This window comes from Nonomuraea sp. B1E8 (assembly GCF_039871515.1).
GTDB lineage: Bacteria > Actinomycetota > Actinomycetes > Streptosporangiales > Streptosporangiaceae > Nonomuraea.
In genome coordinates this window covers 1-107988 of sequence record NZ_JBDPLS010000022.1, presented here as the reverse complement: position 1 = coordinate 107988, position 107988 = coordinate 1, and the positions used below count along the sequence as shown (strand labels likewise).

The 107988-nt window shown below is 71.3% G+C and carries 99 protein-coding genes, 7 tRNA genes and 2 pseudogenes; 51 read left to right on the top strand and 57 right to left on the bottom strand.

What is annotated here, in order from left to right; all coding sequences use genetic code 11:
- Positions 1 to 62: 62 nt before the first annotated feature.
- The gene (locus ABGA98_RS43205; RefSeq protein WP_347624286.1) at positions 63 to 1034 is read right to left on the bottom strand and encodes a hypothetical protein; all 972 of its coding nucleotides are present in this window, start codon (positions 1032 to 1034) and stop codon (positions 63 to 65) included.
- A gap of 224 nt (positions 1035 to 1258) precedes the next feature.
- On the opposite strand from ABGA98_RS43205, the gene ABGA98_RS43200 reads away from it, so the two are divergent.
- On the top strand, positions 1259 to 1567 hold the full coding sequence (locus ABGA98_RS43200) for a hypothetical protein (RefSeq protein WP_347624285.1): 309 nt from the start codon (positions 1259 to 1261) through the stop codon (positions 1565 to 1567).
- Positions 1568 to 1597: 30 nt separating this feature from the next.
- On the opposite strand, the gene ABGA98_RS43195 is transcribed toward ABGA98_RS43200, so the two are convergent.
- From ABGA98_RS43195 to ABGA98_RS43180, 4 genes are all read right to left on the bottom strand, one after another.
- Entirely contained in the window at positions 1598 to 2308 is a 711-nt protein-coding gene (locus ABGA98_RS43195) for a site-specific integrase (RefSeq protein ID WP_347624284.1), read from the bottom strand.
- Between the two features lie 510 nt (positions 2309 to 2818).
- Positions 2819 to 5557 carry an AAA family ATPase gene (locus ABGA98_RS43190; RefSeq protein ID WP_347624283.1) on the bottom strand — a complete coding sequence of 913 codons (2739 nt, stop codon included), beginning with the start codon at positions 5555 to 5557 and terminating at the stop codon, positions 2819 to 2821.
- Positions 5558 to 5591: 34 nt separating this feature from the next.
- Entirely contained in the window at positions 5592 to 6566 is a 975-nt protein-coding gene (locus tag ABGA98_RS43185; RefSeq protein WP_347624282.1) for a zinc-binding dehydrogenase, read from the bottom strand.
- A gap of 2 nt (positions 6567 to 6568) precedes the next feature.
- Positions 6569 to 7135 carry an NAD(P)H-dependent oxidoreductase gene (locus ABGA98_RS43180; RefSeq protein ID WP_347624281.1) on the bottom strand — a complete coding sequence of 189 codons (567 nt, stop codon included), beginning with the start codon at positions 7133 to 7135 and terminating at the stop codon, positions 6569 to 6571.
- A 158-nt stretch (positions 7136 to 7293) separates the two neighbouring features.
- On the opposite strand from ABGA98_RS43180, the gene ABGA98_RS43175 reads away from it, so the two are divergent.
- The 3 genes from ABGA98_RS43175 to ABGA98_RS43165 all read left to right on the top strand — a co-directional run bounded on the left by ABGA98_RS43175 (position 7294) and on the right by ABGA98_RS43165 (position 9349).
- A complete protein-coding gene (locus ABGA98_RS43175; protein ID WP_347624280.1) occupies positions 7294 to 7902 on the top strand; it encodes a DsbA family oxidoreductase in 609 nt (202 codons plus the stop codon).
- Positions 7903 to 7920: 18 nt separating this feature from the next.
- Positions 7921 to 8874, top strand: coding sequence for an alpha/beta hydrolase (locus ABGA98_RS43170; RefSeq protein WP_347624279.1), 954 nt, complete (start codon positions 7921 to 7923; stop codon positions 8872 to 8874).
- Positions 8875 to 8938: 64 nt separating this feature from the next.
- On the top strand, positions 8939 to 9349 hold the full coding sequence (locus ABGA98_RS43165) for an SgcJ/EcaC family oxidoreductase (protein WP_347624278.1): 411 nt from the start codon (positions 8939 to 8941) through the stop codon (positions 9347 to 9349).
- On the opposite strand, the gene ABGA98_RS43160 is transcribed toward ABGA98_RS43165, so the two are convergent.
- Both ABGA98_RS43160 and ABGA98_RS43155 read right to left on the bottom strand, forming a co-directional pair.
- Positions 9318 to 10427, bottom strand: coding sequence for a Tn3 family transposase (locus ABGA98_RS43160; protein ID WP_347624292.1), 1110 nt, complete (start codon positions 10425 to 10427; stop codon positions 9318 to 9320). The two genes, ABGA98_RS43165 and ABGA98_RS43160, sit on opposite strands and share 32 nt — an antisense overlap.
- 659 nt (positions 10428 to 11086) lie before the next feature.
- Complete coding sequence (locus tag ABGA98_RS43155; protein ID WP_347624277.1) at positions 11087 to 12412, bottom strand: serine hydrolase domain-containing protein; 1326 nt, start codon at positions 12410 to 12412, stop codon at positions 11087 to 11089.
- Positions 12413 to 12584: 172 nt separating this feature from the next.
- Here ABGA98_RS43155 and ABGA98_RS43150 point away from each other — a divergent pair.
- Positions 12585 to 12809, top strand: a pseudogene (locus tag ABGA98_RS43150) (helix-turn-helix domain-containing protein); the annotation flags it as partial.
- Between the two features lie 105 nt (positions 12810 to 12914).
- Complete coding sequence (locus tag ABGA98_RS43145; protein ID WP_347624291.1) at positions 12915 to 13343, top strand: helix-turn-helix domain-containing protein; 429 nt, start codon at positions 12915 to 12917, stop codon at positions 13341 to 13343.
- Positions 13344 to 13548: 205 nt separating this feature from the next.
- Here ABGA98_RS43145 and ABGA98_RS43140 read toward each other — a convergent pair whose 3' ends face one another.
- Positions 13549 to 14724, bottom strand: coding sequence for a hypothetical protein (locus tag ABGA98_RS43140; RefSeq protein WP_347624276.1), 1176 nt, complete (start codon positions 14722 to 14724; stop codon positions 13549 to 13551).
- 216 nt (positions 14725 to 14940) lie between these two features.
- On the opposite strand from ABGA98_RS43140, the gene ABGA98_RS43135 reads away from it, so the two are divergent.
- Entirely contained in the window at positions 14941 to 16461 is a 1521-nt protein-coding gene (locus tag ABGA98_RS43135) for an N-acyl homoserine lactonase family protein (protein WP_347624275.1), read from the top strand.
- Positions 16458 to 17138: a TetR/AcrR family transcriptional regulator gene (locus tag ABGA98_RS43130; protein WP_347624274.1), complete on the top strand. Its 681-nt coding sequence runs from the start codon at positions 16458 to 16460 to the stop codon at positions 17136 to 17138. The genes ABGA98_RS43135 and ABGA98_RS43130 overlap by 4 nt, the downstream gene beginning before the upstream one ends.
- Here the strand turns inward: ABGA98_RS43130 and ABGA98_RS43125 are convergent.
- On the bottom strand, positions 17123 to 19516 hold the full coding sequence (locus ABGA98_RS43125) for an excinuclease ABC subunit UvrA (protein ID WP_347624273.1): 2394 nt from the start codon (positions 19514 to 19516) through the stop codon (positions 17123 to 17125). The genes ABGA98_RS43130 and ABGA98_RS43125 overlap by 16 nt on opposite strands.
- 393 nt (positions 19517 to 19909) lie before the next feature.
- Between ABGA98_RS43125 and ABGA98_RS43120 the strand changes: the two genes are divergently transcribed.
- The 7 genes from ABGA98_RS43120 (at position 19910) to ABGA98_RS43090 (ending at position 25456) form a co-directional block, all read left to right on the top strand.
- A complete protein-coding gene (locus ABGA98_RS43120; RefSeq protein WP_347624272.1) occupies positions 19910 to 20296 on the top strand; it encodes a DoxX family protein in 387 nt (128 codons plus the stop codon).
- A 93-nt stretch (positions 20297 to 20389) separates the two neighbouring features.
- A complete protein-coding gene (locus tag ABGA98_RS43115; RefSeq protein WP_347624271.1) occupies positions 20390 to 20824 on the top strand; it encodes an ester cyclase in 435 nt (144 codons plus the stop codon).
- 195 nt (positions 20825 to 21019) lie between these two features.
- Positions 21020 to 22009 (top strand): hypothetical protein, encoded by a 990-nt coding sequence (locus ABGA98_RS43110; protein ID WP_347624290.1) that lies wholly within the window; start codon positions 21020 to 21022, stop codon positions 22007 to 22009.
- 74 nt (positions 22010 to 22083) lie between these two features.
- Positions 22084 to 22686, top strand: a complete 603-nt coding sequence (locus ABGA98_RS43105; RefSeq protein WP_347624270.1) for a TetR family transcriptional regulator — start codon at positions 22084 to 22086, stop codon at positions 22684 to 22686.
- Positions 22687 to 22768: 82 nt separating this feature from the next.
- The gene (locus tag ABGA98_RS43100; RefSeq protein WP_347624269.1) at positions 22769 to 23842 is read left to right on the top strand and encodes a TetR/AcrR family transcriptional regulator; all 1074 of its coding nucleotides are present in this window, start codon (positions 22769 to 22771) and stop codon (positions 23840 to 23842) included.
- 115 nt (positions 23843 to 23957) lie between these two features.
- Positions 23958 to 24296 carry a YciI family protein gene (locus tag ABGA98_RS43095; RefSeq protein WP_347624268.1) on the top strand — a complete coding sequence of 113 codons (339 nt, stop codon included), beginning with the start codon at positions 23958 to 23960 and terminating at the stop codon, positions 24294 to 24296.
- Positions 24297 to 24298: 2 nt separating this feature from the next.
- Entirely contained in the window at positions 24299 to 25456 is a 1158-nt protein-coding gene (locus ABGA98_RS43090) for a sigma-70 family RNA polymerase sigma factor (protein WP_347624267.1), read from the top strand.
- Between the two features lie 94 nt (positions 25457 to 25550).
- Here ABGA98_RS43090 and ABGA98_RS43085 read toward each other — a convergent pair whose 3' ends face one another.
- The 7 genes from ABGA98_RS43085 to ABGA98_RS43055 form a co-directional block, all read right to left on the bottom strand.
- Positions 25551 to 26855 carry an IS256 family transposase gene (locus ABGA98_RS43085; protein WP_347624289.1) on the bottom strand — a complete coding sequence of 435 codons (1305 nt, stop codon included), beginning with the start codon at positions 26853 to 26855 and terminating at the stop codon, positions 25551 to 25553.
- Positions 26856 to 27079: 224 nt separating this feature from the next.
- On the bottom strand, positions 27080 to 27559 hold the full coding sequence (locus ABGA98_RS43080) for a TIGR03618 family F420-dependent PPOX class oxidoreductase (protein ID WP_347624266.1): 480 nt from the start codon (positions 27557 to 27559) through the stop codon (positions 27080 to 27082).
- Positions 27560 to 27597: 38 nt separating this feature from the next.
- Positions 27598 to 29040, bottom strand: a complete 1443-nt coding sequence (locus ABGA98_RS43075) for an MFS transporter (protein WP_347624265.1) — start codon at positions 29038 to 29040, stop codon at positions 27598 to 27600.
- Between the two features lie 78 nt (positions 29041 to 29118).
- Entirely contained in the window at positions 29119 to 29604 is a 486-nt protein-coding gene (locus ABGA98_RS43070) for a MarR family winged helix-turn-helix transcriptional regulator (RefSeq protein WP_347624264.1), read from the bottom strand.
- 172 nt (positions 29605 to 29776) lie between these two features.
- A complete protein-coding gene (locus ABGA98_RS43065; RefSeq protein WP_347624263.1) occupies positions 29777 to 30655 on the bottom strand; it encodes an alpha/beta fold hydrolase in 879 nt (292 codons plus the stop codon).
- Positions 30656 to 30658: 3 nt separating this feature from the next.
- Entirely contained in the window at positions 30659 to 33391 is a 2733-nt protein-coding gene (locus ABGA98_RS43060) for an AAA family ATPase (protein ID WP_347624262.1), read from the bottom strand.
- Between the two features lie 172 nt (positions 33392 to 33563).
- Positions 33564 to 34079 (bottom strand): MarR family transcriptional regulator, encoded by a 516-nt coding sequence (locus ABGA98_RS43055; protein WP_347624261.1) that lies wholly within the window; start codon positions 34077 to 34079, stop codon positions 33564 to 33566.
- A 267-nt stretch (positions 34080 to 34346) separates the two neighbouring features.
- Here ABGA98_RS43055 and ABGA98_RS43050 point away from each other — a divergent pair, with 267 nt between their 5' ends.
- Positions 34347 to 35504, top strand: a complete 1158-nt coding sequence (locus tag ABGA98_RS43050; RefSeq protein ID WP_347624260.1) for a cytochrome P450 — start codon at positions 34347 to 34349, stop codon at positions 35502 to 35504.
- A gap of 136 nt (positions 35505 to 35640) precedes the next feature.
- On the opposite strand, the gene ABGA98_RS43045 is transcribed toward ABGA98_RS43050, so the two are convergent.
- From ABGA98_RS43045 to ABGA98_RS43035, 3 genes are read right to left on the bottom strand one after another with little or no spacing between them, the layout of a single operon-like run.
- Entirely contained in the window at positions 35641 to 36561 is a 921-nt protein-coding gene (locus tag ABGA98_RS43045; RefSeq protein ID WP_347624259.1) for an aminoglycoside phosphotransferase family protein, read from the bottom strand.
- 11 nt (positions 36562 to 36572) lie between these two features.
- The gene (locus ABGA98_RS43040) at positions 36573 to 37301 is read right to left on the bottom strand and encodes a sulfatase-like hydrolase/transferase (RefSeq protein WP_347624258.1); all 729 of its coding nucleotides are present in this window, start codon (positions 37299 to 37301) and stop codon (positions 36573 to 36575) included.
- Entirely contained in the window at positions 37246 to 38010 is a 765-nt protein-coding gene (locus tag ABGA98_RS43035; RefSeq protein ID WP_347624257.1) for a FadR/GntR family transcriptional regulator, read from the bottom strand. Before ABGA98_RS43035 ends, ABGA98_RS43040 begins: the two co-directional genes overlap by 56 nt.
- A 144-nt stretch (positions 38011 to 38154) precedes the next feature.
- Between ABGA98_RS43035 and ABGA98_RS43030 the strand changes: the two genes are divergently transcribed.
- From ABGA98_RS43030 to ABGA98_RS43005, 6 genes are read left to right on the top strand one after another with little or no spacing between them, the layout of a single operon-like run.
- Positions 38155 to 40362 carry an ABC transporter ATP-binding protein gene (locus tag ABGA98_RS43030; protein WP_347624256.1) on the top strand — a complete coding sequence of 736 codons (2208 nt, stop codon included), beginning with the start codon at positions 38155 to 38157 and terminating at the stop codon, positions 40360 to 40362.
- Positions 40359 to 41261 (top strand): ABC transporter permease, encoded by a 903-nt coding sequence (locus ABGA98_RS43025; RefSeq protein ID WP_347624255.1) that lies wholly within the window; start codon positions 40359 to 40361, stop codon positions 41259 to 41261. The genes ABGA98_RS43030 and ABGA98_RS43025 overlap by 4 nt, the downstream gene beginning before the upstream one ends.
- Positions 41261 to 42208, top strand: coding sequence for an ABC transporter permease (locus ABGA98_RS43020; RefSeq protein ID WP_347624254.1), 948 nt, complete (start codon positions 41261 to 41263; stop codon positions 42206 to 42208). The genes ABGA98_RS43025 and ABGA98_RS43020 overlap by 1 nt, the downstream gene beginning before the upstream one ends.
- A gap of 35 nt (positions 42209 to 42243) precedes the next feature.
- Positions 42244 to 43794 (top strand): ABC transporter substrate-binding protein, encoded by a 1551-nt coding sequence (locus ABGA98_RS43015; RefSeq protein ID WP_347624253.1) that lies wholly within the window; start codon positions 42244 to 42246, stop codon positions 43792 to 43794.
- 54 nt (positions 43795 to 43848) lie between these two features.
- A complete protein-coding gene (locus ABGA98_RS43010; RefSeq protein WP_347624252.1) occupies positions 43849 to 44781 on the top strand; it encodes a dihydrodipicolinate synthase family protein in 933 nt (310 codons plus the stop codon).
- Complete coding sequence (locus ABGA98_RS43005) at positions 44781 to 46238, top strand: sulfatase-like hydrolase/transferase (protein ID WP_347624251.1); 1458 nt, start codon at positions 44781 to 44783, stop codon at positions 46236 to 46238. The genes ABGA98_RS43010 and ABGA98_RS43005 overlap by 1 nt, the downstream gene beginning before the upstream one ends.
- Before the next feature lie 50 nt (positions 46239 to 46288).
- Here the strand turns inward: ABGA98_RS43005 and ABGA98_RS43000 are convergent, their stop codons facing one another.
- From ABGA98_RS43000 to ABGA98_RS42985, 4 genes are all read right to left on the bottom strand, one after another.
- On the bottom strand, positions 46289 to 46426 hold the full coding sequence (locus tag ABGA98_RS43000) for a hypothetical protein (RefSeq protein ID WP_347624250.1): 138 nt from the start codon (positions 46424 to 46426) through the stop codon (positions 46289 to 46291).
- Between the two features lie 21 nt (positions 46427 to 46447).
- Entirely contained in the window at positions 46448 to 46999 is a 552-nt protein-coding gene (locus ABGA98_RS42995) for a dihydrofolate reductase family protein (protein WP_347624249.1), read from the bottom strand.
- Between the two features lie 77 nt (positions 47000 to 47076).
- Positions 47077 to 48636 carry an SDR family oxidoreductase gene (locus tag ABGA98_RS42990; protein WP_347624248.1) on the bottom strand — a complete coding sequence of 520 codons (1560 nt, stop codon included), beginning with the start codon at positions 48634 to 48636 and terminating at the stop codon, positions 47077 to 47079.
- Positions 48637 to 48678: 42 nt separating this feature from the next.
- Positions 48679 to 51006, bottom strand: coding sequence for a xanthine dehydrogenase family protein molybdopterin-binding subunit (locus ABGA98_RS42985; RefSeq protein WP_347624247.1), 2328 nt, complete (start codon positions 51004 to 51006; stop codon positions 48679 to 48681).
- Between the two features lie 60 nt (positions 51007 to 51066).
- Here ABGA98_RS42985 and ABGA98_RS42980 point away from each other — a divergent pair, with 60 nt between their 5' ends.
- Positions 51067 to 51936, top strand: coding sequence for an FAD binding domain-containing protein (locus ABGA98_RS42980; protein ID WP_347624246.1), 870 nt, complete (start codon positions 51067 to 51069; stop codon positions 51934 to 51936).
- Positions 51933 to 52424: a (2Fe-2S)-binding protein gene (locus tag ABGA98_RS42975; protein ID WP_347624245.1), complete on the top strand. Its 492-nt coding sequence runs from the start codon at positions 51933 to 51935 to the stop codon at positions 52422 to 52424. Before ABGA98_RS42980 ends, ABGA98_RS42975 begins: the two co-directional genes overlap by 4 nt.
- 18 nt (positions 52425 to 52442) lie before the next feature.
- On the opposite strand, the gene ABGA98_RS42970 is transcribed toward ABGA98_RS42975, so the two are convergent.
- From ABGA98_RS42970 to dnaE, 7 genes are all read right to left on the bottom strand, one after another.
- A complete protein-coding gene (locus ABGA98_RS42970) occupies positions 52443 to 53423 on the bottom strand; it encodes a LacI family DNA-binding transcriptional regulator (RefSeq protein WP_347624244.1) in 981 nt (326 codons plus the stop codon).
- A 205-nt stretch (positions 53424 to 53628) separates the two neighbouring features.
- On the bottom strand, positions 53629 to 54378 hold the full coding sequence (locus tag ABGA98_RS42965; RefSeq protein WP_347624243.1) for a hypothetical protein: 750 nt from the start codon (positions 54376 to 54378) through the stop codon (positions 53629 to 53631).
- Positions 54375 to 55712: a VWA-like domain-containing protein gene (locus ABGA98_RS42960; protein ID WP_347624242.1), complete on the bottom strand. Its 1338-nt coding sequence runs from the start codon at positions 55710 to 55712 to the stop codon at positions 54375 to 54377. Before ABGA98_RS42960 ends, ABGA98_RS42965 begins: the two co-directional genes overlap by 4 nt.
- Positions 55709 to 56797, bottom strand: a complete 1089-nt coding sequence (locus tag ABGA98_RS42955) for an AAA family ATPase (RefSeq protein WP_347624241.1) — start codon at positions 56795 to 56797, stop codon at positions 55709 to 55711. Before ABGA98_RS42955 ends, ABGA98_RS42960 begins: the two co-directional genes overlap by 4 nt.
- 92 nt (positions 56798 to 56889) lie before the next feature.
- A complete protein-coding gene (locus ABGA98_RS42950) occupies positions 56890 to 57126 on the bottom strand; it encodes a hypothetical protein (protein ID WP_347624240.1) in 237 nt (78 codons plus the stop codon).
- A gap of 101 nt (positions 57127 to 57227) precedes the next feature.
- Positions 57228 to 57542 carry a DUF6300 family protein gene (locus ABGA98_RS42945; protein WP_347624239.1) on the bottom strand — a complete coding sequence of 105 codons (315 nt, stop codon included), beginning with the start codon at positions 57540 to 57542 and terminating at the stop codon, positions 57228 to 57230.
- Positions 57539 to 61081 (bottom strand): DNA polymerase III subunit alpha, encoded by a 3543-nt coding sequence (gene dnaE / locus ABGA98_RS42940; RefSeq protein ID WP_347624238.1) that lies wholly within the window; start codon positions 61079 to 61081, stop codon positions 57539 to 57541. Before dnaE ends, ABGA98_RS42945 begins: the two co-directional genes overlap by 4 nt.
- A 109-nt stretch (positions 61082 to 61190) precedes the next feature.
- Here dnaE and ABGA98_RS42935 point away from each other — a divergent pair, with 109 nt between their 5' ends.
- Positions 61191 to 62132, top strand: a complete 942-nt coding sequence (locus tag ABGA98_RS42935) for a LysR family transcriptional regulator (protein WP_347624237.1) — start codon at positions 61191 to 61193, stop codon at positions 62130 to 62132.
- Positions 62133 to 62175: 43 nt separating this feature from the next.
- On the opposite strand, the gene ABGA98_RS42930 is transcribed toward ABGA98_RS42935, so the two are convergent.
- The 5 genes from ABGA98_RS42930 to ABGA98_RS42910 form a co-directional block, all read right to left on the bottom strand.
- Positions 62176 to 62787, bottom strand: coding sequence for a response regulator transcription factor (locus ABGA98_RS42930; protein ID WP_347624236.1), 612 nt, complete (start codon positions 62785 to 62787; stop codon positions 62176 to 62178).
- 173 nt (positions 62788 to 62960) lie between these two features.
- Positions 62961 to 65327, bottom strand: a complete 2367-nt coding sequence (locus tag ABGA98_RS42925; protein ID WP_347624235.1) for a histidine kinase — start codon at positions 65325 to 65327, stop codon at positions 62961 to 62963.
- Positions 65328 to 65403: 76 nt separating this feature from the next.
- On the bottom strand, positions 65404 to 66879 hold the full coding sequence (locus tag ABGA98_RS42920; protein WP_347624234.1) for a SagB family peptide dehydrogenase: 1476 nt from the start codon (positions 66877 to 66879) through the stop codon (positions 65404 to 65406).
- A 24-nt stretch (positions 66880 to 66903) separates the two neighbouring features.
- The gene (locus ABGA98_RS42915; protein WP_347624233.1) at positions 66904 to 69162 is read right to left on the bottom strand and encodes a TOMM precursor leader peptide-binding protein; all 2259 of its coding nucleotides are present in this window, start codon (positions 69160 to 69162) and stop codon (positions 66904 to 66906) included.
- The gene (locus ABGA98_RS42910; RefSeq protein WP_347624232.1) at positions 69159 to 69302 is read right to left on the bottom strand and encodes a hypothetical protein; all 144 of its coding nucleotides are present in this window, start codon (positions 69300 to 69302) and stop codon (positions 69159 to 69161) included. The genes ABGA98_RS42915 and ABGA98_RS42910 overlap by 4 nt, the downstream gene beginning before the upstream one ends.
- A gap of 473 nt (positions 69303 to 69775) precedes the next feature.
- Here ABGA98_RS42910 and ABGA98_RS42905 point away from each other — a divergent pair, with 473 nt between their 5' ends.
- Positions 69776 to 70651 (top strand): LysR substrate-binding domain-containing protein, encoded by an 876-nt coding sequence (locus ABGA98_RS42905; protein WP_347624231.1) that lies wholly within the window; start codon positions 69776 to 69778, stop codon positions 70649 to 70651.
- Positions 70652 to 70743: 92 nt separating this feature from the next.
- Positions 70744 to 71382, top strand: a complete 639-nt coding sequence (locus ABGA98_RS42900) for a histidine phosphatase family protein (protein WP_347624230.1) — start codon at positions 70744 to 70746, stop codon at positions 71380 to 71382.
- 47 nt (positions 71383 to 71429) lie between these two features.
- Here ABGA98_RS42900 and ABGA98_RS42895 read toward each other — a convergent pair whose 3' ends face one another.
- The 9 genes from ABGA98_RS42895 to ABGA98_RS42855 form a co-directional block, all read right to left on the bottom strand.
- Positions 71430 to 73298, bottom strand: a complete 1869-nt coding sequence (locus ABGA98_RS42895; RefSeq protein ID WP_347624229.1) for a M20/M25/M40 family metallo-hydrolase — start codon at positions 73296 to 73298, stop codon at positions 71430 to 71432.
- A 246-nt stretch (positions 73299 to 73544) separates the two neighbouring features.
- Positions 73545 to 76076, bottom strand: coding sequence for a sensor histidine kinase KdpD (locus ABGA98_RS42890; protein WP_347624228.1), 2532 nt, complete (start codon positions 76074 to 76076; stop codon positions 73545 to 73547).
- Complete coding sequence (locus ABGA98_RS42885) at positions 76073 to 76915, bottom strand: potassium-transporting ATPase subunit C (protein WP_347624227.1); 843 nt, start codon at positions 76913 to 76915, stop codon at positions 76073 to 76075. The genes ABGA98_RS42890 and ABGA98_RS42885 overlap by 4 nt, the downstream gene beginning before the upstream one ends.
- The gene (kdpB, locus tag ABGA98_RS42880) at positions 76916 to 79036 is read right to left on the bottom strand and encodes a potassium-transporting ATPase subunit KdpB (protein WP_347624226.1); all 2121 of its coding nucleotides are present in this window, start codon (positions 79034 to 79036) and stop codon (positions 76916 to 76918) included. It abuts the gene before it with no gap.
- 2 nt (positions 79037 to 79038) lie between these two features.
- The gene (gene kdpA / locus ABGA98_RS42875) at positions 79039 to 80700 is read right to left on the bottom strand and encodes a potassium-transporting ATPase subunit KdpA (protein ID WP_347624225.1); all 1662 of its coding nucleotides are present in this window, start codon (positions 80698 to 80700) and stop codon (positions 79039 to 79041) included.
- Positions 80700 to 80789: a potassium-transporting ATPase subunit F gene (locus ABGA98_RS42870; RefSeq protein WP_347624224.1), complete on the bottom strand. Its 90-nt coding sequence runs from the start codon at positions 80787 to 80789 to the stop codon at positions 80700 to 80702. Before ABGA98_RS42870 ends, kdpA begins: the two co-directional genes overlap by 1 nt.
- A gap of 352 nt (positions 80790 to 81141) precedes the next feature.
- The gene (locus ABGA98_RS42865; RefSeq protein WP_347624223.1) at positions 81142 to 81798 is read right to left on the bottom strand and encodes a maleylpyruvate isomerase N-terminal domain-containing protein; all 657 of its coding nucleotides are present in this window, start codon (positions 81796 to 81798) and stop codon (positions 81142 to 81144) included.
- 139 nt (positions 81799 to 81937) lie between these two features.
- Positions 81938 to 82744: an SGNH/GDSL hydrolase family protein gene (locus tag ABGA98_RS42860; protein ID WP_347624222.1), complete on the bottom strand. Its 807-nt coding sequence runs from the start codon at positions 82742 to 82744 to the stop codon at positions 81938 to 81940.
- Complete coding sequence (locus ABGA98_RS42855; RefSeq protein WP_347624288.1) at positions 82731 to 83336, bottom strand: PadR family transcriptional regulator; 606 nt, start codon at positions 83334 to 83336, stop codon at positions 82731 to 82733. Before ABGA98_RS42855 ends, ABGA98_RS42860 begins: the two co-directional genes overlap by 14 nt.
- A gap of 49 nt (positions 83337 to 83385) precedes the next feature.
- On the opposite strand from ABGA98_RS42855, the gene ABGA98_RS42850 reads away from it, so the two are divergent.
- Positions 83386 to 83808 (top strand): nuclear transport factor 2 family protein, encoded by a 423-nt coding sequence (locus tag ABGA98_RS42850; RefSeq protein WP_347624221.1) that lies wholly within the window; start codon positions 83386 to 83388, stop codon positions 83806 to 83808.
- An 11-nt stretch (positions 83809 to 83819) separates the two neighbouring features.
- On the opposite strand, the gene ABGA98_RS42845 is transcribed toward ABGA98_RS42850, so the two are convergent.
- The gene (locus ABGA98_RS42845) at positions 83820 to 84671 is read right to left on the bottom strand and encodes a MerR family transcriptional regulator (RefSeq protein WP_347624220.1); all 852 of its coding nucleotides are present in this window, start codon (positions 84669 to 84671) and stop codon (positions 83820 to 83822) included.
- A 316-nt stretch (positions 84672 to 84987) separates the two neighbouring features.
- On the opposite strand from ABGA98_RS42845, the gene ABGA98_RS42840 reads away from it, so the two are divergent.
- The 13 genes from ABGA98_RS42840 to ABGA98_RS42780 all read left to right on the top strand — a co-directional run bounded on the left by ABGA98_RS42840 (position 84988) and on the right by ABGA98_RS42780 (position 90394).
- Positions 84988 to 85063 (top strand) — tRNA-Gly (locus ABGA98_RS42840).
- A gap of 1 nt (position 85064) precedes the next feature.
- Positions 85065 to 85137 (top strand) — tRNA-Leu (locus tag ABGA98_RS42835).
- Positions 85138 to 85162: 25 nt separating this feature from the next.
- Positions 85163 to 85235, top strand: a tRNA-Glu gene (locus ABGA98_RS42830).
- Positions 85236 to 85253: 18 nt separating this feature from the next.
- Positions 85254 to 85328: transfer RNA gene (locus ABGA98_RS42825), tRNA-Arg, on the top strand.
- Between the two features lie 13 nt (positions 85329 to 85341).
- Positions 85342 to 85418: transfer RNA gene (locus ABGA98_RS42820), tRNA-Val, on the top strand.
- A 12-nt stretch (positions 85419 to 85430) separates the two neighbouring features.
- A tRNA-Tyr gene (locus tag ABGA98_RS42815) sits at positions 85431 to 85510 on the top strand.
- Between the two features lie 37 nt (positions 85511 to 85547).
- Positions 85548 to 85616 (top strand) — tRNA-OTHER (locus ABGA98_RS42810).
- Between the two features lie 146 nt (positions 85617 to 85762).
- On the top strand, positions 85763 to 86680 hold the full coding sequence (locus ABGA98_RS42805) for an ABC transporter ATP-binding protein (protein ID WP_347624219.1): 918 nt from the start codon (positions 85763 to 85765) through the stop codon (positions 86678 to 86680).
- A complete protein-coding gene (locus ABGA98_RS42800; protein ID WP_347624218.1) occupies positions 86677 to 87396 on the top strand; it encodes an ABC transporter permease in 720 nt (239 codons plus the stop codon). The genes ABGA98_RS42805 and ABGA98_RS42800 overlap by 4 nt, the downstream gene beginning before the upstream one ends.
- 3 nt (positions 87397 to 87399) lie before the next feature.
- The gene (locus tag ABGA98_RS42795) at positions 87400 to 88638 is read left to right on the top strand and encodes a sensor histidine kinase (protein ID WP_347624217.1); all 1239 of its coding nucleotides are present in this window, start codon (positions 87400 to 87402) and stop codon (positions 88636 to 88638) included.
- On the top strand, positions 88631 to 89266 hold the full coding sequence (locus ABGA98_RS42790; protein ID WP_132628382.1) for a response regulator transcription factor: 636 nt from the start codon (positions 88631 to 88633) through the stop codon (positions 89264 to 89266). The genes ABGA98_RS42795 and ABGA98_RS42790 overlap by 8 nt, the downstream gene beginning before the upstream one ends.
- Before the next feature lie 172 nt (positions 89267 to 89438).
- Positions 89439 to 90092 carry a TetR/AcrR family transcriptional regulator gene (locus ABGA98_RS42785; protein WP_347624216.1) on the top strand — a complete coding sequence of 218 codons (654 nt, stop codon included), beginning with the start codon at positions 89439 to 89441 and terminating at the stop codon, positions 90090 to 90092.
- Entirely contained in the window at positions 90080 to 90394 is a 315-nt protein-coding gene (locus tag ABGA98_RS42780) for a DUF6204 family protein (RefSeq protein WP_347624215.1), read from the top strand. Before ABGA98_RS42785 ends, ABGA98_RS42780 begins: the two co-directional genes overlap by 13 nt.
- Here the strand turns inward: ABGA98_RS42780 and ABGA98_RS42775 are convergent.
- Positions 90378 to 90548, bottom strand: coding sequence for a hypothetical protein (locus tag ABGA98_RS42775; RefSeq protein WP_347624214.1), 171 nt, complete (start codon positions 90546 to 90548; stop codon positions 90378 to 90380). The two genes, ABGA98_RS42780 and ABGA98_RS42775, sit on opposite strands and share 17 nt — an antisense overlap.
- Positions 90549 to 90567: 19 nt before the next feature.
- Here ABGA98_RS42775 and ABGA98_RS42770 point away from each other — a divergent pair, with 19 nt between their 5' ends.
- On the top strand, positions 90568 to 90903 hold the full coding sequence (locus ABGA98_RS42770) for a metalloregulator ArsR/SmtB family transcription factor (protein ID WP_347624213.1): 336 nt from the start codon (positions 90568 to 90570) through the stop codon (positions 90901 to 90903).
- A 12-nt stretch (positions 90904 to 90915) separates the two neighbouring features.
- Positions 90916 to 92145, top strand: a complete 1230-nt coding sequence (gene arsM / locus ABGA98_RS42765; protein ID WP_347624212.1) for an arsenite methyltransferase — start codon at positions 90916 to 90918, stop codon at positions 92143 to 92145.
- A 197-nt stretch (positions 92146 to 92342) separates the two neighbouring features.
- On the opposite strand, the gene ABGA98_RS42760 is transcribed toward arsM, so the two are convergent.
- From ABGA98_RS42760 to ABGA98_RS42715, 10 genes are all read right to left on the bottom strand, one after another.
- Complete coding sequence (locus tag ABGA98_RS42760; protein ID WP_347624211.1) at positions 92343 to 93698, bottom strand: M28 family peptidase; 1356 nt, start codon at positions 93696 to 93698, stop codon at positions 92343 to 92345.
- Positions 93699 to 94134: 436 nt separating this feature from the next.
- A complete protein-coding gene (locus ABGA98_RS42755; RefSeq protein WP_347624210.1) occupies positions 94135 to 95193 on the bottom strand; it encodes an ArsO family NAD(P)H-dependent flavin-containing monooxygenase in 1059 nt (352 codons plus the stop codon).
- Entirely contained in the window at positions 95190 to 95576 is a 387-nt protein-coding gene (locus ABGA98_RS42750) for a metalloregulator ArsR/SmtB family transcription factor (protein ID WP_347624209.1), read from the bottom strand. The genes ABGA98_RS42755 and ABGA98_RS42750 overlap by 4 nt, the downstream gene beginning before the upstream one ends.
- A gap of 32 nt (positions 95577 to 95608) precedes the next feature.
- Positions 95609 to 96847, bottom strand: coding sequence for an MFS transporter (locus ABGA98_RS42745; RefSeq protein WP_347624208.1), 1239 nt, complete (start codon positions 96845 to 96847; stop codon positions 95609 to 95611).
- Positions 96844 to 97107, bottom strand: coding sequence for a hypothetical protein (locus ABGA98_RS42740; RefSeq protein ID WP_347624207.1), 264 nt, complete (start codon positions 97105 to 97107; stop codon positions 96844 to 96846). Before ABGA98_RS42740 ends, ABGA98_RS42745 begins: the two co-directional genes overlap by 4 nt.
- 14 nt (positions 97108 to 97121) lie before the next feature.
- The gene (locus ABGA98_RS42735; protein WP_347624206.1) at positions 97122 to 98531 is read right to left on the bottom strand and encodes an FAD-dependent oxidoreductase; all 1410 of its coding nucleotides are present in this window, start codon (positions 98529 to 98531) and stop codon (positions 97122 to 97124) included.
- A gap of 23 nt (positions 98532 to 98554) precedes the next feature.
- Positions 98555 to 98722, bottom strand: a complete 168-nt coding sequence (locus tag ABGA98_RS42730; RefSeq protein ID WP_347624205.1) for a hypothetical protein — start codon at positions 98720 to 98722, stop codon at positions 98555 to 98557.
- 94 nt (positions 98723 to 98816) lie between these two features.
- Positions 98817 to 98987 (bottom strand): hypothetical protein, encoded by a 171-nt coding sequence (locus ABGA98_RS42725; protein ID WP_347624204.1) that lies wholly within the window; start codon positions 98985 to 98987, stop codon positions 98817 to 98819.
- A 356-nt stretch (positions 98988 to 99343) separates the two neighbouring features.
- Positions 99344 to 99952, bottom strand: coding sequence for a helix-turn-helix domain-containing protein (locus tag ABGA98_RS42720; RefSeq protein WP_347624203.1), 609 nt, complete (start codon positions 99950 to 99952; stop codon positions 99344 to 99346).
- Positions 99953 to 100124: 172 nt separating this feature from the next.
- Positions 100125 to 100616 (bottom strand): DUF6653 family protein, encoded by a 492-nt coding sequence (locus ABGA98_RS42715; RefSeq protein WP_347624202.1) that lies wholly within the window; start codon positions 100614 to 100616, stop codon positions 100125 to 100127.
- 545 nt (positions 100617 to 101161) lie between these two features.
- On the opposite strand from ABGA98_RS42715, the gene ABGA98_RS42710 reads away from it, so the two are divergent.
- From ABGA98_RS42710 to ABGA98_RS42695, 4 genes are all read left to right on the top strand, one after another.
- On the top strand, positions 101162 to 101572 hold the full coding sequence (locus ABGA98_RS42710; protein ID WP_347624201.1) for a helix-turn-helix transcriptional regulator: 411 nt from the start codon (positions 101162 to 101164) through the stop codon (positions 101570 to 101572).
- Between the two features lie 10 nt (positions 101573 to 101582).
- Positions 101583 to 102380 carry a molybdate ABC transporter substrate-binding protein gene (gene modA, locus ABGA98_RS42705; RefSeq protein WP_347624200.1) on the top strand — a complete coding sequence of 266 codons (798 nt, stop codon included), beginning with the start codon at positions 101583 to 101585 and terminating at the stop codon, positions 102378 to 102380.
- An 89-nt stretch (positions 102381 to 102469) separates the two neighbouring features.
- Positions 102470 to 103231, top strand: a complete 762-nt coding sequence (locus ABGA98_RS42700) for an ABC transporter permease (RefSeq protein ID WP_347624287.1) — start codon at positions 102470 to 102472, stop codon at positions 103229 to 103231.
- Entirely contained in the window at positions 103228 to 104259 is a 1032-nt protein-coding gene (locus tag ABGA98_RS42695) for an ABC transporter ATP-binding protein (RefSeq protein WP_347624199.1), read from the top strand. The genes ABGA98_RS42700 and ABGA98_RS42695 overlap by 4 nt, the downstream gene beginning before the upstream one ends.
- 13 nt (positions 104260 to 104272) lie before the next feature.
- Here ABGA98_RS42695 and ABGA98_RS42690 read toward each other — a convergent pair whose 3' ends face one another.
- Positions 104273 to 104941 carry a GAP family protein gene (locus ABGA98_RS42690; RefSeq protein WP_347624198.1) on the bottom strand — a complete coding sequence of 223 codons (669 nt, stop codon included), beginning with the start codon at positions 104939 to 104941 and terminating at the stop codon, positions 104273 to 104275.
- Positions 104942 to 105041: 100 nt separating this feature from the next.
- Between ABGA98_RS42690 and ABGA98_RS42685 the strand changes: the two genes are divergently transcribed.
- The 4 genes and pseudogenes from ABGA98_RS42685 to ABGA98_RS42670 all read left to right on the top strand — a co-directional run.
- On the top strand, positions 105042 to 105689 hold the full coding sequence (locus ABGA98_RS42685; protein ID WP_347624197.1) for a TetR family transcriptional regulator C-terminal domain-containing protein: 648 nt from the start codon (positions 105042 to 105044) through the stop codon (positions 105687 to 105689).
- Positions 105690 to 105809: 120 nt separating this feature from the next.
- Complete coding sequence (locus tag ABGA98_RS42680) at positions 105810 to 106415, top strand: biotin transporter BioY (protein ID WP_347624196.1); 606 nt, start codon at positions 105810 to 105812, stop codon at positions 106413 to 106415.
- A 7-nt stretch (positions 106416 to 106422) separates the two neighbouring features.
- Positions 106423 to 107790 (top strand): AMP-binding protein, encoded by a 1368-nt coding sequence (locus tag ABGA98_RS42675; protein WP_347624195.1) that lies wholly within the window; start codon positions 106423 to 106425, stop codon positions 107788 to 107790.
- Positions 107790 to 107988: pseudogene (locus ABGA98_RS42670) on the top strand (acetyl-CoA C-acyltransferase); the annotation flags it as partial. The gene ABGA98_RS42675 and the pseudogene ABGA98_RS42670, both read left to right, overlap by 1 nt.

Genomic DNA, 107988 nt, shown 5'->3' with positions numbered 1-107988 from the left:
GGTCTACAGTGTCGGCCACGGCCATCACGCGATCGTCAGATGTCTTCACAAACTCCGAATGATCACGTGGTGGCCGTCTTCATGCCACCTCCAGGCCCAAGATCGCGAAGTGTCACTGGAGTACTAGAGGCGGTGGTGGTTCTGGCCAGCCACGCCGTGACAGCCAGCACCGCCGCCGAGAGCGCAGCCACCACCGGAAGGTTCGCCGGATCTTCCACCCAGCGTAGCCAGCCGAAGGTGACGCTCATGAGCGGCGACACGATGAACACGGCCCGCCGCCCTACAGGAGAGCGCACTGCCACTACCGCCGCCACCGCGAACACGAGAAGGGGGAGGTAGCCCGCCCATGGCAAGGGAATCTGAGTACTCGCCACGACGCTCGCGAGCATAACGGCCGTCCATCCGACCAGCCGCCGGGCACCCAAAGGCGCGGGACCGGATGACGGAGCGAACGTCAGGATCACGGCGGTCAGGCACGCGGGCAAGACGAACCGCACCACGCTTTCGAATCCCGACCCTACGAGGAGCACGCCGTCCCACACCACGTAGATGGAAGAAAGGCCAGGATCGGGCGGGCTGGCGACGAGCCCGGCGTACAGCACGGTCCAGCCCCATGCCACGGTGGCCGCGACCTTTCGCGAGTTCCGCCATGCCAGGAAAGCGATGACTCCGTAAGGCAGCGCGATGGCGAGCGTCTTCAGCGCCATTTCCGGGCTGTTGTTCGCGTATCGCAGCGCATCCCCGGCGTAGGCGGCGGCTCGGCCGAGTTCGAGGATGAGCAGCCAGATCGGTGCGAGAAGCGCCGCGAGGTTGAAGGCGGCATGCCAGTGCCGGCGGGAAACAGGTCCCACGGCACAGCGCAACCGGATGGTCAAGGCTCCTTGCAGCAGGTCGAAGGTCTCGCGGGCACTCGGCCGGTCTCGGCCGGACGCGGCTGCCGCGAGGAGCACCGCGACCATTTCCTCCTCGTGCAACGCGCGGTGCTCCTTCGGATACCACGCCAGTAACCGCCGGTAACGATCCTCCAAGCTCACGTGGCGCTCCTGAAGAACACGGCAAGGCCCGCTTCCCGACCGGACACCGCCGACTTCATGCTGAACGCCGGGCGGAGTTTGGCGCGCAGGCGAGAGGATGCGGTGTCGGCGTTGCGACGCAGGTGCTCCGCTTCGGCGGCCAGCCGGGCTTCGCCCTCGGAGGTGAGACGGTAGTAACGCCGCGCGCGGCCGTCGACGACCTCCTCGGCGTCTACGGTGGGATCATGGGCGACGATGAGCCGAGGTTCGGCTACGGCCAAGGGCGGCGGCCGCTGTGGAGCGAGCGCGATCGCGATGCCGAGCGAATCCGGGACGCACTGCGTGCTGCCGGGCTGATGGAGTTCAGCGACGGCCGGGCCGGGTTCGTGGTGGAAGGCGGGGGCGCGGAGCGGCCCTTCCTGGTGGCTTTCGCCGGGCCCGCGAGCGGTGCCGGGGACCAGGTTGCCGCGTACGTGGCGGCGTTGAGGGCGGCCGGAATGCGGGCCGAGCCCGACTCCGATGACGAGCAGAGCCTGCGGGTGTGGCCGGCCTGATGAGCGGTCGGCCGCCATGGTGTGGTGCGGTCAGCGGGGGCGGCGCCGCTGGATGGGGTCGGCTTCGGCGGTGATGCGGGCGGAGGTCTCCTCGCCGAGGCGTACGTAGCGGCCGAGGCTGGCCAGGTGCTGGTGACGGCTCTTGGCCTGCAGTTCGGGCGCGGTCCGTCCGGCTTCGGCCAGGTGCTGGAGCGCCGAATGACGTAGCTGATGCAGGGTCCACCCTTGGCGGTGCGGGTCGAGTTCGGCCGAGGCGGTCTTGAACAAGTATTCGGCGCGCGGGTAGGACAGGCGGCCCCGCCCGGTGACGGGACAGATGTCGCCGGATGCCGGCGCGCGGCGTCCGGCGGCGGGAGCGCGCCGGTCGACCAGGAACACCGGCCCGGCGGTGCGGCCGGTCAGCAGGCGGGGCAGCAGCCGGGCCGTCGGGGTGGCCCAGTGTACGTATTCGATGGCGCCGCCCTTGCTGATGACGCGGGCGCGGCGGAACTCCAGGTCGAGGTCCTCGACGTTGAGGGTGAGGATCTCCTCGGCTCTGGCGGCCGTGTCGTACAGCATCCGCCACAGCAGGCGTTCGCGCAGGGCGTGCTGGGGGTCGGTGAACAGCTTGTCCAACCGGGCGGCCGGGATGGCGCGGTCACCACGCCGGGCGCTCTTGCGCCGCTCCAGCCGCCGGGCCGGGTTGGTGGCCAGCAGGTCCTGGCGCTGGGCCCAGATGGTGAAGGAGACCAGCGCGGACAAGTGCCGGTTCCAGGTGGCGGCGGCCGCGGCCGTCCAGCGCGCTCCATCACCGCGGCGTACTGCTCGGGCGTCAGCGCGGCAACCGGACAGTCCGGCCCGGCCACGGCGGTCAGGCGGGCGAGGGTCTCGGCGTAGCCGGCGCGGGTGGTGGCCGCCTGCACCGACTCCAGGAAGCGCTCGACCGCGGCCGTCATCGACGAGCCAGTCGATGAGGCGGGCGAGGGCCCGGCGGCCGGGGCCGGCAGGCCGGGGAAGGACACGACGGACACGGTCGTCCTCCAGACAGGCGATGTGACACATAATGTAGCCGAGTCGCCGTCGCGGCGGCGGACACCGAGCTGGGGGGACATGGTCCGGCGAGCGCCAGTGTGACAGATAATGCAAGTTCTGCGTCACATGATCACAGGCTCGATGACGGCTCACCCCGGAGCCGGGACGTTTCTGGTCTCGTTCGACACGAGGCACGTCTGGCGGAACATCGGCGTCGTGGCGGCTCGCCGACCGCGCTGTTCATCTTCGCCCCCCACCCCTATCAGAATCACTTGGGAAGTCGTGAGTCATCAGCAACCCGGGCAATTCCCCGCGGGAGGTGATGCCGAGCTTGGGGTATGCGTTGTAGAGGTGATAGCCGACGGTTCGAGGGCTGAGGAAGAGCTGAGTGCCGATGTCGCGGTTGCTCAGGCCGGTGGCCGCCAGCCGGACGACCTGGAGTTCCTGGGGCGTGAGGCGGCTTAGAGGGTCGTGGTCATCCGCGTGCGACGTCACGCTTTCACCGGCAGCACGGAGTTCGGTGGCCGTGCGATCTGCCCACGGCTTGGCTCCCAGGCGTTCGAAGCTTTCAAGTGCGGAGCGCAACTGGAGGCGAGCGTCGGTCTTGCGGTGCTGTCTGCGCAGCCATTCGCCGTACAGGAGCTCGGTGCGAGCGCGTTCAAACGGCGGGTCGCCGTTCTGGCGGTGCAGGTGCACGGCTCCTGCCCAGGCGTCCTCCCCGGCGCCGAGGAGGGCTTGACAGCGTGCGGCGATCGCCTGTCCCCATGGCCGGGTGGTGTGGTCGGCCCAGTCGGCGTACCAGCGGGCGGCCTCCTGCGCCTCTGCCTGTCGACCCGTGCGGGCCGCGGCCTCGACCAGGTCGGGGATGCTGTGGACGGTGCCCAGCTTGTTCGGGCCGTTCACCGCCTCGCTCAGCTTCTCCAGCGCGGCCTCGTGCCTGCCGAGGCCCAGGTCGAGCAGGGCGTTGATGACCGTGGCCCTGGAATAGCTGGGCGCCGCGCCGTGTGTCGTGATCTGTGCCGTTAGCTCCTTGCAGCGTTCCTGGTCGCCCTCGATGGCGGCGAGGTGCGCCAGGATGGCCCAGAGAAAGACCAGATTGTGGCTCTGGCCCGTGTCGTGGGCGATGCGTATACCCTCGGTCGCGCTGGTCCGGGCATCGCGGTGCGCGCCCAGCCAGAGCTGGGTGCGGGCAAGCAGCATCAGCGCGCGTGGCAGCACGCCGATCGCGCCCTGGGCCCTGCTCTGACGTTCCAGGCGGACGGCTCGTTCGTGGGCGGCGCGATAGTCACCGAGCAAGGTCTCCCACCACGCGATCCTGGCGTTCTCCCGCAGACCGGACGGGCCCGCCGCCAGATCCCGGTCGAGCAGCAGGCGTACGGCGAGGGAGGCTTCGACCATGCCGCCTCCAGGCCGGCCCAGCGCGGTGATGTGGCCGGCCAGCTCGCCGATGCGCCGGGTGTCGGGGATCTTCAGTCTGTACGCGTGGTCGGCCGCGGCTCGTACCGCGGGGAAGTCGCCCGCCGTCCAGGCGGTCTCGACGGCGGAGAACAGCAGGTCGGCCGCGAGGCCGGGGGCCTGCCCGGCGACGGCGCAGGCCGCCTCCCCCAAGAGCTGGTGAGCGGAGGTGGCGCCGCCGCGCTCGTCCGCCAGGTGTGCTCGGAACCGGGCGATCTCCGCCGCGGCCACCGGGTCGGGCGTCAGGGCGGCCGCGTCGTCGGCGAGGATCGCCGCCCGCTCTTGCTGGCCGGCGTCCGCGGCGGCTCGGGCGGCGCGGGCCAGGCGGCGCCCGCGCTCGTGCGGGTCGGCGCTGAGCCTGGCGGCGCGTTCGAAGGCGGCGGCCACGGCCGCGTGTCCGCCGCGGTGGCGCGCGCTTTCCGCGCTGCGTTCGAGCTCGGCCGCCACCTGTTCGTCCGGTCCGGTGCTCGCTGCGGCCAGGTGCCAGGCCCGCCGGTCTCCGTCCAGCACCTCGGCGAGGGCCCGGTGGACGGCCAGGCGCCTGCTGAGGCCGGCGCTGCGGTAGGCGGCGGTTCTGATCAGAGGGTGTCGGAAGACCAGGCGGCCGTCGGACATGCCGAGCAGGCGCTTGGTCTCGGCGGGCTCCAGGTCGGATACGTTCGCACCGAGGAGTTCGGCCGCGCCGAACACAGTCGCCGGTTCGCCGTCCTCTTCGGCGGCGGCCACCAGCACGAGCGTCTGGCTCGGCTCGGGCAGCGTGGCGATGCGGTCGGCGAAGGTCTGCTGGATGCGGCTGACGGCGGAGGAGACACGCAGGCCGTACGGGAGCGCCGCGAGCTGGCCCTCTTGCTGGGCGGCGAGCAGTTCCAGCATGGCGAGCGGATTGCCGCCGGATTCCTGGAGGATCTGGTCACGGATGTGTCTGGGCAGCTCTCCCGCATGTTCGCCGAGCAGATGCGCGGCCGCCTCCGGAGTCAGACCTGCCAGCCACAGCTCGGCCACGCCAGGCGTGGGAAACGGCGGAGCGTGCACCTCCCTCGCGGCGAACAGCATGACGACGCCCTCTGCCTCCAGGCGGCGGGCGGCGAACAGCAGCGCCTCCGCCGACGCGCCGTCGAGCCAGTGTGCGTCATCGATGATGCACAACACAGGTCGCTCCTCGGCCAGGTCGGCCAGCAGCATGAGCACGCCCAGGCCCACGAGGAAACGGTCGCCTTCCACGGCGGCGGCCATTCCGAGCGCACCGCGCAGCGCCTGTTCCTGCCTTTCAGGTAGCGCGCCGATCCGGTCGAGCACTCCTTTGAGGAGCAGATGCAGGCCTGCGAAAGGAAGTTCGTTCTCCGCCTCGATCCCGGCTCCGCGGATGACGCGCAGGTCGGTGGCGGCCTCCACCGCGTGGTCGAGCAGGGCGGACTTGCCGATCCCCGCCTCGCCTCTGAGCACGAGCGCGCCGCTCCTGCCATGGCGCGCTCCCCGCAGAAGCCGGTCGATCGCGCCCGTTTCCTCACGCCGCCCGTGAAGCATGCCGATAAGCCTACCTTCGGGCAATTGCCGACATTTACGGCATTAGTACCACCTTGCCGATAGTGTCCCTGGACTCCAGCGCAGCATGCGCGGCGCCCGCGTCGGAGAGGGCGAAGCGCTGGACCAGGGGCGAGAACGTGCCGTTCGTCACCATGGTCAACGCACGTTCCTCCAGCCTGCGCACACCGCCCGGCCGGCTCAGCATGCTGGGCCCGGGGGCGGCGCAAAGGCTCAGCCCGTGTTCGTAGAGCTCGCGGGAGGACACCTCGACGGGGCTTCCGCTCACCCAGCCGTACATGATCAGCCTGCCGCCGTGTCCGAGCAGGCTCAGGGCGGTACGGCCGATGCCGCCGCCGATCCCGTCGAACGCCACGGTGACTTCCCTGCCCTGCAGCTCCTCGTGGACGCGCTCGGCCCAGCCGGGCCGGGTGTAGTCGGCGGTGACGGCCGCACCGAGCCTGCGCGAGATGGCGATCTTGGCTGGATCACCGGCCGCCCCGACGACGGTCGCGCCCCTGCGTACCGTGGCTTGGACGAGGTGGCTGCCGACGCCGCCCGCCGAGCCGAGCACCAGCACCACGTCCTCCGGCGTGAGGCGTGCGACGTCCAGGATGCCGACCGCGGTACGTCCGGTGCCGATGGCCGCCACGGCAGCCTGGTCCGGCACACCGTCGGGGATCTCATGCACGGCGGCGACCTCCCGTACCGCGAACTCGGCGTAGCCGCCGCTGGCCAGGCCGAGGCAAGTGACGACACGCCTGCCCAGCCAGCGCCGCTCGACTCCGTCGCCGAGCGCCTCGACCACGCCCGCCACTTCCCTGCCCGGGATCATCGGCAGGTCGGGCAGCCACCGATCGGCGCCCGAGCGGATCGCGAGGTCGAGCCGGGTGACCCCGGCGGCGGCCACCTGGACGCGTACCTGACCCGGGCCGGGCTCGGGGACGGCAACGTGGTCCTCCAGGATCAGTTCACGTGCGCCGCCGAAGGCGTGCTGCCTGATGGCCCTCATCATCAGGTGCCGTACGGGTGCGCGGACTTGGCGGTCTTCAGAGCGCGTGCCCACCACACGAGCTGGCCCAGCATCGTCGTGGCGGCCCGCTCGGGGGCCGCGGGGTCGACGTGCCGGCCGTCGGCGTCGAAGGCGCGCCAAGGATCGACGAAGCTGACTGTATCCCTGATCGTGACCGCGTGCAGCTCGGCGAACACGGCGCGCAGCGCCTGGGCCGCGTGCTGGCCGCCGGAGATTCCGCCGTAGGAGACGAGGCCCACGGGCTTGGCCTGCCACTCGCTGTAGTGCCAGTCGATGATGTTCTTGACCGAGGCCGGGAAGCTGCGGTTGTACTCAGGGGTCACCACCACGAACGCATCGGCCGCGTGCAGCCGCTGCGACAGGCCGGCCATCCGAGGCGTGGGCGGCAGGCCCGGAGGCAGCGCCACCGGCAGGTCGAAGTCGGCCAGATCGATCACGTCGACCTGCAGGCCGCCATGTGCCTTCGCCTGGGCAGTGAACCAGTTGCCCACGACGTGGCCGAAACGGCCTTCCCTGGTGCTGCCAATGATGATCGCCACGTTCAGCATGATGTGTGTCCTCCTTCAGGTGAACTGAGGAGGATGACGCTAGGGCGGCCGGCGGCGACTGCTCCTCTGTCGATTGACTGGGGTCTGACGAACTGGACGGCCGACCCCAGTCAATCGACAGAGGAGGCGGCCGAGGGGCCGCTCGTAGCGTTGGGGATATGAGCGCAACTGTGACGTTCGTTTTCGATATCCCCTGCGTGTGGTCCTATTTCGGCTTCACGCGTCTGCAGCGGGCATTGGCCCGTTTCCGCTCCGAAGGCGGCCAGGCTGACGTCGTCTTCCGCCCGTTCCAGTTGGATCCGGACGCGAGCGTGGAAGGAGAGCCCAAGATCGAGGTGCTGCGCCGAGCCTTCGGCGACGAGGCGGAGAGCGCCGTGGCCGGGATCACGGCCATGGCCGCGGAGGAGGGCTTGGGCTTCCGGCACGAGAAGGCGATCTACTCCAACACGTTCGAGGCTCACCGGCTCATCGCGGTGGCCGCTCGCCAAGGACTGGGTGAGGAGATGGCCGAACGGCTCTTCCGCGCCCACCACTCCGACGAGCTCAACATCGCCGAGGTGGGCACGCTGAAGGCGCTCGCCGACGAGATCGGCGTCCAGTGGAGTGACGAAGGCGCCGGAGAGACGAGAGCCGAACTCGACCGGGTACGGCGCTCAGGCATCCGGGGGGTGCCGGTGTTCCAGTTCGCCGGTCGGCCGGCGTTGAGCGGCGCCCAGTCGGAACAGGTCCTGCTGGCCGCGCTCGCGTCCGCCGGTCGGCGTTCATGAACTGTTGAGGAGACTCAGATGACACAGATCACCCATCGTCACGTACAGGTCGGCGACATCCGCATCCATGTGGCCGAGGCGGGTTCGGGCCCGTTGGTCATCCTGCTCCATGGCTTTCCCGAGTCGTGGTACTCCTGGCGCCACCAGCTCGTGGCGCTGGCCGAGGCGGGATACCACGCCGTGGCACCCGACCAGCGCGGCTACGGCGGCACCGATCGACCCGCGGCTGTCGAGGATTACACGATCCTGCACACGGTCGGCGACGTCATCGGCCTGACCACCGCCCTCGGCCAGGAGCAGGCAGTTGTGGCCGGCCACGACTGGGGCTCGGGCGTGGCCTGGCACAGCGCACTGATGCGGCCCGACCGGGTGCGCGCGATGATCGCGCTGGGCGGCCCGTACGGGGCGCGGCCCGCCAGCGCACCGCTGGCCACCATGCGCGCGCAGGCAGGCGAGAACTTCTACGTCGCCTACCTCCAGCATCCGGGAGTCGCGGACCACGAACTGGCGCAGGACCCGCGCGCCACGATCCGCCGGGCCCTGCATGGCGCCTCCGGCGAGGGGTACCCGTGGAACCCGATCGTTCCGCAGGGTGGCGGGCTCCTGGACACCTGGCCGGAGCCTGCCACCCTGCCCGGCTGGCTGACCGAGGAGGACCTCGACGTCTACGCCGCGGACTTCGAACGCACCGGGTTCACCGCCGCCTTGAACTGGTTCCGCAATCTGGACCGTAACTGGAGGCTGACCAGCCCGTGGCAGGACGCCGTCGTCACCCCTCCGGCCCTCTACATCACCGGTGACAGGGACAGCGCCGCAACCCTGCCGGGCGGCAAGGAACTGATCGCCGGCACCTCGCCCCTCGTGCCGAACCTCCGGGATTCGGTCGTGCTGCCGGGCTGCGGCCATTGGACGCAGCAGGAACGGCCCGAGGCGGTCAACGCGGCATTCATACGCTTCCTGAACTCCTTGTGATGCGAGCTCGGCGATGACGCACGCCACGACAGATCCACTACCGAACATGCGAAGCGAGACGAACATGACTGAGCGGCCCAACGCCTACCACTTTCCCGCCGACGAGCATGACGCACGCCAGATCGAGCGACTCGTCCGGGACATCGAGACCGGCTTCAACGGCAAGGACGCCGAGGTGCTCGACGGCCGGTTCGCCGCCGATGCGATCCTGACCGTGCCTGACGGCACGACCCTGAGAGGATGGGACGAACTCTTCGCCTACCACAGCGCTCGCCTGGCCGGCCCGGTCAGCGACTGGAGTACCCGGCTCTCCATCCTCAGCGTGAGTTCCCTCAGCACGGAGATCGCGATCGTCCACGTGCGGCAGGACACGACGACCCCGGACAGGGCCTTCAGCAACCACGGCATCATTGTGGCGGTCAAGAAGGACGACTCGTGGTGGATCAGCGCCATGCAGAACACCAACGTGATGTGATGTGGGCGGGCGGCGTAGTGGACGTCGCGGTTGTCGTCGAAGTCGCCGGGCAGGTACTCAGCTGGGTAGGGGGACTTACCTGGCATGGACTCGATCCTCTCAAGAGATCAAGTCTCCACCGAACCCCAGGGCGATTACGTCCGCTCGGCAGCCGGGCGATTGTTCGCCCCCGGGCATTTGGGTGAGCTGACCGGCTCGTGCCGGTCGAGCTCGTCGATGCTGTCCTGGAGGAGACCCGCGGCGTGCAGCGTCGTCTGCGCGCGCAGCCCGGCCGATGACGTAGTTCGTCGGTGGCGTACGCGCCGAAGCGGCTGATGTGGGCCCGCAGGTAGGGAGCGATCTGGCCGAGTTGGTCGGCGGTGATGCTCCAGCCCTCGGCGACCAGCTGCCGCACGACGTCGGAGATGTCCAGGGCGTTGTGGAAGACGACCAGGTTGGCCAGCAGGGTGTTGAACTTGATCAGTTTTTCCTGCTCTTCGGGGTCGTTGTCGGCCAGCACCCCGCCGAACCCGAGCCACTTGGAAAACCCGTTGTAGGACTCGACCTTGTTCGTCGCCGCGGTGACGCGCGCCCCCAGCGCCGGGTCGGCCAGATACCGCAGCAGGGCGACGGTGCGTACGCTGCGGCCGACCTCCCGGAAGGCCTTGTAGATGCGGTTCTTGCGGGAGTTGGACCGCAGGCGCCGCATCAGCGTGGTCGAGCTCAGGCGGCCTCCGTACCGGATGCTGGTCTCGGCCAGGAGATTGTCGATGTAGGTGTCCACCTGGGTGCTGTCGGCGGCCACCGTGCTGCCGTCCCCCCATGCCTTGACCACGTCCAGTTCGGCGAAGGCGTTGACCACATCGGCGATCGGGGCGTTCAGCTTCTTGAGGGTGATGTGCCGGTTGCGGACCATGGACAGCTCGCGGGCGGTGACGCCGGCGATGTGCTTGGCCGCCTCGTACGGGCCGATGTTGATGCCGCCGGTGAACACCGCCAGCGAGTACCGCCCCAGCTTGTCTTTGATCTTGGGGTCGGAGCTGGAGGCGGGACCGAAGTGGCGATACCAGGTGAGCCAGTGAGCGGTGCGCGCGACGATCGACAGCAGTGAGCGTCACCCTGGCCGTGCTGCTCGGCGCGCAGCAGCGAGCGGTGCTGGACCTGCTGCTGGACCCGGGTCAACACGGCGTCCTCGACGTCGGCATGGCGATGCCCTCCTGATGGTTTGATGGCCCGTCCCGGTCCGGGAGGGGGGCTGAGAGGGGTGTGGGGGTTTGCCGCTCGTGCGCTCGGCCTGTGCAGCCCCGCTGCCGGACCTTGGCTGGAGCGGTGGTCTCGATTGTTGGGTTCGAGACCTCGCACACAGCACGGACCGAGGCAGGCAATGATGGGGAAGATGGCCCTTCGCGTGCAGCCGCTGGGTGCGGCATGGGCGCGTGCCTTGGAGCTTGGGGGCGATCAGGCCGGAATGGACCGACCCGCAGCCACTGGCTGGACAACAGACCGGGTGGCTGCGGGTACCTCCATTGACAGATGGCCGGGCCGGCTATGGGGCAGGAAGGCGAATGATCGGGTCCTGGTCCGGTGTCACGTTGCGGCCATCGCCCGAGACGATGATGATCGCGCCCCACGGGCACACGTGAGCAGCCTGGCAGGCTATCGCGTCAACTCGGGGATGGCGGTGCGGGGTTCAGCAGCGTCACCTTGCCGGCCTCGGTATACCGGCACCGGCGCAGCGCTCTCAGTCCACGCTGATAGTCACTTGCTTCGCGTCTTCGAACCGGATGGGCAGAACTCGGCCTGGATCACAGTCTTAGCCATGTCGAGGGAGTTGTGCTGGCCATACTGGTCGATGTTCATGTTGGTGGCGATCATGCGCTTGGCGTCCCGGGTGCCCATCGCGAAGGAGAACCCACCGGTGATGGCGCCGCCGATGCCCCAGACCTTCACACCGCACGACAGCTCCCACGAAAAGACGCCGGTACCGTACGTGGTGTCGGTAATCCACGTGTCCTTCCAGGTGCCGTCCGGCAGCTTGATCCCGGTCTTGACCATGGTGAACATCTCCCGCTGCTGGGCGGACGGGAGAAGCTTGCCGCGCAGCAGCGCGCCGGCGAATCGGTTGAGATCGCCGACCGTGGAGACCACGCCGCCGGCCGCCCAGCCGGTGGTGGCACTCTGGTCGGTCACGTCGTAGACCTTGGCGTCGGCTTCGGTGGCGAACAACGTCGAGTAGTGTCGTGGGTGCGGGCCGCGTATCTTCGTTTCCTTGCCGGGCAGGTACGTCCCGGTCAGGCTCAGGGGGCGGACGATCCGCCGCGAGATCTCGTCGGCGAGCGTCTTGCCGGTCACCTTCTCGACGATCATCCCGGCAAGGATATAGCCGGTGTTGGAGTACACGAAGCCATCACCCGGTACCTCGAAGGAGCGCGGATTGCGCAGGCCGATCTTCACGAGCTGCTCAGGCGTGTAGGTGTCGTAGCGGTGCTCGAGCCACGCGGGGCCGGAGAGCTTGGCGAACTCCTCCTTGTCGTTGCCGTAGTTGAAGATCCCGCTGGTGTGGTTGAGCAGGTGCCTGATGGTGATCGTGCCGCCGTCGTTGTTGTTGCCCTTGACCAGGCCGGGCAGCCACGTGTCCACGGTGTCGTCGAGGCTCAGTTTCCCTTCGGCCGCCAGTTGCAGGACCACGGTGGCCGTGAACGGCTTGGCGGCGCTGCCGATGCGGAACCGCTCGTGCGGCTGACGCTTGCGGCCGGTTCGGGTGTCGGCCACCCCTGCTGAGCCGAACCACCGCCCACGATGGTCGCGAACCTCGGCGACCATGCCGGGCACACCGCCGTCGGCCACGGCCTGGTCAAGCGCTTTCTGGACCTTGGCGTGGTCGGGGGCGTCCGCCGCGGAGGCAGATGCCGCGGGGGCCGCCGTTGCGACCGCCGCCAACGCCACGGTGGTGATGAGCAGCCCTGCCGTTGAGGGGAGGGATTTGGTCATGTCGATTCCTTCCAGGCGAGGGACATCAGCGCGACACTGATCGCCTCGCTCGCGATAGTACTCATTCAGTGCAGGCAAAAAGCTAGCTTGCATTCACCAAAGAAGCAACATCAATCCTCAGCATTCTCCTGTATGCACAGGTAAACAGCTATGAGACTTGCAATGGGTGCGCGAATGAATGCAAGACGAATGAGCGAACTTGCAATGAGATGCCGATGAACGCAATACTGTCCATCCGCCTGCGGACACATCAAGCGGGCTGGGCATGGCACAGCGACAGGAGGCACGCCCAATGCCGGGAGGCAGGCTGACTTACCAGGACCGCCGGCACATTGCCGCGGGGCTGGCCGAAGGACTCACCTACACCGAGATCGCCAAGAGCCTGCAACGGCCGATCTCCACCATCAGCCGGGAGGTGACCCGCAACGGCGGAGCCGACAGCTACCAGGCCGCCCGGGCCCATCAGGCGACCGAAGGCCGGGCTCGCCGGCGCAAGCAGGCCCCGGCCCCGGCCCCGGCGCCACCGCCTGCCACCGGCACGCCCGGGCGAGACCCCCAAGCGGTTCACGCGCTAGAGGAACGATTCACCGCAGCGATGATCACAACAGGGCTACCGCGAATGACCGCCCGGGTGCTCACCTGCCTGTGCACCACCGACAGCGGCAGTCTCACCGCCGCCGAACTCGTCCAGCGTCTCCAGGTCAGCCCGGCGTCCATCTCCAAGGCCATCGGCGAACTCGAACAGCACGAACTGATCCGGCGTGAGCGCGACCCCCGCCGGCGGCGCGACCGGTACGTCATCGACCCCGACGTCTGGTACCGAGCCTGGCTGGTCAGCGCACGGCAGAACGCCACCATGGCCGACCTCGCCCGTGACGGAGCCGAAATCCTCGACTCCGCCACTCCTGCCGGCGCCCGACTGCGGGACATGAGCCAGTTCTTCGAGCACGTCAGCCAAAACCTGGTCCAGGCCGCCGAGCAGTGGCGGCAGGATTTCATGTCGAGGCGAACGACGGATCGTTAGAGCAGAGTACGACCCCAGGCTTATGTCACTGCGTAGGTGCAGGTCAGCGTCCGAGCCGATCGAGGTGTACCTCCAGCGCGAAAGTACCTGTGGGGACCCCGTTAACGCCGGATTCCGTTCCAATCTCGCTGACCCCCGCCTCTGGCGGGACGCGCCCTACTTCACCGACGCCGAACGCATCGCGATGGAACCGTCGAATCCGTGCTCACCCCGAACCCGTGGGGCGAGCGCGTCCCCCGGAGAGGAAGGGCCAACCACCGCTGCGAACGCGTACGTCCGCGGCCACCTCGCCGGCCGACCGGCCGTCGGTCTCGATGCGCAGGTGACCTGCCCCAGCACGGTCGAGCACCGCGGCCTCGCGCGCCGCCCGTTCGGCGATGCGGTGCAAGGCGTCGGAGCCCAGCCCGCGCAGCTCGTCACCCGGTATGGCCGGCCCGCCGCCCCGGCCACGCTGCGCGACGCGCCCGGCCAGCGTCGCCGGTCCGGCGTGCAGGCGGCACACGGTCACGGCCGCTCCGGGCAGCGACTCGGCGTAGCCACGGACGACGTCGCCGGAGTCGGCCTCCCCTGAGACGACCAGGCACCGGGCGCCCATCGCGCGATATCCGCTCCAGACGGCCGCGAGGTTACGCGCCTTGAGGCCGTGGCCGTCCACGTGAGGACGCAGCGCGCCGACCTGCTTCACATCGACATAGGCGGCTCGCACGCCGGTCCCGTAGATCTGCCGGAAGATCTCGTACCCGACCGTCGACTTCCCCACCGCCGTGGCACCGCAGAGCCACAACACGGGGAGCGGCGCTCCTGGCGGGGCCGGCGGCCGGCTCTGCCGGTCGACGGAACTCTTGGGCGTCACGGCGGGAAGGACACCCGGCCATCCCCCCAGCCGCTCACGGACCAGCCGGGCGGCTTCGGGCACCGTGACCCCGCCGGTGGCCACGCACACGTCGGCGTACTCGCTCCGTTCCAGGGCCTCGGCCTCGGCGAGCGCTTCCTCCACCAGGTCCGGGCGCCACCCCCGCCCGAGGAACCGGCCCTTGAGCTCGGCGCTGCCGACGCGCAGCCGGCACAACGTGAACGCGGCCTCGGGAAGAAGGTCCGTGTACGTGCGAACCTCCTCGGAGGTGTGGACGAAGCCGGCAAGGACCAGACATCGCACCCCTTCCTCCAGGAAGTTCGGCAACATCGCGGCCAGGTTCTTCGCACGAACGTGATGCGTCGTGCCCTCCGGCGTGGGATAGCACAGGCTGATCTGGTCGGCGTCGACGAACGCGGTCTTGACGCCACTCCGGCTCAGCTGCGCGAAGAGTTCCCAGCCGACCGAGGACTTTCCCACACCCGTCGGCCCTGAGAGCCAGAGCAGGGGCACCCGTACATCGCTCATCCGCGCGACACTAATGGGCTGCCGACGGAGCGAGCGAACGGATTTCGGCGGGCGTGCCCCGAGGCGGCCGCGGCCGCCTACCACGACACCCCCGCCATGATCATCTGGCAGCTCCGCCGCCCTCTCTGAGAGTTTTCGACCTCCTGGCATGTGGCGGTGCCGGTCGGCCTATTATGTATACGCATCCGTATGCGTTTATGAAATGAGGTGGCCGGAGTGGTGAAGGTCCTCGGCAAGGTCGGGTTACTCGTTCTCGCTCTCTTGACCGGCGCGGCCTGGCTGGTCATCCTGCGGTTGAAGAACGTGCCGGCGCCGCTGCTGGTGGTCTACGGGCTGCTGCTGGCAGGGTCCGTGATCGGGCTGCTGTGGCCCCGTGTGCTCGGCCGGCGGTCCACACGACGCCGGGTGCTGGCGTTCCTCGGGGTGCCGGCCGGCCTGGGCACGCTGGGGCTCTACCTCGCGGTCGTGTACTACGTCACCGATCTGCCGGTGCTGCTGGCCCTCGCAGCCGCGGGCTGCCTGGGATGGGCGGCGGCCGCCCTCCTGCGCGGACGCCGGAGGGCGGGCGGTCCGCACGCCCGGCCGACCAGGCGCGCCTTCCTGCTGGGCGGTGCCGGTCTGGTGCTGGGCGTGCTGAGCGGGCTGTCGATCAGCCGGGTGGAAGGACAGCGACGCGAGATGCTGGCCCGGCGCGAGCAACAGCGGCAGGCGGCCGTACGCGCTCCTGGCAGGCGGCGGCGGGTCACTGACGGCGCCCTGCGGGTGTTCCCGATCCACACCGGCGACACCATCGTCACCTACGGCCAGTTCTACGGCGGCCTGGACGGCTGGGAGGGGTTGAACGGCTACGTGCGCACCCTGGTGGACAAGGCGCAGATCACGGTGCCGGTCTACGCCTACCTCATCGACCACCCCCGGCACGGACTCCTGCTGGTCGACACCGGCGTCAACAGGGAGCAGGCCCACGATCACGACGGGTACTACGACATGACCTCGCGCCTGCTGAGCGAGCGCGACGAGTATCAGATGACCCCCGAGCAGGATCTGCGGGTCCGCCTGGCCCGGCTCGGCTACGACGCCGATGAGGTCACCACCGTGTTCCTCACCCACGTCCACGACGACCACGCGGGAGGGCTGCGCCACCTGCCCCAGGCGACGGTGGTGATGGACCGCCGCGACTGGGACCACGGCGTGTTCTATCCGTACTCCTTCGACCTGGTCAAGGAGAACCTTTCCTTCCCCGCCTTCGATTCCGGCGCCTTCGGGGCCTTCCCGGCCAGCCAGGACCACTTCGGCGACGGCAGCATCGTCCTGCTGCCCACCCCCGGCCACTCGCCCGGCCACATGTGCGTGCTGCTGCGTATGGACGAAGGCGGCGTGCTGTTCATGGGCGACACCCTCTACACGCTGCCCCACCTGGCCGTCGACCAGGTCCGCCAGATGACCATCGGCGGGGCCGACACGGTCCACCAGATCGAGGCGGCCCGGCGCATTCAGAGCCTGCTGGCCTCCGACACCGGCGTCGTGCCGCTGTTCGCCCACGACAACACCCGCTACCAGTCCGATAGGGTCTTGTCCGCGTTCGCCCAGGGAACGCCGGGCAAGGAGGGGCTGCGGGAGTTGCGCGCGCACATGGAAACCGTCCTCACCCCCGGCTGGCGGCTGCGGCCCGGGCACGCTCCCCGCTTCGTACCGGCGGCGTCCGGTGCGCGATGGGGGCGGGTGGAGTTCGGATGACCTCGACGCGGCGCACCCGGGGCAGGCCGCGCGACCCCGAGGCGGACGAGGTGATCATGAAGGCGGCGCTGGAGTTGTTCGTGGAGCGCGGCCTGGAAGGCGCGAACTTCGAGCAGATCGCCAAGCGCGCCGGCGTGGCCAAGGTGACCGTCTACCGGCGCTGGTCGTCGAAGGAGGAACTGCTCACCCAGGCGATCGAGCGGGCCCGCACGCTCGTCCCCGAGGCCGATGTCTGGGCCGCCACCGACGCCGCGGCGCAGCCGGCCGGCGAACAGCTCATGGACTCCTGGGTACGCACCTTCGGCGACGCCCGCTTCCGGGCGATCCTCGCCCAGCTCATCGGCTCCAGCGTCACCCGGCCGTCACTCCTGGCCACCTACCGCGAGCAGTACATCGAGCCGCGCCGCCGGGCGATCCACGCCGCCATCGAGCGTGCCCGCCGCGACGGGCGACTGGACGGCGACGCCGAGATCGGCCCGGGGATCGACGCGGGGATCGACACGGTGATCGACATGGTCGTGGGCGCGGCCATGTACCGCATGCTCATCGACCCGGACACGCCGGCCGACCCCGGCGCCGCACGCCGCTACCTGGAAGAGGTGCTCCACCAGGCCGACCGGCTGCTGAGGCGCCCCGACCGGCCTGAGGACCAGCGCGGCGGTCACGCGCCGACGTAGGCCGCGAGGTGTTCGCCCGTGAGGGTGGAGCAGGCGGCGACGAGGTCGGCGGGAGTGCCCTCGAAGACGATCCGCCCGCCGTCGTGCCCGGCGCCGGGGCCGAGGTCGATGATCCAGTCGGCGTGCGCCATGACCGCCTGGTGGTGCTCGATGACGATCACCGACTTGCCGGCGTCGACGAGCCGGTCGAGCAGGCCGAGCAGCTGCTCGACGTCGGCGAGGTGCAGGCCGGTGGTGGGCTCGTCGAGAACATAGACGCCGCCCTTGTCGGCCATGTGGGTGGCCAGCTTCAGCCGCTGGCGCTCGCCGCCGGACAGCGTGGTGAGCGGCTGGCCCAGGCTGAGGTAGCCGAGCCCGACGTCGGCGAGCCGCCCGAGGATGGCGTGCGCGGCGGGCGTGCGGGCCTCACCTGCGCCGAAGAACTCCTCGGCCTCGGTCACCGGCATCGCCAGCACCTCGCTGATGTCGCGCCCGCCGAGACGGTATTCCAGCACCGACGCGTCGAACCGCCTGCCCTCGCACTCCTCGCACGTGGTGGTGACGCCGGACATCATCCCGAGGTCGGTGTAGATGACGCCCGCGCCGTTGCAGGTGGGGCAGGCGCCCTCGGAGTTGGCGCTGAACAACGCCGGCTTGACGCCGTTGGCCTTGGCGAACGCCTTACGGATCGGGTCGAGCAGCCCGGTGTACGTCGCCGGGTTGCTGCGCCGCGAGCCGCGGATGGGGGACTGGTCGACCGACACGACGCCCGCGGAGGCGGGGATGGAGCCGTGGATCAGCGAGCTCTTGCCGGAGCCGGCGACGCCGGTGACCACGCAGAGCACGCCGAGCGGGATGTCGACGTCGACGTCCTGCAGGTTGTGGCGGTCTGCGCCGCGGATCTCCAGCTTGCCCTTCGGGGTGCGTACCGACGGCTTGAGCTGGGCGCGGTCGTCGAGGTGACGGCCGGTGATGGTGTCACTGGCCCGCAAACCGTCGACGGTGCCCTCGTAGCAGATGGTGCCGCCCGCGGTACCGGCGCCGGGGCCGAGGTCGACGACGTGCTCGGCGATCGCGATCGTCTCCGGCTTGTGCTCGACGACGAGCACGGTGTTGCCCTTGTCGCGCAGCCGCAGCAGCAGGTTGTTCATCCGCTGGATGTCGTGGGGGTGCAGGCCGATGGTGGGCTCGTCGAAGACGTAGGTGACGTCGGTGAGCGCGGAGCCGAGGTGGCGGATCATCTTGGTGCGCTGCGCCTCGCCGCCCGACAGCGTGCCCGCCGGCCGCTCGAGCGAGAGGTAGCCGAGCCCGATCTCCACGAAGGAGTCGAGGGTGTGCAGCAGCTTGGCGAGCAGCGGAACGACCGACGGGTCGTCGAGGCCGCGGATCCATTCGGCCAGGTCGCTGATCTGCATCGCGCAGGCTTCCGCGATGTTGACGCCCTTGATCCGCGAGGAGCGGGCGTCCTCGCTGAGCCGGGTGCCGTCGCACTCGGGGCAGGTGGTGAAGGTGACCGCACGGTCCACGAACGCCCGGATGTGCGGTTGCATGGCCTCCCTGTCCTTGGACAGGAACGACTTCTGGATCTTCGGGATCAGGCCCTCGTAGGTGAGGTTGACGCCGTCGACCTTGACCTTGACCGGCTCCTTGTACAGGAAGTCCTGCAGTTCCTTCTTGGTGTAGTCGCGGATCGGCTTGTCGGGGTCGACGAAGCCTGACTCGGCGTAGACGCGTACCGTCCAGAAGCTGTCGGACTTCCAGCCCGGGATGGTGAACGCGCCTTCCGAGAGCGACTTGGAGTCGTCGTAGAGCTGGGTGAGGTCGAGATCGGTGACCGTGCCGCGGCCCTCGCAGCGCCCGCACATGCCGCCGATCCGCGTGTACGTCGCCTTCTGGGCCTTGCGGTTGTTGCCGCGTTCGACCGTGATGGCGCCGCTCGCCCTGACCGTGGGGACGTTGAAGGAGAAGGCCTGGGGGGAGCCGATGTGCGGCTCGCCGATCCGGCTGTAGAGGATGCGCAACATCGCGTGGGCGTCGGTGGCGGTGCCGACGGTGGAGCGGGGGTCGGCGCCCATCCGCTGCTGGTCGACGATGATCGCGGTGGTCAGTCCGTCGAGGACGTCGACCTCCGGCCTGGCCAGCGACGGCATGAAGCCCTGCACGAAGGTGCTGTAGGTCTCGTTGATCAGCCGCTGCGACTCCGCGGCGATCGTGCTGAACACCAGCGAGCTCTTGCCCGAGCCGGAGACGCCGGTGAACACCGTCAGCCGGCGCTTCGGGATCTCGACGCTGACGTCCTTCAGGTTGTTGACGCGTGCGCCGTGCACGCGGATCACGTCGTGGCTGTCGGCGGTGTGCGGCGCAGGCGACTGCGGGTCTTTCCTCGTGGTCATGCTCATCGTTTCTCCGTTCCTCGTGCGGGCGGCCTCTCGCGGACCTGGGCTTGCGTCGCCTGGCTCGATCAGGCTTGAGCGTACGCGTGGTCGTCCTGCGCTCCTGCCACGCGGCGCCGGGGAGCTCGGAAGGCGGACGGGACGAAGCCCGCGTGAGGGGTGAGGCCCATGACCGTCACGTTAGGCGCGAGCCGGGCGCCGGCGCTTCTCGATTCCTGATCGGTCTGCGATCGGCCCCGTGACCTGCGGCGCTCACCCGATCCGTCCCCGCCGGGACCATCATGGTCCGGGCCTGTGTCCCCCTCGGGGGCTGCTCCTTCGTCTCCTCACCATGAGCGACAACCTATCCCCGCGAGAGCGGCGCAGCCGTACCGGATTCCGGCCCGCACCCACGACACCATGTGTGACACGTCGATGAACGTGTTCTTGTGGATCGTGCAGGTTTTCCTGGCCGTCATGTTCGCCATGTCCGGCCTGGTGAAGATCCTCCAGTCGAGGGACAAGCTGGTCCCCAAGTATCCGTGGGTCCAGGATTTCTCCCCGGCGTCAGTGCGGTCGATCGGCACGCTGGAGTTGCTCGGCGCGATCGGGCTGGTCGTGCCGGCCGCCACCGGAATCGCGCCCTTCATGACGCCGGTCGCCGGGACGGCGCTGGCGATCATGATGGCGGGGGCGGCGGTTCTGCACATCCGCCGTGGAGAGGTGTCCGGATTGACGGCGCCAGGGATCCTGTTCGTGCTCGCCGTGCTCGTCGCCTGGGGACGGTTCGGCTCCTACGGCTGGTGAGCCGCCCCGGCGCCTCGATCAGACCAACGATCGCATCTCGCCGCCAACGGCGGCGAACCCCAGAAAGTACGCATCGACCTGAGGAGAGATCGCATGTCAGCTACCGAGCTAACACATAACAAGGCAACGTTCCGACGTTTTCATGACGCCATCAGCACCGGCGATGCGGAGATCATCGCCAAGACGATCGACGAGTTCGTCGATCCGGACGTGCGGATCGGCACCCCGCTGCCGATAGAGACGAAGGGGACGCAAGCGCTGAAGGATGTGCTCGCCGCGCTTCACCGGGCCTTCCCCGACCTGCACGTCGAGATCGAGGACATGATCGCCGAGGGGGACAGGGTCGTCACCAGGAACACGGTGACCGGGACGCACCGGGGTGAGTACATGGGCGTGCCCCCGACCGGCAAGTCCGTCACGTACAAGGAGATCATCATCGCCCGCTTCGCCGACGGCCGGGTCGCCGAGACCTGGGCGGTCGTCGACGTCCTCTCGGTGATGCGGCAACTCGGCGCCATCCCGTCCTGATGACGGCGTACCAAGGGGTCCGGCTCGGCAGCGCGCCGGACGCCTTGGCTCGGGCCATGCGATCGCCTCCACTCCCGATACGGGAGGGGAGGGCGATCTGACCAGGCGCGGGTGACGACACTCCTCAAGGCCGGCGTTCATCGTTAATCTTCGAGAATGTGGTCAACCTATCGACCGTCTGGCGCGTTGGCGTTCGTGGCGGCCGCCGCACTCGTCGGCACCGTCGCCCCGGCATCGGCCGCGCAGGCGCACGAAAGGCCCGCCGGCGCGGCCGGCCGAGTCCTTCGTGTCTACACCAACAACATCGAGAACCTGGTCAGAAACAACGCCGACGGCTCGTGCACCCGGATCTCGGGCCCCGACCACCTCACATCGATGCTGGTCGACGACCTCGGCAGGACGGGCACCTCCGGCGTGCGGGCGCCGGACCTCCTGATCGTGCAACAGGTCCGCGGCACAGGACAGGCCACGGCGTACGCCGACCAGCTCGCAGCCAAGTTCGGCTACCCGGCGGGCACGTACGGAGCGATCGTGGCCTGGGACGACCCCGAGCCGTGGGGCGGCTCGCACCACTGCAGCCGGCAGTCGCTGGGTGACCTGAAGAAGAAGCAGACCAACGCGATCATCTACAACACCAGAACGCTGAGCCTGGCGGCGGGCGACATCTCGAAATACTGGAGCGCGGGCTGGCTGAAGCCCGGCACCTCCTACGCCGGGGGAGCCGGGTGCACGCTGTACAAGCCTCCCAGCAACGACGACAGCGCGGCCAACACCCACAAGTGGAAGCGCACGAGCGCCATCGCGGCGCGGTTCTCGATCAAGGAAACGGGGACGACGGTCTTCGCCGCGACCATGCACCTTCCGGAGCAGAACGGAGCGAATGCCTGCGCGGGTGCGGGCACCACCGGCATCGCGAACTCGGGCATCCATGTCGGCGCGGACGCCACGCGCCTGATGAACGCCTCGACGATCCGGGTGATCGGCATCGACGCGAATCGCACGAACATCGCCTCTTCGACGCTGGGCGGCTTCGGCATGACCGGCTACGGAGCGCGGCCGACCATGGGCTCCCGCAAGATCGACTATCTGTTCGTCAAGGGCGCCGTGCAGCCGTCGAGCATCGATCACACGGTGGGCGGCACGAAGTCCAACCACCTGGCGCTGTACGGATTCATCACCTACTGAGCCGGCGCTGATGACGCGGTCGCTCCGGCAGGCGCGTAGCGGCCGCGACGTCGGCGATGAGGGTGAGCCGTCAAATGAGGGTGGAGTACAGTGCGGGCATGGGCAACGGCGGGCTGCGCGAACGCAAGAAGGCCAGGACCAGGGAGGCGATCCTGCGGGAAGCGTTCAGGCTCTTCCGCGAGCGCGGCTACAACGCCACCACCATCGATCAGATCGCCGAGGCCGCCGAGGTCTCGCCTGCTACCTTCTTCCGCTATTTCCCGACGAAAGAGGATCTGGTCACGCTTGATCGGTTCCCGCCGCTCATCGAGGCTCTTCAGGAGCAGCCGCCGGGTCCGCCGGTCACCGTGCTGCGCGGGGCGTTCCGTACGGCGTTCGGCTCGATGACGGCCGAGGAGATCGCCGCGGGGCACGCGCGGGAGGTGTTCGCGGCGACGGTGCCCGAACTGGTGGCCGCCAACCTGCGCAAGAGCCCCGGCCTGCTGCGGGAGACGTCCGAGATCCTGGCGGGCAAGGCGGGATGCGACGCCGGCGACCCCCGGCTGCGCGACGCCATGGGCGCGGTGTTCGGGATCGTGAGCCTGATCTGGCTCCAGTGGGCGCACGATCCCGGCCTGGACGGGCCCGCCGAGGTCGACCGGGCGCTCGCGCGCCTGGAGTCAGGCCTGACCTTGTGAGCCGGCAACGGCAGGGTGTCCAGATGGCAGGGCCATCCGGATGTTGTATCTTACGCCGCATGATTCGAGCGGAGGGCTCCCGATGGCCAGGCTGACCCGGGCGCAGCAGCAGGAGCGCACGCGGGCCGCCGTGCTCGCCGCGGCGAGGGAGGAGTTCGCCGAGCACGGATACTCCGACGCCAAGGTCGACCGGATAGCGGCGCGGGCCGAGCTGACCCGGGGCGCGGTCTACTCGAACTTCCCGAGCAAGCGCGCCCTTTACCTGGCGGTCCTGGTCGACTCGGTCGAACACGTGGGCGAGGCGACGTCGTCCCCCGCCCTCGACGAGGCGGCGGCCGTGTTCGCCCGGGTCTGGCTCGAACGGCTGCCGTGGTCCGGCGAGACGCCCGCCGGGGGCAGCCTGCAGTCGCGCTCGCTGGACGGCGTCTTCGACGACGAGCCGGGCCGTACCGCGATGGCGCAGGTCACCAAGCTGGAAGCCCTCCTGCTCGCCCTCTGCCTGGAGTCACGCGCGCCGCGGCGCACGAGGCGGGTGCGCCTGGCCGAGCTCGTCCTCACCCTGCTGAACGGCGCCGGCCACCTCGCGGGCACGGCTCCCGGGTTCGGCGACCCCTTCGACGTGGCGCGCGCCTGCGGGCACCTGGCCCGCCTCGACCTCGCCGACACATGGGACCCGCCGCACCTGCCCTTCGTCGCCCCCGCCCAGCGTGCCCGGGAGCCCTGGAATCCGCCCGCGGCGTTGCCTGATCTGCTCACCGGCCGCCCGGCGGGATTCGACGGCGACGGCGTGATCGTGTTCCTCGGGACCGGCCGGCTCGACGCCGCAGAGGAGGCCGTGCGCGCCGCCCGTCCCGGCGACCGGATCACCGTGGCCGTGGCGACGGGCGATCCGGCCGAGCTGGGGCGGCTCGTCCGGCTCAGGATCGGTGACCTGGCCGGGTGCCTGCGCCGCGTGTTCGCGCCGGACGACCGGCCCTGCCTTCGTGTCGTCCTCGACGACCGCGCCGCCGTCGCGACGGCCGCCGCGACCCCTGAGACGGGCGACGCCACCGAGTGCGCGGTACGCGTCGAAGCCGGCACGATCGTCGCCCGGGCCCGCGGGCGCGGCGCCGCGTACGCCGTGGCGTCCGTGACGCGTTCGGGCCAGGCGGGTTGACCGGAGCGGCGACCGGCGTCCCGCCATGCTGAAATGAGAAAGATGCCGAAGGTGTCCCTCGCGCGGATGCTCGTTCGTCGTTCGTGTGTGAGAGTTTCTCGCCCCGGAGGTTGTGATGCGGTACGCCCTGATGATCTACGATGAGCCCGGTTCCATCGAGGCGCTGTCGGACGAGGAACGAGAGGCGGCGTACGCGGACTATTTCGCGTTCGCCGAGGACGAGCGGTGTGTCGGCGCCGCGCAGTTGCAGCACGCGGAGACGGCGACCTGCGTCCGCGTGGCCGGTGGCCGGACGCTGATGACCGACGGCCCGTTCGCCGACACCAAGGAGGTGCTCGGCGGCTTCTGCCTGGTCGAGGCCGCCGATCTGGACGAGGCGATCGAGCTGGCGGCGCGCCTCCCGGCGGCCAGGTTCGGCGGCACGGTGGAGGTCAGGCCGGTGATGCGGTTCTGACCGTGCTGGAGGAGGTGTTCAGGGAGCAGTGGGGCCGGGTGCTGGCCTCGCTGGTCGGGTTCCTGGGTGATTTCGACCGGGCCGAGGAGGCCGCGCAGGAGGCGTTCGCGATCGCCGCCCAACGCTGGCTCGCGTCGGGTGCGCCGGACAATCCGGGCGCGTGGCTGGTGACGACGGCCCGCAACCGGGCGATCGACCGGATCCGCCGCGAACGCACCCTGGCCGGGAAGCTCCACCTGCTGCCGGTGCCGGAGGCCACCGTGGACGAGTTCGACGACACCCTCATCAAGGACGAACGGCTTGAGCTGATCTTCACCTGCTGCCACCCGGCGCTGCCGCTGGAAGGGCAGGTGGCGCTCACGTTACGGACGCTCGGGGGCCTGCGTACCGCCGAGATCGCCCGGGCCTTCCTGGTCCCGGAGGAGACCATGAAGCGCCGCCTGACCCGCGCCAAGAACAAGATCAAGGCGGCCGGGATCCCGTTCGCGGTGCCCGCCGGGCATCTGCTTCCCGAGCGCGTCGACGCGGTGCTCGCCGTCATCTACCTGATCTACAACGAGGGCTACCGCGGACGGGCCGACCTCGGCGCCGAAGCCATCCATCTGGGGCACGTGCTCGCCGCGCTCATGCCGCGGGAACCGGAAGTCCACGGGCTGCTCGCGCTGATGATGATCCACCACGCCCGGCGGCGGGCCCGGTTCTCCGGCGAGGACCTGGTCCTGCTCGACGATCAGGACCGCTCGTTGTGGGACCTGCGCCAGATCACGGGGGGACGGGCGGTGCTCGACCGGGCGCTCGCACTCGGCGGGCGTGGCGCCTACGTCGTCCAGGCCGTGATCGCCTCGCTGCAGGCGAGCGAGCGCATCGACTGGCCGCAGGTCGCCGCGATGTACCGGCGGCTGGCCGACCTGACCGGCTCGCCGGTGGTCGAGCTCAACCACGCCGTGGCCATCGCGCAGGCCGGCGACCCCGCCGCGGCCCTGCACGCCGTCGACCGTCTCGATCTGGACGGCTACCTCTACTTCCACTCCACCCGCGGCGAGCTCCTGCGGCGGCTCGGCCGCGACACCGAAGCCCGGGCCGCCTACCGCCGCGCCCTCGACCTCGCCACCTCCACCCCCGAGCAGCGCTTCCTCACCCGAAGGCTCCAGCAAATCTGACATGAGCTGGTCGTCTATCCCTCGGTGGGGATGTCCAGGGGAGCTTGTCACCTGAAGTGTGTAAAGATCCTTTCTGGGTGATGGAGAACCCTCTTTACCTGATCCGTCCTGGGTAGGCGATGTCGAGTTCGATGAGTGCTTCGCGCCAGCCGATGGTGCGCTGTCCTTCGATGAGGCGGGCGGTGCTGGGCGAGTTTTTGATCTTGCCGGTTGTCTCCTTGGTTACGGCGCGTTCGCGGGCGCGTTTGTCCTCGATGTTGATGATGGCCAGCCACAGCAGTTTGACCACGGCGTCGTCGCCGGGGAAGTGGCCGCGGGCTTTGGTGACCTTGCGCAGCTGGTAGTTCAGGGACTCGATGCTGTTGGTGGTGTAGAGCAGCTTGCGGACCGCCGGGGAGAAGGCGAAGAACGGGGTGAAGCGGTCCCAGGCGGTCTCGAACACGCGGGCCGCTTGCGGATACTTTTCGCCCCAGGTGGAGGCGGTGAAGTCGGCCAGGGCGTCGAAGACGGCCTCGGCGCTGGGCGCGGTGTAGATCTTCTTGAGCTCGGCGGCTACCGAGGCGCGGTCGCGGCGGGCGACCGGCCGTAGCGCGTTGCGGATCAGGTGAACGACGCAAGCTTGCACGGTGGTGTGCGGGAACGCCGCGTGGATGGCGTCTTCGAAGCCGTTCAGTCCGTCGGTGCAGGCGATGAGGATGTCGCGGACGCCGCGGTTTTTCAGGTCGTTCATCACCGCGTTCCAAAAACGGGCCGATTCGCCGGCGGTGGCGGTATCGAGCGGGGTCTTGGCCAGCCAGATGCCCAGCACGTGCTTCTCGCCGTCGGCGTCGATGCCGACCGCCAGATAGGCGGGCTTGGCCTGGACGCTGTGGTTGTCGCGCACCTTGACCACGATGGCGTCCAGGAACACCACCGGGTAGACCGCATCCAGCGGCCGGGCCTGCCAGGCGCGGACCTCTTCCAGCACGGCGTCGGTGATGTTGGAGATCGCCTCGTGACTGAGTTCGACCTCATAGATCTGGCGCAGGTGGTGCTGGATGTCGCGCACGCTCATGCCGTGCGCGTACAGGCTGATGATCATGTCGTCCAGGCCGCCAGAGATGCGGCCGGCCCGCTTGGGCACCAGCACCGGTTCGAAGGTGCCGGCCCGGTCCCGGGGCACGGCCAGCCGGACCGGCCCCACCCCGGTCTGCACCGTTTTGCCGATCCTGCCGTTGCGGGAGTTACCCGTCCCGTGGCCGGCCGGGTCGTGCTTGCCGTAGCCCAGATGGCTCGACAGCTCGGCCTCCAGCGCGCGTTCCAGCACCGCCTTGACCAGCTCGCCCAGCATCGAGCCGTCGCCGGTCAGCCGCAGCCCGCCCTTGCCGTCTTTCGAGCGCTCCAGCAGCAGGTCCAGCACCTGGTCGCCGAGCAGGTCCCGCAACGGCACCTCGCCGTCACGATGGGGGGATTTTTCCCCGCCATGATGAGCAGCCCGTGCCAAGCTTGCCGCCTGCTTGTGCTCTGAAGTGAAGCTGGTGGTCAGAGCGGATGATCCCCGTGTGTTCGTCATGATGGACGCTCCCCCCGAAGCGTTAAGATGATCTACCTTGACTCATCTACCCATAGTGATCGTTTCCACACTTAGAGTGATACCCCCTCCAGGGCTGTGCCGTACAGGCGCGAGACGTGCAGTCTGATCACCACGCGGCGCTCGTCGACCAGTTGCCGGAGGAAGGCGGCCTCGTCCGCCGGGTCCTCGAAGCCCGGCGTGAGTGACAGCAGTTCCTTGCCGACCGCGTCTCCCGGCTCGGTGGTCACCTCGGACACCTCCGCCTCGCCCTCGGCGACGGCGAACGACCAGATGTTCGGCCCGTTCACGTGCAGCGACAGGCGGGGGTTGGTGCGAACGTGGCGGGCCTTGAGGCGGCCGTCCGTGGTGGAGACCCGGATGATCCGCTCGGAGGGGTTCCAGTTGTACAGGACGGTGGACAGGTGAGGGTGTCCGCTGCGCTTGACGGTGGCAAGGACGCCGAACTGCTGGGCGGCGAGCAGGCTGCCGAGTTCCGCGTCGGTGAGGATGCGGGGCTCGGCGGGGCCGGGGTTCGTATCGTTGTCGCTCATGTGAATCGAATCCTGTCTGTGCTGGTGGGGACGGTTGGTCAGGCTACGGGGGTGAGCTGGGCCTGGGGGGTGGCGGTGTCGGGCTTGGGCTGGCGCAGGACGAGGAGGGCGACGGTGAAGGCGGCCACGAGCAGGGCCGCGGCGATGGCGAAGGCCACGCGGTAGCCGCCGGTGAGCGCGGCCGCCTGGCTCTGGCCGGCGTCCAGCAACTGCTCGGTGCGGGTGGCGGCCAGCGTGGACAGTACGGCGACGCCCAGGGCCATGCCGATCTGCTGGGTGGTGTTGAACAGTCCCGAGGCCAGGCCCGCGTCGTCGGCCTTGGCACCGGACATGCCGAGCGCGGTCAGCGCGGGCAGCACCAGGCCGCCGCCGGCGATGAGCAGCATCACCGGGAGCAGGTCGGTGACGTAGTCGGCCCGCACGGGGATGCGGGCCAGCCAGCCCATCGCGCCGAGCAGCAACGCCAGGCCGGCCAGCAGGACCGCGCGCTCGCCGAAGCGGGTGTTCAACCGGGCCGAGACGAACAGGGAGACCCCGCCGATGGCCAGCGCCGCCGGAAGCATCGCCAGCCCGGTCTCGAGCGCGCCGTAGCCGAGAACCTTCTGCATGTGGAGGGCGACGAGGATCTGGAAGGCGAACATGGCCGACAGCGTGAGGATCTGGACCAGGTTGGCGCCGGACACGTTGCGCGAACGGAAGATCCGCAGCGGCATCAGCGGCGCCTTGGCGCTCGCCTGACGCAGGACGAAGGCGGCCAGCAGGGCGAGCGAGACCGCGCCGAGGGCGAGGGTGTGGGTGGCGAGCCAGCCGTACTCCTCGACCTTGACCACGGTGTAGATGCCCAGCATCAGCCCGCTGGTGACCAGGGCGGCGCCGAGGACGTCGGCGCCGCCCGCGAGCCCGGCGCCGCGGTCGCCGGGCAGCGCCCGGACCGCCAGGGCGACCGTGGCCAGCCCGATGGGCACGTTGATGAGGAAGATCCAGTGCCAGCTGAGCAGGTCGGTCAGGACCCCACCCAGAACCTGGCCGATCGAGGCGCCGGCGGCGCCGGTGAAGCTGAAGACGCCGATCGCCTTGGCACGTTCCTTGGCCTCGGTGAACAGGGTCACCAGGATGCCCAGCACGACGGCGGAGGCCATCGCGCTGCCGACGCCCTGCAGGAACCGGGCGGCGATGAGCATGCCCGGTCCGGTGGCCGCCGCGGCCAGGACCGATGCCGCGGTGAAGACCGTGTTGCCGGCGAGGAACATCACCTTCCGGCCGATCAGGTCGCCCAGCCGGCCGGCCAGCAGCAGGAGACCGCCGAAGGCGATCAGGTAGGCGTTGACGGTCCAGCTGAGGCCGGCGGGGGTGAAGCCGAGGTCTCGCTGGATGGCGGGCATCGCCACGGTCACGATGCTGCCATCGAGGATCGTCATCAGCATCGCGGCGGACAGCACGCCGAGTGCGAGCCAGGGCGACCGGGGTGTGGTGGGTGACATGACGTCTCTCCTGCTCCTTCGGGGACAGGAGAGACCATAGCAGATAGTTTCGTTGCAGACTATCTGCTATGGATTGGTTTATGCCTTCTGTCGAGCCCGCCGTACGGCCTGCGGAGCCTCCGCAGGGGTGGCCAGGTGTCCGGTGACCAGGCGGTTCATCGCTCGCAAGAGGACTTCGCGCTCATCGTCCGGCAGCGCGCCCAGGGCGGCCTTGTGCACGCCGTCGACAATCTCCTGGCTTCTCTTGGCCACCTCCTCGCCCTTCTCGGTGACCGCGATGATCCGCGCTCGCCGGTCGGTGCTGGACGGGCGGCGCTCGGCCAGGCCCGCCTTCTCCAGGGCATCGACCGTGACCACCATGGTGGTCTTGTCCATGTCGCCGATCTCGGCGAGCTGGATCTGCGTGCGCTCCTCTTCCAGGGCATGGACGAGCACGCAGTGCATGCGCGCGGTCAGTCCGATTTCGGCCAGGGCGGCGGCCATCTGGGTTCTGAGGACGTGGCCGGCATGGTCCAGCAGGTAGGACAGGTCTGGTTCTGTGCGGGCGGGCGCCATCGCGGTCATTCATCCAGCCTAGCAACTAGGTTCGTTCCGGATTATCCGCTTCCTTTCCATTCAGCGCTTCGGGTGAGCGGCGCGCCGACGCGGAAGCGGGCACCGCACTTCCCGCCGGCGGCGGCCGGCCGGGAGAGCACATCGGCGACGCGACTTTTCGTTCGCATGCTGTTCACCCCCATCACCCGGCCGTGTGCGCGAGAATGGCGGCGGCCAGCTCCTCGTGCACCTCGGGCGGCAGGGTGTGCCCCATGCCCGCCACGATCATCAGCCGCGCCCCCGGGATCTGCTCGGCGATGATCGCGCTGTGGCCCGGCTTGGCCGGCTCGTGGCTGCCCTCGATGACCAGTGTGGGCGCCTTCACCTGGTGGAGCACGCCCACCGGCTCGAAGTCGGGCTTGGCCATGGCGGCCAGCCGGTGGTTGGCCACCGCCGACAGGTCGCGGGCCCGGTCGTAGATCCGTTCCTGCAGGCGCCGCGCCGCGTCCTCGTCGAACGGCAACCCGGTGCCGTGCAGCAGGCGCTGCTCGGCGATCATGCCGTCGATCCGCGCGCGCCGGTCCGCCGGCGGCGGCGCGGCCATCAGCGTACGGTAGAAGGCCACGAACTCCGGCGCCGGCTCCGGCAGGCTCCCCTCGGGCTGCGGCTGTCCCGTCAGGGCCCGCACGAGCACCTGGCCCTCGCCGCCGCCCAGCGGCGAGGAGCCGATGACGGTCAGCGAGCGCACCCGCTCCGGCCGCTCCACGGCGACGAACTGGCCGAGCAGGCCGCCCGCCGAATGGCAGACCAGGTGCGCGCTCTCCACACCGTGGGCGTCCATCACGCGGTAGACGTCGTTCTTGATGTCGTCCCACGTGTACGGCTCCGCCTCGAAGTCGACGGTGCCCGACATGCCGGTGTCGCGGTGGTCGTACCGGATCACCCGGCGGCCACCGGCGGTCAGCCGGCCGACGAACTCGTCCGGCCACAGGATGCCCTGCGACATCGAACCCATGATCAACAGGATCGGCGTGTCCGTCTCGGCGCCGAACTCTTCGCTCCAGATGTTCACGTTATGCATGCCTCACAGCATGCCGTCGCCGGCTACGGGCGCCTTCCGTAGAACTACCAGCCGCGCCAGATCCGTACGGGAGCCGATGCCCAGCTTCGGATAGATCTTGTACAGGTGATACTCGACCGTGCGCGGGCTGAGGAAAAGCCGGGCGGCGATCTGCTTGCTCGACAACCCGTCGGCGACCAGCCCCGCGATGCGCAGCTCCTGCGGGGTCAGCACGTCGAGCACGGCCGCGGGCGGGGCCTGCCCGCTCTCGCCCGCCGCCCGCAACTCCTCCTGCGCGCGCCGCGCCCACGGGCGGGCGCCCGCCCGTTCGAACGTCTCCCACGCCGCCCGCAGATGGGCCCGCGCCTCGCCCGGCCGCTGCGTCCTGCGCAGGCGCTCGCCCAGCAGCAGGGCCGTCCTGGCCGCCTCGAACGGGTTGGTGTGCAGCCGCAGCGCCTCGCCGAAGGCGTCCTCGGAGGACTCGACCAGGCCCCGGCAACGGGCCAGCAGGGCGTGCGACTCGGCCGTGGCGGCGTTGGCCGACCACTGCTCGTACGCGGCCAGCGCCGCCCGCGCGCCCGTCTTGTCGCCCGCGCCCATGGCCGCCTCGACGCGATCCGGGGCGGTCCGCCACACCACGATCGGATGTCCGGCGCCCGGCCCCGCCGCGGCGATGGCGGTGAAACGGTCGTGCGCCGCGCCGTAGCGGCCCAGGCACAGATCGAGCAGCGCCAGCGCGTACGACGCGACGCCGGCGCGCAGCCCCACCCGGTGGGGGATGGCGATGGCCAGCGCCTCGCGGGCCTGCCGCTCACAGAGCTCCTCCTCGCCCCGCAGCGCCGCCAGCACCGCCAGGTTGGCCAGGTGCGCGGCCACCGTGTTCTCGTACCCGGCCTCGCGAGCCAGCTCCAGGCCCTCCTCGGAGACGGCCTGGCTGCGCGCCGGCCGCCCTGCGATGCGCTCGGCCGTCGCCACGAACTCCAGCACGACCGGCAACTGCCCGCTCATCCCCGACACCCTGGCCACCCGCCCGGCCTGCTCGGCCAGCTCGCCGGCCAGATCCGGCTCGCCCAGAGCGCTGGCCGCGGCCGCCGCCCACAGGTATCCAGCCGCGTCCTCCAGCTCGCCGGTCCGCGCCAGTGCCCACCGCAGCAGCGCCGGCCCGCCCGGGTCGCCGTCCAGCGTCAGGCCGATCCCGGCCACGGTATTCCGCAAGAACCCCTCGGGGTGCGCCGCCGCCCGCCGGCCGAGCTCGGCCATGGCCGCCGTGTCGCCGACGTACGAGGCCGCCTCCACGGCGTCGGCCAGCATGTCGAGGCTGTCACCCGCCGCCAGGATCCGTACGGCCTCGGCGGCGTTGCCCGAGTTCAGCTCGAACCGGCCGCGGAGCTGGGCTATCTCCATGGCGAGCGTGGTGTCCCCGCCTGCCCCTTCGCGCGCCTCGGCCAGCAGCGACTCCGCCTGTCCTGGGCGGCCGCCGAGCCAGGCCGCGACGGCGGCGTCCTTCAGGCGGACGGCACGGGCGCGCGGCTCGGGGGTCAACTCGGCGGCCCTGGCCAGGGCGGTGGCGGCGGCGCCGTACCCGCCCCGGTCACGCGCCCGCTCCGCGGCGGCCACCAGCGCGGCGGCGACCTGCTCGTCCTGCCCCAGGGCGGCTCCGGCCAGGTGCCAGGCGCGGCGGTCGTCCGCGGTCAGCTCCGCGAGGACGGCGTGCACGCGGCGGACGTCGGCGGGGGCGGCCGCCTCGTGCACCGCGGACCGGATGAGCGGATGGGCGAACCGCACGCTCGTGCCCGACACCTCGGCCAGTCCGGTCTTCTCCAGCTCGGCCAGCGCGACCCGCCCAGCTACGGCCTGCGTCCCCGGCCCGGAGGGGAGCGATCGGGCCACATGCGCGCCCGGCTCCACCGGTTGCCCGGCGAACAGCCGCTCGCCGGCGCGCAGGACCAGGCCGAGGTCGGCCTCCACGGCGGCGACCAAGGCGACCAGCCGGGCAGAAGCGGACAACCCACTCACCCGATCGCCGAAGAGCCGGGCGCCCACGGGCAGCGGGTCGGGCAACGGTTCGCGGCCGGTGAGCTGCGCGGGCGTCAGGCGGGCGGCGATCTCCCCCAGGGCGAGCGGGTTCGCGCCGGTCAGCGCGACGAGCTCCCGTTTCACCCGGTCGGGCAGCACACCGTGGCGGGCTTCGAGCAGCTCGGCCGCGGCGGACTCGGCCAGGCCGCGCACCTCCACCGTCAGCGGCACGCCCTTGACAGGAGCCTCCCCGCGTACGGCGAACACCATCGCGATCCGTTCGGTCCCCAGCCGCCTGGCGGCGAACAGCAGCGCGTCGGCCGAGGCCCGGTCGACCCAGTGGAAGTCGTCGACCACGCAGATCAGCCCGTCCGGCGCGGCCGCCTCGGCCAGCAGCGAGAGCACGCCGGCTCCCACCAGGAACCGGTCGCCGGCACTGCCCGCGGCGAGTCCCAGGGCCGCGCGCAGGGCGTCGCGCTGCGGCTCGGGCAGCGCGTCGAGCGAACCGGCCGCCGGCCACAACACCTGGTGCAGCGCCGCGAACGTGAGGTCGGACTCGGACTCGACACCGGTGGCCCGCAACACCCGCATGGCACCGCCGCGCGCGGCCGCCGCGTCGAGCAGGGCGGTCTTGCCCGCGCCTGCCTCGCCCCGCAACACCACCGCGCCCCCCGACCCGTCGCGCGCCCGCGCGATCACCTCGTCGAGCGTGCTGATTTCCGCAGATCTGCCGTAGAGCACGAACACCCACTGTAGGCGGCCTCCATGCTGCTCCGTCCGCACGGAGGCGGCGAGACGGCGCCCCGGGCGGCAGCAGGGTGAGCTGGTCGCGCTCGGCCATGGCCGGCGGCGTGCCGGTCGCTCGACGCCGTGGACATGCAACCGCTCAGGGGTCCGCCGGCTTCGCCGCGCATCACTCGGTGGTTGCGGACTGCGCGGGAACTTCCTGGCCGTCAGGGGCGGTTCGGAGCCGGTGGATCTCGGCGGCGGTGCTGTGCTGGGCCGCTTCGAGGAAGCGGAGGACGACGCCGAGCTCTTCGTCGCCGAAGGCGCCGAGATCGTCCCGGGTCCGTGCGACCAATCCCGCGTAGGCGCTGGTGACCCGGTCGAGACCGTCTTGTGTGGGCTCGATGAGGACCCGCCTGCGGTCGCCGGGGTCGGCCACCCGCCGGACACAGCCCGCGGCGACGAGCCGGTCGATCATCCGGGAGGCGGATCCGGTGGTGAGGTTCACGTGCTTGGCCAGAACGCCCGGCGTCGTGGGGCCGTGACGGCCCAATACGTGCAGACACTGCACATCCGTGTCGGTGACTCCCAACCGGTTGGCGACGATGTTGTTGAGCTGCACGACCAGGATCGCCCAGCCGGGTATCGCGCGGCCGGTGAGCTCGGCGAGCAGGGCTTCCCTGTCGGGGTTCTGCTCCGTCATCGTGAGGTTCCCTCCGTCGATGTTGCTGCGTCGCGCAGCAATCGTGCTAGTTTGCTGTGTGACGCAGCCACTGTGTGGCGCAGTCATTTTATCCCGTCGCCCTCCGATCAAGGAGCCCAGCGCAGCATGCCCACATTCCCGCACCAGAGCGGTGGTACAGAGGCTCCCGCCCTTGTGCACGGGCACGCCGGCGCCGCGCACCGCGTGATGGCCGGCAGACCGCGGCACCGCCCCGTCACCCGAACCGAACACCTTCCGGGAGATCCGATGACCGACGCGCCCCAAGTCACCGTCGACCCGTTCGCCTGCACCGTACGCAAGTTCGGCGAACCCCATCCCGTTCGTGCCGTTCTGCGCGCCGCGGGGCCCATCGTTCAGGCCGAGGCCCCGGCCGGCGGCCCGGTGTGGATCATCACCGACGATGTGCTCGCCCGTGAAGTCCTCGTCCACCCGCGAATCGTGAAGGACCCGGCCTACGCGCCGGCGAGCTGGAACCCACGGACAGCAGGTCTCGAACCGACCGCCGCCGCACAACCGTCGCTCACCACCTACGACGGCCCGGCACACGAGAGACTGCGCCGGGCCCACGCCCCGCTCTTCACGGCCCGGCGGATGAGCGACCACTCCGAACGCATCGCGGCGCACGCCCACGAGTTGCTCACCAGGCTCGCGGACGCCGGTGGAACGGTGGACCTGATGGCCGACTTCACCACCCGGTTCCCGCTCACCGTGGTCTGCGACGTGCTCGGCGTCCCGCTCGATCGCATCGACCAGGCCATCGCGGCCTGCCGGGGCATGTACAGCGACGACCCCGAGCAGGTGGGGGCGGCGATGGCCGCCTTCGGCGAGCTGGCCGCCGCCGCGCTGAGCGAAGGCCGGGACGGCCTCGCCGTCGAACTGCGCGATCGGGTCCCGTCCGAGATCAGCGAGTCCCAGTTGCACTACCTGCTCTTCACGCTGATCTACGCCGGACAGCTCACCACCGACCCGTCACTGGGATTCCTGCTCGCGCGCGTCTTCTCCGCCGAAGACGCCGCGGCGGAGGCGACGACGATCGACGAGTTCGTCCGGGAGACACTGCGCCTGCACCCGCCGGCCCCCTTCAGCCTCTGGCGGTTCACCACCACCGACGTCGAACTCGCGGGGGTACGGCTCCCCGCCCGCTCGCCGGTGCTCATCGACATCCAGGGCATCAACACCGATCCCGGCCGCTCGATCGGACCGGACCTCACCTTCGGTGCGGGCCCGCACTACTGCACCGGCGCCCAACTCGCTCAACTCGAACTGAGGGCGGTCGTGGAGGTCCTGCGAGCCGGCTTTCCCCGAGCGCGCCTCGCTGTGCCCCTCGCCGAACTCCGGCAGGTCGACCTCGGCGGCATACAGGGCAGCCGCCTGACCGCTCTCCCGGTGAGACTACGGGGCTGACCGTCCACGGCGGCGATCACCGACCCGCCGCACGCGGACATTTCCCGGCCCGAGGCCACGTCGCAGGGCTACCGGGACCCCGTACGGAGGGCCGTGCGCGGGGTGGACAGCAAGGCGGGTGCGGGGGAGCGGTCGATCAGGGGTGTGGCGTCGCGGTGAGGCGGCGCAGTGCGGCGTGGGCGGGCGGGCCCCACGTGGGCTTGCCGCCGGGACGGCCATGGACGCCGGCTTCTCCGATGAGGATGCCGGCCAAGGCCTTCCCCACAGCCCATCCGCGGGCGCGGCGCAGGGTCGCGGAGTCCAGGGCCGGCCCGTAGGCGGCGTGGAAGCGGTCGGCGGCGCCGTCCGGCAGCAGCAACCACGCGGCGGCGAGGTCGCAGGCCGGGTCGCCCGCGCAGAGGTCGCCGAAGTCGATCACGCCGCAGATGGTGCCGTCCGCGGTGACGACGTTGGCCGGATGCAGGTCGCTGTGGAGCCACACTGCCGGGCCGGTCCAGCCGGGCGCGGCGGCGGCGTCGTCCCAGACCGCGCGGACGGCGTCCGGGTCGGGGATCAGCCCCAGCTCGGTGGCCGCGGCGAGCTGCTTGGCGAAACCCTCCGAGTCGTCGGCCAGCGAGCCCCCGCGGTTGAAGCGGCTCGCGGGGGCCTGGTCGGGGGCGGGTCGGTGCAGAGCCGTCAGGAAGGCGGCCAGGGCGTCGGCCGCCTGCGCGGCTCGCGTGACGGGGACGCGGTCGGCCGGCTCGCCCGGCACCCAGGTGGTGACGATCCAGGGGTGCGGAAACCGCGCTGAGGGCTCGCCGAAGCGCTGCGGGACGGGAACCGGCAGGGGAAGGCGCGGGGCGAGGGCGGGCAGCCAGGTGTGCTCGTTACGCAGCAGCTCGTCCGCGTTCCGCGTCGCCCAGGGCAACCGGACGGCGAGGTCGTCACCGAGCCGCCACATCTGGTTGTCCCAGCCCCGCGCGCCGAGCCGCACGGGACGATCGGCCAGGTCGGGATGCTGGTCGCGCAGCAGATCCTGCACGAACTCCGCGGTGATCTCGATCTCGGTGTGGGTCATGCGAGGCAACACTAGCCGGAAGTTCCACGCGCCAGGCCGCAGCGCCCGCGCCTCGCGGTCCCGGCCTCCATTCGACCGGGGATCTGGAAAGCGAGCAGGCCCATGCCGAGGGCGCCGGTGACGCGGGGGGCTGGCGCGGCGAAGGCCACCCGCACTACAGCAACCAGGGCGGGCGCCCGTCGGCCGCGATCCGCGACGGCCGGTGGAAACCGGGGCATGGCCGGGCCCGCCGACGAGGCCTCGGTCCAGCCCTTGCCCTCCTTCGGCGGAAGGTTGCTGGTCGGCGAACCCTCCGCTGTGGACAGTCCACCGTTGTCGGAGGTGAAGACGACGATGGTGTCCTCGGCGTCGCCGGTGCGATCGAGGGCGTCGAGCAGCCGGCCGATGTTGCCGTCGAGGTTCTCCACCATGGCGGCGTAGGCGGGATCGGACTGCACCAACCGCCGCCTCACTCGCGCGTCGCGGTTGTCCCAGGTCGGGAACGGTTCCCCGGTTTCGAACGGGTCGACCTGCGTGAGGCCGGTGTCCCGCGCCTTCGCCTCGTACTTGGCGACCGGCTCGGGCGGCGCCTGGATCGGCACGTGTACCGCGTAGTGCCAGAGGTTGAGGAGGAAGAACGGACGGTCGCCGGAAGCCTCGATGTGGGCCGGCGCTCCGCCCCACGCGCCGGCGCGGGCCGCCCGGTCAACGTGTCTCCGTGGTGGTCTCGTGAGGCGGTGGCGCCTCCTCCGGCGGGTCATCGGCGAGTTTGGACTCTATGCCGATGTAGTGGTCGTTGATCGCCGTTCGTGCCTGGTCCGGGTCGCCGGTGAGGATGGCGTCGAGGATGGTGGCGTGGCCGTGGTAGGCGTCCATCGGCGTGCGGCCGCGCGCCGGTGGGACGGCCGCGTGGAACGCCAGCCAGAACTGATCGAACAGCCGCAGCAGCATCGCGTTGCCGAGATCGCGGAACAGCAGCTGGTGGAACTGCCGGTCCTGCTCGGCGAAGCCCTCTCCCCGTTCGGCGAGTTCGCGCATCGTCTCCAGGGTCTCCCGCAGCGCGGTGACGCTCGCCGGCGACATGACCTGCATCGCGTCGGTGATGAGGGCGGCTTCGAGGGTCTTCCGCAGCGCGGTCAGCTCGCGCAGGGTCGCCCGCTGGTCCTGGATGAGGCCGTACGGGAGGTGGTCCAGCAGCGGGGCGAAGGAGAAGTCGCGTACGTAGACGCCGCTGCCGCGGCGCGTTTCCAGGACGCCGGTGGACTCCAGCGCCTTGACCGCCTCGCGGACCGAGTTGCGACTGACTCCGAACAGCCGGGCCAGCTCGGACTCCGGCTTGAGTGGATCGCCGGGCCGCAACCCCTGCCTGAGGATGTAGTTCCTGATCTCCTGCTGCACGATCTGGTACAGCGGGGTTGTGTTGCCGAGATGCCGGAACTCCGGCTCCACGTCGTCCTGCTGAGTCGCCACGCTCTCGTTCAACCTCTCGCTCTGTTCAACTTGTAGGACATCTTGCCACTCTTGACACCCATGATCTGCAGGCCTACGGTAGCGAAATCTGTAGGACATCTTGCAGTTACGCGCAGGCCACACCAGCGCCAAGGAGGTCGTCAGGTGTCAGGTGGAGCCCTCGACGGCGTGGTCCGGGACGGGAGCGCCCCCAGCGGCACCACGCCCGGCGTGCCGGATCGCGGTGCCGGACAACCGGTGCTGAGCCTGCGCGGCCTGGTCGTCGAGTTCACGACGTCGGCGGGCGTGGTGCGCGCGGTCGACGGGATGAGCTACGAGGTGTTCGGCGGCGAAACGCTCGGCGTGGTGGGGGAGACCGGGTCCGGCAAGAGCGTGTCGGTGCTCGCCGCGCTGGGTCTGCTCCGGACGCCGAACCTGCGGCGGGTGTCCGGGAAGGCCATGCTCGGCGACGTCGACCTGCTCGCCCTGCCCGAACCGGACCTGCGGCGGCGGCTCGGGCGGGACGTGGCCATGATCTTCCAGGACGCGGTCTCGGCGCTGAACCCGGTCCAGCGGGTCGGCCACCAGATCGCCGAGGCGCTGCGGGTGCACGACCGCGCCCTGTCGGCGACCGCGGCGCGGACGCGGGTCGTGGAGCTGCTCGACATGGTGGGCGTCCCGCACCCGGGGACGCGCTATGACCAGTACCCCCACCAGTTCTCCGGCGGCATGTGCCAGCGTGTGATGATCGCGATGGCGATCGCCAACCGCCCGAAGGTCCTCATCGCGGATGAGCCCACCACCGCGCTGGACGTCAGCGTGCAGGCGCAGATCCTGGACCTGCTGCGGGTGGCGCGGCAGGAGACCGGAGCCGGCGTGGTGCTGATCACCCACGACCTGGGGGTGGTCGCGGAGACCGCAGACCGGGTCAGCGTGACGTACGGCGGCCGGATCGTGGAGGCCGGCGACGTCGCCCAGATCTTCACCCGGCCGCGGCACCCCTACACGGCGGCACTGCTCGGCGCGCTGCCCCGGCTCGACACGGCGTCCGAGCGCCTGCTCCCGATCCCGGGACAGCCGCCTGACCCGAGCGAACTGCCTCCGGGCTGCGCCTTCGCGCCCAGGTGCCCGATCTCCCGCGGTCGCGCCGCGTGCAGCGATCTCCGGCCGGAGCCGGTGCCCGGCGGCGGCACCGGGGCGAGCGCCTGCCATTTCCCGGACGAGGCGGCGAACCTGCTGGCTGTCCGGCCGGGCGGTGAGCAGGCCGAGCCGACCGGCACGCAGGAAGGCGCCGACGCTCCGGACACCGCCGGTGGGCCGGCCGCGCCGGTGCTCGACATCCGGGAGGCCATGGCGCGCTTCCCGGTGCGTTCCGGCCTGCTCGCCCGCCCGTCCGCGTGGGTGCACGCGGTGGACGGGGTGTCGCTGCGAGTCCCGGCCGGGCGGACGCTGGGACTCGTCGGCGAGTCCGGGTGCGGCAAGACCACGCTCGCCCGGCTCGTCCTGCGCCTCGTCGAGCCGACGGGCGGCCACATCATGGTCGACGGCGACGACGTCGGCGCATCGGGCCGGTCCCGGCTGCGGCGGATCCGGCGGCGCGCTCAGATGGTTTTCCAGGACCCGTACGCCTCGCTGAACCCCCGGCTGAGCGTCGGCGACAACGTCGCCGAGCCGCTGAGGTTACAGGGCGTGCCCCACGGCCGGCGCCGGCGCGAGGTGGCCGACCTGTTCACCCGGGTGGGGTTGCGGCCGGAGCACGCGGACCGCCTGCCGGCGCAGTTCTCCGGCGGGCAGCGCCAGCGGGTCGCGATCGCGCGGGCGCTGGCGTCGCGGCCGGGGCTGCTGATCCTCGACGAGCCGGTGTCCGCGCTGGACGTGTCGGTGCAGGCGCAGGTGCTGAACCTGCTCGCCGACCTGCAGCGGGCGTCCGGGATGGCGTACCTGTTCGTCAGCCACGACCTGGCGGTGATCCGCCAGGTCGCGGACGAGGTCGCGGTGATGTACCTGGGGAGGATCGTCGAGTCCGGCCCGGTGCGGCGGGTGTACGACGACCCCCGCCATCCGTACACGCGGGCGTTGCTCGCCTCGGTTCCGGTTCCGGATCCCGTCGGCCGCGCGGGCCGGCGGCGGGTGCCGCTGGGCGGTGACGTCCCCAGTCCGGTGGATCCGCCCTCGGGATGCCGGTTCCGGACCCGGTGCCCGCTCGCGGCCGCCGTCTGCGCCGAGGAGGAACCACCGTTGCGGCTCATCGCCGGCGGCCACACCGCATGTCATTTCGCCGAGCAGACCCCGGGGCTGGAACCGGCCGAGCAGACCCCCGATCCTGAACCGGCCGAGCGGGCCGCCGGCCAGGGACCGGAGGTGCGCGGATGACCGCGGTCCCGGACGCTCCCGCGCTGGCGCCCCGGCGGCGGCTGGCGTCGCTGCGCCGGTTTATCCGGTCCCGGTCGGCCCTCGCCGGCGCGGTCGGGTTGCTGGTGCTGGCCGCGCTCGCGCTGTTCGCGCCGCTGATCGCCCCGTTCGACCCGGCCGCGCAGGACGGTGAGCCCCTCCTCGGCCCGTCCGGGGCGCACCTGCTCGGCACCGACCAGCTCGGCCGCGACATCCTGTCCAGGCTGATCCACGGCGCCCGCGCCTCCCTCATCGCCGCAGCCGGCGCCGCCGCGGTCGGCGCGGGCATCGGGGTGCCGCTGGGGCTGCTCGCCGGCTACCTCGGGCGGTGGGTGGACGCGCTGGCGATGCGCCTGGTCGACCTGCTGCTCGCGGTGCCGGGGATCCTCCTCGCGCTGGTCATCATCGTGGTACTCGGCCCGGGCCGGCTCAACCTGATCCTCGCGATCGGGATCGGCGCGGTGCCGGAGTTCGCCCGGCTCACCCGCGTGGCCACGCTCGGCATCCGGGACCGCGACTTCGTGCTGGCCGCCCGGGGGATGGGCGCGAGCACTCCGGACACGATGGTGCGTACGGTGCTGCCGAATGTGCTCGCTCCGATCGTCATCCAGCTCGTCGTCACCGCGTCGATGGCGGTCGCGGTCGAGGCGGGCCTGACCTTCCTCGGCCTGGGCACCCCACCGCCGGCGCCGTCCTGGGGCGGCATGCTCCAGGACGCCCGCTCGTACCTCTATCAGAGCCCGAGCTACGGGCTGTTCCCCGGGCTCTGCCTGGTCGCCACGGTGTTGTGCCTCGACAGGATCGGGCGCGGCCTGCAGCTCGCGGTGAGCGGCAGCGGCCCGAACGTGGCGACGCGCGTCACTACCGGAGGTGCGGTCTGATGTACGGCTACCTGTTCCGGCGGCTGCTGCAGTTCGCCGTGGTGCTGCTGCTCGGCTCGATCGCGGTGTGGGGCTTCACGTTCGCCCTGCCCGGCGATCCCGCGACGGTGCTGCTCGGCCCGGACGCGAGCGAGGCGGAGCTGGCCGCGACCCGCGACCGGCTCGGCCTGGGCGGGTCCGTCGTGGAGCAGTACGTGTCCTGGATCGGCCACGCCGTCGCCGGCGATCTGGGCTCCTCCTACTACTCGGGCCGGCCGGTGGTCAGCGAGCTGCTCGACCGGATCCCGGCGACGGTGCAGCTGGCCGGGTTCGCGATGGCCCTGACCCTGCTCATCGCGGTGCCGGTCGGCATCGCCGTGGCGCTGTGGCCGCGCTCGGTGGCCGGCCGGGCGCTGCAGGCCTACCTCACGGCGGGCCTGGCGGTGCCGGCGTTCTGGCTCGGCCTTCTGCTGATCATCGTGCTGGCCGTGCAGCTGCGGTGGCTGCCCGCCTCCAGCGACTTCGTACCGCTGTGGCGGGATCCGGGCGGCGCGCTGACCGCCACGATCCTGCCGGCGAGCGCCATCGCCGTGCACACCTCCAGCGTCACCGCCCGCTTCCTCGCCACCTCCCTCGGCGAGGTCATGGGCAAGGACTACATCCGCACCGCCCGCGCCAAGGGTGTGCCGGAACGGGATGTGATCCGCCGCCACGCGCTGCGGAACGCGTCCCTGCCAACCGTCACCATCGTCGGCCTCCAGCTCGGCGGCTTCCTCGGCGGCACGGTCGTCATCGAGGCCGTCTTCAACTACCCCGGTCTGGGGCGCCTGCTCTACACCGCGATCGGCGAACGCGACTACTCACTCGTCCAGGGCGGGGTGCTGTTCGTCGTCGCCACCTTCCTCCTGCTCAACCTGCTGGTGGACGTGTTCTACGCCGTCCTTGACCCGCGTATCCGGCTTACCTGAGATCCACCCCATCTCACCCCTCAGGCGGCAACACCATGACCATTTCCCCGATCCAGTCCCGCCTCATCGCCCGACGTACGCTGCTGCGGACCGGGTTCCTCGCGGTCGGCGCGCTCGCCGGCGCGCCACTGCTCAGCGCCTGCGGCTCCGGCAGCGGAGGGGGCGGGGGCGGCACGGCCGGCAAGATCACGCTCGGCACGACGAAGATCATGCAGTTCGATCCGTACCTCACGAACACCGACATCCACATCCACTCCTTCTACACGTACCTGATCGACTACCCGTCCGACGGCACCTACAAGGCCATCCCGGCCGGGGCCGAGAAGTGGGAGTTCGCTTCCGACCACAAGTCGGTCGTCATCAGCCTGCGGGAGGCGAAGTACCATTCCGGAGCGCCGGTGACCGCCGGCGACGTCGTCACCGGGGTCAAGCGGGCGCAGGACCCGGACGCCGGATTCACCCTCGCCCAGCCGACCAGCTTCATCGCCTCGGCGACCGCGGTCGACGACCGGACCGTGCGCCTGAACTTCAAGCAGCCCGCGCCCGAGGCGCTCGTGCTCGACTGGATGTTCGCCTTCCCGCTGGTCGCCGCGGCCGGCAACACCCCGGAGAAGCTGGAGCACGAGCCGGCCGGATCCGGCCCGTTCCGGCTCGCGGAGTTCCAGCGCAACCAGCGCCTGGTGCTGAAGAAGAACCCCGACTTCTACGACGCAGGCAAGCCGTTCCTGGACGAGGTGGAGTACCGGTTCTTCACGGACGAGGACGCGCTGGTCGCCGCGCTGGAGTCGGGATCCGTCGACGGCGCCGCGTACATCGCCTTCCGGCACGCTGACCGGCTGCGGGACCGGTTCTCCCTGGTGGAGGGCAACGGACGGATGTCGCTGTTCTTCATGAACGCCCTCATCCCGCCCTTCGACAACAAGCTCCTGCGGCAGGCGCTGGCGCGGGCGATCGACCGGGAACGCGTCCTCAAGCAGGTCAACTTCGGCATCGGCGACCCGGTGTACACGGCTTTCATGCCGTCCTCACCCGCGTTCGACCCTGCGTACCTCGACTCGCACGGGTTCGACCTGGACGCGGCTGCGGCGCTGCTGGAGCAGTCGGGCGGCGCTCGTAAGGCCGTCGCGGGCGTCACCTCGGGAACCCCGGCCGTCTCGACGCTGGAGATCATCCAGGCGGACCTCAAGAAGATCGGGTTCGAGCTGGAGATCGCCCCGCAGGAGGAGGCGGCGTACCTTGAGGCGCTGTTCGCCAGCAAGCTGCAGTGCACCGTCGCGGCGCAACCCAACAACATGCAGAGCCCGTCGCTGGTCGCCCGGGGCCGGCAGATGCTGACCACCAAGGCGAACACCACGTTCGGCGACAAGGTGCCGCCCGCGTACGTCGACGCGGTCGACGCGGCGGCCGCCGCCATCACGCCCGAGGAGCAGAAGGCCGCCTACGCCGCGCTGAACCGCATCCTCGTCGAGGAGGCGTGGGCGATCGGCATCACCACCATGCCGTCGCTGTTCGCACTGGACAAGCGCGTCTCCGGCCTGGTCACGGACGCTCGCGACTTCGTCAACCTCACCGAGACCAAGGCCTGACCTGCCGGTGGGAAGCAGAACCCGTCCGCCGGCAGGCACCGAGAAAGGACCCGCATGACCCGGTTGCGCTACTCCACCGACGGACCGGACATGGCACTGCTCACCGCCGTGTTCACCCCGTTCACCGAGACCGGTGAGCTCGACCTCGACACCGTATCGAAGCAGGCGGACGACCTGGTCGCGTGGGGTTCGGCGGCGGCGTACGTCGGAGGGACCGCCGGTGAGGGGGCGTCCCTGTCGACCGCGGAGCGGATGGCGCTGGTCGAGCGGTGGTGCGAGGTCGCGGCAGGCCGGCTGGACGTCATCGTCCACGTGGGACACTCCAGCCTCACCGAGGCGCGCCGGCTGGCCGCGCACGCCGAGTCGGCGGGAGCCAGGGCGATCTCCGCGGTCGCGCCGTATTTCCACCGTCCGGAGACGGTGGACGCCCTGGTCGACGCCTGCGCCACCATCGCCGACGCCGCACCGGCCCTGCCGTTCACCTACTACCACATCCCCTCGATGACCGGGGTCGACCTGCGGGCCAGCGACGTGCTGCTGGCCGCCCGGGAGAGGATCCCGACGTTCGCCGGCGTCAAGTTCGCCCACAACGACATGGTCGACCTCCAACGGTGCCTGCACCTCGCCGGCGGGCAGCATGAGGTCTTCGTCGGCGTCGCCAAGCTGGTGCTCGCCGCGTGGCAGTGGGGGGCCCGGGCCGCGATCGGATCGGTGTACAACTTCGCCGGTCCGCTGTTCCGGCAGCTGCTCGACCACGCGGCGCGCGGCGAGCTGGCCAAGGCGCGGGAGTGCCAGATGCTGGCGCAGCAGGTCATCGACGCGGCCGCGCGGCATGGCGGCGAGCTGGCCGGTTTCAAGGCACTGGGCTCCCTGTCCGGGGTCGACTGCGGAGGCTGCCGCCCGCCGCTGGCGTCGCCCGGCCCGGAGCAGGTGGCCGCGCTGGGCGCCGAGGTGACCGGGCTCGGGTTCGCCTGCCGGGGCCGTTGATGGCGACGAACGTGCTGGTCATCCAGGCCGACCAGTTCCGGGCCGACTGCCTCGGCGTGGCGGGCAACCCTGATGTGCGTACCCCTCACCTGGACCGGCTCGCCGGAGACAGCGTGCGCTACCGCAACGCGTACTGCCCCTTCCCGGTCTGCACCCCGTCCCGATATTCGCTGGTGTCCGGCCTGCACGTCCGCCAGCACGGCGGCTGGACGAACCACTGCACCCTCGCCCCCGGCATCGACACCTTCCCCCGGGCGCTGCGCCGGGCCGGATACCGGACGGCCGCGGTCGGCAAGATGCACTTCACGCCGACCTACCTCGACGTCGGTTACGACCACCTGGAGCTGGCCGAGCAGGACGGACCCGGCCGGTACGACGACGACTACCACCGGGAGCTGGCGGCGGCCGGGCTGGCGCCCGTGACCGACCTGGTCGACCAGGAGCGCGAGTTCCGCGCGCTGGCCCCACAGTCCTACTGGGACACCTACGGCAGCGGCCGGTCGAACCTGCCGGAGGAGTGGCACTCCACCACGTGGATCGGCGAGCGGGCGCGGCGGGCGCTCGCGGGCTGGTCCGACGCCGGTGGCCAGCTGCTGCACGTGTCTTTTGTCAAGCCGCACCACCCGTTCGACCCGCCCGCCGGCTGGGACGAGGCCTACGATCCGGCGGCGCTGACCCCGCTGCCCGGCTGGACGGAGGCGATCCCCGCCGCCGACCAGCGGCACCGGCGGGAGTACTTCGACTACGAGCTGCTGGACCTGCCGCGGCTGCGGCGGGTGATGGCGCACTACTACGCCACCATCACGCACCTGGACCACGAGGTCGGGCGCATGCTCGACCTGCTGCGGCAGCGCGGGCTGTACGACGACACCCTGATCGTCTTCACCGCCGACCACGGTGAGTACCTCGGCTTCCACCACCTGCTGCTCAAGGACGGGCCGATGTACGACCCGGTGGTGAAGGTGCCGCTCCTGGTCAAGTTCCCCGGGCGGCAGCGACCCGGCGAGGCCGTGGACGCGCTGGTCTCGCTGATCGACGTCGCCCCGACGGTCCTTTCCGCCTGCGGGCTGCCTCCGACGACGCCGTTGCCGGGCAAGGACCTGGCCGATCCGGCCGCCGGGCACGACTGCGTCTTCGCCGAGGACCGCCGGCACGGCATCGCGGGAATGGCCCGTACCGACCGGTACAAACTGCTGTGGTCGGACGTCGCGGGGGAAGCCCTGTTCGACCTGAGCGAAGATCCGCACGAGCTGGCGAACGTCGTCGACGACCCGGCGCACGGCGACGCGCTGCGGCGGGTGCGCGAGGCCGTCGGGCGGTGGGCGCTGTACGACGCGACCCCGCCCACCTATCTGGACCAAGCCGCCCCGCGGCGGGACGCGGTCACCAGCGGCGACCGCGCCGCCCGGCACCGGCTGTTCGCCGGCGCGGTCGCCGAGCACCGCACCGGCGCCTGACCTCCCGGCTCCCGACGCTTGACGTGGAGAGGAACGACGATCGTGACCACTCATCGTTCGCCCCGATATCGCGCGGTGCTGGTCGCCGCCCTGGTGAGCGCGACGGCGAGGGCGGCGCACTTGACCCTGCGCAGCACCTCGTTCCTGCTGAGGCCGAGCCCCTTCGCGATGAGCCGCTCCGGGCGCACACGGGCACCCCGGCGGAGCCGCTACCGGCCCGCCGGCGTGTAGGTCGCGATGATCACGCCGCTCTTCATCACCTTGGTGGCGGCCAGGGTCAGCGTGGTCTGGACGTCGCTCAGCGGCGCCGAGATCGAGGGGCCACCCACGAACACCGGGGTGATCCAGAACCGCACCTCGTCGACCAGGCCCGCCTTGACCAGGGCGTGGGTGACCGCGCCGTAGCCGTACATCAGGATGTTCCTGCCCTCCTGGGCCTTGAGCCGGGTGACCTCCTCGATGAGGTCGCCCTGCAGCACCTCGCTGTTCTTCCACTCCGGGTCGGTGAGGGTGGTGGAGGCGACGTACTTCTTGACGTTGTTGAAGTAGGCCGCGCCGGTGCTCGGGTCGCTCTCGTCCCGGCTGGGCCAGGCGGCGGCGAAACCTTCGTACGTGCGGCGGCCCATCAGCAGCGCGTCGGCCGCGTCCGTCTGCTCGCCGGCGAACGCGGAGGCCTCGTCGTCGAAGTACGGCATCGTCCACGCCGGGTCCTCGATGACGCCGTCGAGGCTGATGTAGGTCGAGTTGATGATCTTGCGCATTCCGGGTCCTCCTGATGCCAGTACGCGTTCCGCCGATCGTGACGGGAGCCGCTCAGCGCGCCGTCCCGCTGTGACTCTCATCCTGGGGGGTGCACCTTACGATCCGCTTCAGGTCGCCTTCCGGCAGGGCCCGCCGGGCACGTGCCGGTCGGCCGTTCCGACCGGGCCGCCGCGGCGGCGATGTTCACCGGGATCCGCCCGAAGATCAGCCCGTGGAACGGCAGGAGCCCCCACCAGTAGAGGTGGCCGAGCAGCCCGCGCGGATGGAAGATCGCCCGCTGGGTGTAGGAGGTGCGGCCGCCCTCCTCGCGGACGCCGAGTTCCAGCCAGGCCAGGCCGGGCAGGCGCATCTCGGCGCGCAGGCGCAGCAGCCGGCCTGGCAGCACCTCCTCCACCCGCCAGAAGTCGACCGCGTCGCCCACCCGCAGCCGGGCGGGGTCGCGCCGCCCGCGCCGCAGCCCCACCCCGCCGAAGAGCCGGTCGAGCAGGCCCCGCAGCTGCCACGCGACGGGCAGGGAGTACCAGCCGTTCTCGCCGCCGACGGCCTCGATGACCCGCCACAGCGCCTCGGGACTGGCGTTCACCTGTCTGTCGCGGCGGTCGATGTAGAGGCTGCCGCCGGTCCAGCCGGGGTCCGTGGGGAGGGGGTCGCTCGGCGCGCCGGGCGTCGACGCCGACGACCAGCGGGTGGCCACGTCGGCCTCCTTGATCTTCTGCAGCGCCAGGGAGACGGCCTGCCGGAACCCGGTCAGCCCGCCCTCGGGATCGGGTACGTGACGGGCGATGTCGTGCTCGTGGCAGACGGCCTCGGTGCGTACGGACTCGACCAGCGGACGCGCGATGCCCGCGGGCACCGGCGTGACCAGGCCGACCCAGTGGCTGGACAGCGTGGGGGTGAGCACCGGCACCGGCACGATCACCCGGGACGGCAGCCCGGCCACGGCCGCGTACCCGTGCATCATGTCGGCGTAGGTGAGCACGTCGGGGCCGCCGATGTCGAAGCTCCGGTTCACCTCGCCGGGCACGGCGGCCCAGGCCACGAGGTAGTACAGCACGTCGCGGATGGCGATGGGCTGCGTGGGCGTGCGCACCCAGCGCGGCGTCGTCATGACGGGCAACCGTTCGGTGAGATAGCGCAGCATCTCGAACGACGCCGAGCCCGAGCCGATGATCACGGCGGCGCGCAGCACCACCGCGGGCACGCCCGACCGCAGGAAGATCTCGCCCACCTCCGCGCGGGAGCTCATGTGCGGGGAGAGCCGCCCGTCGGCGGCCAGCCCGCCCAGGTAGACGACGCGCCGCACGCCCGCCCGCTCGGCCGCCGCCGCGAACGTGCGCGCGGCCAGCCGGTCCTGATCGGCGAACCGGCCGGACGTGCCCATCGCGTGGATCAGGTAGTAGGCGACCTCGATGCCGCGCAGAGCCTCGTACGTCTGCTCGGGGTCGGTGGCGTCCGCCTCGGCGACCTCGGTCCGGCCGGCCCACGGCAGGTCGCGCAGCCTGGCGGCCGAGCGCACCATGCACCGGACGTCGTGACCGGCGGCCAGCAGCTCCGGGACCAGCCGCCCCCCGATGTAGCCGGTCGCCCCTGTGACCAGGCAGTTGGCCATCCGGCGCTCCCTCCTGCGGTTGTCCATCCGTTTCCCCGCCGCGCCGTCGTCATGCGTCCGGGAAAAGGGTCACGCGCGCGAGCCGTGCCGGGCAGCCGCCGCCCAGACCGCGGCGGGTGTCAGCGGCATGTCGATGTGGTCGACGTCGAGCGCGTCGCACACGGCGTTGACCACGGCGGGCGGGATGCCGATGCAGCCGGCCTCGCCCGCGCCCTTGGCGCCCAGCGGCGTGTTGGGATTGGGCGTGACGGTCTCCAGCAGGGTGACCGGCGGCATGTCGGCGGCGGTGGGCAGGAGGTAGTCCAGCAGGGTGCGCGCGTACGGCATGCCGTCGGCGCCGATGAGCGCCTGCTCGTAGAGGACCTGCCCGAGGCCCTGGGCGATCGAGCCCTGGCCCTGGCCTTCGACGATCATGGGGTTGACGACCACCCCGTAGTCGTCCGCGGCGACCAGCCGCAGCACGTGGACCGTGCCGAGATCCGGGTCGATCTCCACCACGGCCACGTGCGCGCCGTACGGGAAGGCCTGCGGCGGGGCGAAGATCTCGTCGGCGCGCAGCGGGCCGGTGCGGGCGACCAACTCGCCGAGGCTCAGCCCGGTGACCGGGCCCGTGTCGAGACCGGCGCCCGGGGCGTCGTCCGTTCCCTGGCATGGCGGCTCCGAGGCGCCGGCCAGCAGCCGGCCACCCGTGTACGAGATGTCGTCCTCCTGCAGGCCGAGCAGCCCGGCGCAGCGGCGGCGCGCGGCGGCGACCAGCGACTCGGCGGCCCGCCACAGCGCCGTCCCGCCCACCTGCATGGAACGGCTGCCGAAGGTGGCGAACCCGTACGGGACCTCGCCGGTGTCGCCTTCGACGACCCGGACCAGGCCGATGTCCACGTCCAGAACCGAGGCCACGACCTGCGCGAACGCGGTCAGGTGGCCCTGCCCGGTGGACGTGGACCCGACGCGGGCGATGAACGTGCCGTCCGCGCGGGCCTCCACGCTGCCGAACTCGTCGCTGCCCGGAGGCCCTCCCGAGCGCTCGACGTACGTGGCGATGCCCACGCCGATCGGCGGCCCGCCCTCCTGGCGGCGCCTGGCCTGCTCGGCGCGGATGTCGTCGTAGCCGGCGGCGGCCAGCGCCTGGTCCAGCGTGGCGGCGTAGTCGCCCGAGTCGTAGGTGCGCCCCGTCGGCGTGAGATAGGGGAACTGGTCAGGGCGGACGAAGTTGCGGCGGCGCAGCTCGGCGGGGTCCATGCCGAGCCGCCGGGCGAGCCGGTCCACGGTGCGTTCGAGCGCGTACGCGGCCTCCGGGCGGCCGGCGCCCCGGTAGGACGCGGTCGGGGCGGAGGTGGTGAGCACGCACCGGACCCGGGTGTGCACGTCCGGCGTGCGGTAGGCGCCGGTGCTCATCGCCCCGGTCATCATGGGGACGAGGGCTCCGGTGTGCGGGTAGCCGCCGACGCCGGCGTCGACCAGCAGCTCGTACGCGAGGAAGGTGCCGTCGTCGTCGGCCGCCAGCCGTGCGCGCTGGTTCTGGCCGCGGCCGCGCGGGCCGGCCAGCATGGCCTCGGCGCGGTCCTCGCACCAGCGCACGGGCCTGCCGAGGTGGAGCGCGAGCAGGGCGGCGACCACGTACTCGGGGCAGGTCTGGCTCTTGGCGCCGAACGCGCCGCCGGTGGCCGGGACGACGACCCGGATCCGCTCCCCGTCCAGGCCGAGCGCTTCGGCGAGGGAGTCGCGCAGGCGGTGCTGGGCCTGGTGGGAGGCCCACACGGTCAGGCCGCCGTCGCCGGGGTCGGCCAGGACGGCCCTCGCCTCCAGGGACGTGGGCAGCAGGAGCTGCTCGCGGTAGGCGGCCTCGACGACCACGGGGGCGGTGGCGAACACGTCGCCGGCCGGCTCGCCGAAGGTGCGCTCGGCGACCACGTTGCCGCGACCGCCGGACAGCGATGGTGCTTCCCCGGCGGCCATCGGGTCATCGCCGGACAGCGGGGGCGCCTCCTGGGCGGCCATCGGGTCGCAGACGGCGGGCAGCGGTTCGAGGTCCAGCCGGACGGCCTCCGCGGCGTCCTCGGCGCGGGCGCGGGTGTCCGCGGCGGTCACGGCCAGCGCCTCGCCCGGGTAGCGGACGCGCCCGGTGGCGAGCAGCGGCCACGGCGGCGCGTCCCGCCCACCCGGCACGGCACGGGCGGCGAGGTAGGGCAGCTCGGCGGCGGACCACGCGCCGGCCACCCCTTCCTCCTTGAGCGCTGCGGCGACGTCGACGCCGCGGATCAGCGCGTGCGGCACGGGGCTGCGGGTGAAGGCGAGCTCCAGGGTGCCGGGCAGATCGAGGTCGGCGACCCTGCGGGCCCGCCCGGCGAGCAGGTCGGGGTCCTCGCGCCGCGCGAGCGGCATCCCGATGTACCGCAATGTTTGGACACCCCCGCGTTCGGTACCAACGTGGGATATCGGATGCCCGGGATGAGGGATATGAAACCGCCACAATTCGACTACGTGGCGCCCGCTTCCGTGCCGGAGGCGGTGGCCGTGCTGGCCGAGCGAGGGCCGCAGAGCCGCGTGCTGGCCGGCGGGCAGAGCCTGCTCATCGAGCTGCGTTACCGGACCGAGCGCCCGGCCCTCCTGGTCGACGTCAACCGCATCCCCGGACTGTCGGACATCGCGGTCGAGGACGGGTCCGTGCACGTCGGCGCGCTGGTCCGGCACGCCCAGCTGGAGCGCGCCCGGTTCTGCGACCCGCTCGCCGAGCTGTTCCGCCAGATGGCGCCGTACGTCGCCCACCCGCCCATCCGCGCGCGCGGCACCTTCGCCGGCAGCCTGGCCTGGGCGCATCCGGCGTCGGAGTGGTGCGCGCTGGCCATGGCGCTCGACGCCGGGATCGAGCTGGACGGCCCGTCCGGCCCGCGCACGGTACCCGCCGGCTCGTGGTTCCGCGGCCCTTTCACCACCGCCTGCCTGCCGGAGGAACTCGTCACCGGCGTGCGGCTGCCGCGCCCGCCCGCGGGAACCGTCGCGGCGTTCGCGGAGCACCGTCGCACCCACGGCAGCTTCGCGCTCGCCGCCGCCCTGGTCATGCTGCGCGTGTCCGAAGGCCGCGTGGCCTGGGTCCGCATCGGGCTCGCCAACGCCGCCGACGTCCCCCTACGCGCCGTCGAGGCCGAGCGCCTCATGACAGGGGAGCGGCCGGAGCCAGACCTGCTCGCCCAGGCCGCGGCACGAGCCGCCACCGAGGCCGACCCGGCCGACGAACCGCACGCGCCGGCCGCCTACCGCAGGCACGCGCTGGCCACCCTGGCGCGGCGCTGCCTCGCCCGAGCCGTCGAGAACGCGGAAACACCATGAACGTCGAGCTCACCGTCAACGGCAGCACCCACCGGCTCGACGTCGAGCCGCGCACCAGCCTCGCCGACGCGCTCCGCGACCAGCTGAGGCTGACCGGCACGACGCTGGGGTGCGAGCACGGGGTCTGCGGGTCGTGCACCGTGCTGGTGGACGGCACCGCCATCCGCTCCTGCCTCGTCCTGGCCGTGCAGGCGGACGGCGCCGACATCCGTACGGTCGAGGGGCTCGCGGGCGACGGCGGGCCGCATCCCCTGCAGGAGGCGTTCGCCGCCGAGCACGCCCTGCAGTGCGGGTTCTGCACGCCCGGGTTTCTCATGCTGCTCGCCGGCGCGCTCGCCGAGGAGCCGGACCTGGACCGCGACGAGCGGCGGATGGACGAGGTCCTCGCCTCCAACCTCTGCCGCTGCACCGGGTACGCGGGCATCCGCCGCGCCGCGGCCCGCGCCGCGCGACGGATGCGCGGGGACGGCGCTCCGGCATCGCCGTGACCGCCTCTCGGCGGTGGCTCAGGCGGCCAGGCTCGATTCGCGGACGACCAGTTCGGTGGCGAGCTCGACGTGACGGGACTCGACCTCCTCGCCGTCGGCCAGGCGCAGGGCCGTGCGCAGGGCGACGGCCCCCATCTCGCGCAGCGGCTGGCGTACGGTGGTCAGCCGCGGCGAGGACATGAAGGCGACGTCCGTGTCATCGAAGCCGACGACGCTGAGATCTTCGGGGACGCGCAGGCCACGGGCCCTGGCGGCGTGGATCGCGCCGAGGGCGGCCTCGTCGGAGGCGACGAAGACGGCCGTCGGCGCGGGGGACAGGTCGAGCAGGGCGGCGCCTCCTCGCACCCCGTCGGGATAGCAGTAGCCGGGCGTGACCACGTATCCGGGCAGGACGGGCACGTCCGCCTCCTCCATGGCGGCGCGGTAGCCGTACATGCGGGCCTGGTTGGAGGCCGCGGTGGCGGGGCCGCCGAGGTAGGCGATGCGGCGGTGGCCGAGGGCCAGCAGGTGCTGGGTGGCGGACAGGCCGCCGGCGAAGTTGGTGGGGCCCACGCTGGTCACCGAGGCGCCGGGGAGGCCGAGCGGGTCGATGACGACGACCGGCAGGCCGGCCCGTGAGAGCGCGGCGAGCTGCCGCGGGGCCGGCTCCTCGAACAGGGTGATCACTGCCCGGCGTCCGGCGGTCACGTCGAGGGGCCCGGTGGCCCTTCTGGTGACGACGACCGACACGCCTGACGCGGTGCCCGCCTCGATCACGCCCTTGATGCTCTCGGACGAGCACGCGCAGAGCTCGTCCACCTGCACCTCGACAGTGCCGGGCTCGGTCCGGCCACGCCGGGGCGGGACGTAGCCGTGCTCCTGCAGCAGGGACCGCACCAGGGCCCGGGTGGCCGGTGCGACGTCGCTGCGGTCGTTGAGCACCTTGGACACGGTGGCCACCGACACGCCGGCCGCGGCGGCAATGGTGGCCAGCGTGGCACGCCTGCGACTTGCCTGCATCGACCCTCCCGATATCCGGCATTCACCATATCTGGCCCAGAGCTGGACATGCACGACGTCCTCGCTCGCCGCCGGTGCGGGGAATCCATCCACCCGGATCGGAACGGCGAGTGACGGTAAGCCACCCCCGATGCCTCGCCACCTTGCGTAGCCCCCCGGCGAGGATCGCGGCTTTGGAGTCAGCTCATGCTCTCGCCCCTCTCTGTCAGCAATCATCGCCTTCGGTCAAGGCCCGCAGCACCTTGGCCTGCTCGACGTCGGTGCCCACAGCCCTCATCCGGGCCGCCTCCTGGGCGGTGAAACCCGCCGCGCGCCAGGCCGCCACCTCGTCGATCGGCACCCCGGCGCGCCAGAACTCAGTCATCAGGGCAACAGCGTCCTGCCCCGAGACGAGCACCCGTTCGGCCTCACGGGCGGACAGGCCGAGCGCGTCGAAGATCCCTGCCTGTCCCGCCTCGATGCCGCGTTTCGCCCACTCCACCGCGGCGCCGTCGGTCCAGCCCGCCTCCACGTAGGCGCGCGCCCGGCTCGCTGGGACGCCCGCCCGCAGCAGCTCCCGCATGCTGCAGGAGCGTTCCTCGTCAGCGAATGCCTCGCCCACCTCCTCGCCCCGGTGCAGCAGCCGCCACAGCCAGCCCCGCGGGTGCGGGCGCTCCCCGGCGAGATGCCGGTCGGCGGCCTCCTCGGGCGAGTAGCCCAGTTCGCGCCACTGCACGGCCTCCCGTGGGGTCATGCCGGCCCGTAGCCACAGATCCACGGTGTACGGGGTGGCTCCGGCGGTGCGCCACGGCCGCGCGTCGGCAGCGGTGTAGACGCCGGACTTGCGCCACCGCTCCGCGTCGTTGATCGAGAAGCCGTCCTCGATCCACTGCCGGGCCTCGGCGACGGTGAAACCGCGTTGCCGCCACTCGTGCAGCGGCTCGGGGCCCGGCTCGTCGGCGTAGCTCGTTGTCATGACTCTCCTTTCGCCGGCGTCCGCCTCGGCACGTCCGCAGGGATGCGGACCACGGACGCCCAGTCGGGCGCATGCCCGCCGTCGCCTATCAGACAGACCACCACATGCGCCGCAGGGCGCTGCTCGGGCCACGGCGTCTCGCCGTCGGTCAGCACGATGACCAGGCCGGGCCGGGGTCGCAGGGCCATCGCCGCGGCGATACCGGCCCGCATGTCGGTGCCGCCGCCACCGACCAGTTCGATCTCGCTCGCCCGGCGCACCACCTGAACGGGGTGGGGGTGGACGTCGCAGCAGAACGCCCGCAGCCGCCGGTGAGGGCCGGCCACGCTGTCGATGATCCCGGTCACCTCGGCGAGCAGCCGGTTCAGCACGTCGTCGGAGACGCTGCCGGAGGAGTCGATCACCAGCACGGTGTCCGGGACCGCGTGCACCATCGACGGCGGCACGATGTCGGTGTAGGCGCCGGCGCGGCGCGACGGGCGGCGATAGCTGAAGTCGACCTGCCCGGCCACCGTGCTCAGCCCGCGCCGGATCATCGCGCCCAGGCGGGCCCGCCAGTTCGCCGAGGGGCGCAGGCGCTCCTCGGCCCAGCGGCGCCACCCCGACGGCACCTCGCTGCGCGCGCTGATCCTGTCCTGGATGCCGGCCGCGATGGTGCGTTCGAGCAGTTCACGGTCGAGCTGGGTGAGCCCGTCACCGGACCCGCTGTCCTCGTACGTGCGCTCCTGCCCGTCCACGGCGCTGCCGCAGTCGATCGCCTCGGTCAGTGCCCGCCCGCCGCGGCCCATCGCCTGGACCAGCACGTCGAGCATCGGCACGTACTCCTCAGCGGTGCAGTTGGCCGGAAGGCCCAGCTCGACAGGCGACACCACGCCCGCCGGGCCGCGCAGGTTCTCCGCCTCCAGGTCGTCGTTGATCTCGGCGTCGGCGGCCTGGTTCCAGCGGTGGGCCTCCTCGTCGCGGACCACCCCGGCGGCGTGGCTCAGTTCATGGCCCGCGTCCGGCCGCACCGGCGAGCGGGCCGCGTGGCCGCGCACCAAATGACCCACCTGGTGCAGCATCCACCAGCCGACCTCCTCGACCGGGGTGGCCAGCGCGGTGCCCGGTTCCACGTACAGATTCCAGCGGGTGTCGGCGGGAAAGGCGCGGAAGTCAGGGTCGGCGACGGGCACGCCGGTGTCCTCGTCGTGGGCCGGTTCCAGAATGACCGGGTTGAGGGCGAAGACGGCCGAGGCGAGGTACGGCGCCTGGTGCGCTGCCCACAGCCGCGCGGCGGCGATGCCGGCGCGCACCGCCTCTTCGTAGGCGGGGGCGCGGGGGTTGTCGGCGCTCATCGCATGAGCCCTGCCGCGCGCAGCACCGGCGCGAGTTCGAGCATCGTCCTGGGCAGGGCGGCGCCCTCGGGCCGGGAGCGGGCCAGCGACCGCGCCGCGGCCGCCGCCACGTCCGGCGCCGTGCGCGCGACCCGGGCCAGCACCGCCCACGCCCGCTCCCACGTGCCGGCCGTGCCGTCCGAGTGCACGTATGCCACCACGGCGGCGAGCAGTGCATGCAGCCGGTCGAGGCGTTCGGGCAGGCGGGCCTGGGGGTCGTTCAGCAGGGTCAACGGGTCGGGCAGGTCAAGGTTGCGGCGCCAGGAAAGCAGCTCGAATCCGGCCGCCTCTCCGACCGCGCCGAGCACCAGCTCGGCCAGGACCGGCTCGCCAGCCCTCATGTGGTCGCACGCGGCGACCGCGCGGGCGGCCATCTCCCAGCTTCGCGGGCTGGGCCAGCCGCGGCCCGCCCGGTCGGGGCTGTCGGGCACCGCCAGCACGAGTTCCGGCCGTACCCGCAGGAACGCCCCGATCAGCGCCCGCGCGCCGGCGACCTCGGCGGGCCCGACGGTGTCCTTCACGTCGAACTCCGACATGGGGAAGCCACCCGCGAAGCCCTCGGCGATGTCCTCGGCCGAGACCGTCCAGTTCAGGTGGATGAGCCGGTTGGCCAGCGGCGCGGACAGGTCCCAGCCGTCGGCGGCCTGGTCCGGCGGGTTGGCCGCGGCCACGATCCGCACCTCGTCCGGCAGCACCAGGTCGCCGACCGTGCGCTCCAGCACCACCCGCAGCATGGAGGCCTGCACGGCCGGCGGCGCGGTGGTCAGCTCGTCGAGGAACAGCAGGCCGCCGCCCTCGGCGGCGAGCCGCTCGGCCCATCGCGGCGGTGCGAACCAGGTGCTGCCCTCACGCAGCACCGGCAGCCCGGAGAAGTCGCTGGGCTCGCGAATCGAGCCGACCACCACCTCGACCGGCAGGCCGACGGCCGCGCCGAGCGCGGTCACCGCAGACGTCTTACCGGTACCCGGCGAACCCCACACGATGACCGGCAGATTGGCTGTCACCGCAACCGCGAGAGCCTCTCGTGTCACTGATGGCGCTGCCATATCGTCTCCTCGCCAGCCACCCGGACCGTGCCCGCGCAGCATGTATCGGGACGTCGAGCCGTGACGCTGACGTCCGGTGTGGTGTCTGTCAGCTATTCCTGGGTGCGGAACAGGCCCCGGCCGCCGTACTTCTTGTGCACCGCCTGCTTGCTGAGGCCCAAAGTGGCGGCGATCTCCGTCCAGCTGTTGCCCTGGGCACGGGCTCGGCGGACCGTCGCCGCCTCCAGGCGCGCCAGCTCACGGCGGAGCTCGGCGATGACCGCGAGCGAGCTGATCGGGTTGTCGGCGTTCACCGCCTCGGCGAGCACTGCGATGCGGCCGGGCTCCATAACGTCATCCTAGGTTGACGACCGGCCCCGCGTCAATCAAGGTTGACGGCCGACAGCAATTCAGCGTTGCCGCTCGCGCCGATCGTGCCGGGGAGCGGGGGTCACAGGTCGCCGCGGCGCCAGGCCTCGATCTCGGCCCGCAGCGCGTGCTCGTCCAGCGCAGGGGGGCGCGCCCCGTCCATCCACCGGCGCAGGAGCGGCGCGAGGCCGGCCGGCCGGGCGGGCTCGACCTCCTCGTGCGCGGTGAGGTACGCGACCAGCGGCCCGGCGACGGGATGGCCGGCGTCGCATCGGGCGCACAGCAGCACCTCCCGGACGCCCCTGACCGGTCGCCCCGAGGCGTTCGTCCAGCCGTGGGGGACGCGCAGCACGGCCAGGATCTCGCCGGTGCGGCAGCGCGGGCAGGCCGGGCTCATGCCGCGCCGATCGAGCCGGCCCCCAGCAGCGCCTTGACGTCGCCGTAGAACGCGGGCTCGGCGGCGACGCTGAAGGGTTCGAGGTTGAGCAGCAGGTCCTTGCGGCCCTGGCGGTGCAGGCGCACGTGTACGGGCGCCCGCCCTGGATGGGCGGCCAGGATGTGCTTGAACTCCCGCACCAGCCGCTGGTTCAGGCGCGTCTCCTGGATCGAGATGACGACGGGGGAGGCGGTGTTCGCGGTGGAGACGTCAAGGAGGGTGATCTCCTCGCCGTAGATGCTCATCGTCTCGTCCCGGACGTTGATGCGGCCCCTGACGGAGATCACGCGGTCGTCGGCCAGCAGCTCGCCGTACAACGTGTACGTCTTGGGGAAGATCAGGCACTCGACGGCGGCGTCGTGGTCCTCCAGGGTGACGATCGCCCACGGGTTGCCCTGTTTGGTGACCTTGCGCTGCAGGCCCGAGATGATGCCGCTGACGCGGGTCACGCCCTCCTGCCGCTCGGAGGCGAGCAGGCCCGCGATCGTGACGTCGCGGTGGGCGTCGAGGACGCGTTCCGCGCCGTCGAGGGGGTGGCTCGACACGTACAAACCGAGCATCTCGCGCTCGTACGCGAGCAGGGTGGCCTTGTCCCACTCGCCGTCGGGGATCGCGACCGAGAACGCGCCGGCCTGGCCCGGCTCGCCGAACAGCGAGTCCTGTCCCTGCGCCTCGTTGCGTTTGAGGTCGATGACCGCGTCGATGGCCTGCTCGTGCACCGCGACCAGGGCCGCGCGGTCGTGCCCCAGGCTGTCGAACGCGCCGCTCTTGGCCAGCGACTCGATGACGCGCTTGTTGCAGACGACGGTCGGCACCTTGGACAGGAAGTCGTTGAAGCCGGTGTAGCGGCCCTTGGCGGCGCGGGTGGTGACGATGGCGTCCACCACGTTCGCCCCGACGTTGCGGACCGCGCCCAGGCCGAAGCGGATGTCGGAGCCGACCGCGGCGAAGTCGAGGCGGCTCTCGTTGACGTCGGGCGGCAGCACCTTGATGCCGAGCCGCCGGCAGTCCGACAGGTAGACGGCCATCTTGTCCTTGTCGTCGCCGACGGAGGTGAGCAGCGCGGCCAGGTATTCGGACGGGTGGTTGGCCTTGAGGTAGGCGGTCCAGTAGGAGACGAGGCCGTAGCCGGCGGTGTGCGACTTGTTGAACCCGTAGCCGCTGAACGGCACCAGGACGTCCCAGACCGCCTTGATCGCCTCGTCGGAGAACCCCCTGCCGCGCATGCCCGCCGAGAACGTGTCCCACTCGGCGTCCAGGACCTCCTTCTTCTTCTTGCCCATGGCCCTGCGCAGCATGTCGGCGCCGCCGAGCGAGTAGCCGGCGAGCTGCTGGGCGATCGCCATGACCTGTTCCTGGAAGACCACCAGGTGGTAGGTGTCGCCGAGGATGGGTTCGAGCGCCTCCTCCAGCTCCGGGTGGATGGGCTCGACCTGCTGCTTGCCGGTCTTGCGCAGCGCGTAGTTGGTGTGCGCGTTCATCTCCATCGGGCCGGGCCGGTAAAGCGCGTTCACGGCCGCGATGTCGGTGAACGTCGTGGGCTGCATCAGCCGCAGCAGGACCCGCATGCCGCCGCTGTCCAGCTGGAACACCCCTAGCGTGTCGCCCCGGGCCAGCAGCTCGTACGTCGTCGGGTCGTCGAGGGGCACGTCGTGGATGTCGATGTCGATGCCCTTGTTGGCGCGCACGTTCGCGACGGCGTCGCCGATGACGGTGAGGTTGCGCAGGCCGAGGAAGTCCATCTTCAGCAGGCCCATGTCCTCGGCCTGCGTGAACGGGAACCCCGTGATGACGGGGCCGTCGGCCTTCGGCTTGACCAGCGGCACCACGTCCATCAGGGGTTCGGACGACAGGATCACGCCGGCGGCGTGGACGCCGGTGCCCCGGGTGAGGTTCTCCACGCCGGTCGCGGTGTCGATCACCCGCTTGACGTCGGGGTCCTGCTCGTACATCTGGCGAAGCTCGGCGGCCTCGCCGTGGCGGGGGTGGCGGTCGTCGTGGATGGCGGCCAGCGGGATCTCCTTGCCGCCGTTCGCCGCGGGGAAAGCCTTGGTGATGCGGTCGCCGAGCGCGTACGGCAGGCCCAGCACGCGGCAGGAGTCCTTGATGGCGGCCTTGGCCTTGATGGTGCCGAACGTGACGATCTGGCAGACGTGCTCCGCGCCGTACTTGCGGGTGACGTAGTCGATCATCTCGTCCCGCCGCCGGTCGTCGAAGTCGAGGTCGACATCGGGCATGGTGACGCGCTCGGGGTTGAGGAAGCGCTCGAAGATCAGCTTGTGCTCGATGGGGTCGAGCTCGGTGATGCCCGTGCAGTACGCGACCATCGATCCGGTGGCCGAACCGCGGCCGGGGCCGAGGCCGATGCCGTTCTCGCGGGCGAAGCGGCAGATGTCGGCGACCACCAGGAAGTAGCCGGGGAAGCCCATGGCGTCGATGACGGACAGCTCGTAGTCGATGCGCTCCAGCACGTCCTGCGGCGGCTCGCCCCGGTAGCGGCGGCGCGCGCCCTCCAGGGCCTCCTTGCGCAGCCAGCTCGACTCGCTCTCGCCTTCGGGGACGGGGAAGCGCGGCGTCAGGTCGCGGTGGGCGAACACCTCGCCGTAGTCGCCGATCCGCTCGGCGATCTGCAGCGTGTTGTCGCACGCGCCGGGGATCTCGGCGTCCCAGAGCGCCCGCATCTCCTCGGCGGTCTTGACGTAGTAGCCGCTGCCGCCGAAGCGGAACCGGTCGGCGTCGGCGAGCCGTTTGCCGGTGCCGATGCACAGCAGCGCGTCGTGCGCCTGGGCATGGCTCTCCGTCACGTAGTGGGAGTCGTTGGTGGCCAGGGGCGGCAGGCCGAGCGTCCGGCCGAGCCTGAGGAGGTCGTCGCGGACCCGGCGCTCGATGGCCAGGCCGTGGTCCATGAGTTCCAGGTAGTAGTTGTCCCTGCCGAAGACGTCCCGGTAGCGGGCGGCGGCCTCGACGGCCTGGTCGTACTGGCCGAGGCGGAGCCGGGTCTGCACCTCTCCGGACGGGCAGCCGGTGGTGGCGATGATGCCCTGGCCGTGCTCGGCGAACAGTTCATCATCCATACGCGGATATTTCTGGACGTGCCCTTCGAGCCAGGCCCGCGACTGCAGCCGGAACAGGTTCCGCAACCCCCGCGCGTCCGCCGCCCACATGGTCATGTGCGTGTACAGGCCGCGCCCCGAGACGTCACCGCCCTCGCCGGTGTCGTCGTTCGACCTGCGCAGGGCGAGGTTGTCGCTGTAGAACACCGGCTGCCGGTGGCGCCGCGACGCGGGGGCGACGTAGGCCTCGATGCCGATGATCGGCTTGACTCCCGCCCTGCGCGCCGCATGGTAGAACTCGTACGCGCCGTGCACGTTGCCGTGGTCGCTCATGGCCACGGCGGGCATGCCCTGCCGCGCCACCTCGTCCATGAGCGGGCCGACCTTGGCGGCCCCGTCGAGCATGCTGTACTCGGTGTGCACGTGCAGATGGACGAAAGATCCCACAGGCTGAGACTCCTCGTGGTTGTAGGCTCGTACGCGACCCGAGCATTCGACCCGAGGGCAGGCAGGGTTGTCCAACAACCAACACCACGATCCGTCACAACCAGAGGTTGTGACGGAGCTGGATCTCGGCGCCGTGCGCGCCTTCGTCGCCGTCACCGACGACCGCTCCTTCAGCGAGGCCGCCGTCCAGCTGGGCATCAGCCAGCAGGCCATCTCCAAGCGGATCGCGCGGCTGGAGTCAGGCCTCGGCCTGACCCTGCTCTTCCGCTCGCGCAACGGGGCCGCGCTCACCGAGGACGGCAGGGCGTTCCTCCCGCACGCGCGGGCCCTCGTCGGGCTGGCCGACCAGGCGGTGGAGGCGCTGCGCGGCCGGCGCCGCACGCTGCGGATCGACGTGCTCGACACGCGGCTCTCGGCCTCCGTCGACCTGGTCAGGGCGTTCCACCAGGCCACCGAGAAGGCCGACGTCGAGATCATCACCTCCAACGGGCTGAGGTCCGCACGCGACGCGCTCGCCCGCGGGTCCGTCGACGCCGCCTTCGCCCGCGCCATCGGGCCTCTGGATGAGCACCTGCGGCACGTGCCGGCCTACCTGGAGCCCGTGCACCTGCTGGCCGGCCGCGACCACCCGCTGGCCGGCCTCCGGGAGGTGGAGGCCGAACGGCTGGCCGGCTCGACCGTGTGGATGCCCGGCAACGTCCCCGGCAGCGAGTGGGCCGACTATTACCGCCTGCTGGGCGAAACCTTCGACATCCCGATCGACGACAACGGGCCGGACTTCGGCTGGGAGTATTTCGTGGAGGAGATCGCCTCCGGGGAACGGATCAGCCTCGTGGGGCTGGCGTGCCGGCTGCCCTGGAACCCGCGCGTCGTCCAGATCCCGGTCGTCCGGCCCGCCCCCGTCTATCCGTGCTCGCTGCTCTTCCACCGGCAGAACCAGCATCCGATGCTGGCCCGGCTCGTCAGCTCCGTGTGCGCCGGCTTCCGCCCGTACGACCCCGGCCGCCAGTGGCTCCCCGAACCCGACCGCGCCGCGTTCTCCCAGCGCTGATCGCAGGCGGTGGCGGACGCCCCGCACGCCCGCCGGACCCGCGTCAGATCCAGCCGGCCTCGGTCGCGATGCGGATGGCGTCGACGCGGTTCCTGGCGTTCAGCTTGGTGACGATCTTGGTGAGGTAGTTGCGCACGGTCCCCACCGACACGTGCATGGCAGCCGCGATCTCAGGCGGCTCCGCACCGTCCGCGGCCAGCCGCAGCACCTGGACCTCCCGCCCCGACAGCGGCATCTCGCCGACGTCCCACGCGGTCAGCGCGAGCTGCGGGTCCACGATGCGCCGCCCGGCCGCCACCTCGCGTACGGCCTGGGCCAGCCTGTCGGAGGGCTGGTCCTTGAGCAGGAAGCCGGAGACCGACACCGAGAGCGCTCGGCGCAGCGTGCCGGGGCGGCCGAGGCCGGTGAGGATCAGCGTGCGGCAGGTCGGCAGTTTCGCGTGGAGTTCCTCGGCCGCGGACAGGCCGTCGAGCACCGGCAGGTCGACGTCGATGATCGCCACGTCGGGACGGGTCTCCAGCGCCATGGGCACGATCTTGTCACCGCTGTCGACCTGGGCCACCACGGTCAGGTCGTGCTCCAGGTCGAGCAGTGCGGCCAGCGCGCCGCGCACCATGTGCACGTCCTCGGCGAGGAGGATCTTCAGCGACAACAATGCCCATTCCCCTTGTCCACGCCCCAGCGGTAACGAGGGTCCCCGCCATCGTGCGACCGGGTGCGGCGCCACACGCCGAAATGCCGCTATCCGCCATCGGATCAGGCCACAGGTCCAACCGTCTGCCCCCGAATCGTACTCATCCTCGGGGAAGAGGCAATGCCGCCGACTCCTTACCCTTGGTCAGATCTGCTGTCAACTCGCGGGCCGAGGGCCCCGGCGGGCGCGGTGGCCACCAGGCGGAACGTCCCGTCGTGCGTCTCGGCCGAGAGCCGCCCGCCGATCGCCCGCAACCGCCCAGCCAGATCGCCCAGGCCGGTGCCGCCCTCCAGCACGGGGACCGGGCTCTGCCTGGCGCCGTCGTTGGCGACGCTCAGGCGCACCTCGCGCCCGTCCCCCTCAGCCGTGATCCGGCACTCGGCGCCGTCGCTGTGGCGCAGCACGTTGGTGACGGCCTCGCGCAGCACCATCGCGAGCACCGCGTCGAGTTCGTCGGGAATCGTGTCCGCGGCGATGTCCGCGCGGGCGTCGATCCCGGCCGCGGTCAGCGTGGACAGGGCCGAATCGACCTCCGCGGCCAGCGACATGTGCCGGTAGCCGCTGGCCACCGAGCGCACGCCCGCGACCGCCCTGCGCGCGATGTCGAGCACGTCCGCGATCTCCGACTTGGCCCGCCCGGCGAGTCGGGGCAGCAGGCGGAAGGCCAGCTCCGACTTCACGGTCATCGCCGACAGGTCGTGTCCGAGCAGGTCGTGCAGGTCGCGGGCGACCCGCAGGCGCTCGCGCGTCACCGCCATCCTGGCCAGCTCGCCGCGGGCCTGGTCGACCTGCTTCACCAGGTCGGACAGGGAGCTGACGCCGAACACCACCAGCCCGGTCAGCAGCGTGGAGATCGTCAGATAGGCGCTCCAATCCAGCGGCTCGCCGTAGGCCAGGGACAGCAGGAGCACGCCCGCCCCGGCCGCCGCGTACAGCGCCCACCTCCGCCATCCGGCCAGCGCGAGCAGCAACGACCCCGCCAGGAAACCGCCCATCGACCCCCATGGCATGGCGATCCACACCAGCGGCAGCACCGTGACCACCGCCTGCAGCACCAGCATCCCCGACCGGGCCCGCACCGGCCACGAGCGCGAGTCGCGCAGCGACATCACGATCTGCGCGCCGACCAGGACCGCGACGCATCCCACGGCGCCGGCCGATTCCACCGGCGGTTGCTCCAGCGCGAGCACGTTGATCACGAGCAGCACGCCGTATCCGGCCAGCACCACGACGGTGACCAGCCGGGCCATGCGCAGGTGCCACGGCTGGGAGGCCACCTCACCTGAGGGGGCGGCCTCGCCCGGCGGACGTTCGGCCGTCCCCGACCGCAGCGGCGCCTCGGCCGTCAACCCGAACCATCCGTGCTCGACCCGGACCGCCTCCAGCGTGCCGCCGATGGCCGTCAACCGGGCCTCGAGGTTGCCCAGCCCGGAGCCGTTCGCATAGGGGGCCGCACCGGGTGACGGCTCGGCCCCGTCGTTGGCCACGCGCAGCCGCACCCGGCCGTCGTCCACCGCCACCTCGATCACGCAGCGCTGCGCCTTGCTGTGCCGCAACACGTTGGTGACGGCTTCGCGCAGCACGACCGCCAGCACGGTCTCCAGCCTTTCCGGCAGGCCCTCCACGGAGCCGCGGACCTGCACCCGCATCTCGGCGGCCGCCAGCATGGACTCGGCCGAGGCCAGCTCGGCGGCCAGCGACATGGGCCGGTAGTCGCCCACCACCGCCCGGACGTCCGCCAGCGAGCGGCGGGCCACCCCCAGGACGTCCTGGAGCTCCTCGCGGGCCCGCTCGGCGGCGGCGGGCAGCAGCCGGTAGGCCAGCTCGCTCTTCACCGTCACCGCCGACAGGTCGTGTCCGAGCAGGTCGTGCAGGTCGCGGGCGACCCGCAGGCGCTCCTTGACCACGGCCATCCTGGCCAGCTCGCCGCGCGCCGCGTGCAGCATGTCCACCAGCGACGCCAGGGAACTGACGGCGTAGACCATGAGCCCGGTCAGCAGCGTGAAGTACGCACCGTAGAGCAAACCCACCGCGTCGACCTGCCCGGGCGACAGGGCGAGCAGCACCCCACCGCCGACCAGCGCGTAGAGCGCCCACCGGAACGGACCCGTCACGGTCAGCAGCGTGGACCCGGCAAGGAAGCCGGCGATGGTCCCGGCCTGCGGACCGACCCAGAGAAAAGGGGCGAACGTCACCACCGCCTGCGCCGACAGGGTCACAACCCGCGTCCGGGCCGGCCACGCCAGGCTGTCGCCCGTCGAATGCGCGAGCTGCAGCAGGAACAGCACGGCCAGGCACATGCCGAAACCCGCCAGGCCCACCCCGCGCAGACCGTCGCCCCAGACGAAGAACGAGACGTTGGCGACGTAGCCGAGCAGGACCGCGATCGTCACCGCCCGCGCCATGCGCAGCGCGCCGAACCCGCCCGTCCTGAGCTCCACCGGTGACCTGGGAACCAGCCGTGCCAGCCAGCGCTGCGCGAAACCGGCCTGTCCAGCCATCGACTTCTCCTCCGAAGCCCGACGGGCTCCCTCGTCGGCAGCCGGGGTCCGCACGCAATGTACAACAGATCCACGATCAGGTCAGCATGGCCCGCGCCCTGACGGCCCAGTCGTCGTCGTTGATCGCGTACCGCTCCGCCGGTCCCTCGACGTCGGGCCCGGCGTGGTGGCCGATGACGAAGCCGCCGACGCTCGACTCCACGCGCCAGTCGAGGCCGAACACGCGGGGCGCGGTGTCGGTGTCGCCGATGTCCATCCGGCAGACGGACAACCTCATGGCGGTGCTGACCAGGGAGAGCGTCTGGCTCAGCGCGCCGACGTTCTTGAGCACCAGCGCATAGCTCATCCCGTCGTACTTCCACGACACCCTGCGGAAACGCGCGGTGATGAAGAGGAGGGCGGACGGCGTGCCCGCCAGGTTGGCCGCCACCCTGCCGGTCTGCAGCAGCTCGTCCGCGCCTGCCGGGTCGGCGGGGATCGGTTCGAGCCGGTGGCCGAAGGGGTCGTAGTGGAAGACGCCGCGCGGGATGCCGGCGCACCTGTCGATGATCGCGTACAGCTCCAGCTCGTAGCGGCCTCCGCTGCTGGCGTAGGGGCGGTCGCTGGTCGCGGTGGCCGAGCTCTCCAGCGACGAGCCGATCAGCGCCCGCACCCTGGCCGCCCGATACAGCAGCTCGCCGAGCTTCTCCGCCGTCAGCGGCAGCCCGGCGTGGCGGTGGCCGGGTTCTGCGGCCTCGACCGCGGTGGTCAGCTGCGGGTCCGCCGCGACCAGCCGGTCCCAGGCGGGACGCGGCAGCGCGATGGCGGCCTCGGCGGAGCTCGGCTTCACCACGGGCTCGACGGCCCGCTGCTCGCCCAGGGGATAGGTCGCCCCGAAGTCGTGATCGTGCCGGCCGAGCGTGGAGCGGGTGTGGAACATGAGGTCGAACGGCGACCAGGCGACCAGGGCGGGGTCGCGGTCCTCCGCGAAGCGCACCGGCTGGAACGGATCCCCTTCCTCGGCCTGCACCGCCATGCCCGCGGCCATCAAATAGGTGATCACCGAGTCGGTCTCCTGCTCGGCCGGTACGGCCGGCCGCATGAGCTCGCCGAGCTGGGCCATGGCGTCCGGCCGGTGCAGGATGACCCGGTGCAGCGACAGCGGGGACTCGATGGAGCAGTGGTTGCCGTCGGTTCGGATCAGCGCGAACCTGGACAGCCGGACCGGGTGCGCCAACGGCGTCTCAGGGAGCCGGAAGCGCGCCTGCTGGGTGAGCGGGATCACGGAGATCAGCGGCTGCTCCCGGTCCAGGCCGAACGAGCGCACCACGAGATGGTCCAGCCGGTCGAGCAGCGCGGCCAGCTCCCGCCTGTCGGCGTCCTCGACAATCACGTTGCCCAGGGAGATCGGCCCCAGGCTCATCCGCCTCATGGCCTCCAGCACGGCGGGCCTGGGGCTCGGCAGCGTCGTGTCCTCCCAGCGGCTGTGCACCACCACGACACTGCGTTGAGGCACGGGCTCGACGTACACGTCCTCGCGGAAGGACCACAGGGGGAAGGGTCCTCTGGACATATCGCTACTCCATACTCGGGTGCTTCACAGGAACAAGGGGATGGGATTGAGATCCTCGTACGCCGTGGGCGCGGCGAGCCGGCCGAGGCGGACCGGCACGTCGTAGAGCCGGCCGGGGGCGAACCGCGCCCAGAAGTGGCGCAGGCCGGGGACGACGACCTTGACCACCGGCATGCCGATGTCGGGGCGCGTCTGGTCGAGGACGAGAACCTCCAGGCCCTGCCTGCGGGCCAGCCCGAGCAGGTGCTCGATGTCGGCGCGCAGATCCTCGCGCGGGGTGTACGCATAGTCCGTCAGGTCCTTACGGGGCCCGCGCCCGTCGGGGCGCAGGTAGGGCTGGTTCGTCGTCGTCGCCGTCCGCCACCAGTGCTCGATGTGGTGGTCGGCCGGCCCGTACCCGGTGCCGTCGGCGCGGGCGCCCACCACGGACGGCAGCAGCTGCCCCAGCTCCGTCAGCGCGCGGCGGGCCGCCACGCGCGGGTCGAAGTGGGCGCCGAAGCCGAGCATGATGTCCTCGGCGGGTTTGTCGACGCGCCGGGAGACCGCCGCCATGACCGGCACGCCCAGGTCTGAGGTGATGTCGAGGACCCAGAGCTCGCGGTCGAGACCGCGGTAGCGCCGCTGGAGGCCGGCGATCCACGGGTCGTCGAACGAGTCGAGGTCCACGGCGGGGTGGCTGGTGCGGTTGTACCACCACAGTGCCACACCGTCGCGCTCGACCAATTCGAGGAAACCCTGGACGATCGCGTCCTCGACGCTGGCGCCCGCGGCGTTGCCGTTGGAGTCGGCGCGCAGCGACGCGTGGCCGTTCCTGGTGAAGTAGAGCAGGTCGGTGGGGAGCAGGCGGTGGCGGTTCGCGGTGAGCGACCAGACCGGGGTCCAGTCGATGACCTCCGTGGCGTCGAAGGGTTCGGGGACACGCTGGAAGGCCATGTTCGCCGCGTTCCAGGCGTCGCGGCCGAGGAACTGCCGGTGGTGGAAGAGCTGGCACGCGTCGGGGTGAACGGCCCGCTCCGCGCCCAGGTCGCGGTAGCTGCCCCGCACCGTGGGCTCGTCGCCGAGCCGCGCGCCGCAGTAGCGCTCCACCGCCTCGCACAACGCGCCGACCCTGGCTTCGAGGTCCGTGCTTCCCTTGCCGCCGCTCTGCTGGCGCAGGCCCATCCTGATCGCCGAGAGGCTGTCGTCGGCGAGGGCGAGGTTCGGCCCTGACAGGTAGCAGTGCACGAAGGACGGGCTGCGGGGGTCGCGCTGGATCTCCTCGGTGATGCCGGTGACGGGGTCGGCCAGGTGCCGGTAGTGCTCCCACACCTGCTCGGGGGCCAGCGCGCGGTGCCCGTTGCCGCCGGCGGCCGTCTTGCCTCTGGAGACGACGGTCACGGGCCCGGCCACGCGGGCCGCGACGAGGCCGGCGTCACCGCAGGCCGCGCACTGCGGGCGCCGGTCCACGCGGTGCCGCCCGCTCTCCAGCGACATGGTGTCGAGCGTCCACACGGCGTTCTGCCGCTCGCCGCGCGAACCGGCCAGCCACTTGGCCGTCTCCAGCGCCGCGAGGTGCAGGCCCAGCGCGCGGGTGAGCGGCAACGAGGCCTCCGGCGGGGCGACCAGGTCGCTCAGCGTGTCGCGCAGCCACCGCTCACCGCGCCGGTGCCCGCGCAGCCTGGTCGCCAGGCAGGACCAGCAGGCGCCCGTCCCTGGCTGGAAGACCGGGCCGATCCACAGGTCGGCGCCCGTCGGCTTGGCCAGCAGCCAGGGCCGGCCCTCCGCCAGCATGCTCGCGTTGACCCGCTCGAGTTCGGGGTCGAGGTAGTCGTCGCAGAGCACCAGGGAGAAGTCCGCGGGCGCCTCGCCGACGGTGACGTCCATGGACCGCAGGGTCTCGGCCGCCTGCCCGGCGTCGACGCCGCCCAGCGCGAGCAGCCGGACGGTCGCCCGCGCCAGGTTCGAGACGGCCTCGTCGGCGTCCAGGTGGGCCAGATCCCAGTACGCCTCGGCCGCGGCGTCGCCCGTGGCGGCGGCGGGCCGGCGCGGCCCGACCAGGTTGGCCCGCGCCAGCTTGCCGAGGAGCTGTTCCAGCTCGATCGGCGAAAGTCCCCCGTGCTCCTGCACCTCGGCCAGGCTGCGGCTGCCGTCCAGCAGCGGGGCGAGCGCCTGGATCCGCGGCCCGGAGAGCGCGATCGTCTTCCGCGCCGAGGTGAGGTAGACGGCCTCCCCGGGAACGGTGGTCGCTCGCAGGTGGCGTTTGAAGCCGATCAGCGGAGGATTCGCCCGGTCCACGATGGTCACCCGGTGTAGGAGGGAAGCGCGTAGAAGCCGGGGGCGGGGCGGTCGAGGTCCTCGATGCGGACGAGGTCCTCGGCTTCCGTCCAGGTGGCCATGGCGTGGCCGGTGACGTGCCGGTCGGTGCGGTCGAGTGTGGTGGTCATCGCAGCCCCCTCGGGGTCAGGTGTGGTGTTCCGACGCACCAAAGTCTGGAGCGGCGGCCCCGGCGGGCATAGTTTCCGCGTCACTTCCGGAGCGTGAAAGATTCACACTCCGCCCGTGGCCATATGTGTAGGCTTCTCAGATTTTCTCGACCTAGGCTCGCCGCATCCGTATCGAAAGATTGGGGGAGACGTCATGCGACAGCTCCAGATCGGCAGGTCGCAGAGAAATCGCACGATCCGCCGGGCGAGGAGCAGGATCTCTCTCGACCTCGACACGCGCACCCCGGGCGGCGTTCGGCTGCCGTACTGACCTGCGAGGATGCCGCCGGCGGCGGCTGCCCGTCGAGCGGGGTCCGCCACGGGAGGTGATGTGGACGGAGAAACCGGGAATCTCCGGGGGGCCCGGCCACGCCGCTCCCCGGCGGTTTCCCCTTTCACTCTGAAAACGGTAATTCGCTGGAACGGAAGGGAAAATGTATCACGATCTGCAGATAAACCGCCTGAGAGCTCTGGTGACCGTCGTCGACCTCGGCGGTTTCCGGCGGGCGGCGGAGGCGTTACACGTGACCCAGCCCGCCATCAGCCAGCAAATCCGACAACTCGGCAACCTCGTCAAAGGGCCCATCTTCATCTCCACCGGGCGGGAGCTGCGGCTCAGCCACCAGGGCGAGGAACTCCTCGGGTACGCCCGCAGGATCGTCTCGCTCAACGACGAGGCCGTCGACCGGTTCGTCCCGCCCGCGGGGAACGTACGGGTGTCGATCGGCATCGGCGACCAGCTCGCGGAGGCGCTGCCCGACATCCTGCGGCTGCTCACCAGGGGCATGCCGCACGCGCAGGTCAGCGTGCGGACCGGATTGAGCGAGTCGCTGGAGAGCCAGGTGAACAGCGGACAGCTGGATCTGGCGCTGCTGTTGCAGCCGCGTTCGACCCGCGCCTCCGCCACCGGGTACGAGCTCGGCCACATGCGCATGGACTGGTTCGGCCAGCCGGCGCACGGCGAGGGGGCGGCGCTGCCGCTGACGCTCTTCACCGAGCCGTGCACGCTGCGCAGCCGCATCCTGGAGGCGTTCGACGCCTCCGACGTTCCCTGGCGGGTCGCGTACGAGGGGTCGGAGCTGGTCGGGTTACGCGCCGCGGCGAAGGCCGGGCTGGGCGTGGCCTGCCTCATCGCGAACGGCGACGAGTTGTGGGGCCTGCCGCGCACGGTCCGGCTCTCGCTGCCGGACCCGCCCGGCCCCATCCCGGTGACCCTGGCCGTCTCCACCGGAGCGGCGACGTCCGGCTTCGTGAAGATCGCCAGAAAGGCCCTCCAGAACGCGCTGCGCGGCTACCCGTTCGCCCAGTGAACCGGCGCCCCTCCCGCCGGGCCGGGGACCCGTACGAGCTGTCTCCCTGAAAACCACGTGAACCAGCGCCCCCACACCAGAAGAATGCAGTGATGCGCACCCTTTACGCCGTCACCCATCCGGAGGCGACGCACCACGTCGAGGGAATCGTCGGCGGTTGGCACGATTCGCAGCTGACGCCGGCCGGGCTCGGCGCGGCGGCCTCCGTCGCCCGGGCGCTGCGGGCCCAGATCCCGGACGGCGCCGACGTGGAGCTGTTCTCCTCGGATCTGCGGCGCACCCGGCAAACGGCCGAGAAGATCGCCGAGTTGTTCGGCGTGAAAGCGATCCTGGACCGGCGGCTGCGGGAGAAATCCTACGGCGAGGCCGGGGGAAGACCACAGGCGTGGCTGGACCAGCGCTTCGTCCCACCGCCGGCCGAAGGGGAGCGGTTGGAACACGACGAGGGCGTGCCGGGCGCCGAAACCAGGGCGGCGCTGGCGCAGCGCGTCTACGCGGCCATGGACGAGATCGTGCGGCGCCCGTGTGAACACCAGATCATCGTGACGCACGGTGGCTCGCTGACCTTCGTCGTGACGTCCTGGATCAAGATGCCGATCGAGGCGGTCGGCCATGTCAGTTTCCGGGCGCCGTCCGGCAGCATCACCACGCTGCGCGAGGACGACTTCTACCACAACCGCACGGTCTACCTCGGCGACACCCGCCATCTCGGCTCCGGCGAAGCCCGCTGACCTCTACCTGGCCCGCTCTCCCGCGAGTCCGCCGCCGGTGGCGACGGTCACGGTGTCGTCCTCTCTCGTTCGTTGACCCAGCTCGTGACCGCCTTCGCCAGCACCGCCCTGGCCTTTCTGAACTCCGCCGCGTCCAGCCGCTCGCCACGGGTGTGGTCGAGCGCGGCGTCGCCGGGGCCGTAGGCGACCATGGGGACGTCCTGCCAGGTCGCGGCGAGGGTGTTCATGGCGCTGCCGCCTCGCCTGGCCAGGAACCGCGGCGTCGTCCCCGTTTCGCGGAAGGCGCGCGAGAACGCGTTCACCAGCGCGTTCGTCCTGGGCGTGAGCACGCCCGGCGTGGCGGTGAGCACCTCCACGCCCGCCGGGTCGGCGACCAGCCGTACCAGCGCGACCAGGTTCTCGACCGGCGTGTCCCGCGGCACGCGTACGTCGAAGACGGCCTCGCCCTGCTGCAGGTGTCCGGCGCTGACCGCGTGGATGGCGAGGACGGCCATCAGGGCCTTCGGAGAGGCCTCCGCGATGGCGTCGCGGAGCCGGCCCAGCAGGTGCATCACGCGCTCGCCGGTGGTGACGACGCCGGTGCCCGCGGTGTGGCCGAGGGGTTCGGTGACGCTCAGGCGGATCTTGAGCCGGCCGTGGTTGCCGACGGTCAGCGCCTGCGCGCCGCTCGGCTCGCCGATGATGACGGCGTCGGCGGGATAGTGGTCGCGGACGAAGGACGCGCCGCGCGCGGTGTTCGCCCTCTCGACCGCGCCGATGACACGGACCTGCGCGTGGCCGGGCACGTCCGTCCCGGCCAGCGTCTCCAGGAACGCCACGAGGCTGCCCTTGGCGTCCACGCAGCCGCGGCCCGAGAGGGTTTCGCCGTTCCAGTGCACCGGCCAGCGGTGGGCGGCCGTGTCGAGATGGCCGAGCATGAGCATCCGCTCGGGTCCTGAGCCGCGGGTGGCGACCAGGTTGCCGGCCTCGTCGATCTCGGCGTGGACGCCGTGCTCCGTGCACCAGTCCACCAGGAACTCCGCGAGCTCCCGCTCGTCGTACGAGACCGAGGAGATCTCCACGGTCCTGGCGAGCAGCGACAGGTCGCCGGCGGGCGCTGGGGCGCGCCAGAAGCGGGTGCCGGAGGCGGGCGACAGGATGTGCGGCCCGGTGATCGCGACGTCCGCGGTGCCGGACAGCGCGATCTCGGCGGCCCGCACCTTCTGGCGCATGCGGCCCCGCGCGTACGCCTGGCCTTCGCCGCGGGTCGCGTGCTGGATCCGGCCGGCCGGGTCCGCCGGGTCGGCGAGCAGGCCGGCCGTGCCGGTGACCAGGCGCAGGTGGTCGGCATCCAGGGCGTTGGCCAGTTCCGCGGCGAGCACGTCGGCGTCCACGCTGAGCGGCGTGCCGCCCGTGGCGTCGGAGACCGGCGGAGCCAGGCACACGACGTCGAACACCTCGAGCAGCCGGTTGACGCCGTCGACGTCCACCGCGCACACCGTGCCGGCGCGATGGTCGCGCACCGCGCGCATCCGGCCGTCGATCTCGGCCCGTACCGGCGGGTTGGGCAGGGCGGACACCAGGGCGCCGGTCTGCGCGACCGCGGCGAACGCGCGCAGTCCGCGCTCGGAGAGCGCGCGCCGCACGCGGGGCAGGGTCACCTGCTCGTAGGCGGCGACGATGTGTGGGATCTCCGCGGGCGGGCAGTAGCGCACCTCGCCTCCGCCCGTGCGCATCGTCCGGACGAGCCGGCCGATGTCCGCGTAGTGCCGGGCGATCCCGGCCGTGCCGCCCGCCACGAGCAGCAGCCTGGCGCCGCGGGCGCGCAGGCCGGCGACCTCGTCGAAGAGCTTCTCGTGGTCCAGACCGGCACTTCCGATCTTGATGACGTACAGGGCCGCCCTGCGGGTGCCGGCGACGTGTCCTGGCACGGACATCTTCGGCTCCTCTTTCGCCTGATGCCACGGAGGGGTCGCCTCCACCGGCAAGCGGCACCGTTCCGGCATGGAACTCGCTGTCCACAGGAACGAATGATTACTACGCGAGCATAAGCCGCCGAATAGGCACGTTTCCGCAGTTCAGCAGAAGGATTGCTTATGTCGAAACAGCCGCTCCATTATCACTGTGGATGAGCGTCTTCGAGGCGTACAAAGGCTTCAGCGAATTGCTGCATGGTCATGGAGTCACCGCACGGAGTTGATCGGCATTCTGATGATCATGGTGAGTCCGCCTCCTGGTGTCTCCTCGGGAATGAGGGCACCGCCCATGGCCTCGGTGAGCCCGCGTGACAGCGCGAGGCCGAGGCCGACGCCGGTGCCGTTGTCGCGGTCGCCGAGCCGCTGAAACGGCAGGAAGACCCGCTCGTACGCCTCGGGCGGGATGCCGGGGCCGCGGTCGATGACGCGGATCTCCACCTGATCGTCGTGGCAGCTGGCGGTGACGAGGACCTGCTGCGCGGGCGGGCTGTAGCGGACGGCGTTGCTCATCAGGTTGACCAGCACTCGTTCGAGCAGGGCCGGGTCGGCGACGATCTCGGGCAGGTCGACGGGGATGTCGCCCTCGACCCGGTCGCGCAGCGGCCCGAGGTCGTCGATGGCGTGGGGGACGACCTCCTCCGGTGCGAGGGGCTGGAGGGAGAGCCCGAGCGCGCCGGCCTGCAGGCGGCTCATGTCGAGCAGGTTCTCCACCAGCCGGTCCAGCCTGGCCAGGGACTCGTCGGCGGTGGCCAGCAGCTCCTCGCGGTCCTCCGGAGTCCAGTCGACGTCGTGGCTGCGCAGGCTCTCGACGGCGGCCTTGGCCGCCGACAGCGGGGTGCGCAGGTCATGGCTGACGGCCGCCAGCAGCGCGGTGCGCATCCGGTCGGCCTCGGCCAGCGGCTTGGCCTGTTCCGCCTCCCGCTGCAGGCGTTCCTGGCGCAGCGCGACGGCCGCCTCGGCGGCGAACGCCTCCAGCACCCGCCGGTCGCTGGCATCCAGCAGCCGTCCCCGCGCGGCGAGCACCAGTTGGTCACTGACGGTCACGTCGGTGTCGGCCGCGGCGGGGGTGGTGCAGGGCGCGGAGCCGGAGGTGGCGATGATGCGCCAGGCACCGGCTTCGCATTGATCGTCCGGCGTGGGTTCGCCGACGCGTTCGAGCAGGGTGACCGAGTCCAGGGCGAACGTCTCGCGCAGTCGCCCGAGCAAGGAGGACAGCGCCGCCTCGCCGCGCAGTACGTGCCCGGCCAGGGTGGACAGCGTCGCGGCGTCGGCGCGGGCGCGGGCCATCTCCCGGGCACGCCGGGCGGCCAGGTCGACGATCGCGCTGACCGCGGTCGCCATCAGGACGAACACCACCAGGGCGAGAAGGTTCTCCGGGTCCTCAATGGTCCAGGTGTACAGGGGAGGGGTGAAGAACCGGTTGAGCAGGAAGAAGCCGCCGATCGCCGCAGTGATCGCCGGCCAGGTTCCGCCGATCAGCGCGATCCCGATGACCAGGCTCAGGAACAACAGGATCTCGGTGGGCAGCGAGAGCACGCCGCGAAGCGGGGCGAGCGCGGCGGTCAGCAGCGGCAGGCCCGCCACCGCCACCGCCCAGCCGGCCAGCCTGCGCTTCCTGGTGAGCGCGGCCCGGGAGCGCTCGGGGTGGCGGCGGCCCTTCTTGGCCTCCTCGTGGGTGACCAGGTGCACATCGATGGGGCCGGACTGGGCCGTGGTCTCGACCCCGACGCCACGGGAGAAGATCTGGGCGAAGCGTCCCCTTCTCGACGCTCCCAGTACGAGCTGGGTGGCGTTGACGCCGCCGGCGAAGTCGAGCAGGGCCCGCGGGATGTCGTCGCCGACGACCTGGTGGTACGTGCCGCCCATGCTTTCGACCAGGGCGCGCTGGCGGGCCAGGGTGGCCGGGTCGCCGCCGGCCAGCCCGTCGGCGCTGGTGACGTGGACGGCCAGCAGGTCGGCGCCCTTCGTGCGGGCGGCGATGCGGGCGGCCCGGCGTACCAGAGTGTCGCCTTCCGGGCCGCCGGTCAGCGCCACCACCACGCGCTCGCGCGCCTCCCAGGTGCTGTCGATGCCGTGGTCGGCGCGGTAACGGTCGAGCTGCTCGTCGACCTTGCCGGCGACCCAGAGCAGGGCGAGCTCGCGCAGCGCGGTCAGGTTGCCCACCCTGAAGTAGTTGGACAGCGCGGCGTCCACCTTCTCCGGGGCGTAGACGTTGCCGTGCGCCAGGCGGCGGCGCAGCGCCTCAGGGGACATGTCGACCAGCTCGATCTGGTCGGCTCGCCGCACCACCTCGTCGGGCACGGTCTCGCGCTGCGGGATGCCGGTGATCTCCCGCACGACGTCGTTGACCGACTCCAGGTGCTGGATGTTCACCGTGGAGACGACGTCGATACCGGCGTCGAGGATGTCGTCGATGTCCTGCCAGCGCTTGACGTTCTTCGAGCCGGGCACGTTGGTGTGGGCCAGCTCGTCGATCAGCGCCGCCTTCGGCGCGCGGGCGATGACGGCGTCCACGTCCAACTCGGTGAAGGTGGCCCCGCGGTAGACCAGCGTCTTGCGGGGGATCACCTCCAGGCCCTCCACCAGGGCGGCGGTGCGGGAGCGGCCGTGGGTCTCGACGAACCCCACGACCACGTCCCGGCCGCGCTCACAGGCCCGGCGGCCCTCGCCGAGCATCGCGTACGTCTTGCCCACCCCGGGGGCCGCCCCCAGGTAGACCCGCAGGCGACCCCTTTTCATGAGCGGTCGAGCGCGAGGTTGAGTTCGAGCACGTTCACCGCCGGCTCGCCCATGAAGCCGAGCGCCCGACCGGCGGTGTGCTCCTTGATGAGCTGCTCGACCCTGGCCCGGTCGAGACCGCGTTCCTTGGCCACGCGAGGCGCCTGCAACTCGGCGTAGGCCACAGAGACGTGCGGGTCGAGGCCGGAGGCGCTCGCCGTGACCGCGTCGGAGGGCACGGCCGGCGTTCCCGCGTTCCCTCTGACCGGCACGGTCTTTCCGGCCGCGTAGTCCTCGCCCGGCCTGGCGCACTCCACCTTCAGTCCCTGGTACGCGGTCACGAACGGGGTGGCCGGGCAGGCCTGGTTGACGCTCACGGCACGGTCGGGGAAGACCTTGAGCACCGCGCCGACCCCGTCGGGGGTGCAGTACGGGCGGGCGCCGCTGACGCCCTCCAGCTCGCCGACCGCCTTGGAGCGAGCGCACACCTGGGTGAGCAGCGACCGCTTACCCTCGTCCTTCGCGCCGGGCACCGGCAGAACGTCCACGACATCCTCGGGGCCCAGATTGCCGGCGCTGGTCGAGGTGGGATCGTAGCCGTCCCCGGCGGCCGACGGGCGGGACTGGAAGTACATCCTGATCGGGTTGCCGCCGGCGTCGGTGAAGGACTGGCCGATCAGCGCGCTACCGATGATCTTGCCGTCCTTCTCGACGAGTGAGCCGTTGGCCTTCCCATTGAACAGCGCCTGGGCCACGCCGGTGGCGGCCAGGGGGTAGATGAGGCCGGTGACCACCGTGAGCACGAGCAGCGCGCGCAGCGCGGCGAGGTGCTGGCGGACCCAGCTGGGCATGCGGTCCATTTATGACATCCCCGGAAGGAACTGAATCAGAAGATCGATGAGTTTGATGCCCATGAACGGCGCCACGATGCCGCCCAGGCCGTAGACGTACAGGTTGCGCGACAGCAGTTTGGAGGCGCTGGTGGGCCGGTAGCGGACCCCACGCAGCGCCAGCGGGATCAATGCGACGATCACGAGGGCGTTGAAGATGACCGCCGACAGAATCGCCGACTGAGGGCTGGCCAGGCGCATGATGTTGAGCGCGTCCAGGCCCGGGTAGACCGCCGCGAACATCGCCGGGATGATGGCGAAGTACTTGGCGACGTCGTTGGCGATCGAGAACGTCGTCAGCGCGCCCCGCGTGATGAGCAGTTGCTTGCCGATCTCGACGATCTCGATGAGCTTGGTCGGGTTGGAGTCCAGGTCGACCATGTTCCCGGCCTCCTTGGCGGCGGACGTGCCGGTGTTCATGGCCACGCCGACGTCGGACTGCGCCAGGGCGGGGGCGTCGTTGGTGCCGTCACCGGTCATGGCGACCAGGCGGCCCCCCTCCTGCTCCCGCCTGATCAGCGCCAGCTTGTCCTCGGGGGTGGCCTCGGCCAGGAAGTCGTCCACCCCGGCCTCGTCGGCGATGGCCTTGGCGGTCAGCGGGTTGTCGCCGGTGATCATGACGGTGCGGATGCCCACGCGGCGCATCTCGTCGAAGCGTTCCCGCATGCCGGCCTTCACCACGTCCTTGAGGTGCACGACGCCCAGCACCCGGCCCTTCTCGGCGACGACCAGCGGGGTGCCGCCGGAGCCGGAGATGCCGTCCACGATGTGCCCGACCTCGTCCGTGGGGTGGCCGCCGGCGTCGCGCACCCACTTCATGACCGCGGTGGCCGCGCCCTTGCGGACCTCGCGGCCGTCCAGGTTCACCCCGGACATGCGGGTCTGTGCGGTGAACGGCACCCACTCGGCGTGGGCCAGCGCGCCCGGCCGGCGCTCGCGCAGCCCGTAGGCCTGCTTGGCGTAGACCACGATGGAGCGGCCCTCGGGGGTCTCGTCGGCCAGGCTCGACAGCTGCGCGGCCTCGGCCAGCTCGGCCTCGCTCACCCCGTCCACCACGACGAACTCCGACGCCTGCCGGTTGCCCAGGGTGATGGTGCCGGTCTTGTCCAGCAGCAGCGTGGACACATCCCCTGCCGCCTCGACCGCGCGGCCGGACATGGCGAGCACGTTGCGCTGCACCAGGCGGTCCATGCCGGCGATGCCGATGGCCGACAGCAGCGCGCCGATCGTGGTGGGGATCAGGCAGACGATCAGCGACACCAGCACGATGCCGCTCACCCCGTCGCCGGTCAGGGCGAGCGAGTCCGGCACACCGGGGTTGATGGACGTGGAGTAGATGGCCAATGGCTGCATCGTGGCGGCGGCGACCAGGAAAATGATCGTCAGGGCGGCGAGCAGGATGTTGAGCGCGATCTCGTTCGGCGTCTTCTGCCGGTTCGCGCCCTCCACCAGCGCGATCATGCGGTCGACGAAACTCTCGCCGGGTTTCTGCGTGATCCGCACGATGATCCGGTCGGACAGCACCTTCGTGCCACCGGTCACCGCCGAGCGGTCGCCGCCGGACTCGCGGATCACCGGCGCGGACTCGCCGGTGATGGCCGACTCATCCACCGACGCGATGCCCTCCACCACATTGCCGTCGCCGGGGATGATCTCCCCGGCCTCAACCACCACGAAGTCGCCCTGCCTGAGTTCGGGCGCGCCGACCACGTCCCACTCGGCCGAGGTGCGGCTCTTGAGCCGGCGGGCGGTGGTGTCGCGCCTGGTTGCCCGCAACGCGGCGGCCTGCGCCTTGCCCCGCCCTTCGGCCACAGCCTCGGCCAGGTTGGCGAAGACGACGGTCAGCCACAGCCACGCCACGATCGCCCAGGCGAACCAGGAGGGATCGCCGATCGCAAGGACGGTGGTGAAGACCGCGCCGATCTCGACGATGAACATCACCGGGTTGCGCCACATGGTGGCCGGGTTGAGTTTCCTCACCGCGTCCGGCAGCGATCGGATCATCAGCTTGGGATCGAGCAGCCCGCCGCCCGCCTTTCCACCCTTGGGCGCGGGGGTACGGCCCGGAGCCTGCACTGTCGACGTGGACATGGCTAGCGGATTCCTTCTGCGAGCGGCCCGAGCGCCAGCGCGGGCAGGAAGGTGAGGGCGACCAGAATGATCGTCACGCCGACGACCATGCCGACGAACTGCGGCCGGTGGGTGGGCAGCGTGCCCACGCCCGCCGGAACGGGCGCCTGCTGGGCCAGGGAGCCGGCCAGCGCCAGGGCCAGCACGATGGGCAGGAAGCGGCCGAGAGCCATGCACAGGCCGAGTGTGGTGTTGTGGAACGGGGTGTTCACGCTGACACCGGCGAAGGCGGAGCCGTTGTTGTTGGACGCCGAGGTGTAGGCGTACAGGATCTCCGACAGGCCGTGCGGGCCGCTGTTCAGCATCGCCGCCCGTCCCGTCGCGGTGGCCATCGCCACCGCCGTGCCGACCAGCACCAGCGCCGGGGTGATGAGGAAGGAGAGCGAGGCGAGCTTGATCTCGCGGGCGCCGATCTTCTTGCCCAGGTATTCAGGGGTGCGGCCGACCATCAGCCCGGCCACGAAAACGGTGATCACGGCGAGGATCAGCATGCCGTACAGGCCCGCGCCGACGCCGCCGGGGGCGACCTCGCCGAGCAGCATGTTGAAGATCAGCATGCCGCCGCCGAGCGCGGTGTAGGAGTCGTGGAAGGAATCGACCGAGCCGGTACTGGTCAGGGTGGTGGAGGAGGCGAACATGGCCGAGTTCGACACGCCGAAGCGCGTCTCGCGGCCCTCCATCGCCGTCCCGACGGCCTGCGGCACTGTGCCGCCCGCGCTCAATTCGGCCCAGTTGGTCAGCGTCACGCTGATCAAAAAGATGCTCGCCATCACCGCGACGATGGCGTAGCCCTGCCGGTTGTCGCCGACCATCCGGCCGAAGGCGCGCGGCAGTGAGAACGAGATCACCAACAGGAGGAAGATCGTCAGCCAGTTGGTCCACGTTGTCGGGTTCTCGAACGGGTGGGCCGAGTTGACGTTGAAGATGCCGCCGCCGTTGGTGCCCAGGTCCTTGATCGCCTCCTGTGAGGCGGCCGCGGCCGGGGTGAACGTCTGCTCCCCGCCGGTCAGCGTCGTCCACGTGCTGTGATCGGCGAACGTCTGGATCGCGCCACCGGCCACCAGTACCAGGGCCGCGACGAAGGCGATCGGCAGCAGGATGCGGATCGTGCCGCGGACCAGGTCCATCCAGAAGTTGCCCAGCGTGTCGCTCTTCGTGCGGGCGAACCCGCGCACCAGCGCGATCGCCACCGCCATGCCGACCGCGGCGGAGACGAAGTTCTGCACCGCCAGGCCCGCGGTCTGCACCACGTGGCCCATCGTGGACTCGCCGGAATAGGCCTGCCAGTTGGTGTTGGTGACGAAGCTGACCGCGGTGTTCCAAGCCGGCGCCGGCTCCACCGGCTCCATGCCCAGGGACAGGAACAGGTGGTTCTGCAGCCGCTGCAGGCCGTACAGGAACAGGATCGACACCAGCGAGAACGCCAGCACGCTACGCGCGTAGACGCCCCAGCGTTGCCCGCTGCCGGGTCGCACGCCTGTCAGGCGGTAGATCACCCGCTCGACCCGCGAGTGCTCGGTGCCGGTGTAGACGCGGTACATGTAGTCGCCCAGCGGCCGGTAGCACAGCGCGAGAGCGAGCAGCAGGGACGCGATGAACAAGATCCCGGCCAGAGTCGAGGACATCAGAACCGCTCCGGGAACAGCAGGGCCGCGACCACGAAGACCACGAGGCCGGCAATCACGACCAGGCCTGCGGCGTTGACGGCGTTCACAGCCGCTCCACCGCCTTCACAACCAGCCCGAGGATCACGAACACCGCGATCGTCAGGCCGACGAAGATGACGTCCGTCATCCTCACTCCTCAACTGGGTGATAGGTGTTTCGACCGCCGGAGCGGGCGGCGTTGAGGCAAGCAAATCCCGGAATTTCAGACGCCTTGCAGTTCTTGACGGGTTTTATACGACTAGAGCCCGATAATTGACGCCATTGCTACGCCCCGGCGTGTGCCGGGCGATCAGGGATCCCGCGATGATCTCGGGACCGGCGCCCGTGCGGTTGGGCGCGGTTGGAGCGTTGACCTGATGCTTTGACATGGGGAAAGCTGCGGCAGCGATCCTCCGGCGATCAGCCGATGACGAAGGGGAGGCGCGCGGCCAGGTCTCCCAGCGCGGCCTTCTCCGCGCCGGTCGCGGCGCGTCGCCCGGTGCCGACCAGCAGCGCGTCCTTGTCGGAGAGCGACGCGGGGAACGCGGTCCCTGCGATCTTCTCCAGCATCTCCCTGGACCGGGCGAGCCCTTCAGCGGGGGGCTCCTCCGCGTCGGGCAGGTGCGCGATCAGGTCGAGGTGGTGCAGCGTCCACTCCAGGACGTACGCGGACAGGTAGTCGCCCGCGGTGAGAACCATGTCCTGGGTGGCGACCCGCCTGCGCGGGTCGGCGAGTTCGGCGGCGCGGCCGGCGGCGGAGCCGACGTCGTCGAGGTGGAACTTGAGCAGCCGCGGCTCTTCGTACGCGGCGGCCAGCCGGACGATCAGCGCGTCGAGCGGGTCGTCACCGGCCGGCGGCGTCGAGCCGACCTTCCAGTAGGTCACCGCGTCGCAGGTCGGGTCCTTCTCCGCAGGGGTCACGAGCGTGATCAGAACGTCCTGGGCGTCGATGATCAGGTGACACGCGAGGTCTCGCACGAGCCAGCCCGCGCAGCCGGACGGCCGGGCGAAGTCCTCGTCGGGCAGGTCGGCGACCGCCGTGCGCAACGCCGTCCAGGAGCGCGAGAAGAGATCCATGCCGTCACCGTAGTGCGGCGCCGCGAAAGCCGGCAAACGCCTTCGCGACGGTCAGCCCGACCGCCCGGCCGGGCACTCACCGCTTCTCCTTCATCGAGGCCAGGACCGCCGGGTAGTGCCGGTTGCACATCAGAACCGACTACTTTGTTCGCTCCTCACGTAAGGGGGCCTGCGCACCGACGGGCAGCAGTTCCGGGCGTTTGGCGGTGCGGTGGTCACCGGAGGAGCGGCCGCGCAGGCGCCGGCCGGCCCAGGGGCCGAGGAAGCCGGCGACCCAGCGCAGCTCCGCACCCGCGGCGCGCCACCAGGACAGGTCGGGCTCGGGTGGCAGGGGATGCGTCCATGCGTCGCTGCTGCCGGGCAACTCCAGCGCGTGGGCGACCGCCGCGGCGATGCGTTCGTGCCCGAGCGGGCTGGCGTGCAGCCGGTCGGGGCTCCACAACCGGGCATCCGTGACGACCGGGTGGTGGGCGGTCTCGGCGACGACGACCCCGTGGTGTCGGGCCGCGGCGCGGATGCGCTGGTTGAGCGCTGCGGCCCGCGGGCTGAACGGGCGGGCGAGCGGGGTGATCCGCGCCAGGTCGGGGAAGGTGACGGTGGCCACACGGGCGCCCTGGGCGGTGAGCGCGGCGAACATCGCCTCCAGGTGGCCGCCCACCTCGTCGGCGTCGAACCGGGGCCGGAGCAGGTCGTTGACCCCGGCGACGACGGTGGCCAGGTCGGGGCGCAGGGCGAGAGCCGGCCGGAGTTGTTCGGCGTGGACCTGGGCGGCCACGCGCCCGCGCACGGCCAGGTTGGCGTACCGGAGGCCGGGAACGGCGGAGGCGAGCTGCTCGGCGAGCCGGTCGGCCCATCCGCGCAGGCCGCTGGCGTCGTCGCCGTCGCCGAGCCCTTCGGTCTGGCTGTCGCCCAGCGCGACGTAACGCAGGTCGTCACCCTCGCGCATGCGCCGTCCGCCTCTCTTCCAGGATCGCCGCGCTCCGGCGGCACCAGTCACGGTTGCCCTGCTCGAACGCGATGCCGCGCAGGCACGTCAGGTAAGGGCCGATGCGTTCGCCGTGGCGCAGGAACTCCTCCTCGCTCATGCCGCCGCGCAGCTTCCGCAGCAGGCCGCCGAGCAGCTCGATCTTGGCGTCGGCGAACGCGGCCCGCTCCACGAGCTGCTCGATGAGCGCGCCGGCGGCGACGTGGTCGGCGGCCTGGACCTTCACGAGCAGGTCGTCGCGGATGAAGGAGGGTTTGTTGGCGGTCGCCGCGAACCGCTCCAGCTCGGCCAGGCCGGCGTCGGTCACGGTGAACAGGCGCTTGTTGGGCCGGGTGTCCTGCACCACCTCCCGGCCGCTGACCAGCCCGTCGCGCTCCAGCCGGGCGAGCTCGGCGTAGAGCTGCTGGGGAAGGGCGTGCCAGAAGTTGGCCACGCCCAGGCCGAACGCCTTGGCCAGCTGGTATCCGCTGAGCTCCTCGTCCAACAGTGCCGCCAGCACGGCGTGCCGCAACGCCATCGCGACGTCCTCCTCTTCCCGTACGAACACCGTCATGCTAGTCAAGAAACTGACTATTCGCCTTTTTTGCTAGGAAGGACGGGCCATGACCGCCGCCGACCGTTTCAGGGCCGCCGTCGAGCGGCGCGATCTCGCCGCGCTGGACGAGCTGTTCACCGACGACGTCCGCCTCTACAGCCCGGTGACGTTCACCCCCTTCGAGGGCAAGCCCGCCGTCCTGGGGCTGTTCGGCGTGCTACTGCGCGTCTTCGAGGACTTCCGGTACGCCGGCCGGCTCGACGGCGCCGCCCAGACCGGCGCCGACGGCGCCGAGACCCCGTCGATCGTCCTGGTCTTCCAGGCCACCGTACGCGGCAGGCAGATCCACGGCATCGACCTCATCCACCTGGACGAGGCCGGCCTGATCAAGGAGTTCACGGTGATGGTGCGCCCGAAGTCCGCGGTCGAAGCGCTGGGCGAGGCGGTCCTCGACGGCCTCGTCGCCGACGGGCTCGTACCGGCGCGCTGAGCCCTCGGGCGCTACCCGGCCGTGGCGGACGTGCCGGCGTCCTTCGCGATCCCGCCCGCTGTTTCGCCGGCGATGATCCCGATCGCCTGGCGCACGGCCTCGGCCTGCGCCGGGGCCAGCCCGTCGAGGATCGGCTCGAGCAGTGACGGATCCCACCCGTGCGCGCCCAGCCCGGAATCGGCCAGCAGGTGCTCCATGCTGTAGTCGGCGAGCGAGCGGGCCAGCGGCGCGATCCTGGGGTCGCCGGGCTCGGCGTCGGCCAGCTCGTCCAGCCTGCGGTAGAACTCGTGCCCGATGGCCGTCACCTCCGGATCGGCGGCCAGCGTTTCCAGCTGCCCGAAGGCGCGGCTCCTGCCGGGCTCGCCGGCCACGCTGTCCATCAGCACCAGCAGCTCGCGGTCCCAGGCCGCCGCCTTCGACTCGGGCAGACCCACCACGCGCAGGAACGCCACCAGGTCGGGCGAGGCGATGTCGTCGGGGTCGAGCGACCCCGTCTCGGCCCGCCTGAGCACCTCCGCCAGCTTCGCCCGCCGCTCCCGGATCTCCCCTTCCTGCCTGGCCAGATCCGCGTCGATCTCGGCCAGGATCTCGGCCAGCTCCCTCGACCGGTCGTCGGCGATCACGCCTCGTGCCTCGTCCAGGCTCAGCCCGAGCTGGACCAGGCGGCGTACGCGGGCCAGGGCGACGGCGTCGCGCATGCCGTAGTGGCGGTAGCCGTTGGCCAGGCGCGGCGGCTCCGGCAGGACGCCCTGTTGGTGGTAGTGGCGCACCGTCCGGGTCGACACCCCGAGCAGCGCGGCCAGCTCTCCGATCCGCATGCCCCTAGTAAAGCCGGTGTCGCCGGGCCGCGGCCCGGCGGCCACGGCGGAAACCATATCGGCGGCCGGTACGTCTGAATAAATGAGTGGCATCCGCCGGCGACCGCCGGTTAATGTTTACTCCGTCGAGATCGGAAACGTCAGGAAAGGCCAGTCATGCGTTACGCGGTCACCACCCTGGAGCGGGAACGGCGCAGCTGCCGCCGACTTGTGGTGCTCGGCTGCGGCCTGGCCGGGCAGGCTTCTGGATAACTTCTCGCCACACTCATCCAGAGGCCGCCGGATCCCATCGGGCGGCCTTTTCTCTTGTCCATGCCCGCATACGGGCCGACGCCTTTTGACAATTCCATGAGCGCATCACGCCGCAGAGGCCGAACGGGTTAAGGCAGCTGGCTTCCACCCAGCAGGACGGGGTTCGAGCCCCCGCTGCGGCTCCACGCGTCCGTAGCCCAAGGGGAGAGGTACCGGCCTCAGGAGCCGGGTGTTGCGGGTTCGAATCCCGCCGGACGTACGAACCTCGACGCATGTCGAGGCAGGCCCCGTTGGTCTAGCGGTCAGGACGCCCGGCTTTCACCCGGGAGAACACCGGTTCAAATCCGGTACGGGGTGCTACCACTATGTTTTTCCGGCCCTATAGCTCAATGGAGAGAGCGCCGGCCTACGAAGCCGGGTCCGTTGCAGGTTCGAATCCTGCTGGGGCCACTTGGCCAAACCACGGCCTGTAGCTCAGGTGGTCAGAGCGCCGGTCTTACAAACCGGGCGTCGCAGGTTCGACTCCTGCCGGGCCGACCACGAATTTCCCCCGCGCGAGCTGGGCACAGGGGAGCCCACCCGGCTGTAAACCGGGCGCTTCGGCTGTGGCGGTTCGACTCCGTCCTCGCGCACGATCCGCCTCGACGGGATGGGGGCCGAGGCGGGCCTGGCGCAGTCCGCGGGTGCGGAGGTAGGCCTGCAAAGCCGTCCGTGCGAGTTCGACTCTCGCCTGCGTCTTTCTCTGTCCGGCCGGGACCGCCGTGAACACGACCGGGCTGAGCGCGCCATCCACCGTTCGGTGGATTCCGCGCTCAGCCCGATCCGCCGCCGAGCATGGCCGGCGGGTCGATCCCCGCCGTGAGCTGCGAAACCATGATTTACGCATGGCAGTCATCGACGTCGCCGGCCTCACCAAGAGGTACGGCGACCACACGGTTCTGAACGGCGTCTCCTTCTCGGTCGAGCAGGGCGAGATCTTCGGCCTGCTCGGGCCCAACGGCACCGGCAAGACCACCACCGTCGAGTGCGTGGAGGGTCTGCGGCGGCCCGACGGCGGCACGATCCGGGTGCTCGGGCTCGACCCGATCGGCGACGGCCGCGCGTTGCGCGAGCGCATCGGGGTGCAGCTCCAGCACACCCAACTGCCCGAGAACATCAAGGTGTGGGAGGCGCTCGACCTGTACGCCTCCTTCTACGCCGAGCCGCGCGACTGGCGCGAGCTGCTGGAACAATGGGGGCTGGCCGGCAAGCGCGACGCCCGTTTCAGCAAGTTGTCGGGAGGCCAGAAGCAGCGGCTGTTCATCGCCCTGGCCCTGGTGGGCAACCCGAAGGTGGCCTTCCTCGACGAGCTCACCAGCGGGCTCGACCCGCAGGCCCGCCGCGCCACCTGGGAGCTGATCAAGCAGGTGCGCGCGTCGGGTGTCACCGTGGTCCTGGTCAGCCACTTCATGGACGAGGTGGAGGAGCTCTGCGACCGCGTCGCGGTCTTCGACGGGGGCGGCATCGTCGCGACCGGCAGCCCGGCGGAGCTGATCGACGGGGTCGACGCCGAGCACCAGATGCGGTTCACGCTGATGGCCGGGGACGCCAGCGACCCGGTCGCCCTGCTGAGCGGCCTTCCCGGCGTCTCGGGCGTGACCCGCGACGGCGACGGGGTGAGCGTGACGGGCCGGGGCGACTTCGCCACGGCCGTCACCTCGGCACTGGCCCGCAACCTCATCCCCGTCGCGGACCTGCGCATCGACAAGCGCACGCTCGACGACGCGTTCACCGCCCTGACCGGCCGCTCGTTCCACCCGTGAGGAAGATCCCCGTGACCGTCATCGCCAAGCTCACCACCGTCGAGCTCAAGCTGCTGGCCCGCGAGCCCGGCTCGATCTTCTCGGTGCTCATCCCGCTGTTCATCCTCGTCGTCTTCGGCAGCTCGATCCCACCCGGCGACACGATGCTGCTGCCGATGACGCTGGTGATCGCCGTCGGGCTCGTCGGCCTGTACCAGCTGCCGACCACGTTGGCCACCTACCGCGAACGCGGCATCCTGCGCCGGCTCTCCACCACCCCGGTACGGCCAGGGAGCATGCTGGCGGTGCAGCTCATCCTGCAGTTCGTGCTGGCGCTGACCGCCTGCGCGCTGCTGATCACGGTCGCGGGCACCGTCCTGGGCGCGCACGTTCCCTCCCAGGCGCTGCGGATCGCCGCCGTGTTCCTGCTCGGCACGGCCGCGATGTTCGCCATCGGCCTGCTGATCGCGGCGGTGGCGGCGAACGGGCGCACCGCCAACGGGGTGGGCGTGCTGCTGTACTTTCCGCTGGCCTACCTCGCAGGGCTCATGCAACCGGTGAACCAGATGCCGGATATCCTGGCGCGCATCGGCGCGTTCACCCCTATGGGCGCGTTCCGGCAGGCCCTCCATGACGTCTGGGCGGGGTTGTCGCCGGACCCGCTGGTGCTGGGCGTCATGGCCGCGTACGCGGTGGTCGTCAGTCTCGCCGCGGCCAGGTTCTTCCGCTGGGAGTGAGTGATGACGACAGGGGACGGCGCCCGTCTTGACCGGTGGGAGCGGCTGCTGCAGCGGCTCCTCACCGCCGTCCCGTACGTCCTGCTGGCCATCTCGATGGCGCTGTCATGGCTGGCCGACGACCGGCCGGGGACGTACCATCTCGTCACGCTCGGCCTCTCCGCGCTCGCCGCGGCGTGGATCTGGTTCATGCCCGGCCGCCAGCCGGCCGTCTACGTCACGGGCCTGGTGATCCTGATCGCGGTGCTCTGCTCGCGTGGACTGTGGTTCGGCAGTTTCTTCGCCTTCACCGGATACCTCCACGCCTGGCACCTGCTGAAGGGGAAGTGGAGGTTCGCCGGTGTGACGGCCACGGCGGCCATCTCCATCACGGCCTACACCGGAGGGCTGCCCGAGCCCACCCCGACCGCGATCGCCACCCACCTGCTCTTCACCGTCGCCATCGTGGCCGTGGTCAGCCTGTTCAGCTTCGTCGGCGAGGTCACGGCCGAGCGCAGCGCCGAACGCAAGCGCATGGTGACGCGGCTGGAGGAGGCGATGCGGGAGAACGCCGGCCTGCACGCCCAGCTCCTCGTCCAGGCCCGCGAGGCCGGCGTGCTCGACGAGCGCCAGCGCATGGCCAGGGAGATCCACGACACGCTCGCCCAGGGCCTGACCGGCATCATCACGCAGCTTCAGGCGGCCGTGCAGACCGAGGCCGACCCGCAGGCCTGGCGGCGGCACCTCGACCACGCGGTGGGGCTGGCCCGCGAAAGCCTGGCCGAGGCCCGCCGATCCGTGCACGCCGTCCAGCCGGGCCCGCTGGAGTCCGCCCCACTGCCGGCGGCGCTCGCGGAGATCGCCGCCCGGTGGTCGGAGCTGAACGCCGTGCGCGTGGAGGTCGCCACGACCGGCACGGCGCGTCCCCTGCATCCCGAGGTGGAGGCGACCCTGCTCCGCATCGCCCAGGAGGCGCTGGCCAACATCGCCAAGCACGCCGACGCGTCGCGGGCCGGGCTCACGCTGTCCTACATGGAGGACGTGGTCAGCCTCGACGTGCGCGACGACGGCGCGGGCTTCGACCGGGCGCGCGCGCTCGACGGCGGCGGCTTCGGCCTGGTGTCGATGCGCGACCGGGTGACCCGCCTGGCGGGCGCCTTCGAGATCGAGTCCGAGCCTGGGGCCGGCACCGCTGTCTCCGCCGTCGTGCCCGCCATCACCGCGCTCGCCGCCACCACCCCTGAGGAGTCCCGGAGTGCCTGAGGCCCCCGTCCGGCTGCTGATAGCCGACGACCACCCCATCGTCCGCGACGGCATCCGCGGCATGTTCGCCGGCGATCCCGGTTTCGAGGTGGTCGCCGAGGCCGGCGACGGCGCCCAGGCCGTCGACCTGGCGCGGGCACTCGACCCCGACGTCATCCTCATGGACCTGCGGATGCCCAGGATGGACGGGGTGACGGCCATCAGGGAGCTCGCCCGGCTGGGCCTCAAGGCGCGGGTGCTGGTGCTGACCACGTACGACACCGACAGCGACGTGCTGCCCGCGATCGAGGCGGGCGCGACCGGCTACCTCCTCAAAGACGCGCTGAGGGAGGAACTGGCACGCGCGGTCGCCGCGGCGGCGCGCGGGGAGGCGGCGCTCTCCCCGTCGGTGGCCACCCGCCTGCTCGGTCAGGTCCGCGCCCCCGCCGACCCGCTGAGCGGGCGCGAGCTGGAGATCCTCGACCTGATCGCGCAGGGCACCACCAACCGGGAGGCGGCCGCCCGCCTGTTCATCAGCGAGGCCACGGTCAAGACACACCTGCTGCACATCTACGCCAAGCTGGGCGTCAACGACCGTGCGTCGGCGGTGGCCGCCGCCTTCCAGCGAGGTCTCCTCCCCAGGGGATGAGCCGGCCGGGCCGGCCGGTCAGGCCCACCTGCACAGCGCAAGGGGGCATCGCCGCGTGCGCGCCGTACTGACCTGTCTCGGCAGCTGACGACACCGGACGGATCCGCGGTACTAGGAGTTCAGTCGACTAAAAAATTGCAGTCGACTGAACTTTTGCAGTAGGTTCCCGTTCATGACGGAAGGGCTGCGGGAGCGGAAGAAGCGGCGGACCCGGCAGAGCATCTCCGAGGCGGCCCTCGGCCTGTTCGTGGAGCGCGGCTTCGACAGCGTGACGATCGCCGAGGTCGCGGCGGCCGCCGAGGTGTCGGTCAACACCGTCTACAACTACTTCGAGTCCAAGGAGGACCTGGTCCTGCCGCCGGATGAGGCGTCGCCGCAGCGGCTCGCCGACATCGTGCGGGCGCGCGAGCCGGGCGAGTCGGCGGCGGGGGCCGTGCTGGGGCGGCTGCGCCAGGAGGTGCGCGGGCGCGAGCGCCAGGTGGGCCTCAGCCCGGGGTTCGGACGGGTCCTGGAGATGATGCTGGCCGCCCCCACGCTGGCCGCCCGGCTGGAAGGCCTGGGCCGCCGGATGACGGACACGCTGGCCGCCGCGCTGGCCGAGGAGACCGGCGCGGCCGCGGACGACCCGCTGCCGCGCGTGATGGCCTGGCACATCGGGTCGCTGCACGCGCTGGTCCTGGGCGACATCGCCCGCCGCACCACCGCGGGGGAGCGGCCGGAGGTGATCGCCGAGCGGGTGCTGGATCTGCTCGACACCGTGGAGAGCGTGCTCGGCGAGCGGGTTCTCACCTATGCCGTACGAGAGGAACGACCATGTTCAGGGTGACGATCAGGGGCAAGTTCGCGGGGTTGGACGACGCCGGCCGGGCCAGGGTGCGGGCGGCGAGCGGCACCGTCTTCACCGAGGCCGGCACGTTCACCCACGACCAGAGCGTCTCGGCGTTCACCTTCCGCTGCCAGGTGCCCGCCGGGCCGGACGACGGCGAGGACGAGGCGGCTCTGGGCGCGATGGCCGCGCTGGAGGCGCACGGGCACGCGTACGAGATCCTGAAGATCGGGGTGACCGACATGCGCGACATCAGGATCCGGCGGGGCGGACGCCGGCCGGGACTCACCGGGCGCGCGTGAGAGCGCTCAGGCGGGATGCGGGTGACGCCACGGCCTTGTCGATGGCCGTGGCGTAGGCGCGGCGGGTGTTGGGGTTGGCCGTGCGCGGGGTGGCGAGGAAGGCGTCGGCGGCCTCGTGCGAGGGAAGTGCTGGGCTTCCGCTTTCCTGATTCATCGAATATCGTCGATAGACGATGGATGAGAACAAGGGGCCCTTGCCGCGTGCGGAGGCCGAGGAGTACGCGAGCTGGTTCAAGGCGCTGGCCGACGCCACCCGGATCCAGATCGTGTCGCTGCTGGCGCGGCGGCGCGCGCCGATGAGCGTGGGCGAGATCGTGGCCGCGTCCGGGGTGGGGCAGTCCACCGTCTCGCACCACCTGAAGATCTTGGCGGAGGTGCGGTTCGTGCTGGTCGACCGGCAGGGCACGTCCAGCCTGTACCGGATCAACGAGAACTGCGTGAACTGTTTCCCGACCGCCGCCGACGTGGTCATGGGCAATCCCGTCCCGTCCGCGCCCACCTGCGAGTGAAGGAGCCTGGTCATGGCGCACGATGAGATCATCGATCACTACTCCGCCCTGGCCCGTGCCGCGGACGCCGGCCGGACGGTCACCGACTGCGGGCAGGACGCGTTCGAGCAGGGCGGCTTCGGCGCGGCCGGCTACGACGACCTGGCCGTGCTGCCCGAGGGGGCGGTGCGGGTCAGCCTGGGCTGCGGCAACCCGGTGGCCGTCGCCGACCTGCGCCACGGCGAGACGGTGCTCGACCTCGGCTCGGGCGGTGGCATCGACGTGCTGCTGTCGGCGCGCCGCGTCGGCCCGTCCGGGACGGTGTACGGGGTGGACGCCAGCACGGACATGGTGGAACTGGCCCGGCGCAACGCCGAGCAGGCCGGCGCGGCCAACGTGGAGTTCCTGCACGGCACAATCGAGCGGGTGCCTCTGCCGGAAAGATCGGTGCACGTGGTCATCTCCAACTGCGTGATCAACCTGTCCGGCGACAAGGCCGCCGTGCTGGCCGAGGCGTTCCGGGTGCTGCGGCCCGGCGGCCGGTTCGGCGTCAGCGACGTCGTCACCTCACAGGCGCTCGACGAGCAGGCGCGGCAGCGGGCCGAACAGCGCATCGGCTGCGCGGCCGGATCGCTCACCGTGCAGGAGTACCGGGACCTGCTGGCCGCGGCCGGATTCGTCCAGATCGCCATCACGTTGAGCGCCGATCATGGCGATGGGGTGCACTCGGCCATCGTCCAGGCGATCAAGCCCGCCATTGGGCCCGGTCTGGAGATCCGGCCGATGCGCGAGGGCGACGCCGCCGAGGTGCTGGCCATCTACCAGGCCGGGCTGGACACCGGCCAGGCCAGTTTCGAGACCACCGCGCCCAACTGGGAGGGGTTCACGGCGAGCCGGTTGCCGCACCTGCGGTACGTGGCGACCGATGGCGACTCCGGTGAGCTGCTCGGCTGGGTGGCGGCTTCGGCGGTGTCGTCCCGTCCCGTGTATGCGGGCGTGGTCGAGCACAGCATCTACGTCCACCCCGGCTGCCAGGCCCACGGCATCGGCCGCGCGCTGCTGTCGGCGTTCATCGCCGCCACCGAGGACGCCGGCGTGTGGACGATCCAGTCGGGCGTCTTCCCGGAGAACGCCGCAAGTCTGAGCCTGCATCAGGCGCTCGGTTTCCGGATGGTGGGCGCGCGCGAGCGCATCGGCCGCCACCACGGCGTCTGGCGTGACGTGATGCTGATCGAACGCCGCAGCGCTGTGGTCAGAGCCTGAAGGTGCTCAAAGAGGTCGGGCTCCTCGCTGCTGCTCAACTGGCTGGCCTGCCCAACACGGACCGACGGCGCCGGCCGCTTCCCTGAGAAGGCAGGGCGGCGCCCGTTTCACGCCGGTGGGGAGGGCACTCGGGTGGCTGCCCTGTCGGGATCCAAAAGCACAGCGGCTCCTGGCCGGATGGTGCCCTCGTTCAGTGATCAGGCCCGCTGGGCGGCCAGCAGCCACACGGTGGCTACCAGCAGTCGGGCCGCTGCCACCAGGGTGTCCGGCTGGACGCGGTCGGGGGTTTCGGCGGGGGTCTGATAGCCGGGCATGCCCATGCCGATGCCGATCGCGGCCAGCCCGGCGGCGGCGTAGCGGCGGTTGTCAGAGGCCATCGCGCCCGCCCGCAAGGGCACTCCGGTCAAGCGGGCGGCCTGGTCGAGGGTGGCGAGCAGAGCATGGGCGGGGCCGCCCGCCTCGACGGCGGCGGCCTGGTGAAGGTGCGCGGCACCGTCGAGGTTGATCACGAGCGTGTCCGGCGGCAGGGTGGGGGCGTTGTGGGCCGAGCCCCACGCGCCCGCCTCCTCCGCGTCCAGGAACGCCACCGTCAACTCCGGCACCCTGGGTGGCGGCGCGGCGGCCAGCACGCGGGCGGCCTCCAGGACCGCGGCCACCCCGGAGGCGTTGTCGGCCGCCGCGGGCAGGCGCCGGTCGGGATCGTCGCCGACGCCGTCGTAGTGCGCGCTCAGCAGTACCCGCAGCCCGGCCTGCCCGCCGCCGTGAGCGTTGCCGCCTCGGTGGCCGCCGACCTCGGTGCCAGTCCCGGTGCCAGTCCCGGTGCCAGTCTCGGTGCCAGTCTCGGTGCCAGGAAGGCGCGTGAGGCGGGCGTAGATGTTGCGGCCTCGGGTGGCGATCTGCCGCAACGGCATCGAGCCGGTCACCTGAACCGGGCCACCGTCCAGCGCTTCGGCCAGGCGCCGATGGACCTCCGGGTGCACGGCGATGATGGGCACCGCGCGGGCAGGCGGCCCGGCGATCATCTTGGGCATCCAGCCTTCGGCGTCGGTGCCGCGCACGGTCAGTACTCCGGCCGCGCCCTGCGCCTCGGCCAGCTCGCACGCTCGCCCCCAGTTCGCGGCCTCGGCCAGCACCCACCGCTCGCGCAGCCCGGTCCCCGAACCGTCCGCATCGCCGGTCTCGGGGACCTTGACCAGGATCGCAGAGCGCGGGTGTGGCAGTTCGGCGGAGGCAAGGTGCTCGACGAAGTCGCGGCGGTGCTCCAGCCGCCGTGTCTGTCCGGCGCCGGTCCATTCGAGCACCGGCGTCGCGTACAACTCGCGCACCCCCACCACGTCGAAATCCGACAGCTGCACCTGGGCGCCCAGCTCGCCGAGTCGCGCGGCGAGCCAGGTCGCGGCGGCGCGGCCACCGGACGTGCCCACGCGACGCCCGGCGTAACGGTCGCCGGCCAGCTCGCACACCACGGCGTGCATGCGGGTGGCCGACACCGCCTCCACCAGGGCGGCCAGATCCGGCCCGCCCTGGCCGAGGTCGGATGCTGTGCTGGTCATCCGCAGCACCCAGTGGCGCCCTGAACCCCGTCCTGAGAACCGGCCGGGTGAGCGGCCGGAGCCGGGGCCTGGCCGCAGCAACCGCTCCGGGCGGCCTGCTCGGCGGCGACCAGGCTGCCGCAGCAGGCAGTCGCCGCAGCGGCCGGCTCCGTGCTCTGCCCTGCGACGCCGGACGGCTCGCCGGCGGAGGGGGAGGGGGAGCCGCAGCAGCCTCCCGCAGCGGGTGGGGCGAAGGCCTCGTGCAAGTTCCCGAGGAAGCCGCCGCTGGTCTGGTTCGTCATCGTGTCTCCCTACCGAGCTGGATGGATCGCCCACCTCAGCCCTAAGAGTTAGATGGATATCTAAGCAGTCGCTACGATCTCATGCTGTTTCGATATCCGTCAAGATAGACAATAATCTAATTAGTGCGATCATCGGTTGCCAGGCGCGGCGCGCACTACAGTTGGGCGGAGATCTCGGCGGCCAACTGCCGGGCGATACGGCCGGCGCCGATCAACGTGGCCGAGGCGGGCCCGGTCCAGTCGCCGTAGCCGAGCAGATGCAGGCGGGGCTCACCCACCGCCCGGGTGCCGCGGGTCGGGATGAGCCCGCCCCTGCCACGCAGGCGCAACGGGGCCAGGTGGCCCAGGGCGGGCCGGAAGCCGGTGCACCACAGGATCACGTCGCAGGCCAGCGTGCTGCCGTCGGCCCAGGCGACGCCGCGCGGGGTGATGCGGGCGAACATGGGCTCGGCCTTGAGCACGCCCCGGTCGCGGGCCTCGCGCACGGGCGGGACGGCGACGATGTCGCCGAGATCGGCGATGCCCGCCGCGGCCTCCCCCGCCTGGGCGGCGCGGTGGCGGCGAGTGGCCAGGTCGAACAGGGCGCGGCCGTCGATGTCATCGGGCAGCAGGCGCGGCGGCCGCCGGGTCGCCCAGGTGACCTCGGCGAGCGTGGACAGTTCGGCCAGGAGTTGGGCGGCGGAGTTGCCGCCGCCCACGATGACCACGCGCTTGCCGCGCAGCGGTTCCGGGCCGCGGTAGCCGGCAGTGTGCAGGTGCTCCCCGCCGAAGACGCGCAGGCCGGGATAGTGCGGGATGTAGGGACGCCACCAGGTGCCGGTCGCGCTGATCACGCTCTTGGCCCGCCAGGTGCCCTGGCCGGTCTCGACCAGGAGATGGCCGTCGCCGCGCCGCACCGCGTGCACCGTCACCGGGCGCAGCACCGGCAGCCCGTAACGGCGTTCGTAGTCGGCCAGGTAGGTGACGACCTCGGCGGCGCTCGGGTAGCCGCCGCCGGGCGGGATGGGCATCATGCGGCCGGGCAGCGAGCTGTACTGAGCCGGTGAGAACAGGCGCAGGCTGTCCCAGGCGTGCCGCCACGCGCCGCCGGCGCTGTCCTGGGCGTCGAGGATGACGAAGTCGGCTCTCGCGCGGCGCAGGTAGTACCCGGCGGCCAGGCCCGCCTGCCCGCCGCCGATCACCAGGACGTCGACGGACCGGGGGGCGGCCGTCATGAAGGCAGCAGTTCCAGCTCAGTGCGTCCCGCCGCAGGCTGGGGGACGGACTCGGTGAGGGGAGCGAACAGGGCGCCGAGCTTGTTCACCGCTTCGGGGATGATGCGGTAGTAGACCCAGGTGCCGCGGCGTTCGCCGTCGATCAGCCCGGCCGTGCGCAGCACCTTGAGGTGGTGGGAGATGGTGGGGGCGGTCAGGTCGAAGGCGTCGGTCAGGTCGCAGACGCAGGCCTCGCCGCCGGCGTGGGAGCCGATCATCGACAGCAGGCGCAGCCGTACCGGGTCGGCGACGGCCTTGAGCATGGCGGCGAGTTTGGTGGCGGTGTCCTCGGCCAGCGGTTCGCGGGCGATCGGGGCGCAGCACTGGCCGGTGGGGACGGTCATGACAACCCCTCCTGATTAGAAGTGTGTCGAAATTATAGGCGGTGGTAGGCCACCAGCGCGAACGCCGCGATCGCGCACGCGGCGGCCACCGCGCCCATCACCCAGCCATACCCCGCGGCCTGGGCGAGCGCGACCGCGCCGAGCGGAGCCAGCGCCTTGTCGGCGACGGAGAAGACGGCGATGCGACCGGCCAGCGAGGCGTAGGCGGTGGTTCCGTAGCGGCCGACCAGCAGGTGCGGCAGGGTGATCGAGGCGATGCCGAAGCCGAGCCCGAACAGCAGGACGGCTCCGATCACGCCCGCCACGCTCCGCCCGATCAGCGGCAGCAGCAGGACGGCCACGCCTTGCAGGGCGAAGATGGCGGCGGCGATGAGGGCGGCGGGCAGCCGGGTCTGCAGGCCGGTGGTGATCAGCCGTCCGGTCACCGACAGCACCCCCAGCAGCCCGGCCAGGGTGGCGGCCAACACGGGCGGGTGACCCAGATGGATCAGGTAGGTGATGAGCAGGACCGCCACGGTGGCGACCGCGCCGCCGTTGGCGGTGAAGGCGATCACCAGCAGCCAGAACGGCCGCCGACGAGTGGCCGCCTTGACGATGTCGGCCCGCTCCCGCGCCGCGGCGGACGCCGGCGTGCTTGCCGTACGGGTGCGGCGGCGCAGTACGAGGGCGTGCAGCGGGACCGCCGCCATCCCGTAGATCAGGGCCAGGATCACCAGCGCCGTACGCCAGCCGTACCGGTCGACGAGGAGGCCGGTGAGCGGAAGGAAGATCGAGGAGGCGAACCCGGCGACGATGGTCAGTGCCAGCAGCCCGTTCGCCCGGCCGCGCTCGTTGCCGGCGAAGATCGAGACGATGACGGCGAAAGCGGCCTCGTACAACACCATGGAGCAGGCGACGCCGACGAGCGCGAACACCGCGTACAACTGCGGCAGGCTCTCCACCCTCGACCAGGCCAGCACCGCTGCGGCGCCCAGCAACGACCCCGCCGTCATCAGCGCGCGCCCGCCGCGGGCGTCCAGCCACCGGCCGACCAGCGGCGCGCACAGGGCCGCGATCAGGATGGACAGGGTGAGGGCGGCGGCGATCTGCGCGTTGGTGGCGTGCAGGTCGCGCGCCATCGGGGCGAGGAAGACGGAGAAGGCGTAGTAGAGCACGCCGTAGCCGATGGTCTGGGTGATGGCCAGCGCAGCGACGACCCGCCGGCCATGTCCGGAACGCGGCGGACCGCCGCCCTGCTGTTCGCGGGCGGCGGTCTCGGCGGTGGAACTCATGCTGGACAGGCGATCAGCGCGCGGCCTTCAGCCGTGGTCGCCCACCCGCCTGCGTGGGTCTCGGTGACGAAGCCTTGGGCTTGCAGACGCCAGGCGAGCGTTCCCGCCATCCGGGCGATCGCCGGCGCGTATCCGGGGTTGGTGCTGGGCCTGCGGGCGGCGACCAGTTCGTCGGCCAGCCGGTGGGCGGGCATCGGCTCGTGGTCGCAGATCAGGCGCAATGCCTCCTTCTGGGCGGCGGTGGGGTAGCCGTCGGACATCGGGTTTGTTCCTTTCACCCGCAGCAGCCGCCGCCGGACTCGGCGGTGGCGGTGGCGAGGGGAAGCGGGGCGGACAGCAGGCCGCCGCTGATGCCGGTGGCCAGGCCGACCCGCTGCTCTTGGGCCTCGGCCAGGTTGGAGGAGCACACGCCGGTCTCGGGCAGGTCGAGCTGGACGTCGCGGGCGGCCTCCCAGTCCCCGGCCAGGGCGGAGACCACGGAGCGAACCTGCTCATATCCGGTGGCCATGAGGAACGTGGGGGCGCGGCCGTAGCTCTTGACGCCGACCGTGTAGTAGCCGGGCTCGGGGTGCGCGAGCTCGTCCGCGCCGTGGGCGGGGACGGTGCCGCAGGAGTGCTGGTTGGGATCGATCAGCGGGGCCAGGGCGCGGGGGGAGCCGAGCACCGGGTCCAGGTCCAGGCGCAGCTCGGAGGCGATGGAGTGGTCAGGGCGGTAGCCGGTGGCCGACACGATCCGGTCCACGGTGACGCTCTGCTCGCGCCCGGACGGGTCGCGGCTGACCACCTCGACGCCCTGGCCGGTGGCGTTGACGCGGTGGGTGAAGAAGCCGGTCAGCAGGGTGATGCGGCCGGATTCGACGTGGGCGCGCAGCCGCGTGCCCAGCGCCCCGCGGGCCGGCAGCGCGTCGGCGTCGCCGCCGCCGTAGGTGCGGCTCGCGCTGACACCGCGGATCGCCCAGGTGATCGGCGTGTCCGGCAGCTCGGCCAGGGCCAGCAGAGTGGTGGCGGCCGAGTGCCCCGCCCCGACCACCAGCGTGTGCTTGCCCTCGTAGCGGTCACGGTCCGCGCCGAGCACGTCCGGCAGGGCGTGGTCGACGAAAACCGCACCCTCGCCATACGCGGGCAGACCGCTCGCCCCGAGCACGTTCGGAGTGGTGTAGGTGCCGGACGCGTCGACGATCGCCCGCGCCTGCAGCTCTTCGCCGCTCTCCAGGCGGATCAGGAACGGCACCTCCTCGCGGCCCGCCGTGCGCACCCGGTCGTAGCCGAGGCGGCTGATCGCGCTGACCTTCACGCCGAGACGCACCTTGTCGCCGAACAGCTTGGCCAGCGGGGCGAGGTAGTCATCGATGAGCCCGGCGCCGGTGGGTAGCCACTCGCCGTCCGGAGCGGTCCAGCCGTCGGCCTCCAGGAGGCGGCGGGCGGCTGCGTCGATGTTGTACTTCCACGGGCTGAACACCCGCACGTGGCCCCACTGGGCCACCGAGGCGGCGACGCGGTCGCCGGCTTCGAGGATCGTGAAGTCGATGCCGCGCTCCGCCAGGTGGGCGGCGGCGGCCAGGCCGACCGGGCCGGCGCCGATCACGACGACCGGCAGGTCGCCCGGCTGCCCGGAGGTGGCCTGCTGAGGGGTGGCGAACTGCTCGGTCTCGACGGCAACGGTGCCGCAGCAACGGTCACTCATGACGGCTCTCCAAATGGCGCGGGTCAGCGGAAGGACGGGGACGACAGGGCGGAGGTGCGGGCGCGCTCGATGGTGGCCTCAGCGCGGCAGGTGTGGTCGCACACCTCCGAGGTCGCTTCGTTGAAGGTGAAGCCCGAGACGTCCCCTGAGATGCCAGCGGGGCGGCGCAGGCGGGTGAGCAGAGCGCGCATCGCGTACCTCCTGAATAGAAGCTCATCTAAACAGCTCAGATTCTGGACCACTGATTAGAGGATTGTCAAATTAGTCGTGTATCGAAGCAACTGATCAGAGGCCGACCTGTGCGGGGGCATCCCGCACGCGAGCGGCCAGTGGGCCGACGACGTAGGCGGCATCCCGACTCACGCCGCGCAGCGTGTTGGAGGCGAACGAGCGCTGGAACTCCAGCCCCGGATGGACCAGCCCCGGCAGCACGGTGGAGACGCCTCTCTGGTGCAAGGGCAGGCCTTCGGGGGTGAGGGCGCCGAGCGGACGCGGATAGAGGTAGTCGGCGACCTCGTCACGGCGGGGGTAGCGGTCGGATCACCAGGGAAGTCCAGGCCGGGCATGGCGCTGAAGCGGGCCGGAGAGTAATTTCCTCAGACCAGGAGCCCAGGGTTTCGAGCGTTTCCCAGGGCCGTTAGATGCCGCTCAAGGTCGGCTGCCTCCATGCGCGCACTGGTCGATCAGGTCAGCGAGGGGATTGCCCGGCCCTGCTCGGCGTGGTCCCGCAGGAGAGCGATCACCGGCTCCAGCGGTTGCATCGAATCCCGCGGAACGTGCGCCGTCGCTCGCCCTGATGTCTCCTGACACGGCTAGTCTCTGTTCGAGGTGACCAGACCGCGAGCGATGGCGTTTATCGTGGCGTCGAGTACGGCGTTGTAGGCGTCGCCGTACATGTGCCGGTTCATGACAATCAGCCCGATGGTGCGCATCACGCCCATCACGATCTCGGGTTCGACATCCCTGGTGATCACTCCCTGGGCCTGCCCTGTGGCGATGTACTCCAGCAGTGGGGTCATGATGTACGGCGTGACGCGGGCGGCCTCTTGTGCGCCGATCCGTCTGGACACTGCCTGGAGCTCGTCAGGGTGGGTGAACAACCGCCGGTAGAACGGATCCGCGGTCAGCACGGTCGTCATCGCTCGCATCACCTCTGCCAGGGACTCCACGCTCGCAGGACGGCGGAACACCGCACTGTGCCGTTCGGCGATGAGCGGGGCCCGGCGGATCATGACCTCCTTGTAGAGGGTCTCCTTGGAGTCGAAGAAGGCGTAGAAGCTGGCCTTGGAGATCCCTGCCGGCGCGACCAATTCCTCCAGCGAGGTCTTCTTCAGTCCTTGGGATGCATACAGCCGTTCGGCGGCATCCAGCAGGTCGGCGGTGATCCGCGCCCGCTCCTCGTCAGTGAAAGCAACAGCCACGATATTCACCTGTGTCCAATCGGGATATCGGGCTACAGTTTAATCGGGCTCTTGCCGCCCTCATGGCACGTGAACCCGACGCCGGCAGCAGGGGCAGGGAAACGGCGCATGAGTGGCCAATGAGCGCCGAAGGCGCCACCGGCCACGGGGATCGATCGGGCCGCGCCGACACCTAGCGCACGGTGCCGGCCCGCTGCTGCTCCTCATAGAGCACGCCGAACCGGTCGATGCGCCAGAGCTGGCCCATGATCATCAGTGTGGCGCCGAAAGCGGTCGGCCAGATCTCGAGTGAGACGAGCCCGTAGGCGATCAGCGAGATTGCGGCGGGGCCGCCCACCACGATCAGCAAGCGCTGGATTCGGCGGTGATCGGCTGTGGTCGGCCATTTGTCCTTGAACCACAGCTTCTCACCGTAGATGCCCTTGGCCGACCATGTGGTCGGCATGTGGATCGGGCGGAAGATGAACGGGTTCAGCCACAGCCACAGCATCACGACGGCGATCGGGACCAGGCACCACCAGCCCAGCCAGACTCTGCTCCAGACCGCCGCGAGCATCAGCGGTATCGCGGCGAGCCTGGTCCATACGCTCCAGGGGTTGGCGTGCCGCTTCCAGCTGTCGTCACTCATGTGCAAGATGCTCGCCATTTTCGACGCAGCGCTCATGTCAACCTCCGTTCGGGAAGCCCTCCCGGGAGGGCGGTGGCGGCGCGATTTCACGTGCCGGTCACAGCCATCGACGACCATCCACCAAGGAGCTATAACCGGATTGGACATTGGGTTACAGGCTAGTATGCTCCTGCTCGCCGGGAAGTCAAGCAGGCGGATGAAACGATGCCGATCGACGCATTCCCGGCATCGCAGCGGACCATCGGCGGCGGCGCCGTCACAGACGAGAACCTGCTCTCGATGGCTCCGCATCTGCGCGACCGGAAACCTCGGCCTGCCCGTCATCACCAGCGGCGCGGAGAGTGGCCCTCACCCCTCGGTCGCGACCGCCCTGCGCATGCTGCGCGATCTGACCGGCCGAGCATCAGTTGCCCGTCGCGCCAGCGGAACGCCGTACGGGTGCACTCCACGCTCGCGCGGGTCTTCTTCTTCGCTCTTTAAGGTTCTGTCGTGGATGCCAGGACATCATCGCAAGATGACTCGCTGTTGCAGTGGAAGAATGGTTTCCAGGCTGGAATGTGCAAGAGGTAAGGTTGGGGGTTGTGACGACATTTCGGATCAGCGAGGCCGCGGCGCTGCTCGGGGTCAGTTCCGACACGGTCCGCCGCTGGGTGGACGCGGGCAAGCTGGCCGCGGAGCGGGACGAGCACGGCCACCGGCAGGTGAGCGGCGCCGATCTGGCCGCCTTCGCCCGCGGGCAGGTCGAAGCGGTCGACGGCGGCCGCTCCTCGGCGCGTAACCGCTTTCGCGGGATCGTCACCGAGGTGATCCGCGATGCGGTGATGGCGCAGGTGGAGATCGCCGCCGGGCCGTTCCGGGTGGTGTCGCTGATGAGCCGCCAGGCCGCCGACGAGCTGGGCCTGGAGGCGGGGGTGGTGGCGGACGCCGTGATCAAGTCCACCAACGTCGTCGTGGAGATCCCCGGTCACGAACGCGTGGCCGGCCATGTGTGAGGAGCCCGCCGTGGTGTTCAGGCGCCTTTTCCGAAGGGCGATCGCCCTGCCGGCCGCGCTCGCGCTCGTGTGCCTGTCCGGATGCGGCTCCGGTGGGCCGGCCTCGTCCGCGACCACCGGAGGCGGGGACGCGAACGAGGTGACGGTGTTCGCGGCGGCGTCGCTGACGGAGACGTTCACCGAGCTCGGCAAGGCCTTCGAGGCCGCGCATCCGGGCACCACGGTGAGACTCAACTTCGGCTCCAGCGCCACCTTGGCCCAGCAGATCGTCCAGGGCGCGCCGGCGGACGTGTTCGCCTCGGCCAGCCCGGCCACGATGAAGACGGTCACCGACGCGTCCCTGGCGAGCTCGCCGACCACGTTCGTACGCAACAGGCTGCAGATCGCCGTGCCCGCCGGCAACCCGGCGAAGGTCGACGAGCTGAAGGACCTCACCGATCCGAACGTGAAGGTGGCGCTCTGCGCCGAGCAGGTACCGTGCGGCGCCGCCGCGGTCAAGGCGCTGGACGCGGCCGGGCTCACGGTCACCCCGGTGACGTTCGAGCAGGACGTCAAGGCCACGCTGACCAAGGTGGGGCTGGGCGAGGTGGACGCGGCGCTGGTCTACACGACCGACGTGATCGCCGCGGCGGGCAAGGTTCGGGGCATCGCGTTCCCGGAGGCGGACCAGGCGGTCAACGACTATCCGATCGCCGCGCTGGCGAAGGCTCCCGCTGGTGAGACGGCCTGGCGGTTCGTCGACCTGGTGCTGTCACAGCAGGGCAGGAACGTGCTGACCAAGGCCGGCTTCGAGCCTGATCTCCGATGAGCTCTTCCGCGCCGCAGCAGCCGTACCCGGTGGACACGCCCGCCGGGCGGCCGGCCGCGGGCCGCAAGGTCTCCGGGCGGCTGCCGTGGATGCTGGTCGTGCCCGCGCTGGCGGGGCTGGCGTTCCTGGTGCTGCCGCTGGCCGGGCTGCTGATCCGGGCGCCATGGCCCACGTTGCCGCAGCGGCTGGCCGAGCCGCACGTGCTGGAGGCGCTGCGCCTGTCGCTGGTGGCCGCCACCATCGCCACCGCCTTCTGCCTGCTGTTCGGGGTGCCGCTGGCCTGGCTGCTGGCCCGGGTGGAGTTTCCGGGCCGGCGGCTGGTGCGGGCGCTGGTCACGGTGCCGCTGGTGCTGCCTCCGGTGGTCGGCGGCGTCGCGCTGCTGCTGGTGCTGGGGCGGCGCGGGCTGGCCGGGCAGTGGCTGGAGGCCACGTTCGGCATCACGCTGCCGTTCATCACCGCCGGGGTGGTCGTGGCCGAGGCGTTCGTGGCGATGCCGTTCCTGGTGATCAGCGTGGAGGGCGCGCTGCGCGCCGCTGACCAGCGCTTCGAAGAGGCCGCCGCCACGCTCGGAGCCTCGCGCTGGACGGTGTTCCGCAGGGTGACGCTGCCGATGGTCATGCCGGGGGTGGTGGCCGGCGCGGTGTTGTGCTGGGCGCGGGCGCTGGGCGAGTTCGGGGCGACGATCACGTTCGCGGGCAACTTCCCCGGCACCACCCGCACCATGCCGCTGGCGGTCTACCTGGCGCTGGAGACCGAGCCGGAAGCGGCGATCGTGCTCAGCCTGGTGTTGCTGGCCGTCTCCGTCGTCATCCTGGCCAGCCTGCGCGATCGGTGGGTGAGCGCGGCATGACCCTGCACGCTCGTCTCGTGGTCGAACGGGCCGCGTTCACGCTCGACATCGAGGTCGAGGTCGCGCCGGGTGAGGTGGTGGCGCTGCTCGGCCCCAACGGCGCGGGCAAGACCACCGCGCTGCGCGCGCTGGCGGGGCTGACCGCCATGACCGGCGGCCGGATCCTGCTGGACGGCAACTCCATCGACGGCCTGGCCGCCGAGCAGCGGCCGATCGGCATGGTCTTCCAGGACTACCTGCTCTTCCCGCACCTTTCGGCCCTCGACAACGTCGCGTTCGGGCCACGCTGCCAGGGGGTGGCCAAGGCTGAGGCCCGTCGTCTGGCCGCGCGGTTGCTGGAGCGCGTCGGCCTGGCGGACCGGGCCTCCGCCAGGCCGCGCCAGTTGTCCGGCGGGCAGGCCCAGCGGGTGGCGCTGGCCCGCGCGCTGGCCGTGCGGCCGCGCCTGCTCCTGCTGGACGAGCCGCTGGCCGCGCTGGACGCCCACACCCGGCTGGAGGTCCGTTCCCGGTTGCGCCGCCACCTGGCCGACTTCGACGGCGCGACCGTCCTGGTCACCCACGACCCGCTCGACGCGATGGTGCTGGCCGACCGGCTGATCGTCATCGAGAACGGCGCCGTCGTCCAGCAGGGCGCCCCGGCCGAGGTGGCCCGCCGCCCGCGCACCGACTACGTGGCCCGCCTGGTCGGGCTCAACCTGCACCGGGGGGTTGCCGACGGGGCCCGGGTCAAGGTCGGCGAACTGCTGTTGACCACCTCGCAACACCTGGAGGGACCGGTGTTCGTGGCCTTCCCGCCGGCTGCCGTCGCGCTCTACCGCTCCCGGCCCGACGGCAGCCCGCGCAACCTGTGGCAGGGCCGCATCGACGGCATCGAACGCCACGGCGACAACGTCCGCGTGCACCTCGACGGCCCCGTCGCCGCCTTCGCCGACATCACCCCCGCCGCCGTCGCCGACCTCGACCTGACCCCGGGGCGGCAGGTCTGGGTGTCGGTGAAGGCGACCGAAACCCACGCCTACCCGGCATGATCGGCGATCGCTGCTACGGACCAGCGGTGATGGTGATCTGGGCGGGCAACGCGTCCAGCAGGATGAGGACTCCCGCTATCCCGACGATCCAGCGCAGGGTGGTACGGGATCCGGAGTCGAGCCTGCCCTGCCACCGTTCGAACCGTTCGCGGATCCGCTCGCCCAGGGCGGCCCATGCGGCGAAGAGCAGGACGCCGGGGATCACCATGATGCTCACGTAGACGCCGAGGAGCGGCGACCATTGGGCGGCGGGCAGCCCGGCGAGGGTCATGATGCCGATCGCGCCGAAGTAGGGCACGGCCGTGGCGAACTCGAACAGCCAGGTCACCAGCCCCAGCAGCAACATCGAGCGCATGGTGAAGGACCGCGCTCTGACGGATGCGCGTTCGGGGTCCCGGTCGGGGATGAAGGAGCTGCCCACCACGAGGGCTGCGCCGAAGGCGGCCTGTCCCCAGGCCCACGCGGTGTCGTCGACGCGGGGCACGACAACGCCCAGGCCGAGCATGAGCAGCACGCCCAGGGTGAAGTACGCGACCGCGACGGTGCCGAGATAGCCGCCGAGCAGCAGGCCGACGCGGTGCGGCCTGGCCAGCAGCAGATAGAGCGTTATCCCGATCACCGCGGGGCTCAGCGTGTCGAGCAGGGCCAGACCCAGCACCGCCACGATCGTCTCGATCGGCACACCTGTCTCCTGCGGGGGAAGGAGTCGACGGACCGTAATAACACGCCCGTGTCAGTACGATAGCACAGGTGTGTTAGCACGTGCGTACTAACATGTGGACGTGCCACGACTCGTTGACCACGACCAGCGACGGGCCGAGCTCGGCGAAGCGGCCATCCGGATCATCCTGCGCGAAGGGCTGGCCGGCGTGACCGTCCGCGGCGTCGCCGCCGAAGCCGGCTGGTCCACCGGGTCCCTGCGGCACTACTTCGGCAACCAGCACGCGTTGCAGGCCTACGTCGTGCAGGCCACCACCGACGCCCTGCGCCGGCGGGTCCTGCCGCGCGTCCAGCGGCCCCGTACCGAAGGTTCGGTGGTCGAGCAGGTCGCCACGATCGTGGAGGAGATGCTGCCGCTCGACGAGGAGCGGCGCGAGGAATACGCGCTGTGGTCGGCGGTCGTCGAATGGGAGCGTCAGCACCCTCAGGAAGAGGGCTCGGCGACGTGGAACGACCAGCGGGCACTGCACCGCCAGTGCGTCGCCGCCCTGCGCGGGCACGAGCCGGTTAGCGACCCGGGCCAGGCCACGGCCGCGCACCCCGATGCCGAGGTCGAGCTCTGGGCGGCTCTCCTGCACACGTTCGTCGACGGGCTCGCCTCCCAGATCGTCAACACCCCCGGCCAGGTGCCGGCCGGCACCGCCGGGCGCCTGCTGCGTGCCCTGCTGTGTGCCGTGCCCCGGCCGGAGAGCGCGCCGCACAACCGCTGATCCGCGTGGGCCGGGACGGCGCTCTGGCCGGCGTCTCGTATCCCAGTGCAGATGATCGCGTTGAATGTTGTGGGATACCTCCATGACTGAAGCGTGCCGTTCTGGTGTGAGATCGACCCCATGAAGGATGAAGGGAAGCAGCGCAGGTTCCCCACGGGCGACCTGGCGAGAGTGGCCGTGTTCGCCGCGCTGATCGCCGTGCTCGGGTTGCCGGGCACCATCAACGTCTTCGGCAACGCGGTCCCGATCACCCTGCAGACCGCCGGCGTGATGCTGGCGGGCGCGATCCTCGGCTCCTGGCGGGCGGCGCTGGCCGTCGCCGTGCTGCTCGTGCTGGTCGCGGCCGGCCTGCCGCTGCTGGCGGGCGGGCGGGGCGGGCTGGGCGTCTTCACCGCGCCGTCGGCGGGATTCCTGCTGGGCTGGCTGCCCGGCGCGGCCGTGACCGGCTGGCTGGTCGAGCGGGCGGGCCGCCGGCCGGGCTGGATCCAGCTGTTCGTGGCGAGCCTGGTGGGCGGCATCGGCGTGGTCTACCTGGTCGGGGTTCCCGTCCAGGCGATGGTCTCCGGCGTGTCGCTGGGCGCGGCGGCGCTGCTCACGGCCGCGTTCCTGCCCGGCGACCTGATCAAGGCGGTCGTGACGGCCTACGTCGCCAGGGGCGTGCAGGCGTCCTACCCCGACGCGGTGCCCGCCGTGCACCGCGAGCGGTTGCGCACCGGGGAGCGTTGACCCCGCGATGCCGGTAGCAGAACACGTGCTGCGGCACTCCGCCGAACGTCCCGGGCGGCCGGCGGTGTGCGGCCAGGACGGCGAGCTCTCCTACGCCGAGCTCGCCGCGAACCTCCAGGGCGCCGCCCGGCACCTGCGCGGCCGGGGGATCGGCCCGGGCGCGCTGGTCGCGATCGGGCTGGCCGACCCGGCCGCGCTGCTGACCGCCGTGCTCGCCGCCGACCTGGCCGGCGCCACGCCGCTGGTGGGCGACCCCTCCTGGGGGCGCGAGCGCTGGGCGCGCCTCACCGGCGCGGTCACGCCCGACCTCCTGGTCGCCGAGCCGCTCCCGCACGCGCCCGGCCCGGCCATGACCCCGCACGCGGCCCCCGCCGACCTGGCATGGGCCTGCTTCAGCTCCGGCAGCACGGGCCGGCCGCGCGCCGTCGTACGCCGCCGCGCGTCGTGGACGGACTCGTTCGCGCACCTCAGCGACCTGGCCGGGATCGGCGCCGGCGACATGGTCCTGGTGCCGGGGCCGCTGACCTCCAGCCTGTACGCCTTCGCCGCCGTGCACGCGCTGGCCGCCGGCGCGACCGCCGTGCTGCCCGGCCGCCGCCCGGGCAGGGCGCTGAAAGCCAGGGCGGAGTCGGCCACCGTCGTGCACCTGGTGCCGCACCTGCTGGACGACGTCCTGCACCGTTTCGGGGCGCTGCGCACGGCCGTGGTCGGCGGCGCGGCCCTCGCCGCGGGGGCGCGCGCGGCCGCGGCGCGGGCCGGGGTCAACGTCGTGGCCTACTACGGCGCGACCGAGCTGTCGTTCGTGGCCGTCGACGCCGACGGAGGCGGGCTGCGCCCGTTCCCCGGCGTGGAGATCGAGGTCAGGGCCGAGCCGGGGGCAGCGCTGGGCGAGGTGTGGGTGCGCTCGCCGTGGCTGGCCGACGGCTATCTGGGCGACGTGCCCGGCCCGTTGCGGCGCGATGCGCGCCGCTGGGCCAGTGTGGGCGACGTGGCGCGGCCCTACAGGGAGGGTGAGGTGCTGCGGTTGCGCGGCCGGGGTGAGGGCGCGATCCAGACCGGCGGCGCGACCGTCGTGGCCGAGGACGTCGAAGAGATGCTCAGGACGGTGCCGGGTGTGGGCGACGTCGTGGTGGTCGGCTCGCCGCACCCGTCCCTGGGTTCGGTGGTCACGGCGATTCTCGAGGCGGAGGGCGCCTCGCCGCCGTCGCGGGAGTTGCTGGAGGCGATGGCCAGGGGCGGGCTGGACGCGGTGCAGCGGCCGCGCCGCTGGTACGCGGTGCCGAGCCTGCCGCGTACGCCGTCGGGCAAACCCGCCCGCGCCCTGGTGGCGGCCCGGCTGGCCGGCGGCGATCCCGACATCCGGCGGCTGGTCTGATGGCCGTCGTGGTGGCGGCCCGGCGCACGCCCATCGGCACGGCCGGGCACGCGTACAAGGAGCTGACCGTCGACCGGCTGGCCGCCCCCGTGATCGCCGCGGTGGTGGACGACGTAACGGGTGACAGCGCGGGTGGCGGGGCGGGTGGCGGGGCGGGTGGGGGGGCCGGGCGGGGGGGGGAGGACGTGGGGCTGGGCA

What these genes read in the sequence shown, in the direction of transcription:
- ABGA98_RS43200 (WP_347624285.1), top strand. Translation starts at nt 1,259, where the DNA reads ATGGGCGACGATGAGCCGAGGTTCGGCTACGGCCAAGGGCGGCGGCCG.
- ABGA98_RS43050 (WP_347624260.1), top strand. Translation starts at nt 34,347, where the DNA reads ATGACCGACGCGCCCCAAGTCACCGTCGACCCGTTCGCCTGCACCGTA.
- ABGA98_RS42715 (WP_347624202.1), bottom strand. Translation starts at nt 100,616, where the DNA reads ATGAGCGCTGCGTCGAAAATGGCGAGCATCTTGCACATGAGTGACGAC.
- ABGA98_RS43175 (WP_347624280.1), top strand. Translation starts at nt 7,294, where the DNA reads ATGAGCGCAACTGTGACGTTCGTTTTCGATATCCCCTGCGTGTGGTCC.
- ABGA98_RS43125 (WP_347624273.1), bottom strand. Translation starts at nt 19,516, where the DNA reads ATGAGCATGACCACGAGGAAAGACCCGCAGTCGCCTGCGCCGCACACC.
- ABGA98_RS43130 (WP_347624274.1), top strand. Translation starts at nt 16,458, where the DNA reads ATGACCTCGACGCGGCGCACCCGGGGCAGGCCGCGCGACCCCGAGGCG.
- ABGA98_RS43045 (WP_347624259.1), bottom strand. Translation starts at nt 36,561, where the DNA reads ATGACCCACACCGAGATCGAGATCACCGCGGAGTTCGTGCAGGATCTG.
- ABGA98_RS43010 (WP_347624252.1), top strand. Translation starts at nt 43,849, where the DNA reads ATGACCCGGTTGCGCTACTCCACCGACGGACCGGACATGGCACTGCTC.
- ABGA98_RS42925 (WP_347624235.1), bottom strand. Translation starts at nt 65,327, where the DNA reads ATGGCTGGACAGGCCGGTTTCGCGCAGCGCTGGCTGGCACGGCTGGTT.
- ABGA98_RS43040 (WP_347624258.1), bottom strand. Translation starts at nt 37,301, where the DNA reads ATGACCCGCCGGAGGAGGCGCCACCGCCTCACGAGACCACCACGGAGA.
- ABGA98_RS42890 (WP_347624228.1), bottom strand. Translation starts at nt 76,076, where the DNA reads ATGAAAAGGGGTCGCCTGCGGGTCTACCTGGGGGCGGCCCCCGGGGTG.
- ABGA98_RS42760 (WP_347624211.1), bottom strand. Translation starts at nt 93,698, where the DNA reads ATGACCAGCACAGCATCCGACCTCGGCCAGGGCGGGCCGGATCTGGCC.
- ABGA98_RS42975 (WP_347624245.1), top strand. Translation starts at nt 51,933, where the DNA reads ATGAACGTCGAGCTCACCGTCAACGGCAGCACCCACCGGCTCGACGTC.
- ABGA98_RS43075 (WP_347624265.1), bottom strand. Translation starts at nt 29,040, where the DNA reads ATGTCACCCACCACACCCCGGTCGCCCTGGCTCGCACTCGGCGTGCTG.
- kdpA (WP_347624225.1), bottom strand. Translation starts at nt 80,700, where the DNA reads ATGTCCTCGACTCTGGCCGGGATCTTGTTCATCGCGTCCCTGCTGCTC.
- ABGA98_RS42905 (WP_347624231.1), top strand. Translation starts at nt 69,776, where the DNA reads ATGTATCACGATCTGCAGATAAACCGCCTGAGAGCTCTGGTGACCGTC.
- ABGA98_RS43140 (WP_347624276.1), bottom strand. Translation starts at nt 14,724, where the DNA reads ATGAGCGATGTACGGGTGCCCCTGCTCTGGCTCTCAGGGCCGACGGGT.
- ABGA98_RS42995 (WP_347624249.1), bottom strand. Translation starts at nt 46,999, where the DNA reads ATGCGCAAGATCATCAACTCGACCTACATCAGCCTCGACGGCGTCATC.
- ABGA98_RS43005 (WP_347624251.1), top strand. Translation starts at nt 44,781, where the DNA reads ATGGCGACGAACGTGCTGGTCATCCAGGCCGACCAGTTCCGGGCCGAC.
- ABGA98_RS43055 (WP_347624261.1), bottom strand. Translation starts at nt 34,079, where the DNA reads ATGACGGAGCAGAACCCCGACAGGGAAGCCCTGCTCGCCGAGCTCACC.
- ABGA98_RS42910 (WP_347624232.1), bottom strand. Translation starts at nt 69,302, where the DNA reads ATGACCACCACACTCGACCGCACCGACCGGCACGTCACCGGCCACGCC.
- ABGA98_RS43165 (WP_347624278.1), top strand. Translation starts at nt 8,939, where the DNA reads ATGACTGAGCGGCCCAACGCCTACCACTTTCCCGCCGACGAGCATGAC.
- ABGA98_RS42730 (WP_347624205.1), bottom strand. Translation starts at nt 98,722, where the DNA reads ATGCGCGCTCTGCTCACCCGCCTGCGCCGCCCCGCTGGCATCTCAGGG.
- ABGA98_RS42980 (WP_347624246.1), top strand. Translation starts at nt 51,067, where the DNA reads ATGAAACCGCCACAATTCGACTACGTGGCGCCCGCTTCCGTGCCGGAG.
- ABGA98_RS43070 (WP_347624264.1), bottom strand. Translation starts at nt 29,604, where the DNA reads ATGACCGCGATGGCGCCCGCCCGCACAGAACCAGACCTGTCCTACCTG.
- ABGA98_RS42945 (WP_347624239.1), bottom strand. Translation starts at nt 57,542, where the DNA reads ATGAGCCCGGCCTGCCCGCGCTGCCGCACCGGCGAGATCCTGGCCGTG.
- kdpB (WP_347624226.1), bottom strand. Translation starts at nt 79,036, where the DNA reads ATGTCCACGTCGACAGTGCAGGCTCCGGGCCGTACCCCCGCGCCCAAG.
- ABGA98_RS42755 (WP_347624210.1), bottom strand. Translation starts at nt 95,193, where the DNA reads ATGACGGCCGCCCCCCGGTCCGTCGACGTCCTGGTGATCGGCGGCGGG.
- ABGA98_RS42805 (WP_347624219.1), top strand. Translation starts at nt 85,763, where the DNA reads ATGGCAGTCATCGACGTCGCCGGCCTCACCAAGAGGTACGGCGACCAC.
- ABGA98_RS42700 (WP_347624287.1), top strand. Translation starts at nt 102,470, where the DNA reads ATGCTGGTCGTGCCCGCGCTGGCGGGGCTGGCGTTCCTGGTGCTGCCG.
- ABGA98_RS42695 (WP_347624199.1), top strand. Translation starts at nt 103,228, where the DNA reads ATGACCCTGCACGCTCGTCTCGTGGTCGAACGGGCCGCGTTCACGCTC.
- ABGA98_RS43095 (WP_347624268.1), top strand. Translation starts at nt 23,958, where the DNA reads ATGCGGTACGCCCTGATGATCTACGATGAGCCCGGTTCCATCGAGGCG.
- ABGA98_RS43065 (WP_347624263.1), bottom strand. Translation starts at nt 30,655, where the DNA reads ATGCATAACGTGAACATCTGGAGCGAAGAGTTCGGCGCCGAGACGGAC.
- ABGA98_RS43080 (WP_347624266.1), bottom strand. Translation starts at nt 27,559, where the DNA reads ATGAGCGACAACGATACGAACCCCGGCCCCGCCGAGCCCCGCATCCTC.
- ABGA98_RS42735 (WP_347624206.1), bottom strand. Translation starts at nt 98,531, where the DNA reads ATGAGTGACCGTTGCTGCGGCACCGTTGCCGTCGAGACCGAGCAGTTC.
- ABGA98_RS42950 (WP_347624240.1), bottom strand. Translation starts at nt 57,126, where the DNA reads ATGGAGCCCGGCCGCATCGCAGTGCTCGCCGAGGCGGTGAACGCCGAC.
- ABGA98_RS43145 (WP_347624291.1), top strand. Translation starts at nt 12,915, where the DNA reads ATGATCACAACAGGGCTACCGCGAATGACCGCCCGGGTGCTCACCTGC.
- ABGA98_RS42770 (WP_347624213.1), top strand. Translation starts at nt 90,568, where the DNA reads ATGGATGAGAACAAGGGGCCCTTGCCGCGTGCGGAGGCCGAGGAGTAC.
- ABGA98_RS42865 (WP_347624223.1), bottom strand. Translation starts at nt 81,798, where the DNA reads ATGGATCTCTTCTCGCGCTCCTGGACGGCGTTGCGCACGGCGGTCGCC.
- ABGA98_RS43015 (WP_347624253.1), top strand. Translation starts at nt 42,244, where the DNA reads ATGACCATTTCCCCGATCCAGTCCCGCCTCATCGCCCGACGTACGCTG.
- ABGA98_RS42860 (WP_347624222.1), bottom strand. Translation starts at nt 82,744, where the DNA reads ATGCGCGAGGGTGACGACCTGCGTTACGTCGCGCTGGGCGACAGCCAG.
- ABGA98_RS43155 (WP_347624277.1), bottom strand. Translation starts at nt 12,412, where the DNA reads ATGCAAGCTAGCTTTTTGCCTGCACTGAATGAGTACTATCGCGAGCGA.
- ABGA98_RS42740 (WP_347624207.1), bottom strand. Translation starts at nt 97,107, where the DNA reads ATGTCCGACGGCTACCCCACCGCCGCCCAGAAGGAGGCATTGCGCCTG.
- ABGA98_RS43025 (WP_347624255.1), top strand. Translation starts at nt 40,359, where the DNA reads ATGACCGCGGTCCCGGACGCTCCCGCGCTGGCGCCCCGGCGGCGGCTG.
- ABGA98_RS43190 (WP_347624283.1), bottom strand. Translation starts at nt 5,557, where the DNA reads ATGCTTCACGGGCGGCGTGAGGAAACGGGCGCGATCGACCGGCTTCTG.
- ABGA98_RS42680 (WP_347624196.1), top strand. Translation starts at nt 105,810, where the DNA reads ATGAAGGATGAAGGGAAGCAGCGCAGGTTCCCCACGGGCGACCTGGCG.
- ABGA98_RS42745 (WP_347624208.1), bottom strand. Translation starts at nt 96,847, where the DNA reads ATGAGTTCCACCGCCGAGACCGCCGCCCGCGAACAGCAGGGCGGCGGT.
- ABGA98_RS43115 (WP_347624271.1), top strand. Translation starts at nt 20,390, where the DNA reads ATGTCAGCTACCGAGCTAACACATAACAAGGCAACGTTCCGACGTTTT.
- ABGA98_RS43105 (WP_347624270.1), top strand. Translation starts at nt 22,084, where the DNA reads ATGAGGGTGGAGTACAGTGCGGGCATGGGCAACGGCGGGCTGCGCGAA.
- arsM (WP_347624212.1), top strand. Translation starts at nt 90,916, where the DNA reads ATGGCGCACGATGAGATCATCGATCACTACTCCGCCCTGGCCCGTGCC.
- ABGA98_RS42795 (WP_347624217.1), top strand. Translation starts at nt 87,400, where the DNA reads ATGACGACAGGGGACGGCGCCCGTCTTGACCGGTGGGAGCGGCTGCTG.
- ABGA98_RS42990 (WP_347624248.1), bottom strand. Translation starts at nt 48,636, where the DNA reads ATGGACAACCGCAGGAGGGAGCGCCGGATGGCCAACTGCCTGGTCACA.
- ABGA98_RS42900 (WP_347624230.1), top strand. Translation starts at nt 70,744, where the DNA reads ATGCGCACCCTTTACGCCGTCACCCATCCGGAGGCGACGCACCACGTC.
- ABGA98_RS42960 (WP_347624242.1), bottom strand. Translation starts at nt 55,712, where the DNA reads ATGAGCGCCGACAACCCCCGCGCCCCCGCCTACGAAGAGGCGGTGCGC.
- ABGA98_RS43120 (WP_347624272.1), top strand. Translation starts at nt 19,910, where the DNA reads ATGTGTGACACGTCGATGAACGTGTTCTTGTGGATCGTGCAGGTTTTC.
- ABGA98_RS42775 (WP_347624214.1), bottom strand. Translation starts at nt 90,548, where the DNA reads ATGAATCAGGAAAGCGGAAGCCCAGCACTTCCCTCGCACGAGGCCGCC.
- ABGA98_RS42850 (WP_347624221.1), top strand. Translation starts at nt 83,386, where the DNA reads ATGACCGCCGCCGACCGTTTCAGGGCCGCCGTCGAGCGGCGCGATCTC.
- ABGA98_RS42785 (WP_347624216.1), top strand. Translation starts at nt 89,439, where the DNA reads ATGACGGAAGGGCTGCGGGAGCGGAAGAAGCGGCGGACCCGGCAGAGC.
- ABGA98_RS42970 (WP_347624244.1), bottom strand. Translation starts at nt 53,423, where the DNA reads ATGCAGGCAAGTCGCAGGCGTGCCACGCTGGCCACCATTGCCGCCGCG.
- ABGA98_RS43170 (WP_347624279.1), top strand. Translation starts at nt 7,921, where the DNA reads ATGACACAGATCACCCATCGTCACGTACAGGTCGGCGACATCCGCATC.
- ABGA98_RS43020 (WP_347624254.1), top strand. Translation starts at nt 41,261, where the DNA reads ATGTACGGCTACCTGTTCCGGCGGCTGCTGCAGTTCGCCGTGGTGCTG.
- ABGA98_RS42895 (WP_347624229.1), bottom strand. Translation starts at nt 73,298, where the DNA reads ATGTCCGTGCCAGGACACGTCGCCGGCACCCGCAGGGCGGCCCTGTAC.
- ABGA98_RS43185 (WP_347624282.1), bottom strand. Translation starts at nt 6,566, where the DNA reads ATGAGGGCCATCAGGCAGCACGCCTTCGGCGGCGCACGTGAACTGATC.
- ABGA98_RS43180 (WP_347624281.1), bottom strand. Translation starts at nt 7,135, where the DNA reads ATGCTGAACGTGGCGATCATCATTGGCAGCACCAGGGAAGGCCGTTTC.
- ABGA98_RS42885 (WP_347624227.1), bottom strand. Translation starts at nt 76,915, where the DNA reads ATGGACCGCATGCCCAGCTGGGTCCGCCAGCACCTCGCCGCGCTGCGC.
- ABGA98_RS42675 (WP_347624195.1), top strand. Translation starts at nt 106,423, where the DNA reads ATGCCGGTAGCAGAACACGTGCTGCGGCACTCCGCCGAACGTCCCGGG.
- ABGA98_RS42855 (WP_347624288.1), bottom strand. Translation starts at nt 83,336, where the DNA reads ATGACGGTGTTCGTACGGGAAGAGGAGGACGTCGCGATGGCGTTGCGG.
- ABGA98_RS42750 (WP_347624209.1), bottom strand. Translation starts at nt 95,576, where the DNA reads ATGACCGTCCCCACCGGCCAGTGCTGCGCCCCGATCGCCCGCGAACCG.
- ABGA98_RS42780 (WP_347624215.1), top strand. Translation starts at nt 90,080, where the DNA reads ATGTTCAGGGTGACGATCAGGGGCAAGTTCGCGGGGTTGGACGACGCC.
- ABGA98_RS42920 (WP_347624234.1), bottom strand. Translation starts at nt 66,879, where the DNA reads ATGTCCAGAGGACCCTTCCCCCTGTGGTCCTTCCGCGAGGACGTGTAC.
- ABGA98_RS42955 (WP_347624241.1), bottom strand. Translation starts at nt 56,797, where the DNA reads ATGGCAGCGCCATCAGTGACACGAGAGGCTCTCGCGGTTGCGGTGACA.
- ABGA98_RS42965 (WP_347624243.1), bottom strand. Translation starts at nt 54,378, where the DNA reads ATGACAACGAGCTACGCCGACGAGCCGGGCCCCGAGCCGCTGCACGAG.
- ABGA98_RS43100 (WP_347624269.1), top strand. Translation starts at nt 22,769, where the DNA reads ATGGCCAGGCTGACCCGGGCGCAGCAGCAGGAGCGCACGCGGGCCGCC.